This is a genomic window from Mesorhizobium sp. Root554, assembly GCF_001427025.1.
Lineage (GTDB): Bacteria > Pseudomonadota > Alphaproteobacteria > Rhizobiales > Rhizobiaceae > Mesorhizobium.
In genome coordinates, this window is record NZ_LMGA01000001.1 from 1,847,222 (window position 1) to 1,956,572 (window position 109,351).

Annotated in this window: 122 protein-coding genes (1 of these 122 only partly in view); 66 read left to right on the forward strand and 56 right to left on the reverse strand. The window is 62.2% G+C overall.

Annotation, left to right across the window (positions count from 1 at the left end; all coding sequences use genetic code 11):
• Positions 1–1,531 (forward strand): OmpA family protein (locus tag ASD44_RS08865; protein WP_244478740.1); only part of this gene is annotated, 1,531 nt, incomplete at its 5' end.
• Between the two features lie 137 nt (positions 1,532–1,668).
• Positions 1,669–2,193 carry a TIGR00645 family protein gene (locus ASD44_RS08870; protein ID WP_056110781.1) on the forward strand — a complete coding sequence of 175 codons (525 nt, stop codon included), beginning with the start codon at positions 1,669–1,671 and terminating at the stop codon, positions 2,191–2,193.
• Positions 2,194–2,216: 23 nt separating this feature from the next.
• On the opposite strand, the gene ASD44_RS08875 is transcribed toward ASD44_RS08870, so the two are convergent.
• The gene (locus tag ASD44_RS08875; RefSeq protein ID WP_056115770.1) at positions 2,217–3,083 is read right to left on the reverse strand and encodes an NAD(P)-dependent oxidoreductase; all 867 of its coding nucleotides are present in this window, start codon (positions 3,081–3,083) and stop codon (positions 2,217–2,219) included.
• 113 nt (positions 3,084–3,196) lie between these two features.
• Complete coding sequence (locus tag ASD44_RS08880; protein ID WP_056110784.1) at positions 3,197–3,622, reverse strand: VOC family protein; 426 nt, start codon at positions 3,620–3,622, stop codon at positions 3,197–3,199.
• A 68-nt stretch (positions 3,623–3,690) separates the two neighbouring features.
• Between ASD44_RS08880 and ASD44_RS08885 the strand changes: the two genes are divergently transcribed.
• Positions 3,691–4,323, forward strand: coding sequence for a TetR/AcrR family transcriptional regulator (locus tag ASD44_RS08885; protein ID WP_056110786.1), 633 nt, complete (start codon positions 3,691–3,693; stop codon positions 4,321–4,323).
• On the opposite strand, the gene ASD44_RS08890 is transcribed toward ASD44_RS08885, so the two are convergent.
• The 5 genes from ASD44_RS08890 to ASD44_RS08910 form a co-directional block, all read right to left on the reverse strand.
• A complete protein-coding gene (locus tag ASD44_RS08890; RefSeq protein WP_056110787.1) occupies positions 4,320–4,610 on the reverse strand; it encodes an HlyU family transcriptional regulator in 291 nt (96 codons plus the stop codon). The two genes, ASD44_RS08885 and ASD44_RS08890, sit on opposite strands and share 4 nt — an antisense overlap.
• Positions 4,611–4,728: 118 nt before the next feature.
• A complete protein-coding gene (locus ASD44_RS08895; protein WP_056110789.1) occupies positions 4,729–5,397 on the reverse strand; it encodes a PadR family transcriptional regulator in 669 nt (222 codons plus the stop codon).
• 123 nt (positions 5,398–5,520) lie between these two features.
• A complete protein-coding gene (locus ASD44_RS08900) occupies positions 5,521–5,946 on the reverse strand; it encodes a secondary thiamine-phosphate synthase enzyme YjbQ (RefSeq protein ID WP_056115772.1) in 426 nt (141 codons plus the stop codon).
• Between the two features lie 11 nt (positions 5,947–5,957).
• Positions 5,958–6,569, reverse strand: coding sequence for a LysE family translocator (locus tag ASD44_RS08905; protein ID WP_056110792.1), 612 nt, complete (start codon positions 6,567–6,569; stop codon positions 5,958–5,960).
• A gap of 29 nt (positions 6,570–6,598) precedes the next feature.
• Positions 6,599–7,474: a helix-turn-helix domain-containing protein gene (locus ASD44_RS08910; RefSeq protein ID WP_056110794.1), complete on the reverse strand. Its 876-nt coding sequence runs from the start codon at positions 7,472–7,474 to the stop codon at positions 6,599–6,601.
• 152 nt (positions 7,475–7,626) lie between these two features.
• Here ASD44_RS08910 and ASD44_RS08915 point away from each other — a divergent pair, with 152 nt between their 5' ends.
• Positions 7,627–8,457, forward strand: a complete 831-nt coding sequence (locus ASD44_RS08915; RefSeq protein ID WP_156459817.1) for an N-acyl homoserine lactonase family protein — start codon at positions 7,627–7,629, stop codon at positions 8,455–8,457.
• Positions 8,458–8,530: 73 nt separating this feature from the next.
• Here ASD44_RS08915 and rpoD read toward each other — a convergent pair whose 3' ends face one another.
• The 3 genes from rpoD to ASD44_RS08930 form a co-directional block, all read right to left on the reverse strand.
• Positions 8,531–10,552, reverse strand: coding sequence for an RNA polymerase sigma factor RpoD (gene rpoD, locus ASD44_RS08920; RefSeq protein WP_056110796.1), 2,022 nt, complete (start codon positions 10,550–10,552; stop codon positions 8,531–8,533).
• A gap of 323 nt (positions 10,553–10,875) precedes the next feature.
• Positions 10,876–12,795 (reverse strand): DNA primase, encoded by a 1,920-nt coding sequence (gene dnaG, locus ASD44_RS08925; RefSeq protein ID WP_056110798.1) that lies wholly within the window; start codon positions 12,793–12,795, stop codon positions 10,876–10,878.
• Positions 12,796–12,965: 170 nt separating this feature from the next.
• Entirely contained in the window at positions 12,966–13,349 is a 384-nt protein-coding gene (locus ASD44_RS08930) for an RcnB family protein (RefSeq protein WP_056110800.1), read from the reverse strand.
• Between the two features lie 433 nt (positions 13,350–13,782).
• Between ASD44_RS08930 and ASD44_RS08935 the strand changes: the two genes are divergently transcribed.
• The 3 genes from ASD44_RS08935 to ASD44_RS08945 all read left to right on the forward strand — a co-directional run bounded on the left by ASD44_RS08935 (position 13,783) and on the right by ASD44_RS08945 (position 17,092).
• Complete coding sequence (locus ASD44_RS08935) at positions 13,783–15,447, forward strand: Na/Pi cotransporter family protein (RefSeq protein ID WP_056110802.1); 1,665 nt, start codon at positions 13,783–13,785, stop codon at positions 15,445–15,447.
• A 97-nt stretch (positions 15,448–15,544) separates the two neighbouring features.
• Positions 15,545–16,729, forward strand: coding sequence for an MFS transporter (locus tag ASD44_RS08940; RefSeq protein ID WP_056115779.1), 1,185 nt, complete (start codon positions 15,545–15,547; stop codon positions 16,727–16,729).
• A gap of 126 nt (positions 16,730–16,855) precedes the next feature.
• Positions 16,856–17,092 (forward strand): DUF2061 domain-containing protein, encoded by a 237-nt coding sequence (locus ASD44_RS08945; RefSeq protein ID WP_056110805.1) that lies wholly within the window; start codon positions 16,856–16,858, stop codon positions 17,090–17,092.
• A 14-nt stretch (positions 17,093–17,106) separates the two neighbouring features.
• Here ASD44_RS08945 and ASD44_RS08950 read toward each other — a convergent pair whose 3' ends face one another.
• Complete coding sequence (locus ASD44_RS08950; RefSeq protein ID WP_056110807.1) at positions 17,107–17,556, reverse strand: GatB/YqeY domain-containing protein; 450 nt, start codon at positions 17,554–17,556, stop codon at positions 17,107–17,109.
• A gap of 169 nt (positions 17,557–17,725) precedes the next feature.
• On the opposite strand from ASD44_RS08950, the gene ASD44_RS08955 reads away from it, so the two are divergent.
• Both ASD44_RS08955 and carA read left to right on the forward strand, forming a co-directional pair.
• Positions 17,726–18,169 carry an SRPBCC family protein gene (locus tag ASD44_RS08955; protein ID WP_056115782.1) on the forward strand — a complete coding sequence of 148 codons (444 nt, stop codon included), beginning with the start codon at positions 17,726–17,728 and terminating at the stop codon, positions 18,167–18,169.
• Between the two features lie 215 nt (positions 18,170–18,384).
• Positions 18,385–19,587: a glutamine-hydrolyzing carbamoyl-phosphate synthase small subunit gene (gene carA / locus ASD44_RS08960; protein WP_056110808.1), complete on the forward strand. Its 1,203-nt coding sequence runs from the start codon at positions 18,385–18,387 to the stop codon at positions 19,585–19,587.
• A 152-nt stretch (positions 19,588–19,739) separates the two neighbouring features.
• Here carA and ASD44_RS08965 read toward each other — a convergent pair whose 3' ends face one another.
• The 4 genes from ASD44_RS08965 to ASD44_RS08980 form a co-directional block, all read right to left on the reverse strand.
• The gene (locus ASD44_RS08965) at positions 19,740–21,011 is read right to left on the reverse strand and encodes a TCR/Tet family MFS transporter (RefSeq protein WP_056115785.1); all 1,272 of its coding nucleotides are present in this window, start codon (positions 21,009–21,011) and stop codon (positions 19,740–19,742) included.
• Between the two features lie 198 nt (positions 21,012–21,209).
• Positions 21,210–22,820 carry a pilus assembly protein gene (locus tag ASD44_RS08970; RefSeq protein ID WP_056110810.1) on the reverse strand — a complete coding sequence of 537 codons (1,611 nt, stop codon included), beginning with the start codon at positions 22,818–22,820 and terminating at the stop codon, positions 21,210–21,212.
• A gap of 127 nt (positions 22,821–22,947) precedes the next feature.
• On the reverse strand, positions 22,948–23,874 hold the full coding sequence (locus tag ASD44_RS08975) for a neutral zinc metallopeptidase (RefSeq protein WP_056110812.1): 927 nt from the start codon (positions 23,872–23,874) through the stop codon (positions 22,948–22,950).
• 90 nt (positions 23,875–23,964) lie between these two features.
• Positions 23,965–25,425 (reverse strand): MFS transporter, encoded by a 1,461-nt coding sequence (locus ASD44_RS08980; RefSeq protein ID WP_056110814.1) that lies wholly within the window; start codon positions 25,423–25,425, stop codon positions 23,965–23,967.
• Positions 25,426–25,551: 126 nt separating this feature from the next.
• Here ASD44_RS08980 and ASD44_RS08985 point away from each other — a divergent pair, with 126 nt between their 5' ends.
• The gene (locus tag ASD44_RS08985) at positions 25,552–26,487 is read left to right on the forward strand and encodes a LysR family transcriptional regulator (RefSeq protein ID WP_056110816.1); all 936 of its coding nucleotides are present in this window, start codon (positions 25,552–25,554) and stop codon (positions 26,485–26,487) included.
• Positions 26,488–26,489: 2 nt separating this feature from the next.
• Here the strand turns inward: ASD44_RS08985 and ASD44_RS08990 are convergent, their stop codons facing one another.
• Positions 26,490–26,678: a hypothetical protein gene (locus ASD44_RS08990; RefSeq protein ID WP_056110818.1), complete on the reverse strand. Its 189-nt coding sequence runs from the start codon at positions 26,676–26,678 to the stop codon at positions 26,490–26,492.
• Positions 26,679–26,787: 109 nt separating this feature from the next.
• A complete protein-coding gene (gene mntR / locus ASD44_RS08995) occupies positions 26,788–27,246 on the reverse strand; it encodes a manganese-binding transcriptional regulator MntR (RefSeq protein ID WP_056115788.1) in 459 nt (152 codons plus the stop codon).
• A 236-nt stretch (positions 27,247–27,482) separates the two neighbouring features.
• Here mntR and ASD44_RS09000 point away from each other — a divergent pair, with 236 nt between their 5' ends.
• Positions 27,483–28,847, forward strand: coding sequence for an Nramp family divalent metal transporter (locus ASD44_RS09000; protein WP_056110820.1), 1,365 nt, complete (start codon positions 27,483–27,485; stop codon positions 28,845–28,847).
• 32 nt (positions 28,848–28,879) lie between these two features.
• Here the strand turns inward: ASD44_RS09000 and ASD44_RS09005 are convergent, their stop codons facing one another.
• A complete protein-coding gene (locus ASD44_RS09005; protein ID WP_056110822.1) occupies positions 28,880–30,058 on the reverse strand; it encodes an MFS transporter in 1,179 nt (392 codons plus the stop codon).
• 171 nt (positions 30,059–30,229) lie between these two features.
• On the opposite strand from ASD44_RS09005, the gene ASD44_RS09010 reads away from it, so the two are divergent.
• Together ASD44_RS09010 and carB are read left to right on the forward strand one after the other, a co-directional pair.
• Positions 30,230–30,583 carry a helix-turn-helix transcriptional regulator gene (locus ASD44_RS09010; RefSeq protein WP_056110824.1) on the forward strand — a complete coding sequence of 118 codons (354 nt, stop codon included), beginning with the start codon at positions 30,230–30,232 and terminating at the stop codon, positions 30,581–30,583.
• 205 nt (positions 30,584–30,788) lie between these two features.
• Positions 30,789–34,277, forward strand: coding sequence for a carbamoyl-phosphate synthase large subunit (carB, locus tag ASD44_RS09015; RefSeq protein ID WP_056110826.1), 3,489 nt, complete (start codon positions 30,789–30,791; stop codon positions 34,275–34,277).
• Positions 34,278–34,324: 47 nt separating this feature from the next.
• Here the strand turns inward: carB and ASD44_RS09020 are convergent, their stop codons facing one another.
• Positions 34,325–35,074 (reverse strand): class I SAM-dependent methyltransferase, encoded by a 750-nt coding sequence (locus ASD44_RS09020; protein WP_056110829.1) that lies wholly within the window; start codon positions 35,072–35,074, stop codon positions 34,325–34,327.
• Positions 35,075–35,117: 43 nt separating this feature from the next.
• Positions 35,118–35,867 carry a 2OG-Fe dioxygenase family protein gene (locus tag ASD44_RS09025; protein WP_056110830.1) on the reverse strand — a complete coding sequence of 250 codons (750 nt, stop codon included), beginning with the start codon at positions 35,865–35,867 and terminating at the stop codon, positions 35,118–35,120.
• Between the two features lie 257 nt (positions 35,868–36,124).
• Here ASD44_RS09025 and ASD44_RS09030 point away from each other — a divergent pair, with 257 nt between their 5' ends.
• Positions 36,125–36,769, forward strand: coding sequence for a LysE family translocator (locus ASD44_RS09030; protein ID WP_056110832.1), 645 nt, complete (start codon positions 36,125–36,127; stop codon positions 36,767–36,769).
• A gap of 66 nt (positions 36,770–36,835) precedes the next feature.
• Here the strand turns inward: ASD44_RS09030 and ASD44_RS09035 are convergent, their stop codons facing one another.
• Positions 36,836–37,561 carry a lytic transglycosylase domain-containing protein gene (locus ASD44_RS09035; protein ID WP_082542419.1) on the reverse strand — a complete coding sequence of 242 codons (726 nt, stop codon included), beginning with the start codon at positions 37,559–37,561 and terminating at the stop codon, positions 36,836–36,838.
• 284 nt (positions 37,562–37,845) lie between these two features.
• Between ASD44_RS09035 and ASD44_RS09040 the strand changes: the two genes are divergently transcribed.
• On the forward strand, positions 37,846–38,412 hold the full coding sequence (locus ASD44_RS09040; protein ID WP_056110834.1) for a methylated-DNA--[protein]-cysteine S-methyltransferase: 567 nt from the start codon (positions 37,846–37,848) through the stop codon (positions 38,410–38,412).
• 33 nt (positions 38,413–38,445) lie between these two features.
• On the opposite strand, the gene ASD44_RS09045 is transcribed toward ASD44_RS09040, so the two are convergent.
• A complete protein-coding gene (locus ASD44_RS09045; protein WP_056115794.1) occupies positions 38,446–38,766 on the reverse strand; it encodes a hypothetical protein in 321 nt (106 codons plus the stop codon).
• 314 nt (positions 38,767–39,080) lie between these two features.
• Between ASD44_RS09045 and ASD44_RS09050 the strand changes: the two genes are divergently transcribed.
• On the forward strand, positions 39,081–39,293 hold the full coding sequence (locus ASD44_RS09050; RefSeq protein ID WP_056110836.1) for a cold-shock protein: 213 nt from the start codon (positions 39,081–39,083) through the stop codon (positions 39,291–39,293).
• A gap of 247 nt (positions 39,294–39,540) precedes the next feature.
• Here ASD44_RS09050 and ASD44_RS09055 read toward each other — a convergent pair whose 3' ends face one another.
• The 4 genes from ASD44_RS09055 to ASD44_RS09070 all read right to left on the reverse strand — a co-directional run bounded on the left by ASD44_RS09055 (position 39,541) and on the right by ASD44_RS09070 (position 42,675).
• Positions 39,541–40,167 carry a glutathione S-transferase family protein gene (locus tag ASD44_RS09055; protein ID WP_056110839.1) on the reverse strand — a complete coding sequence of 209 codons (627 nt, stop codon included), beginning with the start codon at positions 40,165–40,167 and terminating at the stop codon, positions 39,541–39,543.
• A 31-nt stretch (positions 40,168–40,198) separates the two neighbouring features.
• Positions 40,199–40,807, reverse strand: a complete 609-nt coding sequence (locus ASD44_RS09060; protein ID WP_056110841.1) for a glutathione S-transferase family protein — start codon at positions 40,805–40,807, stop codon at positions 40,199–40,201.
• 105 nt (positions 40,808–40,912) lie between these two features.
• A complete protein-coding gene (locus ASD44_RS09065) occupies positions 40,913–41,770 on the reverse strand; it encodes an EAL domain-containing protein (RefSeq protein ID WP_056110843.1) in 858 nt (285 codons plus the stop codon).
• A complete protein-coding gene (locus tag ASD44_RS09070; protein ID WP_056110845.1) occupies positions 41,767–42,675 on the reverse strand; it encodes an EAL domain-containing protein in 909 nt (302 codons plus the stop codon). The genes ASD44_RS09065 and ASD44_RS09070 overlap by 4 nt, the downstream gene beginning before the upstream one ends.
• A gap of 173 nt (positions 42,676–42,848) precedes the next feature.
• Between ASD44_RS09070 and ASD44_RS09075 the strand changes: the two genes are divergently transcribed.
• Both ASD44_RS09075 and ASD44_RS09080 read left to right on the forward strand, forming a co-directional pair.
• Entirely contained in the window at positions 42,849–44,051 is a 1,203-nt protein-coding gene (locus ASD44_RS09075; protein WP_056110847.1) for a pyridoxal phosphate-dependent aminotransferase, read from the forward strand.
• A 163-nt stretch (positions 44,052–44,214) separates the two neighbouring features.
• Entirely contained in the window at positions 44,215–45,072 is an 858-nt protein-coding gene (locus ASD44_RS09080; RefSeq protein ID WP_056206769.1) for a hypothetical protein, read from the forward strand.
• A 109-nt stretch (positions 45,073–45,181) separates the two neighbouring features.
• Here the strand turns inward: ASD44_RS09080 and ASD44_RS09085 are convergent, their stop codons facing one another.
• Together ASD44_RS09085 and ASD44_RS09090 are read right to left on the reverse strand one after the other, a co-directional pair.
• Positions 45,182–46,483 carry a phenylacetate--CoA ligase family protein gene (locus tag ASD44_RS09085; RefSeq protein ID WP_156459819.1) on the reverse strand — a complete coding sequence of 434 codons (1,302 nt, stop codon included), beginning with the start codon at positions 46,481–46,483 and terminating at the stop codon, positions 45,182–45,184.
• A 69-nt stretch (positions 46,484–46,552) separates the two neighbouring features.
• Positions 46,553–46,948 (reverse strand): cupin domain-containing protein, encoded by a 396-nt coding sequence (locus tag ASD44_RS09090; RefSeq protein WP_056110853.1) that lies wholly within the window; start codon positions 46,946–46,948, stop codon positions 46,553–46,555.
• A gap of 233 nt (positions 46,949–47,181) precedes the next feature.
• Between ASD44_RS09090 and ASD44_RS09095 the strand changes: the two genes are divergently transcribed.
• Positions 47,182–49,233 carry an elongation factor G gene (locus ASD44_RS09095; protein WP_056110855.1) on the forward strand — a complete coding sequence of 684 codons (2,052 nt, stop codon included), beginning with the start codon at positions 47,182–47,184 and terminating at the stop codon, positions 49,231–49,233.
• Between the two features lie 486 nt (positions 49,234–49,719).
• Here the strand turns inward: ASD44_RS09095 and ASD44_RS09100 are convergent, their stop codons facing one another.
• Both ASD44_RS09100 and trxB read right to left on the reverse strand, forming a co-directional pair.
• The gene (locus tag ASD44_RS09100) at positions 49,720–50,616 is read right to left on the reverse strand and encodes a LysR family transcriptional regulator (protein ID WP_056110857.1); all 897 of its coding nucleotides are present in this window, start codon (positions 50,614–50,616) and stop codon (positions 49,720–49,722) included.
• 53 nt (positions 50,617–50,669) lie between these two features.
• Positions 50,670–51,644: a thioredoxin-disulfide reductase gene (gene trxB, locus ASD44_RS09105; RefSeq protein ID WP_056110859.1), complete on the reverse strand. Its 975-nt coding sequence runs from the start codon at positions 51,642–51,644 to the stop codon at positions 50,670–50,672.
• 226 nt (positions 51,645–51,870) lie between these two features.
• Here trxB and ASD44_RS09110 point away from each other — a divergent pair, with 226 nt between their 5' ends.
• On the forward strand, positions 51,871–52,341 hold the full coding sequence (locus tag ASD44_RS09110) for an Lrp/AsnC family transcriptional regulator (RefSeq protein ID WP_056110861.1): 471 nt from the start codon (positions 51,871–51,873) through the stop codon (positions 52,339–52,341).
• On the opposite strand, the gene ASD44_RS09115 is transcribed toward ASD44_RS09110, so the two are convergent.
• Positions 52,313–53,383, reverse strand: a complete 1,071-nt coding sequence (locus ASD44_RS09115) for a glycosyltransferase (protein ID WP_056110863.1) — start codon at positions 53,381–53,383, stop codon at positions 52,313–52,315. The two genes, ASD44_RS09110 and ASD44_RS09115, sit on opposite strands and share 29 nt — an antisense overlap.
• Positions 53,380–54,240: a glycosyltransferase family 2 protein gene (locus ASD44_RS09120; RefSeq protein WP_056110866.1), complete on the reverse strand. Its 861-nt coding sequence runs from the start codon at positions 54,238–54,240 to the stop codon at positions 53,380–53,382. The genes ASD44_RS09115 and ASD44_RS09120 overlap by 4 nt, the downstream gene beginning before the upstream one ends.
• A 170-nt stretch (positions 54,241–54,410) precedes the next feature.
• Here ASD44_RS09120 and ASD44_RS09125 point away from each other — a divergent pair, with 170 nt between their 5' ends.
• The 3 genes from ASD44_RS09125 to ASD44_RS09135 all read left to right on the forward strand — a co-directional run bounded on the left by ASD44_RS09125 (position 54,411) and on the right by ASD44_RS09135 (position 56,599).
• Positions 54,411–55,121 carry a methyltransferase domain-containing protein gene (locus tag ASD44_RS09125; protein ID WP_056110867.1) on the forward strand — a complete coding sequence of 237 codons (711 nt, stop codon included), beginning with the start codon at positions 54,411–54,413 and terminating at the stop codon, positions 55,119–55,121.
• A 127-nt stretch (positions 55,122–55,248) separates the two neighbouring features.
• On the forward strand, positions 55,249–55,863 hold the full coding sequence (locus ASD44_RS09130; RefSeq protein ID WP_056110870.1) for a methyltransferase domain-containing protein: 615 nt from the start codon (positions 55,249–55,251) through the stop codon (positions 55,861–55,863).
• A gap of 13 nt (positions 55,864–55,876) precedes the next feature.
• Entirely contained in the window at positions 55,877–56,599 is a 723-nt protein-coding gene (locus ASD44_RS09135; RefSeq protein ID WP_056110872.1) for an FkbM family methyltransferase, read from the forward strand.
• Here ASD44_RS09135 and ASD44_RS09140 read toward each other — a convergent pair.
• From ASD44_RS09140 to ASD44_RS09155, 4 genes are all read right to left on the reverse strand, one after another.
• Positions 56,591–57,667 (reverse strand): glycosyltransferase family 4 protein, encoded by a 1,077-nt coding sequence (locus tag ASD44_RS09140; protein ID WP_056110874.1) that lies wholly within the window; start codon positions 57,665–57,667, stop codon positions 56,591–56,593. The two genes, ASD44_RS09135 and ASD44_RS09140, sit on opposite strands and share 9 nt — an antisense overlap.
• 29 nt (positions 57,668–57,696) lie before the next feature.
• Complete coding sequence (gene greA / locus ASD44_RS09145; RefSeq protein ID WP_056110875.1) at positions 57,697–58,170, reverse strand: transcription elongation factor GreA; 474 nt, start codon at positions 58,168–58,170, stop codon at positions 57,697–57,699.
• A 226-nt stretch (positions 58,171–58,396) separates the two neighbouring features.
• Positions 58,397–58,930, reverse strand: a complete 534-nt coding sequence (locus ASD44_RS09150; RefSeq protein ID WP_056110877.1) for a tetratricopeptide repeat protein — start codon at positions 58,928–58,930, stop codon at positions 58,397–58,399.
• Positions 58,931–59,004: 74 nt separating this feature from the next.
• Positions 59,005–59,355, reverse strand: a complete 351-nt coding sequence (locus ASD44_RS09155) for a DMT family protein (RefSeq protein ID WP_156459911.1) — start codon at positions 59,353–59,355, stop codon at positions 59,005–59,007.
• A 136-nt stretch (positions 59,356–59,491) separates the two neighbouring features.
• Between ASD44_RS09155 and ASD44_RS09160 the strand changes: the two genes are divergently transcribed.
• The 5 genes from ASD44_RS09160 to ASD44_RS09180 all read left to right on the forward strand — a co-directional run bounded on the left by ASD44_RS09160 (position 59,492) and on the right by ASD44_RS09180 (position 64,083).
• Positions 59,492–59,917, forward strand: a complete 426-nt coding sequence (locus ASD44_RS09160; RefSeq protein ID WP_056110881.1) for a DUF3775 domain-containing protein — start codon at positions 59,492–59,494, stop codon at positions 59,915–59,917.
• Between the two features lie 289 nt (positions 59,918–60,206).
• Positions 60,207–60,983 carry an extensin family protein gene (locus ASD44_RS09165; protein WP_320409831.1) on the forward strand — a complete coding sequence of 259 codons (777 nt, stop codon included), beginning with the start codon at positions 60,207–60,209 and terminating at the stop codon, positions 60,981–60,983.
• 126 nt (positions 60,984–61,109) lie between these two features.
• Entirely contained in the window at positions 61,110–61,931 is an 822-nt protein-coding gene (locus ASD44_RS09170) for an extensin family protein (protein ID WP_056110885.1), read from the forward strand.
• A gap of 50 nt (positions 61,932–61,981) precedes the next feature.
• Positions 61,982–62,686, forward strand: a complete 705-nt coding sequence (locus ASD44_RS09175) for an LssY C-terminal domain-containing protein (RefSeq protein ID WP_056110887.1) — start codon at positions 61,982–61,984, stop codon at positions 62,684–62,686.
• 86 nt (positions 62,687–62,772) lie between these two features.
• Positions 62,773–64,083 (forward strand): hemolysin family protein, encoded by a 1,311-nt coding sequence (locus ASD44_RS09180; protein ID WP_056110889.1) that lies wholly within the window; start codon positions 62,773–62,775, stop codon positions 64,081–64,083.
• Positions 64,084–64,149: 66 nt separating this feature from the next.
• On the opposite strand, the gene ASD44_RS09185 is transcribed toward ASD44_RS09180, so the two are convergent.
• On the reverse strand, positions 64,150–64,755 hold the full coding sequence (locus ASD44_RS09185; RefSeq protein ID WP_056110891.1) for an NAD(P)H-dependent oxidoreductase: 606 nt from the start codon (positions 64,753–64,755) through the stop codon (positions 64,150–64,152).
• An 86-nt stretch (positions 64,756–64,841) separates the two neighbouring features.
• On the opposite strand from ASD44_RS09185, the gene ASD44_RS09190 reads away from it, so the two are divergent.
• Complete coding sequence (locus ASD44_RS09190) at positions 64,842–65,213, forward strand: helix-turn-helix domain-containing protein (protein ID WP_162246421.1); 372 nt, start codon at positions 64,842–64,844, stop codon at positions 65,211–65,213.
• A gap of 4 nt (positions 65,214–65,217) precedes the next feature.
• Here ASD44_RS09190 and ASD44_RS09195 read toward each other — a convergent pair whose 3' ends face one another.
• Positions 65,218–65,616: an acyl-CoA thioesterase gene (locus ASD44_RS09195; protein ID WP_056110893.1), complete on the reverse strand. Its 399-nt coding sequence runs from the start codon at positions 65,614–65,616 to the stop codon at positions 65,218–65,220.
• 194 nt (positions 65,617–65,810) lie between these two features.
• Between ASD44_RS09195 and ASD44_RS09200 the strand changes: the two genes are divergently transcribed.
• Positions 65,811–67,427: a GMC family oxidoreductase N-terminal domain-containing protein gene (locus ASD44_RS09200; RefSeq protein WP_056110894.1), complete on the forward strand. Its 1,617-nt coding sequence runs from the start codon at positions 65,811–65,813 to the stop codon at positions 67,425–67,427.
• Entirely contained in the window at positions 67,424–68,635 is a 1,212-nt protein-coding gene (locus ASD44_RS09205) for a mandelate racemase/muconate lactonizing enzyme family protein (protein ID WP_056110895.1), read from the forward strand. Before ASD44_RS09200 ends, ASD44_RS09205 begins: the two co-directional genes overlap by 4 nt.
• A 90-nt stretch (positions 68,636–68,725) precedes the next feature.
• On the opposite strand, the gene ASD44_RS09210 is transcribed toward ASD44_RS09205, so the two are convergent.
• The gene (locus tag ASD44_RS09210) at positions 68,726–69,658 is read right to left on the reverse strand and encodes a diacylglycerol kinase family protein (RefSeq protein ID WP_056110897.1); all 933 of its coding nucleotides are present in this window, start codon (positions 69,656–69,658) and stop codon (positions 68,726–68,728) included.
• Between the two features lie 768 nt (positions 69,659–70,426).
• Here ASD44_RS09210 and ASD44_RS09215 point away from each other — a divergent pair.
• From ASD44_RS09215 to ASD44_RS18730, 3 genes are read left to right on the forward strand one after another with little or no spacing between them, the layout of a single operon-like run.
• The gene (locus ASD44_RS09215) at positions 70,427–70,684 is read left to right on the forward strand and encodes a SemiSWEET transporter (RefSeq protein WP_056115801.1); all 258 of its coding nucleotides are present in this window, start codon (positions 70,427–70,429) and stop codon (positions 70,682–70,684) included.
• Positions 70,685–70,729: 45 nt separating this feature from the next.
• The gene (locus ASD44_RS18725; protein WP_244478741.1) at positions 70,730–70,924 is read left to right on the forward strand and encodes a hypothetical protein; all 195 of its coding nucleotides are present in this window, start codon (positions 70,730–70,732) and stop codon (positions 70,922–70,924) included.
• Positions 70,925–70,930: 6 nt separating this feature from the next.
• Complete coding sequence (locus ASD44_RS18730; RefSeq protein ID WP_348271193.1) at positions 70,931–71,125, forward strand: DUF2314 domain-containing protein; 195 nt, start codon at positions 70,931–70,933, stop codon at positions 71,123–71,125.
• On the opposite strand, the gene ASD44_RS09225 is transcribed toward ASD44_RS18730, so the two are convergent.
• Positions 71,113–72,108 carry a DUF3137 domain-containing protein gene (locus ASD44_RS09225; protein ID WP_056110901.1) on the reverse strand — a complete coding sequence of 332 codons (996 nt, stop codon included), beginning with the start codon at positions 72,106–72,108 and terminating at the stop codon, positions 71,113–71,115. The genes ASD44_RS18730 and ASD44_RS09225 overlap by 13 nt on opposite strands.
• Before the next feature lie 256 nt (positions 72,109–72,364).
• Here ASD44_RS09225 and ASD44_RS09230 point away from each other — a divergent pair, with 256 nt between their 5' ends.
• The 7 genes from ASD44_RS09230 (at position 72,365) to ASD44_RS09260 (ending at position 78,507) form a co-directional block, all read left to right on the forward strand.
• A complete protein-coding gene (locus ASD44_RS09230; RefSeq protein ID WP_056110903.1) occupies positions 72,365–72,787 on the forward strand; it encodes an SH3 domain-containing protein in 423 nt (140 codons plus the stop codon).
• A 109-nt stretch (positions 72,788–72,896) separates the two neighbouring features.
• Positions 72,897–75,947, forward strand: a complete 3,051-nt coding sequence (gene uvrB, locus ASD44_RS09235) for an excinuclease ABC subunit UvrB (RefSeq protein WP_056110905.1) — start codon at positions 72,897–72,899, stop codon at positions 75,945–75,947.
• A gap of 26 nt (positions 75,948–75,973) precedes the next feature.
• Complete coding sequence (locus ASD44_RS09240) at positions 75,974–76,573, forward strand: YdeI/OmpD-associated family protein (RefSeq protein ID WP_056110907.1); 600 nt, start codon at positions 75,974–75,976, stop codon at positions 76,571–76,573.
• 90 nt (positions 76,574–76,663) lie between these two features.
• Positions 76,664–76,867, forward strand: a complete 204-nt coding sequence (locus tag ASD44_RS09245; RefSeq protein WP_056110908.1) for a hypothetical protein — start codon at positions 76,664–76,666, stop codon at positions 76,865–76,867.
• Positions 76,868–77,012: 145 nt separating this feature from the next.
• A complete protein-coding gene (locus ASD44_RS09250; protein ID WP_056110909.1) occupies positions 77,013–77,438 on the forward strand; it encodes a glyoxalase/bleomycin resistance/extradiol dioxygenase family protein in 426 nt (141 codons plus the stop codon).
• A gap of 10 nt (positions 77,439–77,448) precedes the next feature.
• Complete coding sequence (locus ASD44_RS09255; protein ID WP_056110910.1) at positions 77,449–77,802, forward strand: DUF1428 family protein; 354 nt, start codon at positions 77,449–77,451, stop codon at positions 77,800–77,802.
• 90 nt (positions 77,803–77,892) lie between these two features.
• Positions 77,893–78,507, forward strand: a complete 615-nt coding sequence (locus ASD44_RS09260; protein WP_056115804.1) for an NAD(P)H-dependent oxidoreductase — start codon at positions 77,893–77,895, stop codon at positions 78,505–78,507.
• Positions 78,508–78,537: 30 nt separating this feature from the next.
• Here ASD44_RS09260 and ASD44_RS09265 read toward each other — a convergent pair whose 3' ends face one another.
• The gene (locus ASD44_RS09265; RefSeq protein WP_056110912.1) at positions 78,538–78,933 is read right to left on the reverse strand and encodes a Kazal-type serine protease inhibitor; all 396 of its coding nucleotides are present in this window, start codon (positions 78,931–78,933) and stop codon (positions 78,538–78,540) included.
• Between the two features lie 446 nt (positions 78,934–79,379).
• Here ASD44_RS09265 and ASD44_RS09270 point away from each other — a divergent pair, with 446 nt between their 5' ends.
• From ASD44_RS09270 to ASD44_RS09280, 3 genes are all read left to right on the forward strand, one after another.
• The gene (locus ASD44_RS09270) at positions 79,380–79,592 is read left to right on the forward strand and encodes a cold-shock protein (protein WP_056110913.1); all 213 of its coding nucleotides are present in this window, start codon (positions 79,380–79,382) and stop codon (positions 79,590–79,592) included.
• Between the two features lie 255 nt (positions 79,593–79,847).
• Positions 79,848–80,060 (forward strand): cold-shock protein, encoded by a 213-nt coding sequence (locus ASD44_RS09275; RefSeq protein WP_056110915.1) that lies wholly within the window; start codon positions 79,848–79,850, stop codon positions 80,058–80,060.
• 219 nt (positions 80,061–80,279) lie between these two features.
• Positions 80,280–80,693 carry a BA14K family protein gene (locus ASD44_RS09280; RefSeq protein ID WP_056110917.1) on the forward strand — a complete coding sequence of 138 codons (414 nt, stop codon included), beginning with the start codon at positions 80,280–80,282 and terminating at the stop codon, positions 80,691–80,693.
• Between the two features lie 64 nt (positions 80,694–80,757).
• Here the strand turns inward: ASD44_RS09280 and ASD44_RS09285 are convergent, their stop codons facing one another.
• The 3 genes from ASD44_RS09285 to ASD44_RS09295 form a co-directional block, all read right to left on the reverse strand.
• Positions 80,758–81,399 carry an MBL fold metallo-hydrolase gene (locus ASD44_RS09285; protein WP_056110919.1) on the reverse strand — a complete coding sequence of 214 codons (642 nt, stop codon included), beginning with the start codon at positions 81,397–81,399 and terminating at the stop codon, positions 80,758–80,760.
• Between the two features lie 104 nt (positions 81,400–81,503).
• Positions 81,504–81,821 (reverse strand): hypothetical protein, encoded by a 318-nt coding sequence (locus ASD44_RS09290; RefSeq protein WP_056110921.1) that lies wholly within the window; start codon positions 81,819–81,821, stop codon positions 81,504–81,506.
• 144 nt (positions 81,822–81,965) lie between these two features.
• The gene (locus tag ASD44_RS09295; RefSeq protein WP_056115807.1) at positions 81,966–82,859 is read right to left on the reverse strand and encodes a branched-chain amino acid aminotransferase; all 894 of its coding nucleotides are present in this window, start codon (positions 82,857–82,859) and stop codon (positions 81,966–81,968) included.
• Positions 82,860–83,081: 222 nt separating this feature from the next.
• On the opposite strand from ASD44_RS09295, the gene ASD44_RS09300 reads away from it, so the two are divergent.
• The 4 genes from ASD44_RS09300 (at position 83,082) to ASD44_RS09315 (ending at position 86,961) form a co-directional block, all read left to right on the forward strand.
• Positions 83,082–83,594 (forward strand): MarR family transcriptional regulator, encoded by a 513-nt coding sequence (locus ASD44_RS09300; RefSeq protein WP_056110923.1) that lies wholly within the window; start codon positions 83,082–83,084, stop codon positions 83,592–83,594.
• Positions 83,595–83,616: 22 nt separating this feature from the next.
• Entirely contained in the window at positions 83,617–84,336 is a 720-nt protein-coding gene (locus ASD44_RS09305; RefSeq protein ID WP_056115810.1) for a response regulator transcription factor, read from the forward strand.
• 47 nt (positions 84,337–84,383) lie between these two features.
• Complete coding sequence (locus ASD44_RS09310) at positions 84,384–85,796, forward strand: ATP-binding protein (protein ID WP_082542421.1); 1,413 nt, start codon at positions 84,384–84,386, stop codon at positions 85,794–85,796.
• A gap of 106 nt (positions 85,797–85,902) precedes the next feature.
• Complete coding sequence (locus tag ASD44_RS09315) at positions 85,903–86,961, forward strand: glycosyltransferase family 1 protein (protein ID WP_056110925.1); 1,059 nt, start codon at positions 85,903–85,905, stop codon at positions 86,959–86,961.
• 25 nt (positions 86,962–86,986) lie between these two features.
• On the opposite strand, the gene ASD44_RS09320 is transcribed toward ASD44_RS09315, so the two are convergent.
• From ASD44_RS09320 to ASD44_RS09330, 3 genes are all read right to left on the reverse strand, one after another.
• A complete protein-coding gene (locus ASD44_RS09320) occupies positions 86,987–87,346 on the reverse strand; it encodes a tRNA-binding protein (RefSeq protein WP_056110927.1) in 360 nt (119 codons plus the stop codon).
• Positions 87,347–87,512: 166 nt separating this feature from the next.
• On the reverse strand, positions 87,513–88,013 hold the full coding sequence (locus ASD44_RS09325) for a YbjN domain-containing protein (RefSeq protein WP_056115816.1): 501 nt from the start codon (positions 88,011–88,013) through the stop codon (positions 87,513–87,515).
• A 319-nt stretch (positions 88,014–88,332) separates the two neighbouring features.
• Positions 88,333–88,644, reverse strand: a complete 312-nt coding sequence (locus ASD44_RS09330; protein ID WP_056110929.1) for an accessory factor UbiK family protein — start codon at positions 88,642–88,644, stop codon at positions 88,333–88,335.
• Positions 88,645–88,767: 123 nt separating this feature from the next.
• Between ASD44_RS09330 and lgt the strand changes: the two genes are divergently transcribed.
• The 6 genes from lgt to ASD44_RS09360 all read left to right on the forward strand — a co-directional run bounded on the left by lgt (position 88,768) and on the right by ASD44_RS09360 (position 94,506).
• Positions 88,768–89,637 (forward strand): prolipoprotein diacylglyceryl transferase, encoded by an 870-nt coding sequence (gene lgt / locus ASD44_RS09335; protein ID WP_056110930.1) that lies wholly within the window; start codon positions 88,768–88,770, stop codon positions 89,635–89,637.
• Positions 89,634–90,737 (forward strand): class I SAM-dependent methyltransferase, encoded by a 1,104-nt coding sequence (locus ASD44_RS09340; RefSeq protein WP_056110936.1) that lies wholly within the window; start codon positions 89,634–89,636, stop codon positions 90,735–90,737. The genes lgt and ASD44_RS09340 overlap by 4 nt, the downstream gene beginning before the upstream one ends.
• Before the next feature lie 96 nt (positions 90,738–90,833).
• Complete coding sequence (pgeF, locus tag ASD44_RS09345) at positions 90,834–91,622, forward strand: peptidoglycan editing factor PgeF (RefSeq protein WP_056110939.1); 789 nt, start codon at positions 90,834–90,836, stop codon at positions 91,620–91,622.
• A 2-nt stretch (positions 91,623–91,624) separates the two neighbouring features.
• Entirely contained in the window at positions 91,625–92,776 is a 1,152-nt protein-coding gene (locus ASD44_RS09350; protein ID WP_056110941.1) for a Xaa-Pro peptidase family protein, read from the forward strand.
• 52 nt (positions 92,777–92,828) lie between these two features.
• Positions 92,829–93,452: a hypothetical protein gene (locus tag ASD44_RS09355; RefSeq protein ID WP_056110944.1), complete on the forward strand. Its 624-nt coding sequence runs from the start codon at positions 92,829–92,831 to the stop codon at positions 93,450–93,452.
• Between the two features lie 118 nt (positions 93,453–93,570).
• Entirely contained in the window at positions 93,571–94,506 is a 936-nt protein-coding gene (locus ASD44_RS09360) for a ribose-phosphate pyrophosphokinase (protein WP_056110945.1), read from the forward strand.
• A gap of 80 nt (positions 94,507–94,586) precedes the next feature.
• Here ASD44_RS09360 and ASD44_RS09365 read toward each other — a convergent pair whose 3' ends face one another.
• A complete protein-coding gene (locus ASD44_RS09365) occupies positions 94,587–94,889 on the reverse strand; it encodes an antibiotic biosynthesis monooxygenase family protein (RefSeq protein ID WP_320409847.1) in 303 nt (100 codons plus the stop codon).
• A 53-nt stretch (positions 94,890–94,942) separates the two neighbouring features.
• Complete coding sequence (locus tag ASD44_RS09370; protein ID WP_056115820.1) at positions 94,943–95,320, reverse strand: nuclear transport factor 2 family protein; 378 nt, start codon at positions 95,318–95,320, stop codon at positions 94,943–94,945.
• Positions 95,321–95,394: 74 nt separating this feature from the next.
• Between ASD44_RS09370 and ASD44_RS09375 the strand changes: the two genes are divergently transcribed.
• Positions 95,395–95,973, forward strand: coding sequence for a TetR/AcrR family transcriptional regulator (locus ASD44_RS09375; RefSeq protein WP_056110947.1), 579 nt, complete (start codon positions 95,395–95,397; stop codon positions 95,971–95,973).
• 28 nt (positions 95,974–96,001) lie between these two features.
• Here the strand turns inward: ASD44_RS09375 and ASD44_RS09380 are convergent, their stop codons facing one another.
• Complete coding sequence (locus ASD44_RS09380; protein ID WP_056110950.1) at positions 96,002–96,838, reverse strand: helix-turn-helix transcriptional regulator; 837 nt, start codon at positions 96,836–96,838, stop codon at positions 96,002–96,004.
• Positions 96,839–96,941: 103 nt separating this feature from the next.
• On the opposite strand from ASD44_RS09380, the gene ASD44_RS09385 reads away from it, so the two are divergent.
• The 7 genes from ASD44_RS09385 (at position 96,942) to ASD44_RS09415 (ending at position 103,099) form a co-directional block, all read left to right on the forward strand.
• Positions 96,942–98,153: an MFS transporter gene (locus tag ASD44_RS09385; RefSeq protein ID WP_244478743.1), complete on the forward strand. Its 1,212-nt coding sequence runs from the start codon at positions 96,942–96,944 to the stop codon at positions 98,151–98,153.
• Between the two features lie 172 nt (positions 98,154–98,325).
• Complete coding sequence (locus tag ASD44_RS09390; RefSeq protein ID WP_056110954.1) at positions 98,326–98,985, forward strand: 50S ribosomal protein L25/general stress protein Ctc; 660 nt, start codon at positions 98,326–98,328, stop codon at positions 98,983–98,985.
• A 26-nt stretch (positions 98,986–99,011) separates the two neighbouring features.
• The gene (pth, locus tag ASD44_RS09395; RefSeq protein WP_056110956.1) at positions 99,012–99,737 is read left to right on the forward strand and encodes an aminoacyl-tRNA hydrolase; all 726 of its coding nucleotides are present in this window, start codon (positions 99,012–99,014) and stop codon (positions 99,735–99,737) included.
• 86 nt (positions 99,738–99,823) lie between these two features.
• Complete coding sequence (ychF, locus tag ASD44_RS09400) at positions 99,824–100,927, forward strand: redox-regulated ATPase YchF (protein ID WP_056110957.1); 1,104 nt, start codon at positions 99,824–99,826, stop codon at positions 100,925–100,927.
• A gap of 202 nt (positions 100,928–101,129) precedes the next feature.
• The gene (gene corA / locus ASD44_RS09405; protein ID WP_056110958.1) at positions 101,130–102,101 is read left to right on the forward strand and encodes a magnesium/cobalt transporter CorA; all 972 of its coding nucleotides are present in this window, start codon (positions 101,130–101,132) and stop codon (positions 102,099–102,101) included.
• An 84-nt stretch (positions 102,102–102,185) separates the two neighbouring features.
• Positions 102,186–102,641: a MaoC family dehydratase gene (locus ASD44_RS09410; protein WP_056110959.1), complete on the forward strand. Its 456-nt coding sequence runs from the start codon at positions 102,186–102,188 to the stop codon at positions 102,639–102,641.
• Positions 102,638–103,099 carry a MaoC family dehydratase gene (locus ASD44_RS09415; protein ID WP_056110960.1) on the forward strand — a complete coding sequence of 154 codons (462 nt, stop codon included), beginning with the start codon at positions 102,638–102,640 and terminating at the stop codon, positions 103,097–103,099. The genes ASD44_RS09410 and ASD44_RS09415 overlap by 4 nt, the downstream gene beginning before the upstream one ends.
• A 160-nt stretch (positions 103,100–103,259) precedes the next feature.
• Here the strand turns inward: ASD44_RS09415 and ASD44_RS09420 are convergent, their stop codons facing one another.
• Positions 103,260–103,805, reverse strand: a complete 546-nt coding sequence (locus ASD44_RS09420; protein WP_056110962.1) for an adenine phosphoribosyltransferase — start codon at positions 103,803–103,805, stop codon at positions 103,260–103,262.
• 163 nt (positions 103,806–103,968) lie between these two features.
• Here ASD44_RS09420 and ASD44_RS09425 point away from each other — a divergent pair, with 163 nt between their 5' ends.
• From ASD44_RS09425 to ASD44_RS09435, 3 genes are read left to right on the forward strand one after another with little or no spacing between them, the layout of a single operon-like run.
• Entirely contained in the window at positions 103,969–104,718 is a 750-nt protein-coding gene (locus ASD44_RS09425) for a YafY family protein (protein WP_082542563.1), read from the forward strand.
• 29 nt (positions 104,719–104,747) lie between these two features.
• Positions 104,748–105,119 (forward strand): VOC family protein, encoded by a 372-nt coding sequence (locus tag ASD44_RS18735; RefSeq protein ID WP_056110964.1) that lies wholly within the window; start codon positions 104,748–104,750, stop codon positions 105,117–105,119.
• A complete protein-coding gene (locus ASD44_RS09435; RefSeq protein ID WP_056110965.1) occupies positions 105,116–105,550 on the forward strand; it encodes an EVE domain-containing protein in 435 nt (144 codons plus the stop codon). Before ASD44_RS18735 ends, ASD44_RS09435 begins: the two co-directional genes overlap by 4 nt.
• A gap of 48 nt (positions 105,551–105,598) precedes the next feature.
• Here ASD44_RS09435 and ASD44_RS09440 read toward each other — a convergent pair whose 3' ends face one another.
• The 3 genes from ASD44_RS09440 to petA are packed head-to-tail and all read right to left on the reverse strand — an operon-like array spanning position 105,599 to position 108,368.
• Positions 105,599–106,459 (reverse strand): cytochrome c1, encoded by an 861-nt coding sequence (locus ASD44_RS09440; RefSeq protein WP_056110967.1) that lies wholly within the window; start codon positions 106,457–106,459, stop codon positions 105,599–105,601.
• 27 nt (positions 106,460–106,486) lie between these two features.
• Positions 106,487–107,788, reverse strand: a complete 1,302-nt coding sequence (locus ASD44_RS09445; protein WP_056110969.1) for a cytochrome b N-terminal domain-containing protein — start codon at positions 107,786–107,788, stop codon at positions 106,487–106,489.
• Positions 107,789–107,804: 16 nt separating this feature from the next.
• On the reverse strand, positions 107,805–108,368 hold the full coding sequence (gene petA, locus ASD44_RS09450) for a ubiquinol-cytochrome c reductase iron-sulfur subunit (RefSeq protein WP_056110970.1): 564 nt from the start codon (positions 108,366–108,368) through the stop codon (positions 107,805–107,807).
• A 258-nt stretch (positions 108,369–108,626) separates the two neighbouring features.
• On the opposite strand from petA, the gene ASD44_RS09455 reads away from it, so the two are divergent.
• Positions 108,627–108,983, forward strand: coding sequence for a cupin domain-containing protein (locus tag ASD44_RS09455; protein ID WP_056115824.1), 357 nt, complete (start codon positions 108,627–108,629; stop codon positions 108,981–108,983).
• On the opposite strand, the gene ASD44_RS09460 is transcribed toward ASD44_RS09455, so the two are convergent.
• Both ASD44_RS09460 and ASD44_RS09465 read right to left on the reverse strand, forming a co-directional pair.
• The gene (locus ASD44_RS09460; protein ID WP_056110972.1) at positions 108,984–109,328 is read right to left on the reverse strand and encodes a DUF6665 family protein; all 345 of its coding nucleotides are present in this window, start codon (positions 109,326–109,328) and stop codon (positions 108,984–108,986) included.
• A 6-nt stretch (positions 109,329–109,334) separates the two neighbouring features.
• Positions 109,335–109,351, reverse strand: partial view of an ABC transporter ATP-binding protein gene (locus tag ASD44_RS09465; RefSeq protein ID WP_056110974.1) — the 3' end only. 1,867 nt of this gene lie beyond the right edge of the window; the window shows 17 of its 1,884 coding nt (coding positions 1,868–1,884); the start codon falls outside the window, past its right edge; its stop codon occupies positions 109,335–109,337.

Here is a 109,351-nt window from a genome sequence, read left to right on the forward strand (position 1 = left end):
CGCGCCCGCCCAGGAGCAGCCGCGCAAGCTGCTGCGCCAGAAAAAGGAACAGGTCGAACCGGCTGAAAAGCCTGTGCCCGCCCCTGAAGCGGCACCCAAGCCTGCCGAGAAGCCGGCTGCTGCCGAAGAAGCCGCGCCCAAACCCGAGGCCAAGCCTGAGCAGCCAGCGCCCGGCCAGACATTGCAGGAAGGCGCACCCAAACCTGAAAGCGCGGCGCCCGCTGGCGAAAAGCCTGCCGCGCAGCCTGAGCTGCTAAAGCCGGCCGAAAAACCCGCCGAGGGTCAACAACCGGCGGAACAGCCCGCACCAAGTCAGCAGCCTGCACAGGGCGAACAGCCCGCGCAGGGTCAGCAGCCCGCCGAGGGCGGCGTCCAGGGGCAGGCTCCGGCTCAGGACCCGAACGCTCCTCCCCTCCTCGACAGCCAGAAGGAGCGTCGCGGAAAAGGCGAACGCGGCAAGGGCGGCCAGGCCGGCGAACAGGGTGGCCAGACGCCAGCGCCGGCAGACCATGCGCAACAGCCTGCAGCACCTGTCGAACAGGGTCCGCCGCCAACCGATGACAAAGCCGCGCAGGAAGCCATCCAGCCGGAAAAGATCGTTCCGGTGACGGAGGAAAAGGGCGAGCGGCGTGAACGTCCCCGTGACATTCGCGATCGCGAACGTCCGCGCGGCGCCGATGTCGTCAAGGAAATCGGCGACAGGCTGATCATCCAGTTCAACAATCAGACGATCGTTGAAAGCAATGAGCGGCCGCGCATGACCAGAGGCGCGCGAGACGTCTATTACGAGGATCTTCCGCGTGGCCGTACCCGCGAGATCATCGAACGCCCCAATGGCGTCAAGGTGATAACCATCCGCAATGCGAATGGCGACATCATCCGCCGTTCGCGCATTGACGATAGCGGGCGCGAATATGTGCTCAACTACGTCGATGAAAGCTACTACGACAACGTTCGCGAATGGCGTGATCCGGGCGAGGACCTGCCTCCGTTGCGCTTGAGCATCCCGCGCGCAGAGTACATTCTCGATTCGGAATCGGTTGAGGAACCGGCGGACTACTACGAGTTCCTCGAACAGCCTCCGGTGGAGAAGGTCACACGCCTTTATTCCGTCGATGAAGTGAAGCGCTCGGCTCGTGTCCGTGACATTGCACGTCGGATCGATCTGGACACGCTGAACTTCGAGTTCGGATCGGCATCGATACCGGACAGCGAGGTGGAAAAACTGCAGGGTGTGGCAGACGCCATGCAGAAATTGTTGGAGAAGAACCCGGCTGAAACCTTCCTCATCGAAGGCCATACCGATGCTGTCGGCTCCGACAACGCCAATCTGGCTCTTTCGGACGAACGCGCGGAGGCAGTCGCTTCGGCACTGACCAACTCGTTCGAAATCCCGCCGGAAAACCTGACCACCCAGGGTTATGGCGAAAGCTACCTGAAAGTGGATTCCTCGGGCCCCGAACGTGAAAACAGGCGCGTCGCCATCCGCCGCATCACGCCTCTGGTTGCTCCCGTAGCCAGCGCGCAATAGCGTTGCGTTCACAAAAAACGAAGCCCGGCCGGGTTCTCCCGGCCGGGCTTTTGCATGCTGTGATGTCCTCATGCGCCTGACGGCTCTTGCCAAGAAATCCCGCCTGCCGCAAAACCGGGACGAAGAAGGAGCCTTGAATGAAACGCCTCGAACTTGCCGTCGAATCTGTGATTCTCGCCTCGCGCTGGCTGCTGGTGGTCTTCTATGTCGGGCTCGCCTTGGCGCTCGCCGTCTACGCGGTTTCCTTCGCCAAGAAACTGCTGGAGTTCACCTCGACGGTCTTCGTGCTGGAAGACACCGAGACGATCCTCAAGATACTCGGCCTTATCGACGCCGCGCTGGTCGCTTCGCTGGTGGTGATGGTCATCATCTCCGGATACGAAAACTTCGTCAGCCGTTTCGACAATGAAGACAAGGTGCATTGGCTGGGAACGATCGATGTCGGCTCGCTCAAGGTGAAAGTCGCCTCCACCATCGTGGCGATATCGTCGATCCACCTGCTGCAGATATTCCTCAATCACGCCAGCTATACGGAAGGCCAGTTGATGTGGCTGACCATCATGCATCTGGCATTCGTGGTTTCGGCGCTGTTGCTCGCCTATATCGACCGGATCATGGTGATGGGAAAATCCGAAAAGAAGGCAGGCGGCCCGGATTTGTGATGCCGTTCAGGGGGGTTCTCCCTTCAGAACAAGCCTGTGACCTCGGTGTCGCTGCGCTGGAACGCCTCGTCCGGTACGAAGAAATCACCGGCAAGCGCTCCCTTGGCGCCGGGCGCATAGTGCGAGAAATCGGTCACGCCCTCGGCCTTCAGAACTTCCTCGTCGATATAGAAATTGCCGGTGGCTTCGCGCGAAGGCCGGTTGACGATCGCATGGGCGGCGTCGGCCATGATCTCCGGCGATCGGCTCATCGCCGCCACCGTGCCGCCGCCGAGCAGATTACGCACCGCGGCCGTATCGATCGCCGTCAGCGGCCACAGCGAATTGACTGCGATCCCGTCGCGCGCGAACTCGGCGCTCATCCCCAGCGTGCACATCGACATGCCGAACTTCGCCATCGTGTAGGCAACGTGGTTCTTGAACCACTTGGCTTGCATGTCGAGAGGCGGCGCCAGATTCAGAATGTGAGGGTTTGCGGCTAACTTCAGATGCGGAATGCACATTTTGGAGACGAGGAAGGTGCCGCGCGTGTTGATCTGGTGCATCAGGTCGTAGCGCTTCATATCCGTTTCCAGCGTGCCCGTGAGCTGGATGGCGGAAGCATTGTTGACGCAGATGTCAATGCCGCCAAAAGCGGCGATGGTCCTGGCAACCGCCTCGCCGACCTGGCTTTCCTCGCGGATATCGCACAGCACCGGCAGCGCCTTGCCGCCGGCGGCCTCGATCTCCTGCGCCGCCGTGTAGATCGTGCCCGGCAGCTTCGGGTGCGGCTCGGCGGTCTTGGCCGCGATGGTGACATTGGCGCCGTCCCTCGCCGCCCTGAGCGCGATGGCGAGGCCGATGCCGCGCGAGCCGCCCGAGATGAAAAGCGTCTTGCCCTTGAGCGACATGAAGACCTCCCTGGATTTGCCGGAACGATCCTTGCCTGCCGCTTTGTCGATGGCAAGCCCGCGCCTCAACGGACCCGTCGTCATCGCATCGCAAAGACGCCGGCAGACGGGTGTTATCTGCCGACCGCTTCCGGCGCGAACTGCGCCAGGAACTCCGCGCTCGGCGGGATCGGCTTGATGACGTCGATCAGCACGCCGTTCGGGTCGCTGGTGATGAAATGGCGCTGGCCGAACGCCTCGTCCCGCAGGCTGCGCAACACCGGCAGGCCGGCATCGACCACGCGCTCATAGACGGCGTCGACATCCTTAACCTCGAAATTGATCAGCAGGCCGCCGGCCCTGCCCCGTCCGGCTTCCGGGATCGTCTCGTGATCGCCCTGCACGATGCCGAGATTGACCCGCTTGTCCTCGGTCGACTGCAGATGCACGTACCAGTCGCTTTCGAACAGCGGCGCGAAACGGAAATGATCGACATAAAACGCAGTCGTCGTGGCGACATCGCCCGTCATCAACACCGGATAGTAACTGGTTGTTTTCATGGCTTTGCAACTCCTTGCAATTAACATACAGTCTGCATGTAAGTGGATTTAACATACAGGCTGTATGTATGCAACAGAAAAGCGAACGCCGCTCGAACCGCGACCGGACGGACGCCACACGCGCCGATCTGATTGCCGCGGCCCGGCAGCTTTTTACGGAAAAATCCTATTCCGAGACCGGAACGCCGGAAATCGTGGCGCGGGCCGGCGTCACGCGCGGCGCGCTCTATCATCACTTCAAGGACAAGCAGGCGCTGTTTTGGGCGGTCGCGGAACAGGAAGCCGAAGCGGTGGCCGCCGAGATCGAGCGAGCCGCGCCGCCTGATGCGCAGTCTCCGCGCGACGCGCTGCTGGCCGGATCGGACGCCTATCTCGACGCCATGCGGGCGCCCGGTCGCACCCGCCTGCTGCTGCTCGATGGACCCGCAGTTCTCGGCCGCGCCGGCATGGACGAGATCGACAGCCGGCATGGGAACCGCACCCTGCGCGAGGGTCTGGTGGCGGCGATGCGGTCGGGCGCAATACGCAAGCTGCCGCCGGACGCGCTCACATCATTGCTGGCGGCGGCCTTCGACCGCGCAGCGCTTGCCATCGACGCGGGAGAATCGCCGCGGGACTGCCGCGCAGTTCTGGCGGCGCTGATCGACGGTCTGATTGAAAACAACCGGCCTTCGCCGCAACAACCAGGGGTCAGGGCCTAGCCGAAAATCCTGTCGCCCTGCTCGTCCACCATCTGGATGCCCTTGCGGATCGCCACGTCCGCCGCATCGTCTACATTGGCGAAACGGTCGGCGCGAATGAACTTGTGTTCCTTCATCTCGCCGCCGATTTCTTTCGAGACGGTTCCGCAGGTCTGATATTGGCCATCGGTCTTGTAGGGCGTGGCGCGGACCAGGAAGCCCTTGTGCTCGACCTGCTTGACCGAAGCGGCTTCCGCCGGTGCTTCCGAAGAACCGCCGCCGCCGAAAAGACGCTTGAGGAACGACATGGAAGACCTCCCTGACAATCGTTGGCGATCCCACCGCCGAACGACTGTCAGTATTGGGCCTAACGCGATGGAGCAAGAGGCGGCTGGCCACAACCGAACTCGTGGCCCGGCAATGCAGCTAGTCTTGCCGCTTCGACAGCGCCTGCAGCGCATCTACCGTGTCCTGCAGGATATCGATCGCCTGCTGGTGCTTTTCCGCCGGTCCGTCGAGTATTTCGGCCAAGGCCGCGCGCAACTTGTGCCGCACCGCCCGCAGGTCGGGATGGGCTTTGCCATGGTCGTGGCGTCCGCCCTGGCTGTCATCGTCCCAGCCGAACCATTCGCGCGCCTTGGCCATCTTGCGGCCGAAGCGCTCGAGCTGGTCCAGCACGCGGTCCACCAATTCACGGTTCTCGGCCAGGTGCGCCTCACCATCCTCTGTGATGGAAAACACCTTCTTGGCGCCCTCGGTCGCCGACACGGCATAGCCTGCCTCTTCGAGGAAGGTCAGCGTCGGATAGACCACGCCGGGGCTCGGCGTATAAATGCCGCTGGTGCGCTCTTCCAACGCCTTGATGATGTCGTAGCCGTGGCGCGGCGCTTCTGAAAGCAATGCAAGCGTGATCAGCTTGAGATCGCCATCGGCAAGCATCCGGCCGGCGCGCAGCATGTCGGCGGGGCCGCCGCGGCCGCCGCGCCCGCCAGGGCCATGGCCGCCGAACGGGCCGAAACCGCCGCGTCCGCCGAAGCGGCCGGCCATGTGCATGAAGGAATGCTCGCTACGAAAAGTGTGTCTGTGTCCAAACATGAAAACTCCTGTGATATGTCTTACGATATATCTCAATTAGGAGCATCGGTCGTCGGAGTCAAGATATATCTTACGATGTATCGTGATGCCGAGTGTGGTTGCCCTTCGAAGGAAACCAGGTGATCAGCTCAGGTGGAGGATGATTTCGCGCCGGTGCGGCCGTTCGCGGTGCTCGAACAGGTAGATGCCCTGCCAGGTGCCAAGCGTCAGCCGGCCCGCCATCACAGGGATGGAAACGGATACTGCGGTAAGCGCAGCCTTGATGTGGGCCGGCATGTCGTCCGGACCCTCGTCGCGATGGACCAGATAATCCATCGACGGATCGTCCGCCGAGGGCACCAAACGGGCGAAGAACGCATCCAGGTCGCGGCGGACGTCCGGGTCGGCATTCTCCTGGATGAGCAGCGAACAGGAAGTGTGGCGCACGAAGACCGTCAGCAGGCCCGTTTCTTCGCCGCTCTGGCGCACGAACGCTGACGCCTGCTCGGTGAACTCATAGAGCCCGGCGCCGCGTGTGGCGAGCGTCAGAACGGTCTGCCGGCCGGCCAGCTCCCTGCCCTCTACTGCTGCTGCAAGGCAAGCCGCGCGCCGAGCAGCACGAAGGCGGCGGCGAAGGTGCGGCGCATCCAGGCCATCACGCGCGGATTGCCGACGACGCGGTCGCGCATCGCCGCCGCGCACAGGCCGTAGATCGAGAAGATGACGAATGTCACCAGCATGAAGATGCCGGAAAGCTCCAGCATGCGCCCCAGCACGTTCGGCTCGGTCGGCGCGATGAACTGCGGCAGGAACGCGACGAAGAAGATCGACAGCTTCGGATTGAGAAGGTTGAGCAGGATGCCATCCATGACCACCTGCCGGGCGCTGCGCGGATCGGCCTTCTCCTCCACCTTCAGCGCCCCATGCTCGCGCAGGCTCTGCCACGCCATGTAGAGCAGATAGGCGACGCCGGCATATTTGACGATCTCGAAGGCCAGCGCGCTGGTATGCAGCAGGGCCGCCAGCCCCGTCAGCGCCGCGATCAGATGCGGCACGATTCCCAGCGTACAGGCGAAAGCCGCCAGTACGCTGGCGCGGCCGCCGCGCGATAGCCCTGCCGCGAGCGTATAGACGACGCCCGTTCCGGGCGATGCGACAATGATCAGCGTGGTCAGCAGGAACTCGATCGACATGTGCGTCCCTTCATTGAAATCCTGGAGAATTACCCAGCCCGGTCGCGCACCGCACTCGGCGACGTGCCGTACACGTTACGGAATTGCCGGCCGAAATGCGAGCGTGACGAATAGCCGGCGGCACCCGCGGCAGCCGTGACATTTCCATCGCCACGGGTGAGGATCTCGTGCGCGATCTTCATGCGCGTCGAGGCCAGCACATCACGCAGCGAAGTGCCCTCGCCGTTCAGCCGTCTCCGCAGCGTCGATGCGCCCATGCCCAGCGCGCGGCCTATGTCTTGTGCGGTCCAGCGCTGCGCCGGAGCTTGTAGAACGACCCAGGCCACCCGGTCGGCCAGCGACATGTCGTAGAGGCATGCGGCAGCGGGCACCGCCCGGAGCAGGAGCAGCACTTCGGCCAGACGATGCTGCGCGAGCGCCGTCGCATGGTCGGATGCCGCAAGCACGGCGGCAGCATGGGTCAGCGCCTCGACCAGTTCGGATGTCAGCGGCACGCGCATATCGAGCCCCTGGCGCGGGAATGAGCCGGCCGGCCGCAACTGCCGGATCGCTTCCGGCACGCTGTCGACCTCGACCAGCAGCGATTCGTAGATGCCATTGCCTTCGCCTGGCACGTTCACCACGTCGACCTCTACCCCCGCCGGGAAAATGAAGACGTCGCCGGCGACGAAGCGTTGGCCGGCATCGCCCAGCCAGAATTCCTTGGCGCCGCTGAGAACGATACCGATGACCGGCTTCCCGTTCGAGACACGGGCCAGCCGTTCCGTCTCGAAACAGCAATAGCTGAACAATTGCTTTCCATGCGGGCGCACGCCGGCGCGGCTGTCGCCTTCCTTCCGGTCGTGTGCGAAGGGGCGCAATGCCTGCAACAACTGCCGGGCGAGAGTTTGCGAAGTATAGGACATGCCGGCGAGACTAGCCGGAAGACTGGACCTGCGCAACCGATTGAGCGTTTCGGGCACAAAATGCGATCCACTCCGGCCCGCATTCGTCGCTCTCAACCGTTAGACCGGCAACGGATGGCCGCCTATGGCCTTCACTTTTGCAGGAGCAGTTCATGACTTTGAAGACCCTTTTGACCGCCGCCGTTCTGTCAGCGGCGGCTTCTCCCGCGTTTGCAGCGGATGTGGAATTATGGCGCCTCGACTGCGGCGCCATCGCCGTCAACGATCTCTCCCAGTTTTCCGACACCTTTAGTTACGCCGGAAAAAAGAAGGTGCTGACCGACAGCTGCTACCTCATCCGTCATGACGCCAGCTACATGATCTGGGACACGGGTCTGCCCGCCGCGTTGCTCAACGCCCCGCAGCCCGCGGATGCGCCCATGGCGCCGACGCTCGCCCGCACATTGCCAGACCAGTTGAAGGAAATAGGCGTTGACGTGGCCAAGATCGAAACGGTCGGCATCAGCCATTACCACTTCGACCATGTCGGCCAGGCCGCCGATTTCCCGACGGCGAAACTGATGATCGGCGCTGCGGACATGGACGCCTTCAAGGCCGATCCGCTGCCTTTCGGCGCACAGCCCGATCTGGTCAAGCCGTGGCTCGACGGCAAGGCGCCGGTTGAGACGGTGGCCGGGGACAAGGATATTTTCGGCGACGGTTCGGTCGTCATGCTGGCGACACCCGGACATACGCCCGGCAGTCACGCGCTTCTTGTCAGGCTGGCAAAAAAAGGACCGGTTTTGTTGAGCGGCGATGTCGTTCATTTCGAAGAACAGTTCGAAACGAGCGGCGTACCGCCCTTCAACACGGACCGCGCTGAAACGCTGGCCTCGATGGATCGCCTGCAAAAAATCGCCAAGGGCCTGAAGGCAACTCTGGTCGTCCAGCACGACGCCGACGACATCGCCAAGCTGCCGGCTTTCCCGAAAAGCGCAGAATAACGACAAAAAGAAAAACCTGGCCAATCACTTGGCCGGGTTTTTCGATTCAGTTCCAGAAGTCCCGCTTCGGACGCTAGCTGTCGAGGAAGCTTCTCAGCTTGCGCGAGCGGCTTGGGTGCTTGAGCTTGCGCAGCGCCTTGGCTTCGATCTGGCGGATGCGCTCGCGCGTCACCGAGAACTGCTGGCCGACTTCCTCCAGCGTGTGGTCGGTGTTCATGCCGATGCCGAAGCGCATGCGCAGCACGCGCTCCTCGCGCGGCGTCAGCGAGGCGAGCACACGCGTCGTCGTCTCCCGCAGATTGGCCTGGATCGCCGCGTCGATCGGCAGGATCGCCATCTTGTCCTCGATGAAATCGCCGAGATGCGAATCCTCCTCGTCGCCGACAGGCGTTTCGAGCGAGATCGGCTCCTTGGCGATCTTCAGAACCTTGCGCACCTTTTCGAGCGGCATGGCGAGCTTTTCGGCCAGTTCTTCCGGTGTCGGCTCGCGGCCGATCTCGTGCAGCATCTGGCGCGAGGTGCGCACGATCTTGTTGATCGTCTCGATCATGTGCACCGGAATGCGGATCGTGCGCGCCTGATCGGCGATCGAACGGGTGATCGCCTGCCGGATCCACCACGTCGCGTAGGTCGAGAACTTGTAGCCCCGGCGGTACTCGAATTTGTCCACCGCCTTCATCAGGCCGATATTGCCTTCCTGGATCAGATCGAGGAACTGCAAGCCGCGGTTGGTGTACTTCTTGGCAATGGAGATGACGAGGCGCAGATTGGCTTCCACCATTTCCTTCTTGGCGATGGCGGCTTCGCGCTCGCCCTTCTGCACCTGATTGACGATCTTGCGGAATTCCTGGATCGAGATCGCGGTCTCGGTGGCAAGATTCTGGATCTCGGCGCGCAGGTCCCTGATCGCATCTTTCTCGTTCTTGGTGAATTCCTTCCAGCCGCGCGATGTCAGGTTGGCGATGGAACGGGTCCAGTTCGGATCGAGCTCGGAGCCCTGATATTCCTTCAGGAATTCCTCGCGCCGCACACCGTAGCTTTCGGCGAGCCGCAGCAACCTGCCTTCGTTCTGAACCAGGCGCTTGTTGATGTCGTAAAGCTGTTCCACCAGCGCCTCGATGCGGGCGGTGTTGAGCGACAGCGACTTCACCGCCGTGATGAGTTGGTCCTTCAACTCCTTCAGGCGGCGGTCCTGGCTGGGCGATAGCGTGCCGGCCGCGGCCAGGCGGTTCTCGACCTGCTGGTCCTGCAGCTTGCGCAATTTCTTGTAGGTGTCTGCGATGACGTCGAGCGTCTCCATCACCTGCGGGCGCAGTTCCGCTTCCATGGCCGCAAGCGAAAGGCTCGCCTCGTCCTCGTCGTCCTCGTCGTCATCGACGCGGCTTTCGCCGCCGACATTGGTGATATCGTCTTCTTCGTCGCGTGACTGGCGTCTGGCCGCGCGCGGATCGTCCTTCGGCTTGTCTTCCTCGACATGAACGACGACGGGCGCCTGCTTGGCTTCCGGCCCCGCATAGGTCGCCTCGAGATCGATGATCTCGCGCAGCAGGCCCTTGCCTTCATTGAGGTCGTCACGCCAGATGATAATGGCCTGAAAGGTCAGCGGGCTTTCGCACAGTCCGGCGATCATCGTCTCGCGGCCGGCCTCGATGCGCTTGGCGATGGCGATTTCGCCTTCGCGCGACAGAAGCTCCACCGAGCCCATCTCGCGCAGATACATGCGGACCGGATCGTCGGTGCGGTCGGTCGGCTCCTTCTTGGCGACGGCGGCGACGGCGGTGCCCGTCTGCTCTGCAAGCTCGTTCGCGTCGTCCTCGGCATCGGCCTGGGTCTCGCCGGCTTCCGTCTCTTCGTTCTCGCCATCCTCGACGACATTAATGCCCATGTCGGAAAGCATGGCCATCGTGTCCTCGATCTGCTCCGAGGTCACTTCCTCCGAAGGCAGCACCGAGTTGAGTTCGTCCATGGTCACATAGCCGCGCTTCTTGGCAGCCTTGATCATCTTCTTGACAGCATCATCGGAAAGGTCGAGCAGGGGACCATCGGTTGTGCCCTCGCGTTCGGTTTCGACCTCTTCCTTTTCCTTCGTCGCCATTCTTTATTGTCTCCAGGCGGCCAAAGCCGCATAGCTGCCGAACCGGCACATCACGCGCGTTAGCCGAAAACCGCGCTCTGCCAAGCCATTATCCGCATCTGCGTTAAGTCCAGATTAACCCTGATATCTGTGGCGGATTTCTAGCCCGTCCAGTCTTCAGTACGCCTGCATCCCGTGTTTTTCGGCCATTTTGGATGCGGCTTGCTGTTTCGAATCGTCCTGATTCCGCTATTCTGGCAGAAGGTCAAGCGCCTCTCGCATGATTCGTGTCCAAAAAGCGAATCAATTAGCCGCCGGAACCATCCCGCCACTGCCTGCAGGGATCAAGCCCGCCCGGCGCGCCCCGAGGAAACGCCGAAACCTTCGATCAGCGCTTCCGTTGCCTGGACGTCACGGAACTGCGCCTGGATTTCGACCAGATGCCGATAGTTCTCGTCGGTGGGGTCGTTGGCGAGAGCGGCCTCTGCCTGCTTCAGTTCCCTATGTAGTGTGCGGGCACTGCGGTGCAAGTGCAGGGCCTGGCTGAAGGCATCGCGTGCATCCTCAATAGCCGCGCTTTCAAGCGCCGGCCATTGCCGCACCCGCCGGATCAGCGCCACCGCCCGTTCCCAGATGTCGCCGCAGCCGGCGCGCTCGATCGCCGCGATGACCGCTCCACGATCGGTGGCGAGATCATGGGCCAGTGCATCGAGCAGCACCCCATGCAGTTTCCTGAGATCGCTGTTGGCGAGGTCGAGAAACTCGACATGTGCGAAATTCTCGTCGATCAGCGCCGGATGATTGACCAGCGCCACCAGGATGCTGGCTTCGCCGACCGACATGACCTCGCCGGCGCGCCTCACGAGAGACGAACGTCCAAGGCTCTCGGTGATGGCGCCGCGTGGGGCGGCACCGCGCGGCCAGGCGCCGCCGCCCTGCTTGCGGGGACTGCGGCCCTGCCCCCGGTCGCCCGATCGCTGCCGCGCACCGAAGAAGTTCAGCACCCGTTCGCGCATCTCCTGGCTGTAGTGGAAGCGGACACTCTCGTCGCGAATGCGGTTTGTAAGTTCTCTGAGAGTCTTTTCCAGCTCCGCGCGGCGTTCCGGCGTCTCGAAGACGCCGCCCGCTGTCTCGCGCGTCCAAAGAAGTTCGGCGAGCGGCCGCGCCTCCGCGATCACGGCGCGGAAAGCGTCCGGTCCATCCGCTTTCACGAGATCGTCCGGGTCCTTGCCCTCCGGCAACAGCGCGAACCGCGCCGTCCGTCCCGGCTGGACAGAAGGCAGGATGAGGTCCGCCGCCCGCCATGCCGCTTTCAGCCCGGCCTGGTCACCGTCGAAGCACAGCACCGGCTCGCCCGAAACCCGCCACAAAAGCTCCATCTGGTTCTCGGTCAACGCCGTGCCCAGCGGCGCCACGACATTCTCGAAACCGGCCTGCGCCAACGCGATCACGTCCATGTAACCTTCGACGGCGATGACCGCCCCACCCTTGCCCAGCGCCTTGCGAGCGCGGGCGAAGTTGTAGAGTACGTTGCCCTTGTGGAAGAGCTCCGTCTCAGGGGAATTCAGGTATTTGGCTGAGATGTCGGGGGACATCGCCCGGCCGCCGAAAGCGATGATCCTGCCGCGCGAATCCGGGATCGGGAACATGATGCGATCGCGAAAACGGTCGTAGGAAACCGGCACGTCCTCGAACACGGTCAGGCCGCAGGCTTCCATCTGCGCCTTCTCGATTCCCTTCGCCGCCAGATGCTCCTTCAGCGCGTTGCGGCTATCGGGTGCGAAACCCAGCCTGAATGACTGCTGGGTTGCCGAGGTCAGGCCACGGTCGCGCAGATAGGCGCGCGCTTTTGCGCCCTCGCTGCTCTGCAGGCGCTCCTGGAAAAATGCCGTCGCCATCTCCATCACATCGGTCAGGCTGGCGCGCTGCTTCTCGCGCGCCTCTGCCTGCTCGTCGCGCGCTGGCATCGGCACGCCGGCCATGTCGGCGATGCGCTCGACGGCCTCGGGAAAACTCAATCCATCCAGTTCGGTGAGGAAGCGAAAATGATCGCCGGAAACGCCGCAGCCGAAGCAGTGGTAACGACCCTTCTTGTCCTCGCAGTGAAAAGACGGGCTTTTCTCGCCGTGGAACGGACAGCAGGCCCAGTAATCGCCACGCGGGGCATTGGTCTTCCTGCGATCCCACGCCAAACGAGCCCCGATCACCGAGGAAATCGGCACGCGGTCGCGTATCTCGTCGAGGAAGGTGGGCGGGAAGCGCATTGGGTACGGCTCGTTTGCCGTTCATATAATCATGCACGCGCCAGCGCACGACTCTTAAAGATGGCGATACCCGGTTTTCACAGGGCCCGGCGCCAGCCGCAGGGCTGGCAGCGGCGGGAGGCAAGAAAAAGGCGGCCGCCTGGCCGCCTTTCTGCTTGCTTCGTGTCCGCCTAGTTGTTGGCGGCGATGATGCCGGCGATCACGCCAGACGCGATGCTGACCAGAATGTAGTCATTGCCGACGCGGATCCATTCCTGACCACGGGCCGGACGGTGCAGATGGTGACGCTGCCAGTCGCGAACCTGCTGGTGACGGCGCCAGTCGGCATAGCGCTGGCCGCGCTTCCACCTGGGCTGGCGAACGACGACCTTCTTCTTGACGACCACATTGCCGTTTCGCTTCACGATCACGCGCTTCTTGACGTCGCGGTGCACCGGCTTCTTCCAGTCGACCTGAACGGTTTTGACGCTTGGTCCGAGCTGTGCGGCCTGACCCTGCAGGGTCGTCCCGGCCAGCATCGAAAAGGCGGCGGCGATGAGAACAAGACGTTTCATGGAGGTACTCCTTGGTTGGTATGACCGCAGAAGTAGCGCCCGATCCATGAACCGAAACTGAATGGCCGGATTACATTTTTGTAATGAATTTTCTAATGGGTATAGGCGCTTAGAGAAGAAACCTCAGATCTTGCCAGCCTAATGCGCGTCGCCGGCGAAGATCCCGGCCATGCCTGCTTCGGAACGGGGCCGGGTCCGTTGGGGGCCTTGCAACCGGCGCACGGCTGATCCATGTTCCAGAAGCGCTGCACACGATTGCACCGCAGGGAAATTTGGACAAAACTTATTAACCGGCTAAAGTGTAAAGTAGCATCCCACCAACTATGACGTCGATGATTCGCCCTAGAAACCATCCCTTGGCCATGCATGGCGCGCGAGCGGTTCGCCGTTCGCGGTATCCTCTTGGCGCGCCCGGCCCTGTGCAGGTTTTGCGATGAGCGGATCGGTCGTCCTAATTCACCTGGCCGGCGCCGTCGCGCTGATGCTGTTTGCGACCCGCATGGTCAAGACGGGCGTCGAGCGCGCCTATGGCGACGTGCTGCGCCACAGGCTGCGCGCCACCATGCGCAATCCCTTCATGGCCGTCCTTGCCGGCACGGGCCTTGCCATCGCCCTGCAAAGCTCCACCGCGGTGACGCTGCTGGTCGGCTCTTTCGCGGGCGCAGGCATCGTCTCGGGCGCCGCCGGCCAGCTTGCCGTACGCGGCGCCGAAATCGGCTCGGCCATTGTCACCAAGCTGCTCACCTTCGATCTCACGCTGCTGGTTCCGCTTTGCCTCATTGCCGGCACCGTCATGTTCATGGCCACCGAGCGGCGCGACTGGCGTCAGATCGGCCGCATTCTCGTCGGTATCGGCCTCTTGATCCTGTCGCTGGAAATGATCGGCCAGGCCTCCGAGCCATTGCGGGAAAGCCAGCTCCTGCCGGTGATCATCAATTACTTCTCCAGCGATCCGCTGACCGCATTCCTGCTTGCGGCGCTCATCACCTGGCTGTTCCAGTCATCGATCGCGGCGGTGCTGTTGATGGCGACGCTGGCCGGCCGTGGCCTCATAACCCCCGAACTTGGCGTCGTGCTGGTGCTCGGCGTCAATCTCGGATCGTCCATCATTGCGCCTATGTTGACCAGAAATGCCGAGCCCGGCGTGCGCGTCGTCCCGATCGGCAATTTGCTGATGCGCGGCGTCGGCTCACTGGTCATGCTCGTTCTGTTCATGAGCGTCAGGCCCCAGGTCAATTTCCTCGGGGCGACCGCATCCGACCAGATTGTCAACGCTCACATCCTCTTCAACGTCATCATTCTCCTCGCCGGACTTCCGCTGGCTGGCCTGGTTTACCGTGCCTCGGAAAAGATCGTGGCCTTGGGGACAAAAGCTGGATCCGCCGACTCCCTGCAGGTAGCCGAGCTTTCCGCGCTCAACGACGCGGCGCTGGATGTTCCATCCCAGGCTCTCGCCAACGCCACCCGCGAAGTGGTGCGCGTCTGCGAGACCGTCGAAATCATGCTCAAGCGCATCATCGAGCTTTACGAGGATGCCGACGTCGACAAGATCAAGGCGCTGGCCTCGCTGGACGACCGTGTCGACCGCAAGCACGCCGCCATCAAACTCTATCTCGCGAAAGTCACCAAAAACCCGCTGACGGAGGCCGAGGCGCTGCGTTGCCAGGAGTTGATCGGCGCCTGCGTCAAGCTCGAACAGGTCGGCGACATCATCGTGCGCAACCTTCTGGTGCACGTCCGCAAGAAGCTGGAGCATGGCCTCAACTTCACCGAGGAAGGATGGCGGGAGCTTCTTGCCTTCCATGCCTCGGTGCTCGCCAATGCGCGGCTGGCCTTCAATGTGCTGGTCTCGCGTGACGCCGAGACCGCGCGCCAGCTCGTGCTGGAAAAGGACAGGCTGCGCGATCGCGAAAAGGAGACCAGCCAGAGCCATTTCCTGCGCCTGCGCGACGGATCGGCGCGAAGCATCGAGACGAGTTCCATTCACCTCGACACCATCCGCGATCTGAAGCAGATCAACTCGCTGCTGGCCTCAATGGCCTATCCGGTGCTTGAGGAACAAGGCCTGCTCAGGGGTTCGCGCCTCAAGGCCAGCTGACAGGCCGAAATAAAACTGAAGCCTGATCGACAATTTCTCGATTGCCGCCATAGCGCGATCCGTGCTTGGAAGCCAAACCAACGAGAAATTCCGCCGCATGCCGCTTCCCCTGATCGCCCTGTTTCTTGCCGCCTTCGCTTTCGGTACTACCGAATTCGTCATAGCCGGGGTCTTGCCGGAGGTTGCCGAAGGGCTCGGCGTCGAAATTCCCACCGCCGGCTATCTCGTCTCCGGCTATGCGATCGGCATCGCCGTTGGCGGCCCGCTGCTGACGCTGGCCACCGCCAGGATTTCCCGCAAGACGCTGTTGCTGGGATTAACCGTCGCCTTCACCATCGGCCAGGCCGCCTGCGCAATGGCGCAGGATTTCCCCGCCATGCTGGCGCTACGCGTCGCGGTCGCCGTGGCGCATGGCGCCTATTTCGGCGTCGCCATGGTGGTGGCGGTCGGCCTCGTGCCGGAACGGCAGCGCGGCATGGCCGTCGCGCTGATCCTCTCCGGCCTCACCGTCTCCAACATTGTCGGCGTACCGGCCGGCACGGCCATCGGAAACATTTGGGGTTGGCGGGCGACATTCTGGGTGATGTGCGCGCTGGGTATCGCGGCGCTGATCGCCATCGCCATCCTGTTGCCCAGCGGTCGGACGGAAAAGAAACGGTCCAGCAATCTGGCGGATGAAGTCCGCGCCCTCAGCCGTCAGCAGGTCTGGACCTCGCTGATCCTCATGCTGATGCTGATGATCGGCCAGTTCTGCCTCTACACCTACATCACCCCTTTCCTGCTGGAGGTAACCGGGATCGAAGCGCGTTTCATTCCCTGGGTGCTGCTGCTCAACGGTGTCGGCGCCACGATCGGCGTCTTCGTCGGCGGCAAGCTGGCCGACTGGAAGCTGATGCCGTCGCTGATCGCCATGCTGGCGCTGCAGGGCGTGCTGCTCGCGGTGATCTATGCCGTCAGCCCCTATCCCGTGCCCATGGTCATCGCGATCACGCTCTGGGGCGCGCTGAACTTCTCCATTGGGGCGCCGGTCCAGACCCGCATCCTCACCTGGACGGCGGATGCATCGAACCTTGCTTCGTCGCTCATTCCCTCGGGGTTCAACATCGGCATCGCGCTGGCCGCTTCTCTCGGGGCCGCCATGCTCAATGCCGGCTACGGCTATCGCAGCCTGCCGCTTGCCGGCATTGTGGCGATGGTCGTCGCCGTGGTCGCAGCGGCCCTGTCCTATGCCTGGGAACAACGCAGCGGCGCGCGGCCGCCTGCCCCAGCCTCAGCGTCATAGACAACAGCCTCTCTCGAGGACTAAAGACACCTCATTGCGGTGGCGACCCAGCCAATCGAAAAATCGACTTTGCCCAACGCCGACGGGTTGGCTACCAATGCCAGGCCTTGGATCGGGAGGACGGCCATGGACACTCATTCACGCAGTTTCGCCAAGGCTCTCTCCTGGCGCCTCACCGGCACCGTCGATACGGTCATCATTTCTCTGGTGGTGACGGGCAGCGTGAAACTCGCGGCGGCGATAGGCGTGACCGAGGTCTTCACCAAATCGCTGCTTTACTACCTGCACGAACGCGCCTGGCTGAAAATCCCGTTCGGACGGCAGCCCGCGCCGCTACCAGAAAAATTAACGCCGCGCGGCTAGGTAAAGTCCAGGGCTTATTGGAGAAGCGACTTGACCGTGCTGCTCGCCTTGCCGAAATCCATCTGGCCGGTATAGGCCTCGCGCAGCGCCGCCATCACCTTGCCCATGTCCTTGACGCCGGCGGCGCCGGTCTGGGTTATTGCGCCGCGGATGGCCGCTTCGGTCTCGGCCTCATCCATCTGCCTGGGCAGGAATCCGCGGATGATGCCGATTTCGGCCCGCTCGTTGGCTGCGAGTTCGGGGCGACCGCCATCCTCGAAGGCCTTGGCCGACTCCTCGCGCTGCTTCACCATTTTGGCCAGTATCTGAAGAATGTCGTCGTCGCTGGCCGCATCCTTGCCCGTACCGCGATTGGCGATATCGCGATCGGTGATGGCCGATTGGATGAGCCTGAGCGTCGAAAGGCGGGATCTGTCGCCCGCCTTCATGGCGGTTTTGACTTCGTCGGTGAGTTTCTCGCGCATTGGCGCTGCTCCTGCTGATCCCCGAATGGATAAAGGGCATTTTGGCGCAAACCTCAAGGGCGGACGGGACGCTCCGCCCTTGAGAGGAAAATTTGCAAGCGGATGTCGGATGGCCGAGACTGTGTTCGTCCTTGGAGCATTCACTCAGTCAATCAAAAGGATGAACCAGATGCCCAGTACTGTCCGCCTGCACCGCGTCCTGACAACCAGCCCGGAGAAGCTCTATCGCGCCTTCACCGAGGCGGATGCGCTTGCCAAATGGCTTCCGCCCAACGGTTTTACCTGCACCGTTCATCATCTGGAAGCAAAGGTCGGGGGCACGTTCAAAATGTCGTTCCGCAACTTCACCACAGGCAACAGCCATTCGTTTGGCGGCGACTATGTCGAACTCGTTTCCGGCGAACGCTTGCGTTATACTGACAAGTTCGACGATGCCAACCTGCCGGGCGAGATGCTGGTGACCGTGACGCTGAAGAAGGTTTCGTGCGGCACCGAGATCAACATTGAGCAGGCAGGCATACCGGACGTCATCCCTGAAGAGGCCTGCTACCTCGGCTGGCAGGAGTCCTTGCGGAATTTAGCCAAGCTCGTCGAGCCGGAAATCAACGAATAGGCGCACGGCTCAAGTATAACTCTCCAACTACAACGCAGCGTCACAGGCTTGCCGGAACGGACGGCCTGATTGACGCTGTGCTTGCCTTCCCCTATGTGAAGGCCTTGCAACCACACTTGGTTACAGGAATGGCACGGGCGGTATCGCCCGGTGTCTTTTGCTGCGCAAAACTCCCCGCGGAGATCGACGCAGCAATGTATCGATGGAGTGCCGCCATGGCCACGACCGCCCCTTGGGCAACCGAAGTCCCGACCGCCCTGCTCGTCCTTGCCGATGGCACGGTGATCGAAGGGCGAGGCCTTGGCGCCACCGGTTCGGCCGTCGCGGAAGTGTGCTTCAACACGGCCCTCACCGGCTATGAGGAGATCCTCACCGATCCCTCCTATGCCGGCCAGATCGTCACCTTCACCTTCCCGCATATCGGCAATATCGGCGCCAATGACGAGGACATCGAAGACCTGAACCCCGCGGCCCGCTCCGGTGCAGTCGGCGCCATCTTCAAGGCGGACGTCACCGACCCGTCCAGCTATCGGGCGAAGGAGCATCTCGACGCCTGGCTGAAGCGGCGCGGCATCGTCGCCCTTTGCGGCATCGATACGCGTGCCCTGACCGGCCTGATCCGCGAAAAGGGCATGCCGAACGCAGTGATCGCCCATGCGCCGGACGGCAAGTTCGATGTGGACGATCTTAAACGGCAGGCGGCGGCCTGGTCCGGCCTTGTCGGTCTCGACCTGGCGAAGGACGTCACGTCCGGCCAGTCCTCGGTGTGGAAGGAAACGCCGTGGGTGTGGGATGAGGGCTATGGCGAACAGCAGGAACCGACGATGCACGTCGTCGCCATCGACTACGGCGTCAAGCGCAACATATTGCGCCTGCTCGCCGGTCTCGGCGCCAAGGTGACCGTGGTGCCGGCGAAAACCGGCGCCGACGAGATCCTGGCGATGAAACCCGATGGCATCTTCCTGTCGAACGGCCCGGGCGATCCGGCCGCGACCGGCGAATATGCCGTGCCGGTCATCCAGGATATATTGAAGACAGATATTCCGGTCTTCGGCATCTGCCTCGGCCACCAGATGCTGGCGTTGGCCGTCGGCGGCAAGACCCAGAAGATGCACCAGGGCCACCACGGCGCCAACCATCCGGTCAAGGATCACACCACCGGCAAGGTCGAAATCGTTTCCATGAACCATGGCTTCTCGGTCGACAGCGAATCCTTGCCCGACACGGTCGAGGAAACGCACGTTTCCCTGTTCGACGGTTCGAATTGCGGCATCGCGCTGACCGGACGCCCGGTGTTCTCGGTCCAGCATCACCCGGAAGCCTCGCCCGGCCCGCAGGATTCGCACTACCTCTTCCGCCGCTTCGTCAATCTGATCCGTGCAAAACGCGGCGAACCGGCGCTGGCCGAGCGGGCTTAAGGGTCTTTACTCCTCCTTGTGGGGAGGTCGTGGAGCAATTGAAGCGTAGCGGAGATTGCGAAAACGGGAGCATGAGGACCACATCTGGCTCTCCGCCCCCCACCCCGACGCTCCGCGTCAACTCCTTCCCATAAAGGGGAGGATAAAAACCCTCAATGCCCGCCGGCGCCGGCCGCTTCAGCCTCATCCATCCGCTCGACCTCCTTGGGCGTCGGCTTGACCACCGTCATGATGAAGACCAGCAGCGACAGCGCCAGGAAGACGCCGCCCACCACATAGGGCGCGCCGGCGAAGACGGCCGGCGCATTCGGGCCGGTGAACCATGAGAAGATGGCCGTATAGAGCAGCGGCGTGATGATCGACGTGATCGAAAAGATCGAGGTCATCGCGCCCTGCAACTCGCCTTGCGCCGAGGGCGGCACCTTGGCGGCGGCGAGGCTGCGCAGCGGCGGATCGGCCAGCGCCTCAAGGCAACCGGCGACGATCACCGCGTAGATCATCCAGCCCTGCCATGCAAAGGCATAGCCGAAAGCGCTCATCGCGGTGAAGGCAAGGCCGATGGCAGCCGTCCTCCATTCGCCGATCTTCGGGACGATCCGCGGCAGGATCACCGCCATCACGAAAGCGCCACACAGGCCGAACGCGCCGAGCGAAAAGCCGATCTGCTGCTCGCTCCAGCCGTAGCGGTAGCTGGAGACGAACGACCAAACCGCCGGATACATCATGTGGCCGAGCGTCATCAGGAAGAAGACAACCAGGATCGGGCGGATGCCCTGGTAGTTGCGCATCTGTTTCAGTGCCCCGAGCGGATTGGCGCGCTTCCACTCGAATTTCCGCCTGTTGTGCGGTTCCAGCGTTTCCGGCAGCAGAAAATAGCCGACCGCGAAATTGAGGAAGGCAAGCCCGGCGGCGAAATAGAACGGCACCCGCGGCCCCAACGTGCCGAGCAAGCCCCCCAGCACCGGGCCGATGACGAATCCGACGCCGAAGGCGATGCCAAGCAGGCCGAAATTCTTCGCCCGGTTATCATCGTTGCTGACATCGGCGATGAACGCCGAAGTCGTCGAATAACTGGCGCCGCTGATACCGGCCAGCACGCGCCCGATGAACAGCATGGGGTACGACCACGCGATGGCGCAGATCAGATTGTCGATGGCGAAGGTGAACACCGATGCGAGCAGCACCGGCCGGCGTCCGAAACGGTCGCTGAGGTTGCCGATTACCGGCGCGAATACGAACTGCATCGCCGCATAGACGAAGAACAGCCAGCCGCCTTCGATCGCCGCGCCGCTGATGCTTTCGCCGGTCAGTTCGCGCAGATAGGCCGGCAGAACCGGCATGATAATGCCGAAGCCGATGACATCGAGAAGCAGCGTCGTGAAGACAAGCACGAGGCCGCGCTTGGTGGTCCTGGCGTCGATCATGGCCATGTTCCGTTCGCTTGCCCGGGCCGTTGGTCAGAGGCGGCACGGACGGGCGACGGTTATAGGCGAGCCCTGTTGCGGCAACAACGCCTGAACGCTGGACCACGGATCATCCTGACATCAGTCGCCACCGGCCGCATGGCGACCGGTGGCGCAGTATGGTGATGCTGCTCGATGCCGTGGTTCACCGGCGTCGCATCAGGACGAGATGCGCACCGTGAAGATCCGGTCCTTGATCTTGCTGAACGCTTCGTCGAGTTGCGCACGCGAGGGCACGTCGATGAAGTTCTCCGGCGAGCTCGCGCACTCCTTCAGCATGGTGCCGGTGGCGACGTTCGGCTCCTCAAGCCTGATCGTGTAGATCTCGATGCCCTGCGCCTTGGCATTGGTGCAGGCTTCCAGCGTCTTGGTGTTCATCGCCGCGTTGGTGGCGCCGGAGCCGCCGACACTGATACCCACCCTGCCATCGACAAGATAACCAAGCGCCGAATAACTGGAGCCGAGCGCGTTCGAGGCATTTCCCATGACGTTGCTGCCGTCGGTCAGGACGACCATGATCTTCTGCAGGCCAGGCGCCACGGGCTTGCCCTGGGCGAACGGCTCGCCGGGCGAAAGCACGCGCATGCCCCAGGCCACGCCTTCCATGATGTTGGTGTTGCCATTCGCCGTCAGCGCTTCGACCTTGGTCTTGATCGTGCTGTAATCATTGGACAGCGCCATGATCGGCTCGGTGAGGCAGGCGAAACCAGGGCCGGTCTTGCCGTAACCGCCTACGGTACGGACATCGATCGGCACAGTCGGGTGGGTGTTTCCGCCAAGCAGGCTTATGACTGGCGACAGTAGTGCGTAGAGCAACCCACCGTTCGTTGGATTTCCGGAGCCGTCGGGTTTCACGCCGTACTTTTTCCAGCGCGCTTTCTTTTCCTTGACGCTGTTGTCTTTGATCTTCGCGTCGGACTCTATGTAGCTGTTGAAGTAACCGCCAGTGTCGGGCTCATCGATCGCGAAAGCCGGCACGAACAACGTCCCGGGCTTGGAGGGATCGGCCGCGGCGTCGGTGCTGTCGCGTGTCTCCACACAGCCCGACCACTTCTGGCCGAGATTTTCATAAAGCTGGAACCGGCTGGCGCCAGCCGACAGTTCGGATTGCGGGATATTGCTGGCGCCCTTCAAATCCAGCCAATTGGCGCCGGTTCCGGCGATCTGCTTACCCTTCTTGTCGAATGACGGCCCGAACCCGGGTCCGACATTGACGAAGGATGAGAACGGCACGATCGCGAATTTCAGCTTTTCCTTGTTGCTGACCTGGTCGGACATGTCGGTAACGAGGGCGTCGACCGCATCCTTCATGGCGGCGAGCTTGCCGCCCGCCATCGAGCCCGTGGTATCGAGCACCAAGCCGACCTCATAGGAGGCGTAGGCGATGTCCGCAGTCGACGACGCGGTCACCGGCCACTGCTTGTAGCCGAAGAGCGGACCGAAGGCGATTGGCGCATCGACCGTGCCTTCCACCTTGAAGGACGTGCCGACATGGGTGACCTGCAGGTTCTTGACGTTCCAGTCAGTGTTCTCACGGGCGAAAAGCCCGGCCAGTTCCTTGGCGCGATCGTCGGTGATGTGTTCGCCTTCCCTGGCGATGGCCAGCACGGCGGTATCGAGACTGTTCTGCAGATTTGAGCGCGTTCGCGAAATGGTCGAATAATCCAGCGCCATGCCGACGCCCAGAAGCAACGGCAGGGAGAGAACCCCGGCGAGGATAGCGAAATTGCCTGCGCGATCGCCTGAAAAGCGCTTGACGGTCTTATACATTGTCAGCCTGCCACCCCAAAATTCCCGGGTAAGCTAGCAACAATTCGTTTCGGCATTGGCCTATGAGCAATGCCTAATTTTACGCTTGATATTTACTCTTTGGTTGCAACGCGCCAGCGCATCATGATCAGATTGGATTGTTGAACGTATCGCAGTCCGACAACTTGCCGCTCTTGAAGCCCCGGGCAAACCACGTCTGCCGCTGCTGCGAGGTGCCATGGTTGAAACTCTCGGGAACGACATAGCCCTGCGTTTTCTTCTGCAGCGTGTCGTCGCCGATCTGCTGGGCGGCGTTGAGCGCTTCTTCCAGGTCGCCCTGCTCAAGGATACCTTTCTGCGCCGTGAAATGGCCCCACACACCGGCAAAGCAATCGGCCTGCAACTCGACCTGCATCGACATGTGGTTGGAATCCGCCTCGCTCATCCGCTGCCGCATCTGGTTGAACTTGGGGAGGATGCCGGTGAGGTTCTGGACGTGGTGGCCCACCTCATGCGCGACGACGTAAGCCTCGGCAAAATCGCCTGATGCTCCGAACTGGCGCGAAAGCTGCTGGAAGAAATCGGTGTCCAGGTAGACCTTCTGGTCATTCGGACAATAGAACGGACCCGATGCCGCCGAAGCGAATCCGCAAGCGGAGCGTATCTGCCCGCTGAACAGGACCAGCTTCGGCTGCTCGTAGGTGAGGCCGTTGGCCTGGAACACGCCCGTCCAGACGTCCTCCGTCTCCGCCAGGACGGTGGAAACGAATTGCTTCATCTCGTCGTCCGTCTGCGGAGCGGTACGGGCGCTGTTGTCGGTGATCTGCCCGCCGCCGGGAGCAATCTCGCCGCCACCGCCACCTGCAAGGATCTGCATCGGATCGATGCCGCATGCCTTCAGCGCGAAGAAAAGCACCACCAGGATGACGATGGTCGAGAGACCGCCGCCGCCCGCCCGGCCACCGATAGGAATGCGGAACTGTCCGGGCTGTCGCCCGAAGCCGCCGCCGAAACCGCCCCCGCTGCCGCGCTGGTCCTCGACATTGTCACTTTGACGGCGGCCTTTCCAAAGCATGGTGCGTTCCTCGTGTTCCGTCGCTTCAAGCGTCTGCCTTTAACCAACAGTTAGCGCAAGGGTTGCTGCAAGTCACAAGATTTTTCGACTTCAAACCAATGTCTTCAGTTCCGTCTGCCGGTGGGCCAACCGGCGGGCGGCCAGGACCGAGGCGACCGCGACGACAAGAAGCGCCGCGACGACGCCGAATGTCAGCCGCATCCCGGCGGCCACCGCCGCGGGCGCCGCGGTCGCTATCTCAACGGCGCCGACGGCATGGGCGAAAAGCGCGCCCATCACGGATGCTCCTGCAATCAGGCCGAGGTTTCGCGACAGGGAAAGCATGCCCGAAATGACGCCCCGCTCGCCTGCTGCGACATCCGACATGATAGCCGCATTGTTGGCGGCCTGGAAAAGGATGTAGCCGGAAGACAATATGAATGTCGCGCCGACATAACCCGCGACACCGAAAACAAGGGGCAGGATGCACATCAGGACAGATCCGCTGGCCATCGCCGTCAGGCCGACGAGAACAATGAGGCTTGCGCCGACGGCATCCACGATTCGACCGGCAAAGACCCCGCCCGCCATGCTGATCGCCGGCCCAACCGACATGATGAGGCCGATTGCGACAGCGCCCAGTCCAAGCCCCACTGCCAGATAGAAAGGCCCGACGATCATCGTCGTCATCATGGCTACCATCGAGGCGGCGGTCGCCGCCAAGCCGGCGCTGAATTCCAGATCGGCGAAAACCGACAGGCGGATCAGCGGTGAAGAGACCCGGCCCTCGACAGCCAGGAACAGGCCCATACCGACGAACGCCGCGATCAACAGCACCAAGTTAACCCCGCCGAAATGCCCCTTGCCCACCGTCATCGCCAGGGTGAAAGCGGCAAGCGTTGCGGCAAGAAGCAACGTGCCCTCAATATCGAAACGCTGGCCGGCTTGTCTGGCGCTCATTCTGTCGGCTGGCAGGAAGCGGGCGGTCATCCAAAGCGCGAGAATGCCAACCGGCACGTTGACCAGAAATATCGCCCGCCATCCTGCCCAGGCAAGCAACAGTCCGCCGAGCGACGGACCGAGCCCGGTGCCGATGGCCGACATGGTGCCGAGCAGGCCCATCGCGCTGCCCGTTCTGTCCTTCGGCACATTCTCGCTGATCATCGCCATCGTCAGAGCCATCATCACCGCGGCGCCCAGACCCTGCGCACCGCGCGCCGCCACCAGCAGCCACAATGTCGGCGCCATTGCGCAGGCGGCGGAAGCCCCCGTGAACAAGGCAAGGCCAGCAAGAAGCAGCTTCCGGCGCCCGACGATGTCGCCGAGCCGCCCAACGCTGACGATAGCTGCCGTGATGGCGAGTAGATAAGCGATGACGATCCACTGCACGTGCTGGAACGGCGCTGCAAAAGCCTGCGTCAGCGCGGGCAACGCAATCGTCGCGATGCTCGCGCTCAGCGAAGACAGTCCCATGGCGAGGGATAGACTGACCAGTGCGCCTCTACGCGAAGCCGGTTTTCCAACGTTGGGCGCATGTGGCGTCAAGGTCGAGATATCTGGAGAACTTGGCATATCGGGCTCCGAACTGATTGCCGGAGACCTACGCCTTCCAGCAAGATTGCGGAACACGCAGCATTTGCACTCTATTCGTGCGCACGACGCCATGTCTTGTGAACAAGTTCATGCTAGGTTGAAGGCATGACGCGCCCCGATCTGAATCTCCTGGTCACACTTGATGTCCTGCTGGTGGAAGGCAGCGTTGCTCGCGCGGCCAGGAAACTGCGCCTCAGCCCGTCAGCGATGAGCCGGGCCCTGTCGCGCCTTCGCGAAACGACCGGCGACCCGCTGCTCGTGCGGGCTGGACGCGGTCTTGTGCCGACGCCAAGGGCGATCGAGCTTGTCGGTCGCGTTGGCGCTCTGGTCAAGGAAGCCGAAGCCGTCCTCCGCCCGGCGCAGGCGCTGGACCTTGCCAAGCTGACAAGGACGTTCACGCTGCGCTCGCGGGACGGTTTTGTCGAGAATTTCGGGCCTGGCCTGATAGCGCGGGTCGAAGCGGAAGCGCCCGGCGTGCGGCTGGTCTTCCTGCCAAAATTGGGCAGGGAGAGCTCTCCGCTGCGCGATGGCTCGGTCGATATGGAAACCGGGGTCGTCATTGACGCGATGGGACCGGAAATCCGCACCCAGGCGCTGTTCCGCGACCGCATTGTCGGCGTGGTGCGGGCCGGGCATTCGCTCGCCGGCGCGCCGGCGACGCCGGAAACCTATGCCGCGGCGCGGCATGTCATCATCCAAAGCAAGGAGAGCCTGCCGCGGGATCTGGCGCGTATCGACGATCTGCTCGAGTCGCTCGGACTGAAGCGTACTATCGTCACCGTCGTCGGCGGCTTTTCAGAGGCGCTGGCGCTGGCCCGCGCATCGGACCTGATCGCCACGGTTCCCGAGCGCTATACGGGAAATCTGCGTGACGGCATGGCAAGCTTTGCGCTGCCCTTTGTAAAGGACAACATCACCATATCGCTGCTCTGGCATCCACGCATGGACGCCGATCCGGCACACCGCTGGCTGCGCGGCATCGTTCGCGACATTTGCTCGGAAAAGCCGGCTTCGACGACAGACGCGAAAAAGAGCGGCTGAGATCAGTCTTTCTGCTTGGCTCCGGCGCTCTTGCCATCGGAGCTTCTGGCGCGCTCATCGAAGCGTGCGGCGCCCTTCTTCAGCGGCTTGCCCATATCGGCTTCCGTTTCGCGCTCGTTTTTTGCGGCGGACTGCCGCAATCCTTGTGCCGCCTTCTTGCCTTTGGCAGTAGGTGCTTGTTCGACGCCCATGGCTATTCCTCCCTTGTCGCCGCGGTCTCTCGCGGACATCGGTGCAACGCCGGCCCACCGCCAGCGGTTCCGCCAACCGATGGAAGATGCGCAACAAGCTTGGAAAACGTCAGGTCCGGTGGGCCATCGCGCGCCGGAATGCCTCCAGCGTCTCGCCGCTGACATGATGCTCGATACCCTCGGCGTCGATGCGGGCCGTCTCGGCGCTGACGCCGAGCGAACGCAAAAACGCTTCCACCGTTTGGTGACGGACACGGCTTTCCTCGGCCATCTTGCGGCCCGCTTCCGTGAGGAAAACGCCCCGGTACGGCTTTCGCGACACCAATCCGTCGGCGCAGAGCCGGGTCAGCATCTTGGCCACTGTCGGCTGCGCCACGCCGAGCCTTGCAGCAATATCGACCTGCCGCGCCTCGTTGCCGTCCTCGATCAGGTCGGCGATCAGTTCGACATAGTCCTCGACCAATGCACTGCGGCGGGCTTCCCGCGTCTGGCGGAAACCTTCCGAGTGCACTTCGGCGTCCGGCAGAGGCTCGTCTCGCAGCACTGGTTTTCTGGATGCCAAACCGATCTCCCTCAAGCCGCTGACAGAACCAATTCCTTTTATAGCACGTGCTTTGATTCTTCGTGGCGATTTATACACGGGTCGGCGGCACGGCTTATGCCGATGCAACGTGGAACTGCAACAAAAATCACGCCGGCCGCATCAACGATAAAAAGCAAAGACAATGAAATATAGCATATTGCATAATGTTCAGCCTCAGCATACATTGGCTGCGAACGGATTGCATTCAGCAGGATAAACCTATGTCGGATACGAAGACCCTCGCCGCGCTGCAGGAAGAATGGCGTTTTTTCCGCCGGACTGGCGATGCCCTGCCGAGCCTGCCGGAGGTCAACGCCTCCGTGCCCGTGCCGAGCACCGGTATGTGGTTCCGACGGCTCTTCGCCTTCATGGGCCCGGGCTACATGGTTTCGGTCGGCTATATGGATCCCGGCAATTGGGCGACCGACCTCGCCGGCGGCGCGCAGTTCGGTTACACGCTGCTCTTCGTCATCATGCTCTCCAACCTGATGGCGATCCTGCTGCAGGCATTGGCCGCGCGGCTGGGCATCGCCACCAGCCGGGACCTCGCCCAGGCCTGTCGCGCTTACTATCCGCGCCCGGTCGCCTACGCATTGTGGGTCGCCTGCGAGCTTGCCATCATCGCCTGCGACCTCGCCGAGGTCATAGGCACGGCGATCGCGCTGAACCTCCTGTTCGGCATCCCGTTGATTGGCGGTGCGCTGATCACCGCGCTCGACGCCTTCCTGGTGCTGCTGCTGATGAACAAGGGCTTCCGCTATCTCGAGGCTTTCGTCATCGCGCTTCTGATCATCATCTTCGGCTGCTTCGCCATCCAGATCTTCGCCGCCGCCCCGCCGGCCGGCTCGATCCTGCACTCGATGTTCGTGCCCTCTTCGGAAATCGTCACAAATCCGGCGATGCTCTACATCGCCATCGGCATCATCGGCGCCACCGTGATGCCGCACAATCTCTACCTGCACTCATCGATCGTGCAGACCCGCGCCTATGAGCGCACTGACGCCGGCAAGCGCGACGCCATCAAATGGGCGACAGTGGATTCGACAATCGCGCTGATGCTGGCGCTTTTCGTCAACTCGGCCATCCTCATCGTTTCGGCGGTCGCCTTCCACGGCACCGGCAATCAGGACGTGGCCGAGATCGGCCAGGCCTACGAGTTGCTGTCGCCGCTGCTCGGCCTCGGCATCGCCTCAACCCTGTTTGCGGTGGCGCTGCTCGCTTCGGGCCTGAACTCCACCGTGACGGCGACACTCGCCGGCCAGATCGTCATGGAAGGCTTTCTCCATCTGCGCATCCCGCAATGGGCCCGCCGCCTGCTGACGCGCGGCATCGCCATCGTCCCGGTCGTCGTCGTCACCTGGATTTATGGCGAAAGGGGCACGGCCGAACTCCTGGTGCTGTCGCAGGTCGTCCTGTCAATGCAACTGCCCTTCGCCGTCATCCCGCTGGTCCACTTCGTCTCGGACAAGAAGAAGATGGGGAACTTCGCCGTCTCACGCGGCATCGTCGTCCTGGCGTGGATTGTAGCGGCGCTGATCCTCAGCCTGAACTTCAAGCTGCTCTACGACACCTTCGTCGGACTTTAGTGGTTGGGCCAACCTTCAAACACTGGCCTTGTTCACTCCGCGGGCACTGCGGCCAGCCGGGCCTCGCGACGGCCGCTGACCAGGATCACCGCCAGACAGGCGAATGAGAACACCGCGCCGACCAGGCCGAGATCGGTCGGCGTGCCGTAATTGAGGACGGCACCGCCGAGCAGAGCGCCTAGCGCCACGCCGAGATAGAGCGCGGACGCATTCAGCGACAGCACGATCGGCGCGGCATCCGGCGCCAGCTTGACGATGCGGCTGGCCTGCGCCGGCGGAAATGCCCAGCCGACAATGCCCCACGGCACCATGATGGCGATCAGCGCCGGGCCGGCGAGACGATCCGGCAGCAGGCCCGGGATCGCCGCCAGCAAAAGCAGGACCACGGTGGACAGTCCCATTGACCAGGCGACCGTGCGCGAGGCGCCGAACCGATCCGCAGCCTGACCACCGGCAATGTTGCCGATCACTGCGCCGACGCCGAACCCGAGCAAGATCGCCGGCAGCGCCATCGCGCCGAGCCCGGTATCCGCCGCCAATGGCGCAATATAGGAGAAGACGGTGAACGCGCCCATCAGCGCCAGGACAGTCGTCAGCAGGATCGCCGGTACTCCTGGCCGGAAAGCGGCGGCAAGCCGCTCCTGCAGCGAGAGCCGGGTGCCCGGAATGCCGCGCGGCAGTCGCCACGCCAGGATCGCTCCGGCCAGCGCACCGAGCCCGGCTATGGCATAGAACGTACCGCGCCAACCCACCATCGCCGCGATAAGCGCGCCGAATGGCGCGCCGACCGCGACGGCGACCGTGGTGCCGCCGACGACGACGGCGATCGCCCGCGCCCGATGATGTTGATCGACCAGTGCGACCGCCGTCGATTGCGCGGTGGAAGCAAACAGGCCGGAAGCCAGCGCCATCACGATGCGTGCGGCGAGCAGTACTTCGAAGGAGGAACTGAGCGCCGCTATCAGATTGCCGAGCACGAAAAACGCCAGCGTCCACAAGATGACGCGGCGCCGGTCCCAGTCGCCGGTCAACGTCGCCAGGATCGGCGTACCCAACGCATAAGCGAACGCGAAAGCCGTGATGAGCGATCCGGCCAGTGGGATGGAGATGCCCGCGTCATGGGCAATGTCGGGAAGCAGGCTGGAAATGACGAAGCCTTCGGTCGCAATCGTGAACGATCCGACCGCCAGCCAGATAAGGCGCTTGTCCATGGAAATGTCCTTAGTTCAAAATTCATTGAACAATTGGACCTTGCTTGGCCTTTTGTCAATTCTATGCCACAACCTTCCTGACAGCCTGATGTCACGAGGGCGATGGCATCGCGGCAAACAGGCGATTGCGTTCACGTTGAACAGGCAGGCAAAGGTTCTTAATTTCAGCCCATGTATCTTCCGCACCCCCAGACCGACCAGATCAGCCTTCCCAACGTGCTCTCCGTGCTGGGGGATCCGACGCGGCTGGCCATCGTCGCTGAACTGGCGCGCAAGGACGACGGACCGGTGACCTGCAGTCATTTCCTGGACATCTGCTCCAAGACCAATCTGAGCTACCATTTGGCCAAGCTGCGGGAGTCCGGCGTGACCCATACCGAAGCCTCCGGCACCAGCCGCTTCACCACCCTGCGCCGCGCCGACCTCGACAGGCGCTTTCCAGGTCTGCTGGATTCCGTTCTTGCCGGCACCGGCGACCTCGCTTCGCCTGCTGTGGAAAAAGCCGGGAACGCTCAAAGCGCCTGAAATCGCCGCAAACCCCGCCCTGCGCGGGGAGACCAGAAGGTCGCATTTTTGGGGGTTACATAGTGGCTCAACCTCCCCTATAAGCCCGGTCTAGCCTTGATCTAGACCCTTGTGCACCGGTCGGCCCCGCGGCGCGTTAGCGCGCGAAACGGAGAACCTCCGCCCGGCTTTTTGCGCAAGCCACTGCCCGGACGGACCGCCACCCATGCCAAGACGCACCGACATCAAGTCGATCCTGATCATCGGGGCCGGCCCCATTGTCATCGGCCAAGCCTGCGAGTTCGACTATTCCGGCACCCAGGCCTGCAAGGCGCTGCGGGAGGAAGGCTTTCGCGTCATCCTGGTCAATTCGAATCCGGCCACGATCATGACCGATCCCGAACTGGCCGACGCCACCTACATCGAGCCGATCACGCCGGAAGTGGTGGCCAAGATCATCGCCAAGGAGCGGCCCGACGCGCTGCTTCCGACAATGGGCGGCCAGACCGCACTCAACACAGCGCTGTCGCTTCGTCGCATGGGCGTTCTGGAGCGCTACGGCGTCGAGATGATCGGCGCTGACGCCCAAGCCATCGACAAGGCCGAGGACCGCTCGCTCTTTCGCGAAGCCATGGCGAAGATCGGGCTGGAAACACCCCGTTCGATGCTGGCCAATGCGTCGGCCGTCAAAGACGAGGATCGAAAGAAGCACGAGGCCCAGCGCGCCGCGCTGAAAGCCGAGGCGCCCGCCGATCTGGATACGGCGCTCGACGCGCTGGAAACACAATGGAACCTGGGCGAAGGCGACCGCAAGCAGCGCTATATCAGCCACGGCATGGCCATTGCCGCGCAGGCGCTCGATCATGTCGGCCTGCCGGCGATCATCCGTCCGTCCTTCACCATGGGCGGCACCGGCGGCGGCATCGCCTACAACCGCGCCGAATTCTACGACATCGTCCAGTCCGGTCTCGATGCCTCCCCCACGACAGAGGTTCTGATCGAAGAATCCGTCCTCGGCTGGAAGGAGTATGAGATGGAGGTTGTCCGCGACAGGGCGGACAATTGCATCATCATATGCTCGATCGAAAACATCGACCCGATGGGCGTCCACACCGGCGACTCCATCACCGTCGCGCCGGCGCTGACGCTGACCGACAAGGAATACCAGATCATGCGCAACGCCTCGATCGCGGTGCTGCGCGAGATCGGCGTCGAGACCGGCGGCTCCAACGTGCAGTTCGCGGTCAATCCCGCCGACGGCCGGCTCGTCGTCATCGAGATGAACCCGCGCGTCTCGCGTTCCTCCGCGCTCGCCTCCAAGGCGACGGGTTTCCCTATCGCCAAGATCGCCGCGAAGCTTTCCGTCGGCTACACGCTGGACGAGTTGGAAAATGACATCACCGGCGGCGCCACCCCGGCCTCGTTCGAACCGTCCATCGACTATGTCGTCACCAAGATCCCGCGCTTCGCCTTCGAGAAATTCCCCGGCGCCGAAACCACCCTGACCACCGCCATGAAATCGGTCGGCGAAGTCATGGCCATCGGCAGGACTTTTCAGGAATCCCTGCAGAAGGCGCTGCGCGGTTTGGAGACGGGCCTTAGCGGTCTGGACGAGATCGAGATACCCGGCGTCGGTCAGGGCGACGCGGATGATCACCGCAATGCCATCCGCGGCGCGCTTGCAACGCCGACGCCCGATCGGCTGCGCATGGTGGCGCAGGCGATCCGCATGGGCGTTTCGCTCGAAGACGTCCATGCGATGTGCCGGATCGACCCCTGGTTCCTGGAACAGATCGCCGGGATCGTCGCCATGGAAGCGCGCGTGCGCGAGCACGGCCTGCCCGAGGACGCTGCCAATCTGCGCATGCTGAAGGCCATGGGCTTCTCGGACGCACGCCTCGCATCACTCGTAAAGAAAGACACGCAAGAGATTCAGAAGATTCGTGAAAAGGCCGGCGTTCATCCGGTTTACAAGCGCATCGACACCTGTGCCGCCGAGTTCGCCTCGCCCACGGCCTATATGTATTCGACCTACGAGGTTCCCTTCGCCGGCAAGCTGGCCGACGAGGCGATGGTATCGACGCGCAAGAAGGTCGTCATCCTCGGCGGCGGCCCGAACCGCATCGGCCAGGGCATCGAGTTCGACTATTGCTGCTGCCATGCGGCCTTTGCACTGCGCGACGCAGGCTTCGAGGCGATCATGGTCAACTGCAACCCCGAAACGGTCTCGACCGACTATGACACGTCGGACCGTCTCTACTTCGAACCGCTGACGCCCGAAGACGTGCTGGAAATCCTGCGCGTCGAGCAGACGGCCGGCACGCTGGTCGGCGTCATCGTGCAGTTCGGCGGGCAGACGCCGCTCAAACTGGCCGAGGCCCTCGAAAAGGCAGGCATCCCGATCCTCGGCACATCGCCCGACATGATCGACCTGGCCGAGGATCGCGACCGTTTCCAGAAGCTCTTGCAGAAACTGTCGCTCACCCAGCCGAAGAACGGCATCGCCTATTCGGTTGAACAGGCGCGCCTTGTCGCGGGCGAACTCGGTTTTCCGCTCGTTGTGCGCCCGTCCTATGTGCTGGGCGGCCGCGCCATGCAGATCATCCACGACGAGAGCCAGCTCCAGTCCTATCTTCTCGACACCGTGCCGGGTCTGGTACCCGAAGACATCAAGCAGAAATACCCGAACGACAAGACCGGTCAGATCAACACCCTGCTCGGCAAGAATCCGCTCCTTTTCGACACCTACCTGTCGGGCGCGGTCGAAGTCGATGTCGATTGCCTCAGCGACGGCAAGACCACCTTCATCTCCGGCATCATGGAGCACATCGAGGAAGCCGGCATCCATTCCGGCGACAGCGCCTGCTCGTTGCCGGTCCACTCGCTTTCGGGCGAGATGGTCGATGAACTGGAACGGCAGACGTCGGCTCTTGCCCGCGCGTTGCATGTCGGCGGCCTGATGAACGTCCAGTACGCCATCAAGGACGGCATCATCTATGTGCTCGAAGTGAATCCGCGCGCCTCCCGCACCGTGCCCTTCGTCGCCAAGACGATTGGCCGCCCCATCGCCAAGATCGCGGCCCGCATCATGGCGGGCGAAAAGCTGGAAGACGCTTTCGCCCACTACGGCGCCATGCCGGACCCTCGCAATCCCGGCCATGTGGCGGTCAAGGAAGCGGCGTTCCCCTTTGCCCGGTTCCCCGGCGTGGACATCCTGCTCGGGCCGGAAATGAAATCGACCGGCGAGGCCATGGGGCTGGACCGCGATTTCGCCATGGCCTTCGCCAAGAGCCAGCTCGGCGTCAACATCGACCTGCCCCGGTCCGGCACCCTGTTCGTCTCGGTGCGCGACGAGGACAAGGACGGCATCCTGCCCACCGTCAAGCGGCTTGCAGATCTTGGTTTCAAGGTCCTCGGCAGCTCCGGGACAGCTCGTTTTCTGCAGGAAAAAGGCGTCGACGCGGAAAAAATCAACAAGGTGCAGGAAGGACGGCCGCACATCGAGGACGCCATCCGCAACCGGCAGGTCCACATCGTCTTCAACACCACCGACCGCAACAAGCTCGGATCGGATTCGAAATCGCTGCGCCGCGCCGCGCTGATGCAGAAAGTGCCCTACTACACGACGCTGTGGGGCGCCGAAGCGGTGGCGGAGGCGATTGCCGCGCTGAAAGCCGGCAGCCTCGAGGTCCGGCCCCTGCAGGACTATTTCTAGAACCGGGTCCTGGTAGTGGCAGGCGAATCCGGTTCCCTGTCCGCCCCTTACAGCTTCTCGAAGACGAAGACGAAGTTGCCGGCATTGCCCGGCAGCGTCCGGCCCATGGGCCAGCACTTGTCTTCGTAGAGCAGCTTCATTCCGGCGTTTTCCATGTTCTTCACGAAGTGAGGCCGGCACACCTTGAATTCCACCTCGCCACGCTCGGCAAGCGTGACATTTTCCTTGATCAGCTTCTTGATCCGGTTGGGAATGTTCGGACGGCTCTGCACGGCCGCGTCATGGACCGCGTCATAAAACGCCGTGACCGACTTCATGTAGCCCGGCGTTAGCGCCTTCTCGAACGGCGCCACGATGTTTTCGGCGAAGATCGCCTTGGCGCCCGGTTTCAGCGCACCGCAGATCAGGTCGGCGAAATGCTGCTGGCGCGGATGGTCGATATGGTGGAACGCCGAGGACAAGGTCAGCAGATCATAGTCTTTTTCCGTCGCCAGCCATTTCAGCACGTCGGCCAGAACAAAGCTGACCTTGCTGTATGTCTGGAACCGCGACCGGCAGAACGCGATGTTCCGTTCCTCGATATCGACGCCAACCGCCGATGCGATGTTGGGGTGCGACGCCATTCCAAGCAGGGACATGCCGGTGCCACAGCACAAATCCGCGATCCTGGCCTTGCGCAGGCTATCCAGCTCGGCCTGCGCATGCATCCAGAAGCCCTGGAACATGCCCATCTCGTCGGGCCGGGACCATTCCTCCATCTCGTAATTGTCGGGTTCCAGATAAGTGAAAACATCCATGATGAGCCCGCCGATGATCTTGAGGAAAGGAAAATGAGATTCTTCAGTACGTCGCCGTCCAGCCTACCGGAATGAAATCGAACAGCAGGATGTCGCGGTAGGCGAAGCCGTTGTGCGGGGCGACATGCACGGGCGACATTTTGTGCCAGACCTTCTCGTCGTCGATCGTGTAGGTCTCGCCGATCTCGCGCATGACAAAGCTGTCCTGCTGCACCTTGTCGTTGTTGGCGATGGCCACCTCCCCGCCGGAAACGCCGCAGAAGGCCAAGAGGGTGACGGCGATGTATTTCTCGCCGTCCTTGTGGAAGCCCGAGGGGCTCGTGTCGCAGGGCTTGTCCGGCAGGGCCGAGTACCGCATCACGTGCAAATTCACGTCATACTGCTGGCCCGGCACCGACAGCGGAAGCCTTGCCAGATGGTGCGCGATTGCCTTGTGCAGGCCTGGGCTGGACGAAAGAGCCGCCGGCAGGGGCGGATATTCCCGGCCCATGCCGCCCAGCGTGGTGTTGTATTTCTTGTCCTGGAAGTAAGGCGTGCCGTCTTCGGCCGACGAAATCTCGATGCCGTCTTCCGTCACCACCGCCCGGTAGCGGTTGATGGTACGCCGGCGGTTGCCCGGCTTGTAGTAGACGTCGATGGGAAGTTCCCAGGCGCCGTTGGCGAGTTGAGCAAAAGCCTGCGCCACGTCCTGGTCCAATGGAAGACCCTGCCGCGTATAGCCTTGGGCTTGCAGATGATCCAAAGCGATCTTGCGGGCCGGATTGTCAAGTTCTGTTGCTGAAACCTTGGTCATGTTCGAAAGCCCTTTCGCGTCTAAGAAAACACACTCGAGGTAGACCGTCTTGATTTTGAGACAAATCTTGCAAAGCTGAAGATATGCGTCAACAATTTTTTTTCAGCGACATTTCCTATTGCAGAGACTACTTTTCCAACTTAATCTTTCGCAGAATGCGATGTCCCTGATATGACGTGACGTCATGTCTGGTTGTCGACCGCGAGGAGGCGGATCGGCGGCTAAGCCGGCAAACCGCATGGATGTGGAGGATTGCCATGGATGACGCGACCCTGGTTGCGTTCACGCTGGTTACCATGATCAGCATCGCATCCCCCGGACCGGACATGTTGCTTGCCCTCTCCAACGGATCACGCTTCGGCGTGCGCCGCGCCTGCATCGGTATGGCCGGGGTTATCCTGGCGGACCTGATATTGATCGCCGTCGTCGCCGCCGGTTTCGGCGCCCTGTTTGTCGCCTCGGAACTTCTGTTCTCGATCTTCAAATGGGCCGGCGTTTGCTATCTGGCTTTCCTTGGCATCCGATTGCTGGCGTCGGGCGGGCTGAGCGATGAATTGTCGTCCGTGGAGAACCGGGCATCCGAACGCTCGGAATCGATCTTCCTCAAGGGCGTTCTGATCGCGGTCAGCAACCCGAAGAACTATCTCTTCTTCGCGGCGCTGCTGCCGCAGTTCATCGATCCGGGCCGTCCGCAAAGCCGTCAATATCTGGAAATGTCCCTGATCGTGGCGATCGTCGATATCGTGGCGATGCTGGCCTATGCCGGTTTCGGCTCGCAGATCGTCCGGTTCCTGAAAAAGCCAGGCGCCGTCTGGCTGGATCGCTTGTGCGGGATCACGTTCCTGGTTCTTGCAGGATCGTTGGCGCTGTACCGCCACGGCGAACGGATCGCGCTGGGCTAGCCGGTAGGGCCGGGAGGTTTTCAGAAAGCAGTTAGAATCCGGGATGGCGCGAGCGTTTCGCCGCGATCAGGCTTCCGGTTCCGCAGACGGAATTGCCGGCGCCGGTCCGCGTTGCCGGCGCTTGCGGTCGATGCCGAGGCCCGTCGCCTCCAGCATGCCCTTGCGCTTGGCTTCGTAGTAATAACCGGTCTGGTAGAGCCGGTCCGCCCGCTTGGGATTGCCGTCAGACACCAGCCAGGCGCCGCGCAGATACTTGACTGCGTATTTCAGATTGGTTTCCGCGTCGAACAGGCCGCTCGCCGGCCCGCCATAGCCCATGCCGCGCGCCGTGGCGTGCTTGATCTGCATCAGCCCCCAATGGCCGCGATTGTAGGCGCGGGGATTGAACGTGCTTTCACGATTGACCACATGGCGCACCAGATCGACCGGCACTTCATAAACAGCGGCATATTTGTCGATCAGCTTGTCGATCTCGCCCCGCACGCCAAGCTTGCTCGGAGCCTCCGGCACGACCATGGCAACCGCCAGACCGGCCGGTGCCGTGATCGGTGCGCCGGCAGGCTGCACAGCCTGTGGCGTCGGGCCGGCAAAAGCCGCCGTCTGCGCCGCCACCGCGGGCGCGCCGCCCTGCGCGGACGCGGTTGCAACCATCTGGCCCTGAACGGCGACGCCGGCAACGTTGTCACCACCCGCATAGGCGGGGTTGGACGGTTGAGGCAGAACCGAAACCGTCTCCGGCAGCACGGGATAGCCTGCATCCGTTCCGGCAGCGGCGCCTGCTGTTTGCGCCATGCTCGGCGCCTGCGCGACCTGTGAAGTCGTTGAGCATCCGGAAACGCTCCCGCAGGCGAGCAGGAAAATGGCCAAGAGCGGCTGTGGGCGCAATCGCGCAGCGACTGCCAGAAGGATCGGAGAGGAAGCCAAGCGCCGTCTGGTTCCGTTGATCGGACGTTAAGTTTTCCTTACAGCAGCTTCCCTCGCCCCGCAATCCGTGCCTTCTGCAAGTTTCGGGTGGTGCGAACAGGCGGAAAATGCAATTCTGTTCCTGATTTGTACACGATTTCAAGGAGCAGGCCATGACAGCCATAGCATCCTCCGGTCATATGGTTTTCGAAACCGCCATGGGTTTCATGGGCATTGCGTGGAGCACCTCGGGGCTGACACGTCTGTGCCTGCCGCAATCCAGCCGAAGCGCGGTCGAGCATCGGCTATCGCGTCTCGGCTTCACGGATTCCGGCCAGGGTCACCTGCCGGACTGGATCGCCGCTGCGGTCAACGCGATCAAGGCCTACGCCGTCGGAGAAATCGTGGATTTCTCCGACGTACCGGTGGATTTGTCGGACGTGGATGGGTTTCGGCTCGCCATCTACGACGAAGCCAGGAAGCTGCGGTTCGGCGAAACCACGACCTATGGCGAATTGGCGAAGCGCGCCGGCCATGCCGGTCTTCCGCGCGAAACGGGCGCCGCGCTGGGCGCCAATCCCGTCCCGCTGGTCATACCCTGCCACCGCATAACGGCGGCCGGCGGCAAGATTGGCGGCTTTTCCGCTCCGGGCGGCGCGGTCACCAAGGAAAAGATGCTGGCGCTGGAAGGCGTGCGGCTAGGCCCGCCTCCCGTGGCGCAGAAATCATTCGGTTTCTGACTTCCAGCGTGACCGGCTAATCCCTAAAGGAGCCTAGTCGTCAAGGAGCCAAGGGAAACGACGGTCCCGCTCCTGCTCTTTGCAGTTATAAACCGGGCAGGACTTGATATCGGCACTGGGCACAAAGACCTGGTTTCGTATCTGCCCGTTGGGACAAAAGCGACTGTCGCGCACGTACCGATCGTACAGCGGCACGCCCGAACGGGGCGACGTGTAGCGCAGGATCACCGCGCCTTGACGATCGACGGTTGACTGCACCCGGTCGCAACTCATCTGGGTGGGATTATAGCGTGAGATTGCATGTGCCTGCACCGCTACCAGCGAAAGGCAAACAGTGAACAAGACGGTCTTCATCGGCATTCTCCAGCAGCGGGCTGCATCTGTGCCCGATCGGCAATCGACTACAACGCACGCCATGCCGCAAGAGTTTCATGGCTGCGGCCTGCGTCGCATTGGACGTGGTTTGCGGTCTTGGAAGCGCCCGTTCGATCACGCTATCTTGTTTTTACCGCTAAAGCCGCTTATATGGACGGCGTTGATATTTCGGGCCGATTGACCCGCGCCTCGCGATTTTCGCGTTTGCTGACGTCTTTCTCCAAAATCTCGATACAATCGACCGGGAATTCATTCGGTCAAAGCAAAGCAAGCGAACTGTAAGGAAAAATCGCATGGCAACTGGAACGGTAAAATGGTTCAACGCCACCAAGGGTTATGGTTTCATCCAGCCCGATAACGGCGGCGCCGACGTTTTCGTTCATATCTCCGCCGTTGAGCGGGCTGGTCTTTCGACGCTCGTCGAAGGTCAGAAGATCAACTTCGAGATCGAGCAGGACCGCCGCACCGGCAAGTCGTCCGCTGGGTCTCTGAGCAAGGCAGCCTGATCTGCAAGGCGCGCGCCGGGCGAAGGCTCGGGGCGCACGGCAGGTCACGGATGTACTGATGGCCGCGCGAGAAGCGCGCCGGAGTGGAAGGTCCGAAAAGCCGAAGCGGCAGATTGCCGCCGGCATCGGTCAAAAAACTCCCGGTCAGGCTACCTGACAATGGAAGGCGGGCTATGCCCGCCTTTTTGTTTGCCTGGTGCATGCCGCCCAAAGCGGTCGGTTTGGTGCGACGAAAAGCAGTGCCGCCTTACGATGGCGCGATGAAGGGCTGCGACACCGACTGGAACACCGGCATGGCCTCAAGCTGCGCCGCGTGCGCCGTAAGCGCCGGATAGGCTGTCATGTCGACGAGCCCCGGATGCGAATCGTTGAGATGCCTCAGGGCGACCGCAACGGCGATGTCGGCATGGCCGATCCGCTCCCCGAACCAGTAGTCCGTGCCGCGCGCCGCGCGATCCTCTTCCAGAACCGCCAGAACGCCGTCGATCTGCGCCTTGCACCGTGCCACCCACTGGTCGGAAACGTGGCTGTGCAGCCGCATCTCGTAGAACAGGCTGACGGCCTTGTCCGCCATGCCCATCACCAGCGCCGCGATTTTCACCGCCCGATGGCGCTGCGGCTCCGCCGCCGGATACATCGCCTGCTCCGGTCCGACCAGCCGGTCGATATGCTCGATGATCAGATGGCTCTCGATCAGCACGTCGCCATCGTCCAGCACCAGAGTCGGCACTCTCGTCAGCGGGTTGTACGGCCGGATCTTGTCCGCATCGCCGAAGGTGGACCAGGGCCGGTGCTCGAACGGCAGGTCGTAAAGCGTCAGCGCGATGCCAACCCGGCGGACGAACGATGAATCATATTGTCCGATCAGGATCACAGGAGATCTCCTTGACATAGCCGACGGAAGCTCATGGCAGCCAGTCCATCGGCACGTGGCCCGGATCGGTCTCGACCCGCTTCAGCCAGGCCGAGACAGCCGGATAGGCGCCAAGATCGAAGCCGCCTGCTCCCGCATCATGCGTGTAAGCATAGAGCGCAATATCGGCGACGCTGTAACCGCCGGCGAAGAACGGGCTCGCCGCCAGGCGCTGTTCCATCACGCCCAGCGCCTTGTTGCCCCGCTCAAGCGTCGTCGCCAGCCGTTCCGGCGTGGCGTCCCTGGCGCGTTCGGGGAAAGTCAGCAGCGCCCGCCTCACGGCGATATACGGCTCATGGCTGTATTGCTCGAAGAACAGCCATTGGTAGGCCAGCGCCCGCTCAAACCTGTCGGAGGGCAGAAAGCGCGTTCCTTCGGCAAGGTAGAGGAGAATCGCGTTGGATTCTGCCAGGCGTCTGCCGTCATCCAGTTCCAGCAGCGGCACCATGGCGTTCGGATTCTTCGCCACATAGTCCGGTTTGCGGGTATCGCCGGTGTGCGAACTGACCTCCACATTGGTGAAAGGAATGCCCAGTTTGGCCATCAGCAGCCGGGGCTTGTAGCAGTTGCCGCTGTCGGCCATTCCATAAAGCGTGGTCATGCGCACTCCCCTCAAAGAGGCATGAGCATTGCCGCATGAGAGGGTCGCAATCCAGTGATTTGTTCTTGTGCGAGGATCAACCTTGCTGATGGATCAGGCGCGCACCTAGCCGAACAACGAAATCACATTGCTGCCCTGATAAAGCAGCCTGTCCAGTTCGAGCGGCGTCTCGTCGAAGATCGCTCCGGCAGGCGCGGCACGGCCAAGCAGAAATCCTTGCAGCATATCGGCGCCGCCATCGAGCGCGACACGCAGGTGCAGCGGCTGCTCGATCCCCTCGACCAAAACCTTGGCCCCCCGCTCGTGCAGCAATGAAAGAAGCGCCCGGAACAGCCGTTCCGCCGCCGTATGGCGGCACAGTTCCGCGAACCAGCCGCCGTCGATCTTGACGATATCCGGTTGCAGCAGCCGCAAACGATCCTCTGTCGAGTGATCGGAGCCAAAATCATCGATCGCGACCCGCAGACCGAGGCGGCGCATTTCCTGCACGATCTCGGCCAGAAGATCGTCGTCCGCGGCCTCCTTCTCGATGATCTCGCAGACGAGATCCGCTGGGTCCATTGCGCATTCCTCGATCTGCTCGCGCAAATTGGCAAGATCGGCCAATACCCGCCCCGGATGATCGTTGACGCAAGGGTCGTAGTTGAAGAACAGCTGCAAGCCTTGGGCGTCGAGATTGCGGAAGTTCCGGATATGCAGTGTCCGCGACAGGGTTTCGACAAACAGCCTGTCTTCAGCGGCCAGACCGGCCAGGAAGGTGTCGACCGGGACCACTTCCCCGGAGAGCCGCGGCTGCATCAGGGCTTCGACGGCGACCGGATCGAGCACGGCGTCGCGCGGCGCGAAGATGGGTTGATAGGCCGTCCACAGACGGTGGTCCCCAACGACGCCATATTCTATGCCAATTTCGTCGGCGAATATGGCGTCATGGACGTTGCGCCGGCGCTCCACACCCTTCGTCATTGCGACGCCCGCCGGCCGAAGGCCTTGACCGGGCGGCCGGACCGCAAGGGCGGCTGCACCACCGGTTCGCTTGCCATGCCGCCGGCGCCGGTCTCGACCGAATTGACCGGGCGCGGCGTGCTGAACACCCGGAAGCTTGTCGGAGCGAGTTCCGGCCGCGCCAGCACATAGCCCTGCACCATCGAAGCGCCGGACTGCTCGGCGAGGTCGAGCTGCCAGCTCTCCTCGATGCCTTCAAAGACGGTGCGGATGCCCTGTTCCTCGAAGCTGGAGACCATCGTCTTGAGCAAGGCGAAACCCGCGCCAGAATCCATCAGATGCGTAATCCACTGGGCATCGAACTTGACGATGTCGGGCCGCAGTTCCTTGATCCGGTTGATGTCGGAATCGTCGGCGCCGTAGTCGTCGACCGCAATTCGGAAGCCGTTGCCGCGCAGCGCCTCGACGAATTGGTAAAGCACCTCTTCAGATGCGGTGCGCTGCTCCGTCACCTCGCAGACGACACGGCGCGGATCGATCCCCGCCTCGTGCAGCACAAGCCGCATTTCGCGCAGGGCCGAATCGGAGATTTCGCGGGTCGTGAACACCGATGGATCGAAATTGACGAAGATAGACGCTTCCTGCGGCAGGCAGGCACCGGCATTGAGCAGATGCAGCGTGCGGGTCAGCGCCTCGATATGCAGCCGATCGACGGCGGGACAGGTGTTGAAGAAGGTTCCGGGCGACTGCGGTTCGCCGTCGCGGAAAGGGCGTATCAGCCCCTCGAAAGCGGCCACCGAAAGCTTGCCGTTATGGAAGGCGAAAATCGGCTGGAAGGCGCTCTTAAGCGTATAGAGTCCCCACACACCGGTGGAGGTGCCGTCGTCCTGACGAATAATATGGGCAAGCCCTGTACTGCGCGCCACGGCTCCTCACTGCATACCGGCCAACGGCGCATCTAACCAGCGAACGTTTTACCGCCCGTTAATGGGCAGCCTGGCGTTTTACGGAGCTGGTCCATTCGACGATGCTTGCGCTCGGCAGGGCAATGGGACAATAGAAACGCCGCGACCAGTTCTCGACCCGGAGATCCCCTGCCATGGCCTTTCTTTCCGATGCCCTTTCGCGCGTGAAACCCTCCGCGACAATCGCGATGACGCAAAAGGCGCGCGAACTGAAAAAGGCCGGACGCGACATCATCGACCTGAGCGTCGGCGAACCGGATTTCGACACGCCGGACAACATCAAGAACGCAGCCATCGACGCCATTCGTCGCGGCGAGACCAACTACCCGCCGGTCTCCGGCATCGTGCCGCTGCGCGAGGCGATCGCGCAGAAGTTCAAGCGCGAGAACAACCTCGACTACACGCCTGCCCAGACCATTGTCGGCACCGGCGGCAAGCAGATCCTGTTCAACGCGCTGATGGCGACGGTCAATGCCGGTGACGAGGTCATCATCCCCCGCCCCTACTGGGTCAGCTATCCGGAAATGGTGGCGATCTGCGGCGGCACATCGGTGTTCGCGGAAACCTCGATCGCCGACGGCTTCAAGCTGACGCCGCAGGCCCTGGAAAAGGCGATCACGCCGAAGACCAAATGGCTGATCATGAATTCCCCGTCCAACCCGTCGGGCGCCGCCTACACCGAGGCCGAGCTGAAGGCGCTGGGTGATGTCTTGCTCAAGCATCCGCAGGTCTGGATTCTGACCGACGACATGTACGAGCACCTGACCTATGGCGATTTCGTCTTCCGCACCATCGCCGAGGTCGAGCCGCGCCTCTATGAGCGCACGCTGACCATGAACGGCGTCTCCAAGGCCTACGCCATGACCGGCTGGCGCATCGGCTACGCGGCCGGCCCGCTGGAACTCATCAAGGCGATGGACGTGCTGCAGGGTCAGCAGACCTCCGGCGCCTGCACCATGGCGCAGTGGGCCTCGGTCGAGGCGCTGAACGGCCCGCAGGATTTCGTCAAAAAGAACAAGGCGATCTTCCAAGGCCGCCGCGACCTCGTCGTCTCGATGCTCAACCAGGCGCGCGGCATCACTTGCCCTTCGCCCGAAGGCGCCTTCTACGTCTATCCGTCCTGCGAGGCGCTGATCGGTAAGAAGACCAGGGAAGGCGCCGTCATCGACAGCGACAAGACCTTCTGCGGCGCGTTGCTGGAAGCGGAAGGCGTCGCGGTCGTGTTCGGCGGCGCCTTCGGGCTAGGACCGAACTTCCGAATTTCCTACGCCACGTCGGAAGCGAACCTGGAAGAAGCCTGCACCCGCATCCAACGCTTCACCGCCAGCCTGAGCTGAGTGAAATAGCGGCTGGTGTGACATTGCAGCCACTCCATGGAAGATTCCGTAACGTAAAGCCACAGTTTATCGACGGCACAAGCAAGGCGCTATTGCGGTCCTGAAGACTCCAGATACCAATTCGCAAAGATTGGCGCCGGGGGTTTTTATGCGAAATAGATTATTGGCCACGACGGCCATTGCATTGGCGATGGGCGGCGCCGCAAGTGCGGCTGACTTCCAGGAGAAATTCGAGGGGACTAAGCCAGCAGTTTCCGGCTTCAACGGAAAGATCGAGTTTGGTTACATCAACACCGACATCGATTCTGGTGACGACGCGGATGGCGCATACGGCGTCGGCTCCTTTTCGGCGCCGCTTGGCGACCAGTTCGGCATACAGGTCGACGCGGGCCTTGCGCGTCTGGACAGCGCGGTCGATGTGACACTCGCAGGTATTGCCGCGCACGGCTTCTGGCGCGACCCGGATCGTGGTCTTCTGGGCGGCTACGCGCAATATTCCCGCCTGTCATCCGGTGGTCCGGACGCCAATATTTTCCGGCTCGGAGCTGAGGGCGAAATCTACCTGGACCGAGTCAGCCTCGAAGGGTTCGCCGGTGCCGACATTGTCGATGGCTCGTCGGACAACGAGACCTATTTCTCCGGTGACTTCACGGCGGCGTTCTATGCGACCGACAATTTCCGCATCAGCGGCGGCATCGGCCATCAGTTCAATGAGACCTTTGGCAAGGTGGGCGCGGAAGCCATGCTTCCCTTCGCCTCCAACAACGTCGCGCTCTTCGCCGACGGTAATTTCGGCAGCGATTACCAGACGTACCGCGCCGGTCTGCGCATCTATTTCGGCGAAAGCGGCAAATCGCTTCTCGCTCGACACCGCGAAGACGATCCGCGGACACGCTTGCTCGACTTCTTCGCGCTTGGCGGCGCCTTCAATACGCCTTCGGTCGGTGGCGGTTCTGAGGAAGGTGGCGGATCGGAAGAAGGCGGCGGTGGTTCTGAGGAAGGTGGCGGAGCCCCTACCTGATACGCAGGACGCACAACGCCTCCTGGCTGAATTTTTGCCTGTTGCGTAACTGACAAGGAAAAACCCGGTGGCTTGAATTGAGCACCGGGTTTTTCGTTTCACGCCGGGATTATTCGACCAAGGAGATGAACTCCCGGAATTTTCCGCCCGCCGATCTCTCGATCTTATCCACCTGAACCAGCGTCAAGGCAATCTCAGGCGCGAATTTCTCGTGCACATAGTCTTGAAATGCCGGCTGATCCGGTTCCCGGCCCGAACCATCATCGACATAGCGCACCTCGATGTGATCCCGGGCGATCTGTACGGCCTGCCACTGCCGGGCTGGAAGGAATTTCATCACAGCAGGAGGCCGCAGTTGCGGCCAGACCCGATCTCCGTCGGGCAGCACGAACATATCCCGGGTTCGCCCGAGTATGCGTTTTATAGTGGGCAAGCTGCGCCCACATCCACATGGCTGCGTCGGAAGCTCGGCTATGTCGTTCTGTTCATAGCGGATGAGAGGCAACGCATAATTATAGAAAGGCGTCACCACGACACGCCCGCTTTCGCCAGGGCCACACGGCGTGTTGTCGTCCTTGAGCACTTCCACCAGGTTCGATTCCGCGGCAACATGATACATGTTGGAATGAGGACATCGTGTCGCCATCTGGCCCGATTCTTCACTGGCATAGAAATCAGTGATTTCCACGCCCAGTTTCTCTCGCACAATATCGACCTGATCATCCGCCAACGTTTCGGCAAAGGTGAACACGTGCCGCAGGTTGGAATGCCAGGGGAGCCCTGAAGCATATCTGGCAAGAGCCGCGATGTTGGTCGGATAGGTTTTCAGATAGGCAGGACGCATGCGGTTCAGAAAATCCACCTGCACGCTTATTGGTGCGGAGATCGAGAGAAAACCATGCCGCCCTTCGCCCCCGAGATGCGACCAGCGCGCGCGCAACTGGCCGTCGGGCGGCGGGCCTATTTCCCGCCGGTCTACGGAAATCGTCACATAAGGCAGATCGCGGTCTGCATCTGCCCAGTCATGCGCGCGCTCGACGATGGCGCGGGAAGAATGCGTCAGCAGCGCGCTTTTAACGAAGTGAATGGGCCTGCCGGTCGAGCCGGAGGTTGAGAACGGCACAATGCTGCCAGTCGCCTCCGGAACCGTTCGGGCACGGAAGACATCCTGCCTATTCTGTAAATCGGAGCGCTGTAGAAAAGGAACCTCGGACCAGCGGGCAAGATCGATGCGGCCTTGTGCATTGGTTACCGGCGTCAATCGCGCGGGATAGGCGTCCGTCTCCTCGATCGCATGCGAAAGCAGCCTTTCCAGAAGCGACCGCTGCATTTCCTGGAGGTCTTCCACCGATGCCCACTGTGACTGCCGCAGCGTTTGCACATAGCGGGAGACGGGATTGTCGAGCATCATCATTTCGCCGGGTACAGTGAAAAAATGCCCATTGTTTGCACCGCTCCGATACCGGTCTTTTTCAATCGCTCAACCAGCATACTGTTCGTCGCTGACCTTCTCCAGCCAGTCGACATAGCGGCCTTCAAGGCCTTCCTGCATCGCCACATGCGCCATGGCCGAACTCGGCCCGGCGCCATGCCAGTGCTTTTCGCCCGGCTCGAAGAACACCACGTCGCCGGCCCTGATCTCGCGGATCGGACCACCCCAGCTCTGCACGCGACCGGCGCCGGAAACGACGTAGAGCGTCTGGCCGAGCGGATGCGTGTGCCAGACCGTTCGTGCGCCGGGCTCGAAATTCACCAGCGTCGAGGCGAGCCGCGCGGGCGCCTCGGTACTGATCAGCGGCGTCTGCACCACCCTGCCGGTAAAATAGCTCTCCGGTGCGATGACGCTGGCGACGCTGCCGACGGGAATGATTTTCATGATTTTGTTCTCCGTTGTCGGGCACACTTGGCCAGCGCGTCCCGCTTCGCAAGAGCCGGTGCTATTTTTCTTGCCCTGCCCCCGAACCCGTGTGACGATGCGATCGGCAGACTGGCAAGCCTGCCCGCGACGGCCGCAGGCCGGCCGCCGCTCCCAGAAGCTCAGAGTGCGATCGGCGAAACCGCAGTCCACTTGCTGATCGCTCTCGATAACAACGCGAGTGGAGGCAAGCCATGGGCAATCGCGCCGGAGGACGACGCACGGGACCGAAATGCATCGCCATAGTCGGTCCCTTCGCAAGCGGTAAGACGACACTTCTCGAAGCCATTCTCGCCCGCACGGGCGCAATCCCCCGCCAGCAGGCCGTTTCTTCCGGCAATACGGTTTCCGACAATTCGCCCGAAGCGAGAGCCCACGCCATGAGCGTCGAGGCGACCTTCGCCACCACCGAGTTCATGGGCGACGCGATGACATTCGTCGACTGCCCCGGCTCGATCGAATTTTCCTTCGAGGCCGAGCCGGCGCTCGCCGGCTGTGACCTGGCCGTCGTCGTCGCCGAAGCCGACGAGAAGAAAATCCCGGCGCTGCAGCTCATCATGCGCAAGCTCGACGACCTCGGCATGCCGCGCGTCCTGTTCCTGAATAAGATCGACAAGAGCTCGGCCGGCGTGCGCGATACGCTGAAGCTGCTGCAGCCTGCCAGCTCCGTGCCATTGCTGCTGCGCCAGATTCCGCTGCGCAAGGATGGCGTGGTCATCGGTTCCATCGATCTGGCGCTGGAGCGCGCCTACGTCTATCGCGAATACGCCGAAAGCGAGATCATCGAGATTCCCGGCGACGAGAAAGCCCGCGAGACCGAGGCGCGCTTTTCCATGCTGGAAACGCTTGCCGACCATGATGACCAGCTCATGGAGCAGTTGCTGGAGGAGATCGAGCCACCCAAGGACGAGGTGTTCGACGATCTCGCAGCCGATTTGCGCGGCGGCGTTGTCACGCCAGTCCTGATCGGTACCGCCGAGAGAGGCAACGGCGTCCTGCGGCTGCTCAAGGCGATCCGCCACGACGCCCCGGACGTCGAGGAAACCCGCAAGCGCCTCGGCGCCCCCGACGGAAACGCCACAGTCGTTCAGGTGATGAAGACCTTCCACACGCCGCATGGCGGCAAGCTTTCGGTCTCGCGCATCCTTTCGGGCCAGATTGCCGACGGTTCGGATCTCTATTTGCCGGACGGAAATACGGTCAAGGTGTCGGGAATCTACAAGCTGCTCGGCAAGGACCAGATCAAGCAGACCTCCGCCAAGGCCGGCGATACTGTAGCATTGGGCAAGCTTGATGAAACGAGGACGGGCCAGACCTTGACCTCGGCCAAGGGCGGCCTGAAGCCGCTTGTTGATCTGGCACCGCCGCAGCCGGTCTACGCCTTTGCTTTAAGGCCGAAGGAGCGCAAGGACGACGTGAAGATGTCCGCGGCGATCCACCGGCTGGCCGACGAGGACCCCTCGCTGTCCCTCACCCACAATCAGGATTCGGCCGAAACCGTCCTCTCCGGAAATGGCGAGATGCACCTGCGCGTCGTGCGCGAGCGGCTCGAGGGAAGGAACCAGATCGCCGTCGAAGGCTATGCGCCGGCCGTTCCTTATCGCGAGACGATCCGCAAGTCGGTGGAGCAGCGCGGCCGCCACAAGAAGCAGTCGGGAGGTCATGGCCAGTTCGGCGATGTCGTGCTGCAGATCAAACCGTTGCCGCGCGGTTCGGGCTTCCAGTTCACCGACACCATTACCGGCGGCGTGGTGCCCAAGACCTACATCCAGTCGGTGGAAACCGGCGTCCGCGACTATCTCAAGTCCGGGCCGCTGGGCTTCCCCGTCGTCGACATCGCCGTCAACCTGTCGGACGGTTCATATCACGCGGTCGATTCTTCCGACATGGCGTTCCAGATGGCGGCTAAGCTGGCCATGAAAGAGGGCGTGGCCGCGTGCTCGCCGACTTTGCTCGAACCGGTGATGAAAGTGGAGATCTTCACGCCGTCGGACGCAACCGCGCGCATCATCGCCCTGGTGCCGCAGAGGCGCGGCCAGATCCTGGGTTACGACGCCAGACCGGACTGGCCCGGCTGGGATGTCGTGGAGGCGACGATGCCGCAATCCGAGATCGGCGATCTCATCATCGAGCTTCGCTCAGCCACCGCCGGTGTCGCTACCTATCGCGCCAGCTTCGACCATATGGCCGAACTGGCTGGGCGGCTGGCCGACGAGGCGTTGAACGGTCGTGGCAAGGCGGCCTGACGAAGGCAGCGACCGGCACGGGAAGCAAGAAAGCGGCGTCTTTCAAGGCGCCGCTTTTGCATTCCAATGAAGAGAAAGCCAACGCAGGAGGCTGTCCCAAAAACAAAAAAGCCGGATCAAGAAGACCCGGCTGAGTTTGTTGGAAGCGCCCGTTAGGGCTGAACCTCCAGAGGGGAACACTCCAGGATGCTAATGGGAGGAGAACGCATCCAGGAGATGACCCGAATATGAGCGCCGGCTGCCCAATAAACAAGCATCGATTTTGCATCGCACGCATGCAAAAAGACAAAGGCTGTGGTCCAAAGGCAAACTGACGCCAATAGGGCCACAAATGCGGGAAAAATCGATTAGCTTGTAGGCAGTTTGCCGATTTACGCTGCAATGAAAGGGTTTAGCGGTCTGGATCGCCTCGCCTCTTATGGCGCCGAAATCAGCAGCCGGGCCGCCCCGGCAGGGGCGTCCACCCGAGTTGTTGACGCCAGCCCGTCAGTAGGACCAGTTACGCGCCTTGGCGAACATGAAGTCGCGGAATGCCTTCAGCTTGGCCTGGTTCTTCATCGCTTCCGGGTAGACGAAGAACGTGTCGAAAGACGGCCCTTCGAGCTCCGGCAGGATCGGCACCAGGCCGGAATCGTTGTCGGCCATATAGCCGGGCAGCATGGCGATGCCGATGCCGCGCCGAACGGCCCTTCGCACCGACATCAGATCGTTGATCTGCAGCACCGTCGGGCGCTTGTCGCCCTCGGGCCGGCCGACGGTTTCAAGCGCATTGAGACCAGCAAGATAGGATGGCACCGGCTCGCCAAAGGTAACGATGCGGTGCCCGTCGAGATCGGCGACCGATTTCGGCACGCCATGCTTGTCGAGATAAGATTGCGCTGCGAAGGCGTGCAGATGCACGGTAAACAGCCGCCGCTGGATCAGGTCGGGCTGCTGTGGAAGGCGAAGCCGCACGGCGCAGTCCGCCTGCCGCATGGTCAGGTCCAGTTCCTCGTTCGTCAGCACCAGCTGGAGATTGATTTCCGGATAAAGATCGAGAAATTCCTTGGCCCGTTCGGTCAGCCAGCCGGTTCCGAGACCAACGGTTGTGGTTACCCGAAGGACGCCGGAAGGACGATCCTTGGTTTCGCGCAGCTGGGTCTTGATCGTTTCCAGCTTCATCAGCACGTCATGCGCGGTGCGGAACAGCATCTCGCCCTGTTCGGTCAGCACCAGGCCGCGGGCATGACGGTTGAACAGCGGAACCCCGACATCATGCTCGAGCGCGCTCACCTGCCGCGAGATCGCCGATTGCGACAGATGCAGTGTCTCCGCGGCATGGGTGAATGACCCAGCCTCAGCCGCCGCGTGAAACACGCGAAGCTTGTCCCAATCCAACGCCATTGATTCCCCTCGTTTGGTTGGCGTTTGAACAACAAATTTGGGTATTTTACGGCTTATTCCGCCGCTTCCCGATGCACCTCTACCCCGGCCAGATACTTTTCCGCCTCAAGCGCAGCCATACAGCCCATTCCCGCCGCCGTCACCGCCTGCCGGTAAATGTCGTCCGTCACGTCGCCCGCCGCGAACACGCCGGGCACGTCGGTGCGCGTCGAATCCGGCGCCGTCCACAGATAGCCATTCGGCTTCTGCTTGAGCTTGCCGACGAACAGTTCGACCGCCGGAGCGTGGCCGATCGCGACAAACACCCCATCGACCTCGAGACTGGATTCCTGGCCGGTGACGACGTTCTTCAATTTCAGCCCTTCGACCGAAGGCGGCAGCGGCGTCTTGCCCGGACGGCCGGTAACTTCGTCGACCACCGTGTCCCAGATCACCTTGACGTTTTCCTTGGCCAGCAGGCGCTCGCGCAGGATGCGTTCGGCGCGGAAATCGTTGCGGCGATGGATGACGGTGACCGTCCTGGCCAGATTGGACAGATAGAGCGCCTCCTCGACCGCGGAATTGCCGCCGCCGACGACCGCGACATCCTTGCCGCGATAGAAAAAGCCGTCGCAGGTCGCGCAGGCGGAAACGCCGAAACCCATGAACGTCTGTTCGGACGGGATGCCAAGCCATTTGGCCTGCGCTCCCGTCGCTATGATGAGCGTATCGGCCGTATAGACCGTGCCGGAATCGCCCTTGGCGACAAATGGCCGGACGTTCACGTCAACCTCGACGATGATGTCGTTGACGATGTCGGTGCCGACATGCACGGCCTGCTTGAGCATCTCGTCCATCAGCCACGGCCCCTGTATGGGGTCGGCGAATCCCGGATAGTTCTCGACATCCGTGGTGATCATCAGCTGGCCGCCCTGCTGCAGGCCGGCCACCAGCATCGGCTTCAGCATGGCGCGCGCCGCGTAGATCGCAGCCGTGTAGCCCGCCGGGCCGGAACCGATAATCAGGACAGGGGCATGCTTTACCGTCATGGAACAGCCTTTGCAGAAGCGCCGCCATGGCGCCAGACAAGATCGATGCCCGCGTAATGTAAGTGCTGGCCGCGAACCCAGCAAGGACAGTTGAGAAGTGTCCCCGGAAAGCTGCCGCCGGCAATGTGAGGTCAACCGCCCGTTCCGGCGAATTGTGCCTGTGACGGGTGGCGCAGCGCCAAAACTCGTTTAATTAAAAGCAGACTCACGCCGCGGAAAAACGCATATGCCCGTCAAGGCCGACCTCGACGCCATCGACTGGAAGATCCTCAAGGAACTGCAGGACGACGGCCGCATGACGAATGTCGAATTGTCGCGGCGTGTTGGCATTTCCGCGCCGCCCTGCCTGCGGCGGGTCAGGCGGCTGGAGGAAACCGGAATCATCCGCAAATACCGGGCGCTGCTGAACGCCCCGGCGCTCGGAATGGACGTGGTCGCCTTCTGCCTGGTCGGCCTCAACCACCAGTCCGACGCCGAACTCAAGATTTTCGCCGAACGGACCCGCTTGTGGCCGATCGTCCGCGACGCGTGGATGGTGTCGGGCGAATCCGACTTCCTTCTCCATTGCGTGACGCGTGACCTTGGCAGCTTCCAGAACTTCGTCATCGAGGAACTGGCCTCGGCGCCGAACGTCGATACGGTGCGGACCGCGCTCACCATCCGCCGGGTCAAGGACGAGGGGCTGGTGGTGATTTGATGTTGCCGCCGGCTGCGCCCGTAGCTCGCGACGCGAACAAATCCAGATAGGCCTGGACAACGGCTTCGCGCGAAAACGTCGTCTGCAGGGTTTGAAGACCGCCGTCTATGATCTTTCCGGCAAGACCGTCCTCTTTCTCGATCCGGGCAAAGCCTGCGGCAAACCCTTCATGATCGCCGATGTCGACGAGCAATCCGTTCTCACCGTCCCGCATGAACCATGCCGGGCCTTCCGACCGTGTTGAAACGACGGGAACGCTTTGCGCCCACGCCTCCAGAACGACATTGCCCAGCGGTTCATGGCTTGACGCCATGGCAAAGCAATTGCTGGCCGCGACATAGGGCCTTGGATCCTTCTGCCAGCCCAGAAAGCGAACCCGCTCCAGAACGTTCAATTGCGACGCGAGATCGCGCAGATTGGCTTCTTGTTCGCCATTCCCGATCAGCCAGAGATAGGCGTCGGGCCGCAGCGCGAGCGCGCGCACCAGCACATCGAATCCCTTGCGCGGAACGAAACGGCCCATGGAGGCGATAAGGAATGCATCCCGTGGCGTGTCGAGTGTGGCGCGGTCGAACGGCGCCACACGTTCCATGCTGGTAAAATTGGAGATGACTTCCACGCCCCGCTTCCAGCCCATTTCGCGGACATGGCGAGCTATCCCCGGCGTGTTGCAGACCACCGTATCGATGTTGCGGAATTTGCTCAGCGTGGTCGGATAATCCCCAAGTCGAACCAGCCGCAGTGGCTCCGGATTTGCCGGCACCAGCTTTGCCCCCTTGGGCATCCAGCCGAAGACGCAATCGGGCTTCCACTGCCTTATCAGCGCGCTGACGCGCAGCGGCAGCACGATACGGTCGAGCGAAAAGGTGCGGAAATGGCTCTCCATTACCTCGACCGAGCCATCTATCAGCGGTTTCCACGTCCGATCCGGGCGGATGATGACCTTCTGCTCGACCCCACGTTCAGCGAAGCCGTTGAGGAGATGAACGAAAAACCGCTCGGCGCCGCCGTCCTTGCCGAAATGGAAATGCAGAACCTTCATGCGCCTGCCTTCGGTCCGGGCTTGTCGGCGTGGTCCATCGTGTCCATCGACGGCCGATCCCGCAAAGCGTTGCGCTGGTATATTTTGGCCTCGGTGAGGAATGAATAGACCGCCCCTGTCATGGCCTCGATAAACCCGGGAAAGCCGCACCGCCAAAGACCGTTGCGCAGATAGAGCCGCAAAAAATACACCGGCGGATTGAACAGAAGCTTGATCCTGCGGGGCTTCGTCCCCGCCGCGACCAGTTGGTCTGCCTTCAACGACGAATATTTGTTCTCTTTCAATATCTGCTCGTCCATGACCAATGGGCGGAAATGCAGAAGGCTTCCCTGAAGGGCGTTTTCGACCCGTCCGTCTGGCCGGATCCCTTCATGGACTTTCTGCGAGAGATCGTAGCTCCCACGACCTCGGCGGATAAGGCGCAGATTGCGCCGTTCATGCGCCCGCCGCGGCGTGTAACCGTAGCCGATCAGGTAAGGACGCCGCGCGATGCGCCACCCGACGATACCGGGTTCGGCCTTCAGCAACCGCGGCAGCACTTCCTTGAGCGGCTCATCGAACCGCTCATCCGCATCGATGTTGAAGCACCAGTCCTCCCGGCATTGCTCCAGGGCGAACTGCTTCTGGCCGGCATAGCCGCGCCATGGTTCGGAGAACAGCCGGATAGGCCAGCCTCGATCGATATAGGACTGGATCAGGGACAGCGTGCCATCGGTGGAGCCGGAGTCCACAATGATGATGTCACGGCAAGCATCGAGGCTTTCAATGCAGTTGCCGAGATAGGCTTCCTCGTTCAGGCAGATGATGAACGCCGACAGGGCAAGCGCGCCTTCCGCTCTTGAAACCTCTGTAGCCAAGCCGGGATCCCTTCCGCCGCGCGGTTCACAAACCGCAGTACCCTACCCGCAGATCGTCAGCCGGAGCATTAGAATCCCGTCGGCGGAAATGCAATCCGCGCCGCAAGTAGGCCCTTTCACCCCGCAGCAGTTTCGTTTATCTGTAAATTGCTTGGGGGAGCTAAATTGACATGAATATCGTTGACGAACTCGCGCGGAGATACCTGCGGGCAAAAGGATATTACGTACCCGGCGTAAAAAACCAGAACGACGAATACACATTGTTTAAATACACAAGGCCAGACGGCAGCTTCGATTACGAAAAATATAGGACTATCCAAGAAGACGGTAACAAGAAAAAAATAAACAACGTATGGGCTGACGAAGAAACAATAAAATTCATTTCTGAATATCTAAATAAAACGAACTCTTCTCAGAATCGTGGCATCTGTCACGGAGTGCGCCGGGGTCTTGAACAACAATGGTTTTCCGAGACCCTCGGCGTTGACGCAATCGGCACGGATATTTCCGAAACCGCGACGCAATTTCCGAACACGGTGCAGTGGGATTTTCACGAGGAAAACCCGGAATGGGTAGGCGCGTTCGATTTTGTCTACACCAACTCCCATGACCACGCATATGACCCGAAGAAGGCCCTCGACACATGGGTACGCCAGCTTAAGCCGGGTGGAGCAGTCGTGCTTGAACATACACCGGGTCATACGCCGTCCGGGACGTCTCAACTGGACCCCTTCGGTGTCGATGCAAAAATCTTCCCGTATCTGATCGCGAAATGGGGCGCCGGCGAATACGCCGTGATGGACATTCTGGAACCTCCACATACCAAGCCTCATGGCCTCAAGATCTGGATTTTCATCGTCAGGAAAACGCGGAACGCCTGATAGGACTGGACTTGCTTGGCTGGAGGCGGTTTCCTTGCATTATACTTACGTTTCACCACCGTTGCCTTCGCTTGCACGCTGGAGACATCTCTATGCCTGGAAAAAGGGCATCAGCTGCCTTCGGGCCATGGAGTACGAAAAGCTTGGCCAAGTGCCGCTTGCCGCACCGTTGCTCGATGTGGGTGGCGGTCGCAATTCTCTCTACAAAGATCTGCTCCCGGGCCATGTCGGCTATGAATCCGTCAACATAGATCCGAGCATCGAACCAACGCATCTGGTCCAGCCGGACGGAACCTTTCCTGTCCAAGACAATCACTATGCTACCTGTCTATGCCTCAATACACTCGAGCACATCTACGATGCGAAATTTGTGATTGACGAAATCCACCGGGTCCTGGCGCCCGGTGGCCTTGTCTACATAACGGTGCCGTTCATTTTCCGCATCCACGGCCATCCGGACGACTTCTTCAGGGCAACACCAAGCTGGTGGCGGGAAACGTTGAAACGCGCCGGATTTTCCCAGGTGAGTTTGCAGCCGCTGGTCTGGGGCCGCTATACCAGCGCCGCAAGCATTCGTGGCTATCGCGGCCTGTTCAAGCGCACGCAGTTCCATCTCTCCCATCTCGCGGACCTGATCTATGCAAGGATCGCATTCTCCCGTAACGAGGGCCTTTATTCAGGCAAACGGGGTGAACGCATTTGCGGCGTAGCGATGGGATATTTTATCACCGCGACGAAGTGACAGAGGTCGGCTTATGAAGAATCCGTTCCGCGGCCTGATGCTGAATTGGCATCGCATTGCGGATACGCGCCAGATCACCTTGGACGGGGTTCGCATTTCCACAGATTCGCAGACGACGCCACGCTCGGTTCGGTCCGCCTTGTTCAAGGGCACATACGAAAGCCACGAGCGCAAGATTGTGCGGCGCTTTCTCAAGCCGGAGCACCGTGTTCTGGAAATCGGTACTGGCATCGGGTTGGTCTCGCTGGTCTGCGCCAGGATTTGCGGCGCTGAAAAAGTCCTCTCCTACGAGGCAAACCTTCGCCTCGAACCTATCATCCGTTCAAATTATGCGCTTAACGGGCTGACCCCCAATTTGCACATGCGCGCGATAACCGTGGACGGAAATCCGATCACCTTTTTTCGAAATGACAATGTTGTTTCCTCCTCGACCCTGGAGCGAGGGGGTGATGTGGAAAAAGTAAAGGTGGAAAGCGACCGTTTCGACAATGTATTGGCCACGCACAGGCCCGACGTCGTCATCATGGATGTCGAAGGCGCCGAAATCGGCCTGCTCAGCGGCTCAACTCTGGCAGGCGTCAAGCATATCATCGTGGAAATCCACCCGCATATCACCGGCGAAGAACAGGTGGCGGCCATGATGGCGGCGCTGAAGGACAAGGGGTTCGAGCCGCATGTGCATGAGCACAAGACGATCATGCTGAGCGCGAGGACCCGCCTTGAGGCTTCACACTGATCGAGACTGCTGGGTAAGCCTGGCATAAATCTCGATGAGCTGCCTGGCTTCCCGTTCGAGCGGAAAATTTGCCTGGGCATGACCCAGTGCCGCTTGGCCCGCAACACCGCGCACCGCGTCATCCGCCATGTACCCCCTCGCCGCGTCGACCATCGCCTGGACATCGCCGCGCGGGATGATCGCCCCTGTAACCCCTTCCTCGACAAGTTCCGGAAAAGCCCCGACATCGGTGGCGACGACCGGCACGCCGGTGGCCATGGCTTCCAGGGGAGTCAGGCCAAAACCTTCCCAGCGCTGCGGCGCGACGAACAGCGACAGAACCCGGTACCAGCGTTCGATATCCGTGTGCTCGCCGGCGAAGAGGATGCGGTCCGCCAGCCCCGCATCGGCGACGCGTTGCTTCAAATCGCGTTCGAAACCTTCATGCTGCGCGGTGGCGCGGCCAGCTATGATGGCAGACCAGCCGGGATGGGCCGGCAACAGCGCGATCATGGCATCGACGAAGACGTCCGTGCCCTTCTGATGCCGGACCCGGCCGAAGCACCCGGCATAATGCTGCGCCGGGTCGAGGCCGAGCGCCGCCTTCGCCGCGGCAGGGTCTGCAGAGGGCGAGAATTTGGCCGTGTCTATCCCATGCATCACCACGCTGTGCGGCACAGTGAGATAGGCGGCAGTCCTTTGGCTGGTTGCGATGACGTGATCCATCCGCCGGATCAGGAAACGCGTCCACCCCTTGTGCTGGCGTTGCGAGGCGGAGGTGAAGACCAGCTTGAGCGGAGCGCCCAGCGAGCGGAGCACCAATCCGCCAAGCATCTCGACATTGCGGCGCGCGTGCCACACGCGGGGTCTGCCGTCCGGCAGCCGCCGCCACAGCTTCCAAAGGTCACGTGATCGTATCCGGGGAAGGCTGGACGGCAGGCCCGGCCCCAGCACGGCGATGCCGAGCCCCAGACTGCGCTGCATCGGCACAAGCTGGATGATGGTCGAGGTGACGCCGGAGAGCCGCCGCTTGAAGTTCGGCGCGATCACCTCGACTTCATCAGGATCGAGATAAGGCGCCCTTGTCATGGCTGCGACCGATCCGGCTAACCGGCCACTCAGATGAACTGGACCTGCACGATTTCGTAGCCGCGCGCGCCGCCGGGCGCATTGACCTCGATGGCGTCGCCAACTTCCTTGCCGATCAGCGCCCGTGCGATCGGCGACGAGATCGAGATGCGGCCCGACTTCACGTCCGCCTCCTGATCGCCAACGATCTTGTAGGTCTTCTTTTCCTCGGTGTCCTCATCGACAAGAACGACAGTGGCGCCAAACTTGATCTTCTCGCCCGACAGTTTCGAAATGTCGATCACCTCGGCGCGCGCAATCAGATCCTCAAGCTCGCCGACGCGGCCCTCGTTCAAACTCTGCGACTCCTTGGCGGCGTGGTATTCGGCGTTTTCGGAAAGGTCGCCATGCGAACGGGCCTCGGAGATCGCCTCGATGATGCGCGGCCGCTCTTCTTGCTGGCGCCAGCGCAGCTCCTCCTTCAACGCAGCAAATCCTTCGCCTGTCATCGGCACCTTGTTCATAGCATAACCTTTCGTGCCGCCAGCCCCGTCTTTTCGGGGACGGCCCTTTCGTTGGGTACAAAAAGAAAACGGCCCGGCAGCTTGGGACTGACGGAACCGTCTCACCTCGGATTATCGAAATATAGCAAGCTCTGCGCGTTTTTCACGACAAAAATGCAGACGCACCTCCGCCATGTGAAAAAGGCGACAGCCGCGTCCGTCGCGATTGTCGCAAAAGCGCCTTCGGTCAGCTCCGCATGAAGCGGTCGATCTGTTCGGAAAGCATGCCATATTCGCGCGAGCTCTTGCCCGCCCGTTTCTCGATCTGGTCAAGCTGCTCGCGCGCCGCCGCGAGATTGCCGAGCTGCAGGTGGGCTTCGCCCATATATTCGCGCACCAGCGTGTAGCCCGGATCGTTCCTCAGCGCTTCCTCGTAGTATCCCAGACCGACGACGACGCGGCCGGACTTGCGGTGCGAGTAGCCGAGATAGTTGAGGATGCGCGGATCCGTCTTGTCGGCGGCAAGGCTGAGCACGGCAATTGCTTCATCGTAGCGTCCGGCCATCGCGAGCGCCCGGCCCTGCTCGTAGATATTGTCGTCCTTCAGCATTCCTTGCTTGGGCGCCACGCACTTCTTCTGGGCATCGTCATAGACTTCGCCCTTGGCACAGCTGGGCGTGCTGGCGCCGCTGCCGCCGTCACCAGCCGCATAGGCAGGTAGTGCGAGCATCGGCAGAGCGACCAACGCTGACATCAAATGAACCGGGAATCCTTTGTGCATCGAAATTCTCCTCCGCAAGACGATAAGAGACTAACGCTGCCGGAGGCAAAATTCATCCTGGAAAAATCAAAGACCTAACCGCGGAAGATAAGCGCTGCCCCACCGGCGATCAGCGCGAAGCCGAGTACATGATTCAAAGTGAGAGCTTCCTTCAGGTAAAACACTGAGAACACAGCAAAAACCGACAGGGTAATGACCTCCTGCATGGTCTTCAGTTCCGCTGCCGAGTAGACTTGGCTGCCGATGCGGTTGGCCGGCACCGCCAGCCAGTACTCGAAAAACGCGATCATCCAGCTGGCCATCACGGCCAGCCAGATCGGCGACGCCTTGAATTTCAGGTGGCCGTACCACGCGAACGTCATGAATACGTTGGAGGCAATCAGCATCAGGATTGGCAGTATCCTGGGCGAGGATAAAATCGTCATCATTGGGGGAACCGATCGAAGGAGGGAGACACCATTTCATGCCAGCTTTCTCGTCTGTCAATCGTCGGCGCGGCGCATGGCGTGACAGCCACACCAAATCCGTTATCATCCGCAGGCGCCAACGGAGGGATCGCCGGTGAAGCGGCATGAGGACAGGGAATGGGAGCTTTCGATCGGCCCCGACACCGTGCGCCTGTTCATCGAAAAGGCCAAGACACTCACCGCCGCAATCAACGAGGACTATGCCGACGGCGCCGAGCACGAGGTCGAGTTCGACGGCGACCGCAAGGACACGCATCACCATGACGGTCTGGCCGAAGAAGAAAGCGAAAACCTCACCGAGGTGGAACTGCGCGAGCTGATCGCCGACCTCAATGTCGATGAGGCATCCGATCTCATCGCCCTGGCCTGGATCGGGCGCGGCGACTACGAGGCATCCGAATGGACCGACGCCGTGACAGCGGCGCGGGAACGCACCGGCAAGCGTACCGCGAAATATCTTCTCGGCATGCCGATGCTGGCCGACTGGCTGGAGGACGGACTGGAAGCCATCGGCGCCTGACGCCATTGCAACCAGCGCGTCAGTGGCGCGTGACAACGGCGTAACGCATTGTGAAGCGCCCCGTTTCGCCTCGAGGCAACCTCCCCTGCCTTGTTGCCGTTATCGCACCATGAGGGCAGGCAGATTTTCTCGTCTTGTTGGATTGGCATCGGTGGCGGCCTTGCTGGCCGCAGGACCGCTCCTTGCGAAATCCCCTGAAGCCAGACCCGAATTGCCGCGAACCGCGCCGCTTCCCGAATTGCAACGGGAGGCCGAGCCCGTCGCACCCGCCAAGCCGCCCGTGCCTGAAATGCGGCCCGCAGATGCGCCGAAACCGGCCGAGGCGAAAGATGCCGGCAAATCGGAAAACTCCGAACCGCAGCCGCCGCCCATTGCGCCCAAACCGCCTGCAAAGCCTGCGGATGCTGGGGCGGCGGAAAAGCCGGCAACCGGTCGGCAGACCGGGAACCCTGAAGACACGGAAAAGAAGCCACCGAAGCGGCCGCTCGATCCGCGCGTCAACGTCGTCCCGCAGGACAAGTTGCCGGCCGAAGAAATCGCTTGCCGCCAGCGCTTGCAGGCGATGGGAGCTGAATTCGAGAACCGCAAGGCCGAGCATGACGCGGATATCGGCTGTTCCATTCCATATCCGCTCATGATGAAAAAACTGACCAGGACCATAGACCTCGCTCCCGAAGCCGAATTGAATTGCGGCATGGCCGAAGCCGCGGCGAAATTCATGACTGATGTGGCGTCGCCGGCTGCGAAGGCCGAATTGGGATCGGAGATCAAATCGATCAACCAGGCATCGGCCTATGTCTGCCGTCCGCGCCATAATGGCCAGAAGATTTCGGAGCACGCCTTCGGCAATGCGCTGGACATCGCCCGTTTCACATTAGCCGATGGAACCGAGGTCGATGTGAAGCCCGCCCCGCCGGAGAAGCAGGAGAAATTTCTGCAGGCCGTTCGCAAGGCCGCATGCGGCCCGTTCAAGACGGTGCTGGGACCGGGCAGCGACCCGGATCACGCCCTGCATCTCCACTTCGACCTCGAACCGCGACGCAACGGCGGCACCTTCTGCCAATGATTCCCTGCCCATACCAAAGCGCGGGAAGCCGTGCCTCAATTTGGCCGCAGCTGTAAACGACGGCGCTGATTTTTCCTTTACTGTTAGGCACTAAACTCTGTTTCTTCGAGGGACAGGGATAGTCCGATGGCAACCAGCCTTCGCACCGCAAATGCCGCCAGGCCGCGCCGGCGGCAGTCCAGTCTTGCAGCCATCCAGGTTGGCGGCCTGCTTTCCCTTGCCGCATTATCGGCCTGCAACACCGGCGACGTGTTCGCGCTGCAGCCGGCAGTCGATGTCGGCACGCAGACTGCCGCGGTGCCCGCCTATAGCGGCATGCAGAAGCTGGTTCCTTCCGATCCTTATCTGACCACGGCGGCCTATCCCCGCATGGATGAGCCGATGTCCTCGCCGGCCGAACAGATGCCGGCGGAAGAGATCGAATGCAGGCAGGAACTGCGCCGTCTCGGCGTTTCCTATACCGACCTCGCGCCCATAGGCGAAGGCGGCCAGTGCGGCATCACCTATCCGGTCAAGGTCAGTTCTATCGGCAGCATCGCCATGAAGCCGGCCGCCACGCTCACCTGCAACATGGCCGCGACATTCGCAGGCTGGTCCAAACGCGAACTCGTTCCCGCCGCCCGCTGGCGCTACATGTCCGGCGTCAAGGCGATCCATCAGGGCTCGAGCTATTCCTGCCGCAAGATCGCCGGTGAAGGGGTGCTCTCCGAGCACGGCAAGGGCAACGCGCTCGATGTCATGAGCATCGAACTGAACAACGGCAAGGACATCGACGTGCGCAAGCAGGGCCTGTTCTCGTTCCGTGCCCGCGGCTTCCTCGATACGGTGCGCGCCGACGGCTGCGAGTATTTCACCACGGTTCTCGGGCCCGGCTACAACTACGACCACCGCAATCACTTCCACTTCGATATCAAGAGCCGCAAGAACGGCTACCGCGCCTGCCGCTAGCGCGACCGCCAAGCGACGGCTAGAATCGCACGGGGTTTTGGCGGTGGCACATGAGTGAACGAAGCCTTACGCGGCGCGCCGGACATTGGTTCGCCCTGTTCTGCGGCGCCTATCTCGGCGTCGCCTATTTCATCGCGCCGGAATTGTGGACGCTGCGCGACCGCGGCGCTGCCTCCAAGGGCACTATGTTGACGCGCACCCCGCAGGGAATAGCGGGCGATCCCATCAATATCGGGCTTGTCGGCACCGAGAAGGACGTACTCCACGCCTTCGCCATCGCCAAATGGGACACAGCCGACGCCGTGACGCTCAGGACGGCCATCGAGATCGGTGAAAGCGTCCTTTTCGATCGCCCCTACCCCGACGCCCCGGTAAGCCGCTTGCTCTTTCAGGGGCGACCGCAGGACCTCGCATTCGAGCAGCCGGTGGGCGACAGCGCCGACAGGCGTCACCATGTGCGGCTGTGGCGCACGGCCGAAGTCGGCACCGACGGCCGCCTGATGTGGCTGGGTTCCGCCAGCTTCGACATGGGCGTCGGCGTCAGCCACGACACAGGCGCCGTCACCCACCACATCGGCCCGGATATCGATGCCGAACGCGGCTATCTCATCAAAAGCCTCTCAGAGGCCGGCATGCTCGAATCATCCATGCAGATAGAGGGTGTGGGTGCCACCGAAAATGGTCGCAACGGCGGCGGCGATCCCTACTTTACCGACGGCAAGGCGACGGTCGGAATGCTGCGGCCGGCGACCTGACGCGCGGCGGATGCTGTGGGCAAGTGTGTTTGCAAAGGTGTAAATCGCGCCTTCCGACCTTGCATCCCGGATGCTATTGAACGCCGATGCTTTACATTGAAATAGCCATTGTGGTCGTGCTCATCTGTGTGAACGGCCTTCTGGCGATGTCCGAACTTGCCATCGTTTCTTCCCGTCCGGCCCGTCTCAAGGGCATGATCGACCGTGGGGTGCGAGGTGCGGCCAGCGCGTTGATGCTCGGCTCCAACCCTGGCAAGTTCCTGTCTTCGGTGCAGATCGGCATTACGCTCGTCGGCGTGCTTTCCGGTGCTTTCTCGGGAGCAACGCTGGGCGACCGCCTGGCCACCGCGCTGGCTGCCGCCGGCGTCAGCCAGCGGGTCGCCGACCTTTTGGGCGTCGGCATCGTTGTCGCCGTCATTACCTATGGCTCGCTTATCATCGGCGAACTGGTTCCCAAGCAGATCGCCCTGCGCGATCCCGAAGGCGTGGCGGTGCGCGTCGCGCCTGCCATGACCATTCTCGCCAAGGTGGCGCTGCCGCTTGTCTTCCTGCTCGATATTTCCGGCCGTTTCATCCTGTGGCTGCTCGGCCAGCGTGGCAAAAGCGACGACAAGGTCACCGACGAGGAGATCAAGATGCTGGTGGCCGAGGCCGAGCATCATGGCACCATCGAATCCGACGAACGGCGCATGATCGCCGGCGTCATGCGGCTGGGCGACCGCGCCGTGCGCGCCGTGATGACCCCGCGCACCGATGTCGACTGGATCAACCTCCAGGCCGATGACGCCACCATCCGCAAACTGCTGATGGAGACCCAGCATTCGCGCCTGCCCGCCGGCGACGGCGTCGACGCCATGATCGGCGTGGTGCAGACGCGCGACGTGCTGGCGGCGCTGCTCGGTGGCCGCACGCTCGATCCGCGCAAATATGTGCGCAATGCCCCGATCGTCCATGACCAGGCCGATGCGCTCGACGTTCTGGCGCGGCTGAAGGAATCCGATGTCCCGATGGCGCTGGTCCATGACGAGTACGGTCACTTCGAAGGCGTCGTGACACCAGCGGACATCTTGGAGGCAATAACCGGCGTCTTCCGTTCGGATCTCGATGCCGGCGACGAAAACGAAAGCGCCGTGCAGCGCGATGACGGCTCCTGGCTGCTCGCCGGCTATATGCCTGCCGACGAGATGGGCGACGTTCTCGGCATCGTCCTGCCGGAAAACCGTGACTACGAGACGGTCGCCGGTTACGTGCTGTCGCATCTCGCCCATCTGCCGTCCACCGGCGAGACGGTCGATGCCCAAGGCTGGCGTTTCGAGGTTGTCGACATGGACGGACGGCGCATCGACAAGGTCATCGCCGCCCGCCTGCCCGGCGCGCACCGCGAGATCGTCCGCTAGCATCTTTAATAAAAGGGGCGGCCCGGAGGCCGCCCCATCCTGTTTCTCGCAGGATTTCCGTGATTTCTACGCCGCTCTGATTTCTTCCTCGGCGATGTCTGCCTCGCGGGCTTTCTTCAAAGCCTTGGCCCACCATGCGACATCGTTGATGAGCGCCTGCGCGGCCTGGTTCAGATGCTCGAGGTCGTCGAGCTTCTTCTGGCCCTCGCGGACAGCCAGTAAGTCGCCCCAGGTGATGTGGACGGCGGACTTCACCGGCGCCATCTGCAGTTCGACGGCATGCATGCGCAGCTGCTCGACGGCGCGCGCACCACCGACACCGCCATAACCGACGAAGCCGGCCGGCTTCTTGTTCCATTCGTTGGAGGCGTAGTCGATTGCATTCTTCAGCACGGCCGTTGGGCCATGATTGTATTCGGCGGCGGTGAAGATGAAGCCGTCGAACTCGGCGACCTTCCTTTGCCAGCGCTGCGCAACTTCGTTCTGCGAGGGCACCCAGGCCGATGAAGCAACCTCATCGAAGAAAGGCAGGGGGAAATCGCGAAGATCGACGACCTCGACATCGATATCCGCATGCTGGCGGGCGATCCTGGCGATCCATTCGACCGGCTTGTCGGCGAAGCGCGCCGCGCGCGTCGAGCCGACAACAATCGCGATCTTGGGTTTGGACATTGGTCTCTCCTTGAAAACTTATGGTATCGATTGGATACCTGCGCTATATGAGAGACTGGGTTTGCCGTTTGCAAGGAGGCACTTTTTTGAAACCGAGGCACCTGCATGCCAGCGAGGATTGCCGCGCCGTCAGCGAAATCCTCCAGCGCATCGGCGACAAGTGGTCCGTCCTGGTGGTCAGCCGGCTGGGCGGCGGTCCCATGCGCTTCAACGAACTGCGCTACGCCATCGGCGGCATATCGCAAAAGATGCTGACGACGACGCTGCGCACGCTTGAACGCGACGGCTTCGTCACCCGCACCGTTTTTCCCACCATCCCGCCACGGGTCGACTACGAGCTTACGCCGCTCGGCAAGGAATTGCTGTGTCCCGTCAAAGGCTTGTCAGACTGGGCGATCAACAATATCGCCCGCGTCAACGAGGCGCGCCAGCGCTTCGACGCCGACCGGATTTCCTGACAGTTCAGGATTCCGGCGGCACGGCCTTGGGTTTGCCATCGCTGTCCAGTGCAACCATGATGAAGTCGGCATGAGTGACTTTTTCCATCAGGTCGGAAAGATAACGCTGCGCCCAGGCCTCGACCTTCAAGGTCATTGAGGTCCGTCCGACGCGTTCGATGTGCGAATATATGCACAAGGTGTCGCCGATTTTCATCGGTTTCGCGAAGGACATTTCCTTCACCGCGGCAGTCACGACCCGGCCCTTCGCGCGCTCGGCGGCGCGGATGCCGCAGGCCAGATCCATCTGCGCCATCACCCAGCCGCCGAAAATGTCGCCTGCCGCATTGGCGTCCGAAGGCATGGCGAGCGTCCGCAAGGTCAGTTCGCCGAGCGGCTTCTTTCCGTCCGCATATTGCACCATGCATAGCTCCCCATACCTGACTCAAAGGCCTATCCTCATGCCAGGATGGCGTCAACGATCCGGTCTGCCCGTTGGTCCGGATCCAAACGACGAACCCGGTCGCTTTTTTCACAAGCCATGCCGGAAGCTGCGGTGACGCCGGCTCCGCGCGCGTCTAGGCTGCGTCTGGAGTTCGAGGACCGCATCTTTCCGCCATGCAGACCTATGATTTCATCGTCGTCGGCTCCGGCTCGGCCGGCTCGGTTGTGGCGGAGCGGCTTTCCGCTTCCGGCCGGTTTTCCGTCCTGGTGCTGGAAGCCGGCGGCAGCGACCGCCGCTTCTTCGTCCAGATGCCGCTCGGCTACGGCAAGACCTTCTATGATCCCGCCGTGAACTGGAACTACCGCACCGAGCCGGACCCCGGCCTTGCCGGCAATGCCGATCACTGGCCGCGCGGCAAGGTGCTGGGCGGCTCGAGCTCAATCAACGCCATGGTCTGGGTGCGCGGCGCGAAGGAGGATTTCGACGCCTGGGCGGCAGCTGGCAATCCCGGCTGGAGCTATGAGGACGTGGTCCCCGCCTTCAGGGCGATCGAGGACAACCAAGCTGGCGCGGACCAATGGCGCGGAACCGGCGGGCCGCTGCATGTCTCCGACTGTTCGGCTGCCGTCCATCCGCTGACGAAGCGCTACCTCGCCGCCGCGCAGCAGGCCGGCTTGCCGTTCAATTCCGACTTCAACGGCGAACGCCAGGAAGGCGTCGGCATCTACCAGATTTCAACGAAGAACGGCAGGCGCATGTCCGCCGCTCGCGCGTTCCTGCGGCCGGCTATGAAACGCCCCAACGTCCGGGTCGAGACGAACGCGCTGGCGACGAAGATCCTGTTCGACGGCACTCGCGCCATCGGCATCGAATATTTGCAAGATGGACAAAACCGAACCGCGCGCGCAGCACGAGAAATCGTCGTATCGGCCGGTTCGGTCAATTCGCCGCAACTTCTGCAGCTGTCCGGGATAGGCCCGGCTTCCTTGCTGCGGCAGCACGGCATTCCTGTGGTCCGCGACAACGCCAATGTCGGCGCCAATTTGCAGGACCATGTGGGCATCAACTATACGTTCAGGGGTCGCGAGGCGACGCTGAACCAGATCCTCCGCCCCTGGTGGGGCAAGGCATGGGTCGGCGCGCGCTATCTCCTGCTGCGCTCCGGCCCGCTCTCGCTGTCCATGAACAATGCCGGCGGCTTCTTCCGCACCGATCCGTCGCTGCCACTGCCCAACATGCAGCTTTACTTCCAGGCATTCTCCACCGTCATTCCGCGCAATGGCGAGCGGCCGATCCTGACGCCCGATCCATGGCCGGGTTTTTCCATCGGCCTTTCGAACTGCCGCCCAGCCAGCCGGGGCGAGATCATGATCCGCTCGGCCAGTCCTCACGAGCATCCGCGCATCGTCGCCAACGCCCTCTCCACCGATGCCGACGTGGCGGAAATGCTGGCGGCGGTGAAGTTCGTGCGCAGGATCGCCTCCATGCCTGCCATGGCCGAATTCATAGAGCAGGAAATCCTGCCCGGTCCGTCGATCCAGTCCGATAACGACCTGATCTCCGACTTCCGCCGCCGCAGCGGCACTGTCTATCACCCGGTCTCGACCTGCCGCATGGGCCCGGACCCCGCACGCTCTGTCGTTGATGCCCGATTAAGGGTGCATGGGATCGATGGGTTGCGCGTGATCGACGCTTCCATTTTCCCGGATAATATCTCGGGCAACACCAACGCCGCGTCGATCATGACCGGCTGGAAGGGCGCGGAGATGGTGCTGGAGGAACAGGCATGAAAATTACCGACGTCAAAACCTGGGTCGTCGGCAACCCGCCGCCCGGTATTGGGGGGCGCTATTTCATCTTCGTCCGGCTGACGACGGATTCCAATGTTGTCGGCTATGGCGAGGCCTACAGCGCCACCTTCTCCGCCCACATTACCGCCCGGATGATCGAGGACATGGCGGAACGCTACCTTATCGGCACCGATCCGCACGACATCGAGACGCTATTCCGCCGCTGCTACGCGTCGGGCTTCACGCAGCGCCCGGACGTCTCGGCCATGGGCTGTTTCTCTGCGCTCGAAATCGCCTGCTGGGACATTATCGGCAAGGAAGCCGGCCAGCCTGTCTACAAGCTGCTCGGCGGGCAGGTGCATGAGCGCCTGCGCACCTACACCTACCTCTATCCCGAAGAGGGCAGCGTCCACACCAGCGATGTGGCGCCGAGAAACGTCTACAACGACCCGGACATGGCGGCCGAATGCGCCGCTTCCTATGTCGCCCAGGGCTTTACCGCCGTGAAGCTCGATCCCGCCGGGCCTTACACTGTCTATGACGGGCACCAGCCGCGCCTTGCCGACATCGATCTGTCGGCCCGCATGATGAAGGCGATCCGCGCGGCGGTGGGTGCGAAAGCCGACATCCTGTTCGGCACGCACGGTCAGTTCACCGCCTCCGGCGCGCTGCGCATGGCCAGGGCCATCGAGCCTTATGACCCGCTCTGGTTCGAGGAGCCGGTTCCTCCCGACATGCCGGAAGTGATGGCCGAAGTGGCGCGCGGTACGAAGATACCAATCGCCACCGGCGAACGGCTGACGACCAAATTCGAGTTTGCCCGCGTCATCGAGCAGCGCGCCGCCTCTATCCTGCAGCCCAACCTCGGGCGCTCGGGCGGCATCCTGGAGACGAAGAAGATCGCCGCCATGGCCGAGGCCTGGCACATCCAGATAGCACCGCATTGCTATTGCGGCCCGATCGTCGGCGCCGCCAACATCCAGCTCGCGGCGACGCTGCCGAATTTCCTGATCCTCGAATCCCTCAAGCAGTGGGATGGCTTCCACGCCACGCTTCTGAAGAAGAAGATCGAATGGCAGGACGGCTATGTGATCCCGTCGAAGGAACCCGGCATCGGCGTGGAACTCGACGAGGCCGTCTGCGAAGCGCACCCCTGGAAAGGCATGGACCTGCACCTGGAGATGAAGCAGGAGCCGCTGCTTCCCTGAAGAGTTTTATTGCGCGTCGTTCGAGTCACAAATAAATTACAAATCAGTAGTTTGGCGACATGGCCGGAATCAATCCGTCAATATCCTGACTCAATATCTGAGCGTCAGCGCGCCCGGCAGTATCTCGAACACAGCCGGGATCCGGCCGGGCGACTCTCCGTCTATATCCACCAGCGCGGCGTCCGCGCCGCTGACCGGCTCGACCGTTACCTTCCGCCCCCGCAGGATCGTGATTGCCGGATGATTGCGGTGTCGCCCGCCATAGAGCAGCCGCAGGTCCCGGATCAGCCCCAGCTTGCCGGCAGCGCGCAGGACGACGATGTCGAAGACGCCATCGTCCAGGGCGGCATCGGGCGCGATCATCATGCCGCCGCCGAAGAAGCGGCCATTGGCGACGGCGACCAGCGCGATGCGCGCCTCGAACGGCGGGGCGTCGTCCACGCTGACGCGTACTGTCTGGAACCGGTAACGGATGAACTCTCGCACCGTTCTCCAGAAGAACAGCGCCTTTGCCGAAACGCGGCCTTTGCGCTTGTCGGCATTCACTGCCCGGTCGGTCGCGCCGGAAAGGCCAAGGCTTGCAATGTTGATGAAATGGCGGCTGGCGAGCGCCCCGTCGTCGCCGACATAGGAAATGCGCCCTGCATCGACCTTGCGCGCCTTCGCCGTGGCGATGCGTTCCAGCAGCAGGTCGAAATCGCGCGGCAGGTCGAGACCGCGCGCGAAATCGATTCCCGTGCCGCAAGGGAGCAGCGCCAGCTCCACTGCCCCGGCGCCCTCGTCCCGCGCCTGCAGCAGCCCGTCCGCCGCCTCGCTGGCGGTGCCGTCGCCCCCGGCGGCAATGACCAACCCGAAACCATCGAGCGCAAATTCCAGCGCCAGTCTCTCGGCATCGCCTTCAGCCAGGGTTTCGCGCAGCTCGAATTCACCGAAATGCCGCGTCAGCCCGGCCGCCACTTCGGGCCAGTGCTGCTTGAGCCTGCCGCCGCCGGCAACAGGATTGAGGATCACGCCGACCTTCAAACCTGCGCCCTCCCCCGATACGCGGTTTCGAATCCACCCTTTCATTGAAGCGTGCGCAGGCTCCCCGGACAAGCCGAATGTTTGCTACTCAAGCGGCCCGATGCGAACCGGCCTTGTTAACCGAAAAAACCATCCTTGCCACCCGATATACCCGATAACCCCGGTATCCACAGGGCCTCGGCGGTTCCGTTCGGGGCCGTTCAGGCCTATGTTTAACCCATCTCAGGCGGCCACGGATCGCCCCCGTCGAAAGACGAGACGACCACGCGGAACTCCTGAGGCCCGTACGGCCCGGATCGACAGCGGCTTGCCGCCGGAAGAGAAGGATGCCGAGACCTACGGGGCCGCGGAAAGCGTGCGAACGCCAACGGCGGGCCGATGCAGCCATGAAAGCCGGACAAGTCCTTCGGTGGCGCACTTGAAAAGCCCGTGAGGGTGGGACAGGTGTGGTCTGGAACGGACGTTGCCCTCGGGCAATGACTGGCAGGACCGTCAAAATCAAGGCTGGCATGGCGCGACATCTCTAGGGACGTTGCCGCCGCGACCAGGTCCTGATCTGACAGGGAGGCGCTGGGAGAAATCCCGGCGCCGACTGTTTTCGGAACCTCGCCACGGCGCGCATCGCAGAACGGCCGGCGGTCGGAGAAAACGGCTGGACCAAGCCGGGCCTTCTCCTTGCCGGGCCAGCGACGCGATGCCGCTTCACAGCCGCTGGCAAATCTGGCATATCTCGCACCGCACAATGTGCGTTCTCAGAAAGTTGCCGCCTTGCATCCCCTTTTCGAAATCGTCGGCTCGGTCGCCGCGTGCATCACCACTTTTGCCTGGTTGCCGCAGATCATGAAAATCCTGCGCGAGCGTCAGGCCCGCGACATCTCCCTCGTCACCACGGCCGCCCTGGCCTCGGGTGTGTTCCTGTGGATCGTCTACGGCATCGCCATCGGCTCGCTGCCCGTCATCATGGCGAACACGGTGTCGTTCCTGTTCATCGCCACCATCGTCGGCCTGAAATTGCGCTACGGCTGAAAACGTGCAACCTCCATGGCGCTGGGTCATGTGGGGAGCCGCGGCATGAAATTCTGGTCTGGTTGGCTGCTTGCCTGCACATTCTCGCTCGCTCCGATCTTAGCCGCTGCGCAGACTGCCAGCCAGGATACGCCGCCGGCCGACACGGACGATTTCAGATTAAAAGTCATAGTCCGCGATGGTGACGCCGAAGAGCATTTCTGGGTCATGCCGTTTTACAGGACTGCTGACGGTTTCTAGGGTGTCCTGGCGAACGAGCCGCAATCCGTCCACAACGTCGTGAACGGTCAGAACATCACATTCAGCCGCGACGACATCTCTGATTGGGGCTATACCCGAAACGGCCGTCAGGTCGGCAGCTATACGGTCTGCGTCTTGTTCAAGAAGATGCTGAAGGAAGAAGCCGACAATTACCGGACCAATTATGGTTACGACTGCTGATCGGGCATCCCCGTCGTTCCAGTTTCGCCGCCCGCACCCGCCTTGCGCACCAGCGACGCCGTCGCCAGCAATGACGCAAGATCGGCGATCATCGGCTCGACATGGACCTTGTAGTCCAATGGCTGGTCGATATCCGGCAATTCGAAGAAGTTCCTGTCATGCGGCAGCAGGAGGAAACCTTCGCTTCCGGTCAGTGCCACACGCGCCGGCTCGTCTGGCCATGCCTCGCCCAGCCATTGCAGCGCCTTGGCCAGCCGCCCGGTCACCAGCGGACGGGCGGCCTCGACATTGTCGGTGCGGAATTCATAGTCCTCGTCCAACGCCGGTATCCCGCTCGGCACTTCCTCCATCCGGCTGCCGAAAATGCCCTGGAAGAACCCCATGACCTTGTTTGTCCTGCGCGTCGCGATCAGCACGCCCGGGAACGGCGTCATGGTTTCGAAAGCGATGACGATTCCCTTGAAGACCGAGGATACCGTCTTGCTCATCTTTTGCTCCAGCCGCGCCTCGTAGAGTTCGAACGAAAATCCCTCATACCGCCCTGAGATCGCGTCGTCGAAATATTCGCGATCGAACGAACCGATCGTCTCCGCCGGCAGCCTGTCGAAGGAATCGGGCTTTTCGCCACGGCGATAGCTGACGCCCTCGATGAAGCCGAAGATGACGGGCAACAGCCTGTCGCGAAACGATTGCCGCAGGTCGGTGGCGGGTTTCACCGCCGAAAAATAGGCGAAAACAGCTGCGACGATTCCAACGATGTAGAGAAACACGTGCGGCGTCGAAAACCACTGTTCGTAGGGATCGGCGAAACTGTTGAAAAGCAGCGCCAGCAAGAGCGTCGCGATCAGCACCAGGCCGATGAACAGCGGCACCCGCCACCGGACCTGCCTTTGAACGGCGGCGCGCCTGGCCTCGTAGGACTGCAGGTCCGACTGGATGCCGGCGACCACCGCCGCGTCCGGCATGAAATCCGCAGTATCCATCGCCACCCTCCGCTGCACAGGCGGCCCATGATAGCGATTTCTACCGGCGTGTCGCGACCAGCGTATATTGCCGCTCGCATCGGACGCCCCGTCCGGCGGATGCCGTGGAAACACGGGTAAGTTCGCATTTGCAAAGGGAAAAATCGGTGGTCTTCGTTATCATGGCATATACGATACCGGCAGACGGCGCTGGTGATGCGGGTAAAGCATGCTTTATTCTTTCGTTGTTCTCAGCGCGACACGGAGGATTCTGAAGATGCTTGGGAAACTTTTGGCGGCGGCCGCTCTGCTGACGGGGCTAGCATTTGCCGCGCCGGCAATGGCCGCGAGTGCCCGCACCACGGGCGACGTGAATGTGCGCACAGGTCCCGGAACCGGCTATGCCCGCGTCGGCACGCTGCCCGCCGGCACTCGGGTCGACCTGCGCGGCTGCGAGGACAATTGGTGCAATGTCCGCGGCGCCGGCCTCGGCGGCTGGGTGTCCGCGAACTATTTGACCAACTATGTCGGCCGCCCGCCGGCGGTCGTCATCCAGCCGCGGATCGTCGTGCGTCCGCCGCATTGGAACCGTCCGCCGCACTGGAATCGACCGCCACACCGGCCGCGCCCGCCCAAGCCGCGTCCGCCGCGTCCAGGCGGCAACTGCAAGATCGCACCCGGCTTCCATTGCCCGCGCTGACCACCTCCTGACAGCCTGATGTCAGCAGGCCGCAACCGACCGGCCCCGGAGGCGGGCTTTCCGCCTCCGGGGTCTTTATATTTGGACGGACTTTGCCCATATTCGACACATGGCCAAAACCCCGGAGAAAAGAGCGCCGTCCGCGCCGGCGAGCGACGACCGCGCTTCGGCGCCGAAGCGCCGTAGTCCTCTGACCGATTTCCTCGACGCCTCCGAGCCTTTGCATGGTGCCGGCTTTGAAGAGGCGCCACAGGCTGAATTTACCGGCACGCCCTTGAGCGGCTCGGTCTCGGATTGGGCCGAGCAGATTTCGCGCGAGGCCGAACAGGAAGGACGCGAGGTCGCCAGGGGCGAAGGCAAGGCCGCGAAGGCATCGAAAAAGGTGCCTGAGCGCTCCGCCTCGCCCACCCGCACCGCGCGTGGCACCTCCATGGGCGGCGCGGCGTCGGCCAAGGAACGAACGGCGGCGGGCCTCAACCCGGTCGCCGGTCTCGACATTTCGCTGGAGGATGCCGAGACGCTGAACAACAGCGGCGTCACGGCAACCGTTGCCGCGCTGTCGGCGCTGATCGAGAGCGGCAATCCGCTGCACAAGGACGGCCAGCTCTGGACGCCGCACCGTCCGGCCCGGCCTGAAAAGTCCGAAGGCGGCATCGCCATCAAGATGGTGTCGGATTTCGAGCCGGCTGGCGACCAGCCGACGGCGATCAAGGATCTGGTCGAGGGCGTCGGAAACAGCGACCGCACGCAGGTCCTGCTCGGCGTCACCGGGTCCGGAAAAACCTTCACCATGGCAAAGGTAATCGAGGAGACTCAACGCCCTGCCCTGATCCTGGCCCCGAACAAGACGCTCGCAGCCCAGCTCTATTCCGAGTTCAAGAAATTCTTCCCCGACAATGCGGTGGAGTATTTCGTCTCCTATTACGACTACTACCAGCCGGAAGCCTACGTTCCGCGCACGGACACCTACATCGAGAAGGAATCCTCGATCAACGAGCAGATCGACCGCATGCGCCACTCGGCGACGCGCTCGCTGCTGGAGCGCGACGACGTCATCATCGTTGCGTCTGTCTCCTGCATCTACGGTATCGGTTCGGTCGAAACCTATACGGCCATGACCTTCCAGATGCAGATCGGCGACCGCCTCGACCAACGCCAGCTGCTCGCCGATCTCGTTGCCCAGCAGTACAAGCGCCAGGACATCAACTTCGTCCGCGGCTCGTTCCGCGTGCGGGGCGACACGATCGAAATCTTCCCGGCCCACCTCGAGGACCGGGCATGGCGCATTTCGCTTTTCGGCGACGAGATCGAGTCCATCACCGAGTTCGACCCGCTGACCGGCAACAAGACCGGCGACCTGAAAAGCGTCAAGATCTACGCCAATTCGCACTACGTCACGCCGCGCCCGACGTTGAATCAAGCCATGAAGTCCATCAAGTCGGAACTGCAGCATCGCCTGCAAGAGCTTGAAAAGGCTGGCCGCTTGCTGGAAGCCCAGCGGCTTGAACAGCGCACGCGCTTCGATCTGGAAATGCTGGAGGCAACCGGCTCCTGCGCCGGCATCGAGAACTATTCCCGCTACCTCACCGGCCGTGCGCCAGGCGAACCGCCGCCCACGCTGTTCGAATACGTGCCCGACAATGCCTTGGTCTTCGTCGACGAAAGCCATGTCACCATTCCGCAGATCGGCGGCATGTATCGCGGCGACTTCCGCCGCAAGGCAACGCTGGCGGAATACGGCTTTCGGTTGCCTTCCTGCATGGACAACCGGCCGCTGCGTTTCGAGGAATGGGACGCGATGCGACCACTCTCCGTTGCTGTTTCGGCAACGCCGGGCGGTTGGGAGATGGAGCAGTCCGGCGGCGTTTTCGCCGAACAGGTCATCCGCCCCACCGGCCTGATCGACCCGCCCGTCGAGGTCCGCCCGGCCAAGAACCAGGTCGACGACGTCGTCGGCGAAATCCGCGAAACGACCGCCAAGGGCTATCGCACGCTCTGCACCGTGCTGACCAAACGGATGGCCGAGGACCTCACCGAATACCTGCACGAGCAAGGCATCCGCGTCCGCTACATGCACTCCGACATCGACACCCTGGAGCGCATCGAAATCCTGCGCGACCTGCGCCTCGGCGCTTTCGACGTGCTGGTCGGCATCAACCTGCTGCGCGAAGGCCTCGACATTCCCGAATGCGGCTTCGTCGCCATCCTCGATGCCGACAAGGAAGGATTCCTCCGCTCCGAAACGTCGCTGATCCAGACCATCGGCCGCGCCGCGCGTAACGTCGATGGCAAGGTTATCCTCTACGCCGACCAGATCACCGGTTCGATGGAGCGCGCTATGGCGGAGACCAACCGCCGCCGCGAGAAGCAGCTTGAATACAACCAGGCCAACGGCATCACGCCGGAAAGCGTCAAGTCACGCATCTCGGACATTCTGGATTCGGTCTACGAGAAAGACCACGTCCGCGCCGACATCTCGCAGTTCACCGACGGCGCCGGCGCCATGATGGGCAACAATCTCAAGGCGCATCTCGACGCACTGGAAAAGCAGATGCGTGATTCCGCCGCCAATCTCGACTTCGAGAAAGCGGCCCGCGTGCGCGACGAGATCAAGCGGCTGCGCGAGATGGAGTTGGCGATTTCCGACGATCCGCTGGCGAAATATGCCGACATGGAAAGTCCGGCTTCGGGCCGCGAGAAGGGCAAGCACAACAAGGGTGTGGCGAAACACCGGACGGCCGAGGAACAGGAGCGGTTCCGCAAGCTCGACGCCGCCCGCGCCGAGGAGGACGCCGCAAAGGCCGCGCGGCCGAACCTGTTCGCCAAGCCGGCTCTCGACGATATGGGCCGCTCCGGCGATTTCGCCACGCCGGCAAAGGCAGTGGATCGGTCGCTGTTCAGGAAGCAGTCCGCGCAGGAGGCGCATGGATCGGACTTCGGCCTGCCCGGCGAGAACGAGAAAACGCTGTTTCGCAAGAACTCGCTCGACGAGATGACGGTGCGCCGCACCGAGAAGCCGGTCGAAGGCGCCAAGCCGGCAAAGCCGGACGAGGTGAAGCCGATCGTGCGCGAGCGTGCCGGCATTGGCTCTTATGAAGACCCTGCCGATCAGGCCCGCCAGAAACGCCGCCCGGGCAAGACTGGCCGGCCGGGAAAATAATCCATCCGCGTTGAAAGCCTTCGCCCATGGCGCCTGTCAAAGTCGATCCCGCGAAAGTCCATGAATTCGCCGACGCCTCTGCGTTCTATGCCTGGCTCGGCCGGCATCATGACAGCGAGGACGAGGTCTGGATCAAAGTCCACAAGGTGAATTCGGGGCTCAAATCCATCACGCCGTCCGAAGCGATCGAGGTGGTGCTGTGCTGGGGCTGGATCGATGCCATCCGCAAGGGGCATGACGACAAGAGCTTTCTGCAGCGCTACACCCCGCGCGGCAGGAAAAGCACCTGGAGCCAGATCAACGTCGACAATGTCGCCCGACTGATCGAGGAAGGCCGCATGACCGAACACGGCTTGCGGCAGGTCGAGGCCGCCAAAGCGGATGGCCGCTGGGACCGCGCCTACAAGAGCGGCAAGGAAATGAAGATCCCGGACGATTTGCAGGCCGCGATCGACGCCGAGCCGGCAGCAAAGGCGATGCTGGCAAGGCTGAGCGCGCAGAACCGCTTCGCGCTGGCGTTCCGCACGCACAACATGAAAACCGAGGCGGGCCGCGGCAAGAAGATCGCGATGTTTGTCGACATGCTGAAGCGCGGTGAGACGATCTATCCGCAAGGCAGGAAATAGCGGCTCTCGATCGCAGCCCCGCGCACGCAGATAATTTTCTTTCCTCTGTCGGCTCCGCTTTGCTTCGCCCGTCCTTGGGGTGTCGGCGCAATGATGCTGCCGCCACTCAAGGGAGAATGCACCATGTCGATCCTGTCATCCATCGGTCGCATCGCGACCCGATACTCGGCCACGCGCGCACGCTACCGGACCGAACGCATCCTGCGTTCGCTGCCAATTGAGTTGCGCAAGGATATCGGCTGGCTCGAAGCCACCGATGAGACCAGCAACCGCCGCCCCGAAATCTTCTGCTGAATCGGCACCCCGCAGCGATGACCCGCGACCGGATCCAGAAGCGTCCGGTGAAAGGCGGAAAATTTTTCCGAGGGCTTGTCGGCAAGGCCATGCCTCGGACGTCCTTGGCACGTAACCTGTCAGTTTAAATTGAGGAGGACTTGCGATGACCGAACAGACCAATGCCCAGCCGGCCCCGAAAGTGCTTGGCGGACTGACGCCCTATCTGGAAGTGGAAGGCGCGGCCAAGGCAGCCGAATTCTACCGGAAGGCGTTCGATGCCGAACAGGTCTTCGCCTATCCGCCTGACGAGCAGGGGCGGACCATGCACATTCATCTGTACATCAACGGCTCGACGCTGATGATCGGCGATCCGTTTCCTGAACATGGCCATCCGCACCAGCCGGCTGCCGGCTACACGCTTCAGCTTCATCTGAAAGACAGCGAGATCGAAGACTGGTTCCAGCGCGCCGTGGATGCCGGTTGCGAAGTTACGACGCCGCTTCAGGTGATGTTCTGGGGCGATCGATGGGGCGCGGTGAAGGATCCCTTCGGCGTGCATTGGGCAATGAATGCGCCCGTAGCGAAATAGGGAGGTCCAGATGCCCTACGTGGATGGTTTTGTCCTCGCCGTGCCGAAGGACAGGATTGACGAGTACAAGGCGATGGCTCGCACCGGCGGCGACGTCTGGATGTCGCATGGCGCTCTCTCCTATGTCGAATGCATTGGGGACGACGTGCCTTATGGCGAGTTGACCTCGTTTCCCCGCGCGGTTCAGGCCAAGGACGACGAGGTCGTCATATTTTCCTGGATCACCTACAAATCGCGGCAGGATCGCGACGAAATCATGAAGAAGGTCATGGAGGACCCGCGGCTTTCGATGGACATGGCATCCATGCCCTTCGACGGCAAGCGCATGATTTTCGGTGGTTTCGAAAGCTTCCTGGAGCTTTGACCGATGTGGCTGCCGCGCATCGGCGCGGCGGCCTGCAACCTCCGCATCGCTGCGCCGTTGCTCCTGTACAGCCAAGACAGGAGCCAGCTCGTGCCACTCAAAGCGTTTGCCCTCAATTGCACCCTGAAATCGTCCGATGACGAGGAGAAATCCTCGACGGACCGGCTGCTTGCCGACGTGCTGGCCGCGTTGAAGCCGCACGGCGTCGTTGGCGAGATCGTGCGCGCGCTCGACCACGACATCAAACCCGGCGTGCTGTCCGACGTCGGTGACGGCGACCAATGGCCGGACCTTCGCCAGAAGATCGTGGCGGCGGACATCTTCGTCCTCGGCCTGCCGATCTGGATGGGCCAGCCTTCAAGCGTTGCCAAACGGGTGCTGGAGCGCATGGACGCCTTCCTGGCCGAAACGGACGACAAGGGGCGTATGCCGGCAGCCGGCAAGGTGGCGCTGGTCGCGATCGTCGGCAATGAGGATGGCGCACATCACTGCCACGCCGAATGCTTCCAGGCCCTGAACGATGTCGGCTTCACCATCCCGGCCAATGGCGGCCTCTATTGGGTCGGGGAAGCAATGGGCGACGTCAACTATGTCGACCTGCCGGGCACCCCGAAAGCCGTGGCGTCGATGGTGAAGATGGCGGCGTCGAACGCAGCGCATCTCGCGAAGTTGCTCAAACAAAACTATCCCGGCGTCAGCGAATAGGCCCCGGGTGCGAACCGGGGCCTGGATCGATCAGCAGGGCTCGTTGTCGACAATACGCCAGTTCGCGGCGCGTGCCTCGCAGGCGTTCGGGAATGTGCGCGCCGAACCGCGCCGTGTCGCGCAGACCGGCGCATATTCACGCGTACAGAACGCTGGCCCGCCGCCACCGCCTCCATCCCTGCATTGGCCGGGGCTGACGACACGGTAACCGGCCCTGTCCGCCAGGCATGGATTGGCGAAGGTCTGGCGGTCGCCGCCCCGGCGCGCGCAAACCGGTTGATATTCCCGTGTGCAGAATTGCGAATCTGGCCTCGGTGGGCGCGGACGCGGACCGTCATCCACGACGACCGTACAGGCGGCAAGCAGCATCGACAAAAACAGTGCTGCCACGCCATGCCGCGACAATAGAATGCCGAACAGTTTCATGAGTCTCTCTCCAAACTGCCCCTTCCCCCGGCGTTCCCTCCACGCCTTGGCTCGATCCTCCCCATTCCGCCTGCAAATGCAACAGCCGCACCTGCCCATTCAGGATCGCTGTACCTATGCTTGCGGCTCTGTGGCCGATGACCTTTCTGCTGTGCGGGCGTACCCGACCCGCGACGTGGGTGCGCGCGTGAATCGCGACCCGCGCCGTTCTCTTGCAACAATCACATTTTCGTGCGATATATTTTCCAGTTCGGGCATTTGTGACCCGGAGACTGGAACGTTTTGCACGACCCTTTCCCCGATAGTCTGAATCTCTGACGCCCCGTTCTTCGGCGGGGGGTTTAGTCATGCTTCGAGGCATGATCGCCGAAGGAAACCACCGGACCTTTTCGCCGGAGCCAGCCGGCGGCCAGGGCCAAAGACTGAACGGGTGAAGGAGTTCCCCAATGCCCCAGACCGGCACCGTCAAATTCTTCAATGCAACCAAAGGCTTCGGCTTCATCACGCCTGATGGCGGCGCGAAGGACGTTTTCGTCCACATTTCCGCCATCGAGGCTTCCGGCATGCGCACCCTCGTCGATGGCCAGAAGGTCAGCTTCGACGTCGAGCCGGACCGCATGGGCAAGGGCCCGAAGGCGGTCAATCTGAGCGCTGCCTGAAAAGGCTGAGGCTACCGACAAAGTTTGAAGGGCGCGGCGAATTTCGCCGCGCCCTTCCTTTTGTGCAGATGCAGGGCTGACGAAACGGCCGTGCAGCGCGGATGGCAGGCCTTGGAGCCGTTTGGCGCTCGATGAAAACGCTCCGAACCCCGCAAAAAGTTTCGCTTGCCGATAGCGCTAAAATAAAGGACAAATTTCCCCTTCGGGCATTTGCCGGCCCGACAAATACGACCGATGGGATCAGAGGAGCTTCCCATGCCGCAGACCGGCACTGTCAAATTCTTCAATCATGCCAAAGGTTTCGGCTTCATCACGCCTGACGATGGGGCCAAGGATGTTTTCGTCCATATCTCCGCCGTGCAGGCCTCGGGCCTTACCGGCCTTGAGGATGGACAGAAGGTGTCTTTCGACACCGAACCGGACAAGCGCGGCAAGGGCCCCAAGGCGGTCAATCTCTCGGTCGGCTGAGCAAAGCATCGTCCCGGTTCTCGCCGGTCAGTCGATCTTTGGCGTTCAACCGCCCGAACACCCCGAAGGGGTGAAGGACAATGTCGGTCTGTTAAATGCTTTGAACGAAGCGGCAATTTTGTTCAGCCACCGTTCAGCCACGGTCGCCTAATAGTTCTCGTCATCAACCCGAAACCGCCTCCTCTTCGCAAGTGGCGCGTCGGGACGAAGGAGATTGTGATGAACCGATACTTGAAGACCGCCATTCTTTCCGTCGCCGTCGGAGCGACGGTCCTGGCACCGCTTTCCGCCGCCAACGCTCGCGACTGGCGCCGGCATAGCCATTCGCATCGCGGCGGCGGTGATGCCCTCGCCGCCGGCGTCGTCGGCCTTGCGGCCGGCGCGTTGATCGGCAGCGCCCTGAGCCGGCCGTCGCCCGACTATTACGAGCCGCGCGCCGACTACTACGAACCGCGTTATGTGGTGCGCCGCGCTCCCGCGCGTCAATATTACCCGACGTCCTACGCCGGCACGCTCGAGCCCTGGAGCCCCGAATGGTATGACTACTGCTCGGACCGCTATCGCAGCTTCAACGCGCGCAGCGGCACCTTCACCGGTTATGACGGCGCCCAGCATTTCTGCGTCGCCAACTGACCGATCCGCTCCCGAAGCAGGATTTCAGCTCGCAAAGCGTCGCCGCCAGGCGGCGCTTTGCCGTTTAGAGCAGGAACGGATTGGTGCGGCGCTCTTCACCGAAACGGCCGCCCGGTCCATGTCCGCAGAGGAAACCGATGTCGTCTCCAAGCGGCAGCAGCTTTTCCTTGATGGAATGAATCAGGTCGGCGTGATTGCCGCCCTCAAAGTCCGTGCGTCCGATCGAACCCCGAAACAGCACGTCTCCGACATGGGCGAACTTGGCCGCACGGTTGTAAAACACGACATGGCCGGGTGAATGGCCCGGGCAGTGCAGAACTTCGAAAACATGGTCGCCGAAAGAGACCGTGTCGCCTTCGACAAGGAAACGGTCCGGTACGCAGTTGAGTATGCGGCCTTGCACGCCATAGCGCTTGGCGTCGTCCTCGAGCGTATCCAGCAGGAACGTATCGGCCTTGTGTGGTCCGATAATATCGACTCCAAGCAACCGCTTCAGTTCCATCGCCCCCCCGGCATGGTCGATATGTCCATGCGTGATCCAGATCGCCTCCACCTTGATGCCGTTTTCTTCCAGCACCGGCAGAATCCTGTCCAGATCCCCGCCCGGATCGACAACGACCCCGGTCTTCTCGTCCTGATCGAACAGGATCGTACAGTTCTGCTGGAAGAGCGTCACCGGAACGATACCGGCATTGAGCTGACCCATGAAAACCTCTCGTTTGCGTCTTTCGTCATTTAGAGCGGTTCAGGGTTGGATGGAAACGAAATGGGCGGCCGAAGCCGCCCATTTCAATCCGGAAACCTGTAGGATTATTTCTTCATCGCGTTCATGATCGCGCCGACGATGCCGGTCAGGATCGCGCCGCCGCCAACGCCACCGACGATATTGTTCAGGTTCAGGGCACTGCCAATGCCGTCCGTTGCCGCGGCAACCGCGGCCGGATCGACACCGCCGCCGCCAAGCAGGCTGCCGAGGATTGCAGCGCCGCCCACACCGCCGATCGCACCGCTGAGAATCTTGGGAAGCTGGCCCATGGCCGCCTGTTTGATCGCGGCGCCCACGGCCTGACCACCAATGACACCCGTGATGATCTGCACGATGATCGGAAGAAGCGTATTCATGTCCATTTCAGTAGTCCCTCCATAGCCACCAGCCGGCTCGGCCGGTGCGCACATGAGACGCCGAATTCGACGAAAGTCAAATACAGAAGTGGACAAGAAAAGCAGGCGGCCGAAAGGCCGCCAAAAACCGCGAAAAATGGCGGATTTGTGCTATTCCGCAGCTACCGCATGCTTGGGTTGCACGATGGCATAGTAATCGTTCATCAAAGTCTTGGCGATTTCACCCACGACGAATCGATGCGGACCGATCTCCGACACAGGGGTGACCTCGGCGGCGGTTCCCGACAGGAAGCACTGCTCGAAACCTTCCAGTTCCTCCGGCATGATGGCGCGCTCGTGGACTTCTATCCCCCGATCGCGGGCCAATCCCATGATGGTCCGGCGGGTGATGCCGTCAAGGAAGCAATCCGCCGTCGGCGTATGCAGTTGCCCATCCTTGACGAAGAAGATGTTCGCTCCGGTTGCTTCTGCGACCTGGCCGCGCCAATCCAGCATCAAGGCGTCCGCGTAGCCTTTCGCTTCCGCCGCATGTTTGGAGATGGTGCAGATCGTATAGAGGCCGCAGGCCTTCGACCGGGAGGGCGCGGTGAGAGGATCCGGACGGCGATACTCCGCCATGCAGAGCCTTATGCCTTTCAGCTTCTGCGCCGGGTCGAAATAGCTGGACCATTCCCAGGCGGCGACGGCGCAGTTGATGCGCGTCTCCTGCGCCGCGACGCCCAGTTGTTCGCTGCCGCGCCAGGCGATCGGCCTCACATAGGCGTTCCGCAGTCCCTGCTTGCGCACCAGTTCGCTGCAGGCGTCATTCAGTTCGGTGACCGAATACGGAATCTCAAAGCCGAGGATACGGGCTGACTCATGCAGGCGTTCCGAATGCTCATTCAGCTTGAAAATTTCCCCGCCATAGGCCCGTTCGCCCTCGAACACCGCGCTGGCGTAGTGAAGCCCGTGCGTGAGAACGTGGATCTTGGCGTCGGCCCATTTGACGAACTCACCGTTCATCCAGATGAAGCCTTCGCGCTGGTCGAAGCCTGTTGCCATGATAACCCTCCCGCGGGCGCCGCCCGCATTTTCCCGGTTTCGATTCAGTCGCCTGCGCGGCTGGCCAAGCACAAGGACAGGCGGCGAAACGGAACCTCACGATGTTCTGAAAAAGCAACGCTGGCTTGCCTTTTCGTTCGCAATCGGCCCTAAAGCTTGACGAAAATTACCAGTGCCCGAAAAATATGTCAATAATGCTGACATATTTTGTGCCGCAGGAAACCCATGAGCGACCAAACAGACGCAGTTGCCACCCCGATCAGGACAGCGGTAGCCGACGACGACGGAATCGATTTCACCCTCATAGAGCTGTTTTTCTTCGCCTATCGCGACTTCACGTCCGACCCCGACGAAATCCTCACGGATTATGGCTTTGGCCGCGCCCATCACCGGGTGCTTCACTTCGTCAACCGCCGGCCTGGGCTGACGGTAGCCGAGCTCCTGGATGTGCTGAAGATAACCAAGCAGTCCCTGGCGCGCGTCCTGAAGGAGTTGATCGACACCGGACATGTCGTCCAGTTGCAAGGTCCCAAGGACCGCCGCCAGCGTGAACTCTACCCTACCGCCAAGGGCAGGGCGCTGGCCCTGGTGCTGGCAAAGCCACAGTCGCGCCGCATCCATGCTGCATTGAAGGAGGCGAGTGCCGGACAGAGGGACTCGATCGAGCGCTTCCTCAAAGCTATGGTCAATCCAGAACTAAGAGCCCAGATCGACATTGTGCCGAAGAATGCAGGTTGAAATGCAGGATCAGGACGAAACGATGGAAAGCAATGACAGGATCGAGCATCCGTCAATGCCTGACGACGACGCGCCGCATCTGCTCGTGGTCGATGACGATACCCGTATCCGCAATCTTCTGAAGCAGTATCTCAGCGAGAACGGCTTCCGCGTCACCGTCGCCGGCAATGCGGAGGACGCGCGACGCAAGCTCGTCGGGCTCGACTTCGACCTGCTGGTGCTGGACGTCATGATGCCGGGCGAAAGCGGCGTCGACCTGACCAAGTCGCTGCGGACGGAAAAGAACGTCCCCATCCTGATGCTGACGGCGCTTTCCGAGACGGACAATCGCATCACCGGACTGGAGGCCGGGGCCGACGACTATCTGCCGAAGCCTTTCGATCCCCGTGAGCTGATCCTGCGCATAAACAGCATCCTGCGCCGCGGCGGACCGGCGGCGACGCCGAAGGTCGAGCAGCTTGTTTTCGGGCCCTACACGTTCCAGATCGCCAAGCGCGAGCTCAAGCGTGGCGGAGAGGCCCTGAAACTGACCGACCGGGAGCAGGAAATCCTGGCGATATTCGCCGCCCGGGCCGGGGAAACCATACCCCGCCATGAGCTGGTCGGCGACGATTCCGAGGTCGGCGAGCGGACCATCGACGTCCAGATCAACCGCTTGCGCCGCAAGATCGAGCGCGACCCGTCCAACCCCGTCTGGCTGCAGACCGTGCGCGGTATTGGGTATCGCCTCAGCGTGGAATAGAATAGACCCACCGCCTTCCCGGCGGATGTTCCGCCAACGGTAGGACAATGGCGACAAGCGAATTGCAGGGCCCGCAGCCGACCGACCTCGGCGCACGCATCATGCGTGCGGTGAAGGGCCTGCCGCGCAACTGGAGCCGCTTCTGGCGGCTCGTTTCGCTCTATATGCCGAAGCGGCTTTACGCGCGCTCGCTCATCATCGTCATCGCGCCGATGATCCTGCTGCAATCGGTCATCGCCTTCGTCTTCATGGAAAAGCACTGGCAGACAGTGACGCAACGCCTGTCGCAGGCCGTCACGCGCGATATCGCCGCCGTCATCGACCTGGTCGAAACCTATCCGCACGATGCCGACTACGCCAACATCATCCGCATCGCCCAGGACCGCATGCAGATGAAGGTCGATCTGTTGCCGCCGGATCCCCTGCCTGCGCCAGGTCCAAAGCCGTTTTTCTCCATCCTCGACCAGACCATGTCGGCCGAGATAACCCGGCAGATCAACCGGCCTTTCTGGATCGACACCGTCGGCAATTCTAACATCGTCGAGGTTCGTATCCAGCTGGAGAACAAGGTGCTGCGCGTCTTCGTCCGGCGCAGCCAGGCCTACGCCTCCAACACGCACATCTTCCTGATCTGGATGGTCGGTACGTCGCTTGTCCTGCTGTTCATCGCCATTCCCTTCCTGCGCAACCAGATAAGGCCGATCCTGGCGCTCACCGAGGCCGCGGAAAGCTTCGGCAAGGGCCGGCCGATGCCGCAGAACTTCCGCCCGCGCGGCGCCGAGGAGGTTCGCAGGGCCGGCTTTGCCTTCATCCAGATGCGCGAACGCATCGAGCGGCAGATCGAGCAGCGCACGGCCATGCTGACCGGCGTCAGCCACGATCTGCGCACCATCCTGACGCGCTTCAAGCTGCAACTGGCGCTGAGCGGCAGCAAGGCGGATGCCAAGGCGCTCAACCAGGATATCGACGACATGCAGTCGATGCTGCAGGGTTATCTGGATTTCGCGCGCGGCGAAGCGTCGGAAGACACTGGCGAGTTCGATCTCGGCGTTTATTTCCAGAAACTCGGCGAGGAGGCCAAGCTCCACGGCCGCAAGCTGTCGACATCCGTCAAGGGCGATCGCAAGGTCCATGTGCGCCCGCATGCCTTTTCCCGGCTTCTCGGCAACGTCGCCGGCAACGCCTTCCGTTATGCCGAAAAGATCGACATTCACGCCGATCACAGCGGCGGCACGCTCACCGTCACCGTCGATGACAATGGCCCCGGCATTCCCGCGAACAGGCGCGACGAAGTCTTCAAACCCTTCGTGCGGCTGGACGAGGCGCGCAATCTCGACGCCAGCGGAACCGGCCTCGGTCTTTCCATCGCCCGCGACATCGCGCGCAGCCATGGCGGTGACATAACCCTTGAGGACAGCCCTCTGGGCGGCCTGCGCGCGCTGATCAAGGTCCCGGCCTGATCCGTCACGCCGGTTTCATCCGCCCGTCATGAAAGCATGATGAACAGCGCACATGCAGCGCTGAATCTCCACGATTCGCGTGCCGATCCGACAGGAGACGGTTGTCATGCGCATACTGATGGTCACCGATGCCTGGAAACCGCAGGTAAACGGCGTGGTTCACACGCTGGAGCGCCTGTCGGAGACGCTCCAGGGGCTCGGCATCGAAACCGAGTTCCTGACCCCGAACATCTTCCGCACCTTGCCTTTGCCGACCTATCCCGACATCCGGCTGGCATTGACGACGCCCGGCAACGTCGCGCGTCTCATCGAAAGGGCCGCTGCCGATCATATCCATATCGTCACCGAAGGCCCCCTCGGCCTGATGGCGCGCCGCTATTGCCGCAAGGTAGGCCGGCCGTTCACGACCAGCTACCACACCCGCTTCCCGGAATATCTGAGCGCCCGCCTGCCGGTCCCGGAAGCCTGGGCCTATGGGTGGTTGCGCAACTTCCACAATTCCGGGCAGGGCACGCTGGTCGCCACGCAATCGCTGGCCGACGATCTCGCCGAGAAAGGCTTCAACAAGCTGAGGCCATGGACGCGCGGCGTCGATATCGAGCATTTCAAACCGGAAAAGCGCCGCGATCTGGGTTTCCCCGGACCGATCTTCCTTTGTGTCGGCCGTGTCGCCGTCGAGAAGAACCTGCCGGCTTTTCTTGACTTGGATCTGCCAGGCAGCAAGGTCATCGTCGGTGACGGACCCGAATTCGCCAGGCTGAAGGCAAAATATCCCGGCGCCCATTTCCTCGGTCATCAGCCGAGCGCCCGATTGGCGGAGATTTATGCGTCCGCCGACGTCTTCGTGTTCCCGAGCCGGACCGACACCTTCGGCAACGTCATCATCGAGGCACTCGCCAGTGGTACGCCGGTCGCGGCCTATCCGGTAACCGGCCCCATCGACATCGTCGGCGACGGGATTGGAGGGGTTGTGTCGGATGACCTTCGGGCGGCCGCGCTTGCAGCGCTGGACGTTGACCGCGGCGAAGCGCGCGAGCGCGCCCTGCGCTATTCGTGGAAAACCTGCGCCGAAATGTTCATGGCGACGGTTCACGAGGCCCTGGCAACCGGAGCGGAAGAGCACCTCCGGAACACAGACCGCCCGTTGGTGCAATCGGCAGGTTAGAACCCGTCAAAGATCACGAAATCGGTTAGAACAGCCGCCCGCCGTTCGGCACCTTGAGATCGATGGCGCCGAGCACGACCGCCCCCTCGTCGTCCGGAAAGCCGAGCGTAAGCACCTCGGACATGACCGGCCCGATCTGGCGCGGCGGAAAGTTCACCACCGCGAAAACCTGACGGCCGATGAGTTCCTCCGGCTTGTAGTGTTTGGTGATCTGCGCCGAGGATTTCTTGACGCCTATGATCGGGCCGAAATCGATCTTCAGCTTGATTGCCGGCTTGCGTGCCTCGGGAAACGGCTCCGCTTCGACGATGGTGCCGGCGCGGATGTCGACCTTGTCGAAATCCGCTAAACTGATCTCGGTCTTGGGCTGGCTGTCCGAACTCATGCGGATCACCTCTTTGGAACACTGCAAGCCTGCCCTGAAACGGCTCAGGCCGGGGCGAAAATGGAATTGGCCGAGCACCGGAGCGGAGCGTACATGAAGTACGTGAACACCGGAGCGCAGGGAAATGCCATTTGCAGCCCGGCATCACCCGTCTCAGCGCAGGCTTTCAGGCGTTGCCGTGCGTCTCGAACAAGACACCGGCCAGCGCGTCCTTGGCCGACGTCCCGGACCAGACGACGAACTGGAACGCCTGAAAATAGCATTCGCAGGCCTCGAGCGCCGATGACAGCAGCACCTCGACCTGTTGGCTTGAAGGCTCGACGCCTCCGGCCAGCAACAAGGACTGCCGGAACATGATCGCGCCTTCCTGTTCCCACAGGTCGAAATGACCGAACAGCATCTGTTCGTTGATAAGCGACAGAAGCCGCATCACTTCGAGAGCACGCGCTTCGGGCACCTTGATGTCGAAGGCGCAGGCCAGATGCAGGGCCTCGAAGTCCTCCATCCAGGAGAAGGAGACTTGATATTCGGTCCAGGTACCGGCCACCGAAATCGAAATCTCGTCGTCGCCGGCGCGCTCGAACGACCAGTCGTTGTTGTGCGCCACCTGCTCGATGACGTCCACCGGATGGATCTCGCGGGAAAATTCGAGTTCGAGAAGTTCCATGAAATGCTTTCTGTCGTTCGAGTGGAGCGCCGCCACGCTCCGTGGAAGGCACACGACGAACAAAATTCCTGAACTCGGACGGCATGGACTGACTGCTCGACGCATCAACCCCAGATCGATCCCACCGCCCGGTGCATGATCCGCGCTTCGAATCATGCAGCAAATTCAGTCTATTGATCGGGAGTCGCGTGACCAGCCCAATTTTTCGCATGGTGCAATTCACGTGTGGAAACCGCTGCGGCGGAGATTCACGCAACAGGTCTAAGCGATTCAGCCGAAAGCGCTTTTCAGGATCGGGCTTTGTGGAAAAGTTTAAGGATTATTTTTTGGCGCGTGGTTTCGGCGAGCCCGTGGCGCTGGTCTTTTCGGCCGTTCCAGCTTGCCCTGCGGGCCGCGCTTCCAAGGCTTCGATGCGGGCCGCCAGCTTGGCGTTTTCCTCACGCGCCTTCGTCGCCATGTCGCGCACCGCCTCGAACTCTTCGCGCTGCACAACATCCATTGAGCCAAGGATGCGTTCTGCCTGTGCCCTGACGGCGGTTTCGACTTCCCGCCTCACACCTTGCGCGGCGCCTGCCGCGTCGATAACCAGCTTGGCGAATTCATCGAGAATGCGGTTCGGTCCGGTCGACATGGCAAATCCTCGCTTGATGGAAATGACCTAGTAGCCAGCGGGCCGGATTGCAAGTTCCGCGTGCCTTGACCGCGCCAAAAGCCTGCCGCATGGTCCGCGCCGAACGCCCGCCCGGAGACCATCTTGAGCGAATATCTGCTTCTGCCGCTTGCCGCGCTGCCCTTTCCGCAGATCGATCCGGTCATCGTCCAGATCGGGCCGCTGGCGATCCATTGGTACGGTGTCGGCTATATCGTCGGCATCCTGTTTGCGTGGTGGTATGCCAAGCGGCTCATCACCAACACGCGGCTATGGCCACAGGGAATCCTGCCGATGAAGCCGGAAGACCTCGACGATTTCATCGTTTGGGCCGCCGTCGGCGTCGTTGTCGGTGGCCGCACCGGCTATATCCTGTTCTACGACCTGCCCCGCTATCTCGCCAATCCGCTCGATATTTTCGCCGTCTGGCAGGGCGGCATGTCCTTCCATGGCGGCATGCTCGGAACCACCCTGGCGATGGTGCTGTTTGCCCGCTCGCGCGGCATCCATGCCTGGTCGCTCCTCGACGTCGTCGCAGCCGGCGTGCCGGTCGGGCTTGGCCTCGTGCGCGTCGCGAACTTCATCAACGACGAACTCTGGGGCCGCGTCACCGACGTGCCGTGGGCGGTGGAATTCCCGAATGGCGGCCCCTTCCCCCGGCACCCCAGTCAGATCTACGAGGCGCTGCTGGAAGGGCTCGTCCTGTTCCTGGTGCTGCGGCTGCTCACCCATTCGCGTCTCAAGCTCGGCACGCCGCGCTTCGTCGGCGGGGCTTTCATCTGCGGCTACGGCCTGTCACGCATCTTCGTCGAGTTCTTCCGCGAGCCGGATGCCCAGTTGGGATACCTTCTCGGCACCGGCTGGCTGACCATGGGCATGGTGCTGTCGACGCCGATGGTTCTGGCCGGCATATGGGCGATGGCGACCGCCCGGCCTGTCACCCAGCAGCAGCGGGCCGACCCGCAATCGGCATGACACGGCTTAAACGCCGCATCGTCGAACTGATCGAGGCGCTGGGCCCCATCCCGATCAGCGAATACATGGCGCTTTGCCTGTCTGACCCGCAGGACGGCTACTACATGACCCGCGAACCCTTCGGTCGCGGCGGGGATTTCATCACCGCGCCCGAAATCAGCCAGATGTTCGGCGAACTGATCGGCGTCTGGCTGGCGTCCGCCTGGCGCGCGCTCGGCAGTCCCGCCGATGCGCTCATCGTCGAGATCGGCCCTGGCCGCGGCACTCTGACCAAGGACATTGCCCGCACGTTGGCGAAGATCGAACCCGATCTTGCCGCCTCCGCCCGCTTCACGCTGGTCGAAACCAGCGAGAGACTATCGCAGGTTCAGGCGCGCACGTTGGAAGGCTCGGCTGGCCGTTTCGAATGGCATAGGGACATTTCGGACCTGCCGCGCCAGCCGCTGCTTATCGTCGGCAACGAGCTTTTCGACGCCCTGCAGCTCCGCCAGTATGTCCGCACCGAAAAGGGCTGGCGCGAACGCGTGGTCAGTTTGAATGACGACGATGACCTCGCCTTCTTTGCCGGCGCGGGCTCGGTCGACCCAACCTTGCTGCCTTACGACGCGGCCACCGCCCCAACGGGCGCCATCGTCGAACTCGCACCAGCCCGGTCGGCGCTGATGCAGAAGATCGCCGAGCGGATCGCCGCGGACGGCGGCGCCGGCCTCTTCATCGATTATGGCTATCTGCACCCGGCCGTTGGCGACACGCTGCAGGCCGTCCGCAGGCATGCGCCGGAGGACGTGCTCGCCAGTCCCGGCGAGGCCGACCTGACCGCCCATGTCGATTTCGCCGCCTTGGCATCCGTCGCACGCACTTGCGGGCTCGATCCCCGTGCCATGACACAGGGCGAATTCCTGCTCGCCATGGGGCTGCTGGAGCGCGCCGGCCAGCTTGGCGCCTCGGCTGACGACGCCGTTCGGGAACGCATTTCCGGCGAAGTCGAACGCCTTGCCGGACCTGACGCAATGGGCGACCTGTTCAAGGTTCTCGCCGTGCTGCCGCGCGGCGTCGGCGTCCCGCCCTTCCCGTCCCTGATCGATCCTTCTGTCCTTTGAAATTGACTTTTCGCGCCGCCCTGCCGCACTGTCGCCCACCGCAAACGGGTCGATGCCATGCTTGACGAAACAGCTTTGGGGAACAACAAAGCGGCAATGTCGAATCAAACCAAGCCGGACCCGGTTCGCTCCGATTTGCTCGAAAAGGCCAGGGCAGAAGGCATCCGCCATGGCTATTTCACGCGCGTGGGTGGCGTATCGAACGGCATCTACAGTGGCCTGAATACAGGCATCGGTTCGGCCGACGACCCGCAGTTGGTAGGGGAAAATCGCCGTCGTGTCGCCGAATGGATGGGCGTGCCCGCAAGCCATCTCCTGAGCGCCTACCAAATCCATTCGCCCGACGTCGTCATCGTCCGCGAGCCTTTCACTGAGCGGCCACAGGTCGATGCGATCGTCACCGATCGCCCAGGCATCGCCGTCGGCGCATCCAGCGCCGATTGCGGACCGGTCCTGTTCGCCGATGCCAAGGCGCGCGTCGTGGCAGCCGCCCATGCCGGCTGGAAGGGCGCGCTGACCGGCGTGCTGGAAAACACCGTGGCGGCCATGGAAAGCATCGGCGCTCGCCGCGAAAACATCGTGGCCGTGCTTGGCCCGACCATCGGTCCCGACAATTATGAAGTCGGCGCCGAGTTCGTCGCACGCTTCGTCGAGGCGGATGCGCGCAACCAGGCCTATTTCGTGCCGTCGGCGAAGACCGGTCATGCCATGTTCGATCTCAACCGCTATACGGTGGACCGTCTCGTAAAGGCAGGCGTGATGGCGCAAGCGCTGAACCGCTGCACCTATGCGGAGGAGGATTTGTTCTATTCCTACCGCCGCACCACCCACCGCCGTGAACCGGATTATGGCCGCCAGATATCGGCCATCGCATTGGAGGACTGACCATGGCGCTGCATTTCGAAAAGTCGGAGTTCGACGCCCGCCGCGACCGGCTGATGATCGAGATGGCCGACAAGAAGCTCGACGCCATCCTGCTGTTTGCGCAGGAAAGCATGTACTGGCTGACCGGCTACGACACGTTCGGCTTCTGCTTCTTCCAGTGCCTGGTGATGAAGGCGGACGGGTCGATGGTGCTGTTGACCCGTTCGGCCGATCTGCGCCAGGCGCGCCACACCTCGACCATCGAGAACATCGTCGTCTGGACCGATCGCGCCGACGCCAATCCGGCCATCGACCTGCGCAACCTTTTGAACGAACTCGACCTGCTCGGTGCGCGCATCGGCGTCGAATACGACACGCATGGGCTGACCGCCCTCAACGGTCGTCGCCTTGACGAGCAGTTGCAGACCTTCGGCCAGATCGCCGATGCCTCCGGCATGGTCAGCCGGCTGCGGCTGTTCAAGAGCCCGGCCGAAATCGTCAAGGCGGAGAAGGCAGCCGCCCTTGCCGACGACGCGCTCGATGCCGCGCTCAAGCTGATCAAGCAGGGTGCCGACGAGGCCGCCATCCTGGCCGCCATGCAAGGCGCGGTCCTTGCCGGCGGTGGTGACTATCCGGCGAACGAATTCGTCATCGGTTCAGGCGTGGACGCCCTCCTCTGCCGCTACAAAGCGGGCCGCCGCAAGCTGAACAAGAACGACCAGCTGACGCTCGAATGGGCCGGCGTGTTCCATCACTACCACGCCGCCATGATGTCCACGGCGCTGACCGGCAAGGTGTCCAAACGCCATCAGGAATTGTTCGATGCGGCGCGTGATGCGCTCGCCGCGGTGGAAAAGGCGATGACGCCCGGCAACACCTTCGGCGACGTGTTCGATGCGCATGCCCGCACCATGGAAGCTCACGGACTGACTCGCCACAGGCTGAATGCCTGCGGCTATTCGCTGGGCGCTCGTTTTGCGCCATCCTGGATGGATTTGCCAATGTTCTACCAGGACAATCCGGAGCCGATCGCGCCAAACATGACGCTGTTCGCGCATATGATCATCCTGGATTCCGAGGCCGAAACGGCCATGACGCTTGGCCGCACTTACCTCACCACCGAATCCCAGCCCAAACCCCTCTCCCGCCATGATGTAGACTTGATCGTGCGGTGAATCCGTGTTGGTAAGGATGCGAGGGCGTCCAGAGTCAGGAGCAACCGGGCAGATGAGGCGATCGCACGCGGCAGCCATGTCCTTGCTCGCGGTGATTTCACTATCGGCGTGCAACAGCGCCAACGACGTGCTCCAGCCCTCTCCGACGACCACGCAGTCGGCCCAGTTGCCTCCGCCACCGTCCGCCTCGACGACTCCCGTTCCATCGACGCAGGCGACCCCCGTCGCGCCGGCGACCTCTGCAAATCCCACTGCTTCGCCCCCGGCAACAAGCCCTGCCACGGCGCCGAAAGTCGCCTCCCTGACCAGGGTAAAGCTGCAGATTGCCCCCATTGTCGGCGCATCGGTGGAAGCGGCGACGCCGCTCACCGAACGCCTGGCGGCGCGCGCCCGCGAGCGCGGCATCCAGCTTGTCGGCGGCTCCGACCGTTCGGCGACGCATGCGCTGAAGGGTTATTTCTCCGTCCTCAGCGAAGGCAAGAACACGACGGTCATCTACGTCTGGGATGTTTATGACCCGGCGGGAAATCGCTTGCACCGCATAAGCGGCCAGCAAAAGACCCCTTCTGCCAACGGCGCGGAGGGTTGGACCGCGGTATCGCCCGCCGTCATGCAGACAATCGCCGACTCCACCATAGATCAGTTGAGCACCTGGCTGGCCGGCACCGTCGGCTGACCAGGGCGCGCCGATACACCTTATATTTGGATTCCCGCGTGAATCCGCATCGCGGTGCTTGCAATACCGACCAAGCCAGCTAAAAGCGCCTTGAAAATCCTTCTATCGGGATCGGTGCATGAAACTTTTCGCGGGCAATTCCAATCGGGTGCTGGCTGAAGGTGTCGCTCGTTATCTCAACATCCCACTGGGAAAAGCCACCGTCCGCCGTTTCGCCGACCAGGAAATCTTCGTCGAAATCCAGGAAAATGTGCGCGGCGAGGATGTTTTCGTCCTCCAGTCAACATCCTTTCCCACCAACGACCACCTGATGGAACTTCTCATCATGGTCGATGCCTTCATGCGCTCTTCGGCCCGCCGCATCACCGCCGTGGTGCCCTATTTCGGCTATGCGCGACAGGACCGCCGCGCCTCCGGCCGCACGCCCATCTCGGCCAAGCTGGTGGCCAACATGATCGCCCGCGCCGGCGTCAACCGCGTACTGACGCTCGACCTGCACGCCGGCCAGATCCAGGGCTTCTTCGACATTCCGACCGACAACCTCTTCTCCGTGCCGGTCATGGCCCGCGACGTAAAGGCCAAGTACAAGCAGCTTGCCAATGTCATGGTCGTCTCGCCCGATGTCGGCGGCGTTGTCCGCGCCCGTTCGCTGGCCAAGCGCATCGATGCGCAATTGTCCATTGTCGACAAGCGCCGCGAGCGCGCCGGCGAATCGGAAGTGATGAACATCATCGGCGACGTGCATGGCAAGGATTGCCTGCTCATCGACGACATCGTCGATTCCGGCGGCACGCTTTGCAACGCAGCCGACGCGCTGCTGGAAAAGGGTGCCACCAGCGTCACCGCCTACATCACCCACGGCGTTCTGTCCGGCGGCGCCACCGCGCGCATCGCCGGCTCCAAGCTGCAGGAGCTGGTGATCACCGATTCCATCCAGCCGACCCAGGCGGTCCTCGACGCCCACAATATTCGCGTCGTATCCATCGCCGACCTGATGGGCGAGGCAATCTCCCGCACCGCGACGGAAGAGTCGGTTTCCAGCCTGTTCGACTAAGCGCCGCGCGGGTCATGAGCGAGGCATCTCCGATGCTCCCGTCGTGGTCCAACCTCGCATAAATGGCGACGCCCGACCGCTTAGACTGGACGTTCCGCTTTGTCGCTCCGGTAGAGCTTGACGTGAGAATCCCGCAGGGTAATCCGCGGCCCCTTCGCGATTTTGCGCCAGGCCTGCCAGGATTCCTGGTCACGCCAGCATTCGAAAAGGTTGATCCGTTCCGGATCGACCGGGTCCGCACTGATCGACAGGTCGAGGCAGCCTTCCTGCTGTCTCGCTCTTCCGACCATGGCGGCGAACGCTGCCACGGCAGCGTCGCGTTTGCCGCTCTGGTGCGCGAGTATCCAGCAATGATGATCATGATCCCTCCTCCTTCCGTGCATTGATCTGTCGCAGCACCCTGCGGAGAACCGCAGGGCGATGAAGCGTTGCACGGTCACGCAGGCAGGGGCGCGGCCTGACCCGGCGATTTGGAATAGCCCAGGGCTTCTACGATCCGGCCGTCACGAACGCGCATCAGATTGACGCCGCGAACCGACCCGCCGTCGCCGAAATTGAAGCGCCAACGAATGATGGCCCGGTCATCCATCGCCACCGTGTCTTCCACCTCGAAATAGGAAACGCTGTCGGCCACGAGCGCCTGCCAGAAAGCCAGACAGACGTCGTAGCCTTCGTAGCGCGTACCGTTGGGCGCCGGCTGGATCGACTCCATCACGCAATCCGGCGCGACCAGGTCTTCGAGGATGGCGGGATTGTGTTCAAGGAACGCCTGATTGAACCGACGCATAATTTCAGATGTCTCTTTCGTCTGCATGATTTCCTCCAAACAATGGACAGACAGGTCTGTCTGTCAATTGCAATATACAGACCTGTCTGTTAGCGTCAAGCATGAAGCGAAAAATCTCCGGGACTGCCACCGAAACGACGCCACCACGACGTCGGCTGCTCGATACCGCGACCCGCCTCTTCTATGAGGGAGGCATCCACGCCATCGGCATCGATCGCATCATCGCGGAGGCCGGCGTGGCCAAGGCGACTTTCTACAACCATTTTCCGTCGAAGGATGAACTTGTCCTCGCCTACATCGAGGAGCAGGACCGGCTCGGACGGACGGCCGTCGCATCCCTCCCGAAACAGCCTCCAAGGCAGATGATCGCCGCCATCATAGGCCGCATTGGCGAGGCGGTTGTGGCGGGGCCTTGGCGGGGCTGTCCATTCCTCAACGCGGCGGCCGAGTATCCCGATCCGGCCAGCCCGGTGCGACGGGCCATCGAGGCGCGCCGCACATGGTATCACGGCACCCTCCGGCGCCTGCTTGCCGAGGACGGCGATCCCAGCCCTCCGGTGACGGCGGCTCTTCTCGTGGCGGTTTCAGACGGCCTTCTGGAGAGCGCCTATCTGGACGACGCCAAGGCAGTTCCTGCCCTTGTCCGGGAAGCGGTGGAAAGGTTGCTGCCTCGGAAGTGACCGACGCCCATTACGGGCTGGTCGATGCCTACACCGCCTCGCCCTTGCCGCGCAGATACGCCCGCGGCGAGGTTCCCAGCATCCGCTTGAACATGGTGGTGAAGGCGGGCACGCTGTCATAGCCGAGGTCGAGGGCCACGCGCGTCACCGGTTCGCCGTCGGCGAGGCGTGGCAGGGCGGCGAAAAGCAACGCCTGCTGGCGCCATGTCGACAGCGACAATCCGGTCTGCCGGTGGAAGACCCGGGTGAATGTGCGGCGGCTCATGCCGACGGCTTCCGCCCATTCGTGGATCGTCGCGTGGGGCGATGGCGACGCCACGAAGCGCCGGCACAGCGCCGCGATGCGCGCATCGGCCGGAAACGGCAGCCCGAGCGGGCGTTCGGGCATGGTCGGGATCTCGTGCAGCATCAGCGTCAACAGAAGTGTGTTGCGCGCCGAAGGCTCCTCATCCGGAAGCGCCACCGCCTCGATGATCAGGCTGCGCATCAGGGCGCTGACGCCGACGACCCTCAGCCCGGACGGCAGCCCTTCGATGGCTTCGGGATCGACATAGAGCGACCGCATGGAGACCCGGCCCAGCATGTTCACCGTGTGAGCGATACCGGCCGGTATCCACATGGCGTGATCGGGGGGGACCATCCAACTCCCATAGCGGGTCTTGACCAGAACGACCCCGGTCAACGCATGAAGCAACTGGCTGCGGCTGTGGCGGTGTTCCGGCACCTCATAGCCATCCGGATATTCCGACGGCAAGCCGACGATCGGACCCTCGACCTGCTCCAGCCACGCCAGCCTGTCGGAATGCTGGCGCACCAGATTGGTCGAAGGACCCTCAAGAAAAGAAATCCACTGCGTCGAAGACATGGCCCACTCGCGTAATAAATGGACCAAACCACGAAAGAAGTAGCATCGCAACCGGATTATAAGCGCGGCGCGGCACAGTGACGCCAGAAGACCGGAGACCAAAGTGAGTACGACGACGACAGCGGGACGCAGCCAGGCCGAAGCGACCACCTTCGCCATCATCCTGGCCGTGAGCCTTTGCCATTGCATCAACGACATCATGCAGTCGCTTCTGGCCGCCATCTACCCGTTGCTGAAGACGAACTACCAGCTCGATTTCTGGCAGATCGGCCTGCTCACCTTCACATTCCAGCTCACGGCCTCGCTGCTGCAGCCGGCCATCGGCGCGATCACCGACAAGCGGCCGATGCCTTATTCGCTCCCCTATGGCATGGCTGCGTCGCTGATCGGCCTGATCGTTCTGGCCTATGCCGGACACTACTGGCTGCTGCTGATCGGCGCGTCGCTGATCGGCATCGGCTCGGCCATCTTCCATCCGGAATCCTCGCGCATCGCCCGCTTCGCGTCCGGCGGCCGCTTCGGCTTGGCGCAGTCGCTGTTCCAGGTCGGCGGCAATTTCGGCCAGTCTCTCGGCCCGTTGCTGGCGGCCTTCATCGTCGTGCCGATGGGGCAGCAGAGCCTCGCCTGGTTTTCTGTCGCCTCGCTCGCTGGTATCGTCATTCTCTGGCAGGTCGGAGGCTGGTACAGCCGGCGCCGCGCCAATGCGCCCAAGGCCGCCAGACATCCCGCCGCACGGACCTTCTCGCGCAACCGCATTCTCGCGACGCTCGCCGTGCTGGCCATACTGGTGTGCAGCAAGAACGCCTACATCTCCAGCATATCGAGCTACTACACCTTCTACTCCATCGAGAAGTTCGGCGTTTCCGTGCAGATGTCGCAGGTCATGCTGTTCCTCTTCCTGGGGTCGGCCGCGCTGGGCATCCTGCTTGGCGGTCCCTTCGGCGATCGCTATGGCCAGAAAACCATGATCTGGTTTTCGATCGTCGGCGTCCTGCCCTTCACGCTGGCCCTGCCTTACGCCAACCTCGAATGGACCATGATCCTGACCGTCATTATCGGCCTGATCCTGTCTTCGGCCTTCTCGAACATCGTCGTGTTCGCACAGGAACTGGTGCCGGGCCGCGTCGGCATGATCGCCGGAATCTTCTTCGGCTTCGCCTTCGGCATCGGCGGCATCGCGGCTGCGGTGCTCGGCGTCGTCGCCGACGCCAAGGGCATCGAGTTCGTCTTCAAGCTCTGCTCCTACCTGCCGCTGATCGGTCTCTTGACGATCTTCCTGCCGAACATCCGGGAGCCCAAGGAAGTAACGGCCTGAGACCCGGCGTCCGGCTTGCAGAGCCGGCTGCCTTCGGCTATAGAGCCGCCACCCGCGTAGACACCCTTGGAGGCAACGCGGACGGGAGCCGCGGATACCGCGGCTTTCGACATTTTCGGAACCCGGCATCCGGCGCCCGGAAATGCTCCAGTAACACGCGAAAGGAAATGCCATGAGCCACGACGCTTATGAGCTGAAAGCCGAAGCGCGCGAACAGGTCGGTAAGGGGTCCGCCCGTGCAGTTCGCCGCGATGGTAAAGTGCCTGCAGTTATCTACGGCGAAAAGCAGCCTCCCCTGGCGATCGCTCTGTCGTACAAGGAAATCTACTACAAGATTCACGGCGGCGGTTTCCTGACCACCATCGCGACCATCGATGTCGGCGGCAAGAAAATCCAGGTTCTGCCGAAGGACTACCAGCTGGACCCGGTCAAAGACTTCCCGATGCATGTCGATTTCCTGCGTGTCGGCAAGAACACCGAAGTCAACGTCAACGTGCCGGTTCACTTCATCAATGAAGAGAAGTCCCCCGGCATCAAGCGTGGCGGCGTGCTGAACATCGTTCGTCACGAAGTGGAATTCCACTGCCCGGCCAACGCAATCCCGGAATTCATCACCATCGATGTGGCCGGCGCCGAGATTGGCGACTCGTTCCACATCTCGGCTGTGAAGCTGCCAGAAGGCGTGAAGCCGGTCATTTCCGACCGCGACTTCACCATCGCCACCATTGCCGGTTCTTCGGCGATGAAGCCGGAAGCCGAGGAGACCGCGGAAGCTGAAGCGGCCGAGGACGAGGCTTCGGCCGAGACCGAGGAAGAAGAAGAGAAAGAATAGTTTCGGCATAACGGGAGGCCGATCGGATGCTGCTGTTCGCAGGTCTCGGCAATCCGGGAACGAAATATGCCGGCAACAGGCACAATGTCGGTTTCATGGCGGCGGACGCGATTGCCCGCCGCCATTCCTTTTCGCCCTGGTCGCGCAAGTTCCAGGCCGAGATCGCCGAAGGCAAGATCGGCGGCGAGCGCGTTCTCCTCATCAAGCCACAGACCTTCATGAACCTCTCCGGCCAGTCGGTCGGCGAGGCGCTGCGCTTCTACAAGCTCGATGCGTCCGCGGTTACCGTCTTCTACGACGAGATCGACCTCGTGGCGGGCAAGGTGCGGGTCAAGGTCGGCGGCGGCTCCGGTGGCCATAACGGCATCCGCTCGCTCGACCAGCACATCGGCAATGCCTATCGGCGCGTGCGCATCGGCGTCGGCCATCCGGGCATCAAGGAAATGGTGCATGGCCATGTGCTTGGTGACTTCTCCAAAGCTGACCGCGAATGGCTGGACGTGCTGTTGGACTCCATCGCCGATAGCGCCGACCTGCTTGCCAAAGGCGACGACGGCGCCTTCATGAACCGCATCACGCTGGCGCTGCGCGACAAGCTGCAGCCGACCGGTCCCGATGATGCGCCACCGCCTAAAAAAAAACCTGGCGCCCAGAGCCATATCCGCCAGGCGCGTCCGCAGCCGCCGGTGGCCAAGCTGCCAGAGAGCGGCCCCATGGCAGCCATGCTGAAGAAGCTGTTCGGCAAGGATTGAGGGATCGGCAGCGAAAGGCTTGACGATCCTCTCCGCTTTCGCCCATAGCCCTGAGCAAATCTGTTTCTCGATAAGGCTTTATCATCATGGGTTTCAAATGCGGCATCGTCGGCCTGCCCAATGTCGGCAAGTCGACGCTTTTCAATGCGCTGACCAGAACGGCCGCGGCGCAGGCCGCCAACTATCCTTTCTGCACCATCGAACCGAACACCGGCGAGGTGGCGGTTCCGGACCCGCGGCTCGAAAAGATCGCAGCCGTCGCCAAGTCGAAGGAAATCATCCCGACCCGCATCTCCTTCGTCGACATCGCCGGACTGGTGCGTGGCGCATCCAAGGGGGAAGGCCTGGGCAACCAGTTCCTCGCCAACATCCGCGAGGTAGACGCCATCGTCCACGTTCTGCGTTGTTTCGAGGATGACGACATCACCCATGTGGAAGGCCGCATCGACCCCGTCGCCGACGCCGAGACCGTCGAAACCGAGCTGATGCTCTCCGATCTCGAAAGCCTCGAGCGCCGCATCGTGCAGATCCGCAAACGCGCCCAGGGCAAGGACAAGGAAGCGCTTGGCGTGCTGCCGATCATGGAAAAGGCGCTGAAACTCCTGCAGGATGGCCGTCCCGTGCGCGTGCTGCTGCAGGATATTTCCGACGAGGACCTGCCGATCCTCCACGGCCTCAACCTGCTCACATCCCACCCGGTGCTCTATGTCTGCAACGTCGCCGAGGCTGACGCCGCCACCGGCAACGAGCACACCAATGCGGTGGAATCGATGGCGACGCCGCAGGGCGCCCGCACTGTCATCATCTCGGCGGCGATCGAGGCGGAAGTGGCCCAGCTCCCCGACGAGGAAGAGCACGAATTTCTTGCCTCGATGGGCCTGGAGGAGCCCGGTCTCGATAAGCTGATCCGTGCCGGATACGAGCTTCTCGACCTCATCACCTATTTCACCGCCGGTCCGAAGGAGACCCGCGCCTGGACCATCGAGCGTGGCACCAAGGCGCCGGGCGCGGCCGGCGTCATCCACACCGACTTCGAACGCGGCTTCATCCGCGCCCAGACCATCGCCTACAACGACTTCGTCACGCTCGGCGGCGAAGTCGCGGCCAAGGAGGCTGGCAAGGCGCGCGACGAAGGCAAGGAATATGTCGTGCAGGACGGCGACGTGATGCTGTTCAAGTTCAACACCTGATCGCTTCTCTTCCTTTCCGGGCGCTGTTTGCGACACGTTCGATCAAGAGTAATTGACCGCCCTCCAGGGTGGCTTGACGCCCCTCTGTCACGGGACTAAGGGCGGCTGCATTCGGCCAGCACTTCCAGCGAACGCTCGCCGGCGCAATCCGATCAAAGCGTCTATCGGACGCCTTCTAGGCTCGAACCAAGGAGACCCGGCGATGATCAAGGCATTCGTCGTGGAGAACGACCGCCTGCGGCGCGTCGACCAGTTGGCCGACAACAAGGACAACATCGTCTGGATCGATCTTCTTTCCCCCACCAAGGAGGAAGAGACCGAGATCGAGGCCCTGATCGGCGTTGCGGTGCCGACTCGCGAGGAGATGGAGGAGATCGAGATTTCCAGCCGTCTCTATGTCGAGGACGGCGCCTATTTCATGACTGCCAACCTTCCCTCGCAAACCGACGACGACCCGGTCATGTCGCCGGTGACCTTCGTGCTGGCCGGCAAGCGGCTGGTGACGGTGCGCTACCATGAACCGCGCGCCTTCATGACCTTTCCGATGCGGGCCGAAAAGGCGTCGACCGGATGTGCCGCCGGCGACACCATTCTCGTTGGCCTGCTGGAAGCGATCGTCGATCGCCTGGCCGACGTGCTGGAGCGCGCCGGACGCGACATCGAGACGATTTCGCGTGACATCTTCCAGGCGCCGCAGGGCAAGGCTTCCAAGCGCAACCGCGACTTCCAGGCACTGCTGAAGGCGGTCGGCCGCAAGGAGGACATTGCCTCCTCGGTGCGGGAAAGCCTGACCACGCTGCAGCGCGTCTCCGGCTTCCTGAATCACGCCGCCACGCAGACCCGCATGGGCAAGGACACGAAAGCTCGGATCAAGACACTGTCGCGCGACGTGCTGTCGCTGGCCGACCATGCCGCCTTCATGTCGCAGAAGATCAACTTCCTGCTCGATGCGACGCTCGGCATGATCAGCATCGAGCAGAACGCCATCATCAAGATCTTTTCGGTTGCCGCCGTGGTCTTCCTGCCGCCGACGCTTGTCGCCTCGATCTACGGCATGAACTTCGATTTCATGCCCGAGCTGAAATGGGCGTTCGGTTATCCGCTCGCCCTCGGTCTAATGATCCTCTCGGCGATCCTGCCCTTCTGGTATTTCCGCCAGCGCGGCTGGCTCTAACAGCTAGCACCGTTGCCGGCTTGCGCGGCATTTCCACCTGGATCATGATCGTACAATCTTGAACAGGATTTCGGACAGCCCACGATGAAATGGACCTTCGACGACCTCACCGAAGGAACCGTGATCGGCCTCGGCGAGAAGCTGGTTACCGCGCCGGAAATCGTCGAGTTCGCCTCCGAGTTCGATGCGCAGCCGATGCATCTGGATGAAGCGGCAGGCAAGGCGAGCGTGCTTGGCGGGCTGGCTGCTTCCGGGTGGCACACCTGTTCGATGTTCATGCGTATGATGTGCGACGGGTTCATGCTGGATTCGACCTCTCAGGGCGCGCCCGGCATCGACTATGTCCGGTGGAAGCGGCCGGTTCTGGCCAACGACATGCTCACAGGCCGCATCACCGTCGTCGGAAGTCGCCAGTCCCGATCCAAACCGCGCCTGGGACTGGTCACCATGCGTGGCGAACTTTTCAACCAGCGCGATGACCTCGTCTATGAAATGCAGAGCACCGCGATGTTTCTGACCCGCGAGGCAGCTGCGTCATGACCCTGGAAGAGTATTTCGGCATCGGCGTCACGGTCACGCTGGGTTCCCATAAATTCGAGCCGGACGCGATCAAGGCCTTCGCCGCCAAATATGATCCGCAGGCCTTCCATCTCGACGAAGAGGCGGCAAAGAAAAGCGCGCTGGGTGGCCTGTGCGCTTCCGGTTGGCATACGGCGGCGACATGGATGAAGTACAATCTGGCGTCACGCAGCGGGCCTGACTGGTCCGGCCCCGGCCCGAAGCCGCAATTCGGCCCTTCGCCCGGGTTCAAGAACCTGAAGTGGCTGAAACCGGTCTATGCCGGCGAGACGATAACCTTCACCCGCAAGGCCCTTGCGATCCGCCCGAACATCGCCCGTCCCGGCTGGATCGTGCTCACGGTGGAGGCCGCAGGCTTCGATTCAACCGGCGACAAGGTCATCGAGTTCGAAAGCGCCGTGCTGGTGAAGGTGGAATAACGCGCCCACACTGAATGCCGGTCCCCGACTAGGCCAGGTCTGAATTAAAGTCAGGCTGAGCCGAAAATGGTGGGATCCGAGAACCGGAGCGCAGCGTACTACAGTATGTGCGCACCGGAAGCGCAGGAAACCGCCATTTGCGGGCCGGCCTCACTTGAATCTAATGCCCCTCGAACGCAATCAGCGTGTGCACCGGCACGTCGAGCGCCTCCAGCCTGGCGCGGCCGCCAAGGTCCGGCAGGTCGATGACGAAGCAGGCAGAGACGATATCGGCGCCGATCTGGCGAAGCAGCTTGACCGCCGCCTCCGCCGTGCCGCCCGTGGCGATGAGATCGTCCACCAGGATCACCTTCTCGCCCGGCGCCACGCCGTCGCGGTGCATCTCCATCTCGTCCAGCCCGTATTCCAGGCTGTAGGCGACACGCACCGTCTCGTGCGGCAGCTTGCCCTTCTTGCGGATCGGCACGAAGCCGGCTGACAGCTGGTGCGCGATTGCCCCACCCAGAATGAAACCGCGTGCCTCGATACCGGCGATCTTGTCGATCTTCTGCCCGGCATGGGGTTGTACCAGCTCGTCGATGGCGCGGCGGAAGGCGCGCGCATTGCCGAGCAGCGTCGTGATATCGCGAAACAGTATGCCGGGCTTGGGGTAGTCCGGGATGGTGCGGATCGCCGCGAGCAGGGTTTCTTCAAGGGAGTGTCTCATGTCGCGCTTCAACCCGGTGTTACAGAACGGTCCAAATCTGATCTACCGGAGCATATGCTGGCTGGCGACTGAAATCTGGGGCCCCGGATTCGGATGCGGCGCCTCGATAACTGCCATCAATTGGCAGCAGTGGTGCTATTGTCGTCCACAGAAGGAAGCCGATGTGTCACGATCCGAACGCCTGCTCGATTTGATCCAGGTGCTGCGTCGCCATCGCACGCCCGTGTCGGGAAAGGCCCTCGCGGACGAGCTCGGCATCAGCATCCGCACGCTCTATCGCGACATCGTCACCCTTCAGGGCCAGGGGGCCGACATTGAGGGCGAACCGGGCCTCGGCTATGTGCTGAGACCGGGCTTCATGCTGCCGCCACTGATGTTTTCCGAAGATGAGCTGGAGGCGCTGGTACTCGGCCAGCGCTGGGTGGCGCGGCGGGCCGACCGACGGCTAGGCGACGCGGCGGAGAATGCGCTGTCGAAAATCTCCGCCGTGCTGCCGGCCGATCTGCGCGAAAAGGTCGATGCCAACGGGCTGCTGGTCGGCCCGTCGGTCGACGCGCCGGCGGACAGGATCGATCTCGCCGACATCCGCCGGGCGATCCGGGCCGAACGCAAGCTGGAAATCGCCTATGCGGTGGACGGCGGCGAGCGGACGGAGCGCACCGTGTGGCCGCTGGCGCTCGGCTTTTTCGAGCGGGTGCGCATGCTCATCAGCTGGTGCGAATTGAGGCAGGATTTCCGGAATTTCCGCACCGACCGCATCCTGTCGCTCCGCCCGACCGAGACGCGTTATCCAGGCAAGCGACAGGTGTTTTTGAAGCGCTGGAAAGAGGCTGAGCAGGCCCACCGGAAAAACGCGTTAGGTAGGCCGGATTGCGGTTCGATGCTGCCATTTTCTGACAGCAGCTCGTCATAGTCTCGGGCTCCCAACCAAAGGAGACCACCATGGCGACCCCCAACCAGACAGTGCTCTATGTCAACGACCCGACCGCCAGCGCAGACTTCTATTCCCGTCTATTCGGCTTGACGCCCCAATACGCGTCGCCGGAATTCGTTCTTTTCGTCCTGCCGGACGGCCACAAGTTCTGCATGTGGGCCTGGAAGGACCCCGAATCCCTGATGACCGGACCAGGCATGGAAACCGCGGTCAGCGTCGCTGATTACGATGCGGTCGACAGCGCCTTTGCTGAATGGTCGAAGGCCGAACCGAAGATCGTCGCAAAACCGGAGACGCTCGCTTTCGGACGCTCCTTCGTGGTCGCCGACCCCGACGGCAACCGGATCCGGGTGCTGGCGGTCGCGGACGATCCACAGTGAACGGTACGCGAAACTGGATCTGCGTCGCCTCGGCCGAACATGTCCGCCGGGGCGTCGCAGGCGGCTTTATGCAGGTGAACCATGGCAAGGCCGCGCCGTTGAAGCGCATCAGGCCCGGCGACCATGTGATCTACTATTCGCCGAGTGAGGTTATGAAGGTCACCGACGGGCTCCAGTCGTTCACGGCGATCGGAACCGTGAAAGATGGCGAGCCCTATCAAGGCGACATGGGCAGCGGCTTCACGCCGTTCCGTCGCGATGTCGCATGGCTGCGGGCGCGCGAAACGCCGATCCGTTCGCTGCTCAACCGGCTCCAATTCACCGCCGGCAGGCCCAATTGGGGCGCGCCGTTCCGCCACGGCCTAGTCGAGATCGGCGAGCCCGATTTCAGGCTGATCGCACAGGCGATGAGCGCCTCGCCCGCCCTATGAAAAAGGCCCGCCGAAGCGGGCCTTTTTCAATCGGCTGACGGCTGGCGATCAATGCGCCACGTTGGCCCAGACCTTACGTTTGGTGAAATACATCAGCACCGAGAACAGCAGCAGGAAGATGATGACGCGGAAGCCGGTCTTCTTGCGATCCTCCAGATGCGGTTCCGCTGCCCACATCAGGAAGGCCGAGACATCCTGCGAGTACTGCTCCACGGTTGCCGGCGCGCCATCGTCGTAGGTCACCTGACCATCCGAAAGCGGCTTGGCCATCTTCAATGATACGCCCGAGACAAAATACGGATTGTAGTGCGTGCCTTCCGGAATTTTCATCCCCTCCGGCGGCTTCTCGTCGAAGCCGGTCAGCAGCGAATGGATATAATCCGGGCCGCCTTCAGCATACTGGGTGAAGATGTCGAAAATGAATTGCGGAAAGCCCCGTTCGACGCCGCGCGCCTTGGCCAGCAGCGACATGTCCGGAGGAGCCGCACCGCCGTTGGAGGCAGCAGCGGCAGCCTCGTTGGGGAATGGAGCCGGGAAGTGATCGGACGGAATACCGGGGCGCTCGAACATGTCGCCAGCGTCGTTCGGACCGTCCTGGACGGTGTATTCGGCCGCGAGCGCCTTGATCTGGGCTTCCGAGTAGCCGAGGTCTTCCAGCGTGCGGAACGCCACCAGGTTCATCGAGTGGCAGGCCGAGCAGACTTCCTTGTAGACCTTCAGGCCGCGCTGCAGCTGTGCTTTGTCGTAGGTGCCGAACGGCCCTGCGAAGCTCCAGTTCGACTGCTTCGGCTCATGGATCGGGAAGTGCGTCGGGTTGGCTTCGCTGTGGCCACCCTCTTCCTGCGCGAAGGCTGCTGCACCGGCGAAAACGACGCCGGCCGCGGCGAGCAAGGTGAGAATCTTCTTCATACTGAAATCCCCTGAGATTCTCTGCCGTCAGCCCTTGGTTTCCGGTGACGCCGTCGCGCCCGCCGGATGCCCGCTGCCACCCTTGTTCTTTTCCAGCACCGCTTCGGTAATCGAATTGGGCAGCCGCCTTGGCGTCTCGATCAGGCCGAGGACCGGCAGGACGATCAGGAAGAAGGCGAAATAGAACAGCGTGCATAGCTGCGCCATGACGACGTAGGAGCCTTCGGCCGGACGCGAGCCCAGCCAGCCGAGCATGATGCAGTTGGCGGCGAACAGCCAGAAGAACAGCTTGTACCATGGACGGTACACCGCGGAGCGGACCTTGGAGGTATCCAGCCACGGCACGATGAAGAGCATTGCGATGGCGCCGAACATCGCCAGCACGCCGCCGAGCTTGGAATTGATCGGCCCGATGTTGAAGGTGATCGCGCGCAGGATGGCGTAGAACGGCAGGAAGTACCATTCCGGCACGATGTGCGCCGGCGTCTTGAGCGGATTGGCGATCGTATAATTGTCCGGATGGCCGAGATAGTTCGGCATATAGAAAACGAAGTAGGCGAAGAACAGCAGGAAGACGATCATGCCGAGCGCGTCCTTGATGGTCGCGTAGGGCGTGAAGGCCACGGTATCGGTCTTCGACTTCACCTCGATGCCGGTCGGGTTCGACTGGCCCACCACATGCAGCGCCCAGATATGCAGCACGACCACGCCGGCGATCATGAACGGCAGCAGGTAATGCAGGGCGAAGAAGCGGTTCAGCGTCGGATTGTCCACCGCAAAGCCGCCGAGCAGCAGCTGCTGGATCCAGTCGCCGACCAGCGGAATGGCGGTGAAGAAGCCGGTGATGACGGTGGCGCCCCAGAAGCTCATCTGGCCCCACGGCAGCACGTAGCCCATGAAGCCGGTCGCCATCATCAAAAGGTAGATGATGCAGCCGAGTATCCAAAGCAGCTCGCGCGGCGCCTTGTAGGAACCGTAATAGAGGCCGCGGAAGATGTGCACATAGACCGCGATGAAGAAGAACGAAGCGCCGTTGGAATGCAGGTAGCGCAGCATCCAGCCGTCGTTCACGTCGCGCATGATCTTCTCGACCGAATTGAAGGCGAGATTCGTGTCGGACGTGTAATGCATGGCCAGCACGATGCCGGTGAGAATCTGCGCCACCAGCATGATGGAAAGAATGCCGCCGAAGGTCCACGCATAGTTCAGATTGCGCGGCACCGGATAGGCGATGAAGCTGTCATAGACCAGGCGCGGCAGCGGCAGCCTTGCGTCGAACCAGCGGCCGACGCCGGTCTTCGGCGTATAGGTGGAGTGTCCCTCGCTCATCGAAATTCCCCCTGCCTCAGCCGACGCGGATCTTGGTATCGGAGATGAATGAAAACACCGGCACAGCCATGTTCTCGGGCGCCGGTCCGCCGCGGATGCGGCCGGCCGTATCGTAGACCGAACCGTGGCAAGGGCAGAACCAGCCGCCATACTCGCCCTGCTGGCCCAGCGGAATGCAGCCGAGATGGGTGCAGACGCCAACCATCACCAGCCAGTTTTCCTTGCCCTCGCCGCCCGAACGGTCGGCATCGGTGGCAGTCGCGTCACTGGCCAGATTGGCGTTGCGGGCCAGCGGATCCTTGAGATCCTCCAGCTTCACGTCCTGCGCAGCCTTGATTTCCTCGGGCGTGCGGTTGCGAATGAAGACAGGCTTGCCGCGCCACTTGGCGGTCAGCGACATGCCGGGCGTCAGCGACGAGACATCGACCTCGATGGAGGCCAGCGCCAGCGTCGAGGCATCGGGCTGCATCTGGTCGATGAACGGCCAGGCGACAGCAGCTGCGCCGACGGCGCCGGCCATGCCGGTCGCAATATAAAGAAAATCGCGGCGATTGGGATCGTGGGTATCGGTTTCGCTCACGGGTGCCTGGTCCTTTCGCCTCTTCCGTGCCGAAGGCGAGCCCTAGTCCCCGCTCACTCACGCCGACCCGACAGCGCATGGCGAACAGGCTAGCGAATTCCTCCGGCATTTGGACTTCGGTTTATGCGTGACGACCGTTTTTGTCCAGTCGGGTGAAGGCACGAGGGCACATTGTCGCGCCTCTGTTGCCAGCCAACGGATTTGAGTGGCCGAAGATGATGCGGCAATATGGTCGAAGCCGTTGCCAGGGAGGCCCCGATGGCTGTTTCGACCGACCCGATTACCCGAGCCGAAGACTGGCTGAACGACACCGGAATATTCCGTGGTTCCTGGCAGGGCGGCGCCCGTGGCGCCGGCATCAGTGTGATCGCCAGCCGAATCGACGGGCCCGGCGGCGGTCCTCGCCTGCACAGGCACCCCTATCCCGAAACCTTTGTCATCCGCACCGGCGTCGCGCTGTTCACCGTTGGTGATCGCAGGATCGAAGCGAAGGCGGGCGAAATCGTCGTCGCGCCCGCCGACACGCCGCACAAATTCGAGAATCTTGGACCCGGTCCGCTTGAGTCGCTCAATATCCACGAGAACGGGAAATTCGTCACCGAATGGCTGGAATAGTCAGCGCGCTCCGAGCCTGATCAGGACTTCGCGCGGAATCCCGAACTCGCGGATTACCCCTTCGTGACGACGGAAGCCGCACAGTTCTCGCTGGATGAACCAGGCGTAGACCGCATCGGCGGCCTCCTTCAGCAGCCGATTGCGGACCGCGTCTCGTTCCTCTTTGGCCGAAGAACCGGCATCCGCACCATCATGCTCTTGCAGGCGAGTCAGGCATTTCTCGGCCTTGCGCCCGGCTGAACCCAGCGCCGCCGCCTTTTCTGCCAGTATCTCGTGGCCGAGTGCGTCGAATGCGACCTCTGAAGCAGAAGCCCCCGACAAATTGGATGGTGGACGAAAGGACATCGATCCCTACTCCGCCGGCCTCG

Excerpts from the sequence above, each read along its gene's own strand:
- ASD44_RS08915 (WP_156459817.1), top strand. The coding sequence starts at position 7,627 with ATGACTTTGAAGACCCTTTTGACCGCCGCCGTTCTGTCAGCGGCGGCT.
- ASD44_RS09445 (WP_056110969.1), bottom strand. The coding sequence starts at position 107,788 with ATGAGCGAGGGACACTCCACCTATACGCCGAAGACCGGCGTCGGCCGC.
- trxB (WP_056110859.1), bottom strand. The coding sequence starts at position 51,644 with ATGACGGTAAAGCATGCCCCTGTCCTGATTATCGGTTCCGGCCCGGCG.
- uvrB (WP_056110905.1), top strand. The coding sequence starts at position 72,897 with ATGGCCAAAACCCCGGAGAAAAGAGCGCCGTCCGCGCCGGCGAGCGAC.
- ASD44_RS08880 (WP_056110784.1), bottom strand. The coding sequence starts at position 3,622 with ATGAAAACAACCAGTTACTATCCGGTGTTGATGACGGGCGATGTCGCC.
- ASD44_RS09205 (WP_056110895.1), top strand. The coding sequence starts at position 67,424 with ATGAAAATTACCGACGTCAAAACCTGGGTCGTCGGCAACCCGCCGCCC.
- ASD44_RS09025 (WP_056110830.1), bottom strand. The coding sequence starts at position 35,867 with ATGACCAAGGTTTCAGCAACAGAACTTGACAATCCGGCCCGCAAGATC.
- ASD44_RS09045 (WP_056115794.1), bottom strand. The coding sequence starts at position 38,766 with ATGAAGACCGTCTTGTTCACTGTTTGCCTTTCGCTGGTAGCGGTGCAG.
- ASD44_RS08980 (WP_056110814.1), bottom strand. The coding sequence starts at position 25,425 with ATGCCAAGTTCTCCAGATATCTCGACCTTGACGCCACATGCGCCCAAC.
- ASD44_RS09085 (WP_156459819.1), bottom strand. The coding sequence starts at position 46,483 with ATGATGCTCGACAATCCCGTCTCCCGCTATGTGCAAACGCTGCGGCAG.
- ASD44_RS09310 (WP_082542421.1), top strand. The coding sequence starts at position 84,384 with ATGGCGACAAGCGAATTGCAGGGCCCGCAGCCGACCGACCTCGGCGCA.
- ASD44_RS18735 (WP_056110964.1), top strand. The coding sequence starts at position 104,748 with ATGGCGACCCCCAACCAGACAGTGCTCTATGTCAACGACCCGACCGCC.
- ASD44_RS09255 (WP_056110910.1), top strand. The coding sequence starts at position 77,449 with ATGCCCTACGTGGATGGTTTTGTCCTCGCCGTGCCGAAGGACAGGATT.
- ASD44_RS08870 (WP_056110781.1), top strand. The coding sequence starts at position 1,669 with ATGAAACGCCTCGAACTTGCCGTCGAATCTGTGATTCTCGCCTCGCGC.
- ASD44_RS09135 (WP_056110872.1), top strand. The coding sequence starts at position 55,877 with ATGAAGAATCCGTTCCGCGGCCTGATGCTGAATTGGCATCGCATTGCG.
- ASD44_RS09195 (WP_056110893.1), bottom strand. The coding sequence starts at position 65,616 with ATGGTGCAATATGCGGACGGAAAGAAGCCGCTCGGCGAACTGACCTTG.
- ASD44_RS09200 (WP_056110894.1), top strand. The coding sequence starts at position 65,811 with ATGCAGACCTATGATTTCATCGTCGTCGGCTCCGGCTCGGCCGGCTCG.
- ASD44_RS09110 (WP_056110861.1), top strand. The coding sequence starts at position 51,871 with ATGCCCGTCAAGGCCGACCTCGACGCCATCGACTGGAAGATCCTCAAG.
- ASD44_RS09270 (WP_056110913.1), top strand. The coding sequence starts at position 79,380 with ATGCCCCAGACCGGCACCGTCAAATTCTTCAATGCAACCAAAGGCTTC.
- ASD44_RS09330 (WP_056110929.1), bottom strand. The coding sequence starts at position 88,644 with ATGTCGACCGGACCGAACCGCATTCTCGATGAATTCGCCAAGCTGGTT.
- ASD44_RS09410 (WP_056110959.1), top strand. The coding sequence starts at position 102,186 with ATGAAATGGACCTTCGACGACCTCACCGAAGGAACCGTGATCGGCCTC.
- ASD44_RS09375 (WP_056110947.1), top strand. The coding sequence starts at position 95,395 with ATGAAGCGAAAAATCTCCGGGACTGCCACCGAAACGACGCCACCACGA.
- ASD44_RS09340 (WP_056110936.1), top strand. The coding sequence starts at position 89,634 with ATGACACGGCTTAAACGCCGCATCGTCGAACTGATCGAGGCGCTGGGC.
- ASD44_RS08975 (WP_056110812.1), bottom strand. The coding sequence starts at position 23,874 with ATGCTTTGGAAAGGCCGCCGTCAAAGTGACAATGTCGAGGACCAGCGC.
- ASD44_RS09305 (WP_056115810.1), top strand. The coding sequence starts at position 83,617 with ATGGAAAGCAATGACAGGATCGAGCATCCGTCAATGCCTGACGACGAC.
- ASD44_RS18725 (WP_244478741.1), top strand. The coding sequence starts at position 70,730 with ATGAAATTCTGGTCTGGTTGGCTGCTTGCCTGCACATTCTCGCTCGCT.
- ASD44_RS09125 (WP_056110867.1), top strand. The coding sequence starts at position 54,411 with ATGAATATCGTTGACGAACTCGCGCGGAGATACCTGCGGGCAAAAGGA.
- ASD44_RS09165 (WP_320409831.1), top strand. The coding sequence starts at position 60,207 with ATGCGGCCCGCAGATGCGCCGAAACCGGCCGAGGCGAAAGATGCCGGC.
- ASD44_RS08875 (WP_056115770.1), bottom strand. The coding sequence starts at position 3,083 with ATGTCGCTCAAGGGCAAGACGCTTTTCATCTCGGGCGGCTCGCGCGGC.
- ASD44_RS09275 (WP_056110915.1), top strand. The coding sequence starts at position 79,848 with ATGCCGCAGACCGGCACTGTCAAATTCTTCAATCATGCCAAAGGTTTC.
- ASD44_RS08895 (WP_056110789.1), bottom strand. The coding sequence starts at position 5,397 with ATGTTTGGACACAGACACACTTTTCGTAGCGAGCATTCCTTCATGCAC.
- ASD44_RS09240 (WP_056110907.1), top strand. The coding sequence starts at position 75,974 with ATGGCGCCTGTCAAAGTCGATCCCGCGAAAGTCCATGAATTCGCCGAC.
- ASD44_RS09060 (WP_056110841.1), bottom strand. The coding sequence starts at position 40,807 with ATGACCACGCTTTATGGAATGGCCGACAGCGGCAACTGCTACAAGCCC.
- ASD44_RS09265 (WP_056110912.1), bottom strand. The coding sequence starts at position 78,933 with ATGAAACTGTTCGGCATTCTATTGTCGCGGCATGGCGTGGCAGCACTG.
- carB (WP_056110826.1), top strand. The coding sequence starts at position 30,789 with ATGCCAAGACGCACCGACATCAAGTCGATCCTGATCATCGGGGCCGGC.
- ASD44_RS09245 (WP_056110908.1), top strand. The coding sequence starts at position 76,664 with ATGATGCTGCCGCCACTCAAGGGAGAATGCACCATGTCGATCCTGTCA.
- ASD44_RS08935 (WP_056110802.1), top strand. The coding sequence starts at position 13,783 with ATGAGCGGATCGGTCGTCCTAATTCACCTGGCCGGCGCCGTCGCGCTG.
- ASD44_RS09250 (WP_056110909.1), top strand. The coding sequence starts at position 77,013 with ATGACCGAACAGACCAATGCCCAGCCGGCCCCGAAAGTGCTTGGCGGA.
- ASD44_RS09155 (WP_156459911.1), bottom strand. The coding sequence starts at position 59,355 with ATGACGATTTTATCCTCGCCCAGGATACTGCCAATCCTGATGCTGATT.
- pgeF (WP_056110939.1), top strand. The coding sequence starts at position 90,834 with ATGTCGAATCAAACCAAGCCGGACCCGGTTCGCTCCGATTTGCTCGAA.
- ASD44_RS09030 (WP_056110832.1), top strand. The coding sequence starts at position 36,125 with ATGGATGACGCGACCCTGGTTGCGTTCACGCTGGTTACCATGATCAGC.
- ASD44_RS08930 (WP_056110800.1), bottom strand. The coding sequence starts at position 13,349 with ATGAAACGTCTTGTTCTCATCGCCGCCGCCTTTTCGATGCTGGCCGGG.
- ASD44_RS09185 (WP_056110891.1), bottom strand. The coding sequence starts at position 64,755 with ATGTCCAAACCCAAGATCGCGATTGTTGTCGGCTCGACGCGCGCGGCG.
- ASD44_RS09100 (WP_056110857.1), bottom strand. The coding sequence starts at position 50,616 with ATGGCGTTGGATTGGGACAAGCTTCGCGTGTTTCACGCGGCGGCTGAG.
- ASD44_RS09095 (WP_056110855.1), top strand. The coding sequence starts at position 47,182 with ATGGGCAATCGCGCCGGAGGACGACGCACGGGACCGAAATGCATCGCC.
- ASD44_RS08940 (WP_056115779.1), top strand. The coding sequence starts at position 15,545 with ATGCCGCTTCCCCTGATCGCCCTGTTTCTTGCCGCCTTCGCTTTCGGT.
- pth (WP_056110956.1), top strand. The coding sequence starts at position 99,012 with ATGCTGCTGTTCGCAGGTCTCGGCAATCCGGGAACGAAATATGCCGGC.
- ASD44_RS09130 (WP_056110870.1), top strand. The coding sequence starts at position 55,249 with ATGGAGTACGAAAAGCTTGGCCAAGTGCCGCTTGCCGCACCGTTGCTC.
- ASD44_RS09280 (WP_056110917.1), top strand. The coding sequence starts at position 80,280 with ATGAACCGATACTTGAAGACCGCCATTCTTTCCGTCGCCGTCGGAGCG.
- ASD44_RS09170 (WP_056110885.1), top strand. The coding sequence starts at position 61,110 with ATGGCAACCAGCCTTCGCACCGCAAATGCCGCCAGGCCGCGCCGGCGG.
- ASD44_RS09040 (WP_056110834.1), top strand. The coding sequence starts at position 37,846 with ATGACAGCCATAGCATCCTCCGGTCATATGGTTTTCGAAACCGCCATG.
- ychF (WP_056110957.1), top strand. The coding sequence starts at position 99,824 with ATGGGTTTCAAATGCGGCATCGTCGGCCTGCCCAATGTCGGCAAGTCG.
- ASD44_RS09285 (WP_056110919.1), bottom strand. The coding sequence starts at position 81,399 with ATGGGTCAGCTCAATGCCGGTATCGTTCCGGTGACGCTCTTCCAGCAG.
- ASD44_RS09150 (WP_056110877.1), bottom strand. The coding sequence starts at position 58,930 with ATGCACAAAGGATTCCCGGTTCATTTGATGTCAGCGTTGGTCGCTCTG.
- ASD44_RS08955 (WP_056115782.1), top strand. The coding sequence starts at position 17,726 with ATGCCCAGTACTGTCCGCCTGCACCGCGTCCTGACAACCAGCCCGGAG.
- ASD44_RS09390 (WP_056110954.1), top strand. The coding sequence starts at position 98,326 with ATGAGCCACGACGCTTATGAGCTGAAAGCCGAAGCGCGCGAACAGGTC.
- ASD44_RS09460 (WP_056110972.1), bottom strand. The coding sequence starts at position 109,328 with ATGTCCTTTCGTCCACCATCCAATTTGTCGGGGGCTTCTGCTTCAGAG.
- ASD44_RS09350 (WP_056110941.1), top strand. The coding sequence starts at position 91,625 with ATGGCGCTGCATTTCGAAAAGTCGGAGTTCGACGCCCGCCGCGACCGG.
- dnaG (WP_056110798.1), bottom strand. The coding sequence starts at position 12,795 with ATGCGCTTCCCGCCCACCTTCCTCGACGAGATACGCGACCGCGTGCCG.
- ASD44_RS09230 (WP_056110903.1), top strand. The coding sequence starts at position 72,365 with ATGCTTGGGAAACTTTTGGCGGCGGCCGCTCTGCTGACGGGGCTAGCA.
- ASD44_RS09180 (WP_056110889.1), top strand. The coding sequence starts at position 62,773 with ATGCTTTACATTGAAATAGCCATTGTGGTCGTGCTCATCTGTGTGAAC.
- ASD44_RS09300 (WP_056110923.1), top strand. The coding sequence starts at position 83,082 with ATGAGCGACCAAACAGACGCAGTTGCCACCCCGATCAGGACAGCGGTA.
- ASD44_RS08910 (WP_056110794.1), bottom strand. The coding sequence starts at position 7,474 with ATGTCCTATACTTCGCAAACTCTCGCCCGGCAGTTGTTGCAGGCATTG.
- ASD44_RS09455 (WP_056115824.1), top strand. The coding sequence starts at position 108,627 with ATGGCTGTTTCGACCGACCCGATTACCCGAGCCGAAGACTGGCTGAAC.
- ASD44_RS09440 (WP_056110967.1), bottom strand. The coding sequence starts at position 106,459 with ATGAAGAAGATTCTCACCTTGCTCGCCGCGGCCGGCGTCGTTTTCGCC.
- ASD44_RS08985 (WP_056110816.1), top strand. The coding sequence starts at position 25,552 with ATGACGCGCCCCGATCTGAATCTCCTGGTCACACTTGATGTCCTGCTG.
- greA (WP_056110875.1), bottom strand. The coding sequence starts at position 58,170 with ATGAACAAGGTGCCGATGACAGGCGAAGGATTTGCTGCGTTGAAGGAG.
- ASD44_RS09035 (WP_082542419.1), bottom strand. The coding sequence starts at position 37,561 with ATGGCGCAAACAGCAGGCGCCGCTGCCGGAACGGATGCAGGCTATCCC.
- ASD44_RS08885 (WP_056110786.1), top strand. The coding sequence starts at position 3,691 with ATGCAACAGAAAAGCGAACGCCGCTCGAACCGCGACCGGACGGACGCC.
- ASD44_RS09290 (WP_056110921.1), bottom strand. The coding sequence starts at position 81,821 with ATGGACATGAATACGCTTCTTCCGATCATCGTGCAGATCATCACGGGT.
- ASD44_RS08990 (WP_056110818.1), bottom strand. The coding sequence starts at position 26,678 with ATGGGCGTCGAACAAGCACCTACTGCCAAAGGCAAGAAGGCGGCACAA.
- ASD44_RS08945 (WP_056110805.1), top strand. The coding sequence starts at position 16,856 with ATGGACACTCATTCACGCAGTTTCGCCAAGGCTCTCTCCTGGCGCCTC.
- ASD44_RS09365 (WP_320409847.1), bottom strand. The coding sequence starts at position 94,889 with ATGCACGGAAGGAGGAGGGATCATGATCATCATTGCTGGATACTCGCG.
- ASD44_RS09355 (WP_056110944.1), top strand. The coding sequence starts at position 92,829 with ATGAGGCGATCGCACGCGGCAGCCATGTCCTTGCTCGCGGTGATTTCA.
- ASD44_RS09005 (WP_056110822.1), bottom strand. The coding sequence starts at position 30,058 with ATGGACAAGCGCCTTATCTGGCTGGCGGTCGGATCGTTCACGATTGCG.
- ASD44_RS09020 (WP_056110829.1), bottom strand. The coding sequence starts at position 35,074 with ATGGATGTTTTCACTTATCTGGAACCCGACAATTACGAGATGGAGGAA.
- ASD44_RS08950 (WP_056110807.1), bottom strand. The coding sequence starts at position 17,556 with ATGCGCGAGAAACTCACCGACGAAGTCAAAACCGCCATGAAGGCGGGC.
- ASD44_RS08965 (WP_056115785.1), bottom strand. The coding sequence starts at position 21,011 with ATGATCGACGCCAGGACCACCAAGCGCGGCCTCGTGCTTGTCTTCACG.
- ASD44_RS09320 (WP_056110927.1), bottom strand. The coding sequence starts at position 87,346 with ATGAGTTCGGACAGCCAGCCCAAGACCGAGATCAGTTTAGCGGATTTC.
- ASD44_RS09010 (WP_056110824.1), top strand. The coding sequence starts at position 30,230 with ATGTATCTTCCGCACCCCCAGACCGACCAGATCAGCCTTCCCAACGTG.
- ASD44_RS09315 (WP_056110925.1), top strand. The coding sequence starts at position 85,903 with ATGCGCATACTGATGGTCACCGATGCCTGGAAACCGCAGGTAAACGGC.
- ASD44_RS09420 (WP_056110962.1), bottom strand. The coding sequence starts at position 103,805 with ATGAGACACTCCCTTGAAGAAACCCTGCTCGCGGCGATCCGCACCATC.
- carA (WP_056110808.1), top strand. The coding sequence starts at position 18,385 with ATGGCCACGACCGCCCCTTGGGCAACCGAAGTCCCGACCGCCCTGCTC.
- ASD44_RS09065 (WP_056110843.1), bottom strand. The coding sequence starts at position 41,770 with ATGACGAAGGGTGTGGAGCGCCGGCGCAACGTCCATGACGCCATATTC.
- ASD44_RS09225 (WP_056110901.1), bottom strand. The coding sequence starts at position 72,108 with ATGGATACTGCGGATTTCATGCCGGACGCGGCGGTGGTCGCCGGCATC.
- ASD44_RS09090 (WP_056110853.1), bottom strand. The coding sequence starts at position 46,948 with ATGAAAATCATTCCCGTCGGCAGCGTCGCCAGCGTCATCGCACCGGAG.
- rpoD (WP_056110796.1), bottom strand. The coding sequence starts at position 10,552 with ATGGCGACGAAGGAAAAGGAAGAGGTCGAAACCGAACGCGAGGGCACA.
- ASD44_RS09140 (WP_056110874.1), bottom strand. The coding sequence starts at position 57,667 with ATGACAAGGGCGCCTTATCTCGATCCTGATGAAGTCGAGGTGATCGCG.
- ASD44_RS09370 (WP_056115820.1), bottom strand. The coding sequence starts at position 95,320 with ATGCAGACGAAAGAGACATCTGAAATTATGCGTCGGTTCAATCAGGCG.
- ASD44_RS09380 (WP_056110950.1), bottom strand. The coding sequence starts at position 96,838 with ATGTCTTCGACGCAGTGGATTTCTTTTCTTGAGGGTCCTTCGACCAAT.
- ASD44_RS08970 (WP_056110810.1), bottom strand. The coding sequence starts at position 22,820 with ATGTATAAGACCGTCAAGCGCTTTTCAGGCGATCGCGCAGGCAATTTC.
- ASD44_RS09000 (WP_056110820.1), top strand. The coding sequence starts at position 27,483 with ATGTCGGATACGAAGACCCTCGCCGCGCTGCAGGAAGAATGGCGTTTT.
- ASD44_RS08890 (WP_056110787.1), bottom strand. The coding sequence starts at position 4,610 with ATGTCGTTCCTCAAGCGTCTTTTCGGCGGCGGCGGTTCTTCGGAAGCA.
- ASD44_RS09360 (WP_056110945.1), top strand. The coding sequence starts at position 93,571 with ATGAAACTTTTCGCGGGCAATTCCAATCGGGTGCTGGCTGAAGGTGTC.
- ASD44_RS09325 (WP_056115816.1), bottom strand. The coding sequence starts at position 88,013 with ATGGAACTTCTCGAACTCGAATTTTCCCGCGAGATCCATCCGGTGGAC.
- ASD44_RS09175 (WP_056110887.1), top strand. The coding sequence starts at position 61,982 with ATGAGTGAACGAAGCCTTACGCGGCGCGCCGGACATTGGTTCGCCCTG.
- ASD44_RS09075 (WP_056110847.1), top strand. The coding sequence starts at position 42,849 with ATGGCCTTTCTTTCCGATGCCCTTTCGCGCGTGAAACCCTCCGCGACA.
- ASD44_RS09050 (WP_056110836.1), top strand. The coding sequence starts at position 39,081 with ATGGCAACTGGAACGGTAAAATGGTTCAACGCCACCAAGGGTTATGGT.
- ASD44_RS09415 (WP_056110960.1), top strand. The coding sequence starts at position 102,638 with ATGACCCTGGAAGAGTATTTCGGCATCGGCGTCACGGTCACGCTGGGT.
- ASD44_RS08905 (WP_056110792.1), bottom strand. The coding sequence starts at position 6,569 with ATGTCGATCGAGTTCCTGCTGACCACGCTGATCATTGTCGCATCGCCC.
- corA (WP_056110958.1), top strand. The coding sequence starts at position 101,130 with ATGATCAAGGCATTCGTCGTGGAGAACGACCGCCTGCGGCGCGTCGAC.
- ASD44_RS09115 (WP_056110863.1), bottom strand. The coding sequence starts at position 53,383 with ATGAAGGTTCTGCATTTCCATTTCGGCAAGGACGGCGGCGCCGAGCGG.